The organism is Bacillus basilensis (assembly GCF_050630465.1).
GTDB lineage: Bacteria > Bacillota > Bacilli > Bacillales > Bacillaceae_G > Bacillus_A > Bacillus_A basilensis.
Window position 1 is genome coordinate 1 of record NZ_JBNTQO010000015.1, and the last position, 115,343, is coordinate 115,343.

Sequence of the window (115,343 nt, forward strand, 5' to 3'; positions counted from 1 at the left end):
GGGCAATCCGTTCGAGAACTTTGTGTGAAAAATGGTGTATTGTCACAAGAAGATTTAGAGTTAATTCTAGATCCATTTGAAATGACACACCCAGGGATTGCAGGAGCAACTCTTTTAAAGAAAAATTAAAAGAAGAGGGGGACAAGCCCCTCCTCTTTTTTACAATATAGGGAGGTTATAAGTAAGTATACAGTGGCGGCTAATGGTTCATAGAAACAAAATTAAGAGGAGCAAAAATATGATTTAAATAAAGAGGATTTATTAAAACATCCTATCACATTAACAACAAGCTTACATGAATTTTTATAAAGAACTATGACCAACCATGAATAAATAGTTGGCCATAATTATCTTAAAGATCCATATCTTTTAATCCGGGACTATGCTCATTTGGCATTTCAGGAAGCTCTGGTACAGGAAAACCTTTTGGCGGGTCAGTTACTGTTAGTGTTCCTTTGTTTCTACTTGGTGATTCACCTTGGAATATTTCTCCCATTCTTGTTGGATCTAAACTAAAATTAAATTGTGCGTTATGGAACCCCATGTCTACATACTTTCTGCACTCTGGGTATTTATTAATATCATAGTTCGGCACAGGGAAGAGTTTCCCCCATTCAACCCCAAGTGTCTCTAAAGCTTTTGCAAAAGCATTTTGATGTGCATTATCACGTACAATTAAAAATGCAAGTGTTTCTCTAAAGGTTTGATTGGAACTCATTTCATAAATTCTAGTTTTTTGAAGTACACCTGTAGATTCAAGTACGACATTATCTAATAAATCGCTAATTAAGTTTCCATGACTATATACCCAAGATCCATTCCATGGGTTACCAGCTGCATCAACAGGTAATGAACTTTGAGCACCTACAATAAAGTGATGAGGATTTGCATGTTTAACCGCTTCGTCAAGTGGTGCTGTGTCAATACCAGCATTTCCTGGCGTAGGTTCACCAGTTCCAGTTAATAGTTGATTAATTGTATGTTGTACAAGTTCTACATGGCTTATTTCCTCTAAAAAAACACCTCGAAGTAAATCACGATATTGCTTCTCTTTACCTCTAAAATTTGAGCTTTGGAAGAAGTATTGCATCATTGTACGCATTTCACCATAATGCCCACCTAATATTTCTTGTAAAACTTTTGCAGCAGCTGGATCTGGTTTATCCGGCTTAATCATATTAATTATTTCATCTTTATAATAAAACATGAAGTACACCTCTTTTTTAAGTTAGTTAACATTGTTATAGTTTCCAATAATAGGATGTTTATTACTTATATTTCTCTTTTCTCTGATTGTGGGTTTTTCTTCAAAAATGTGAAGGTGTGAAACAACCATTTTAAAGTTGAGATGAGTGTGGGGAGATTTGAACTTGTATTACTTTTAAATAAAGTCACGGTGTTATTAAAAAAAGAAGCATTGTTTTGAAGAAGGACGAGATGTTTATAAAAAATTTACCATGATTTACTCCTTTGTGTTAAGTGACAAGAAAGTTGTTTCATTAAAAGGCCATTTTGTGAAATAAGAGGAAAGGTCTCATTCTCAATTTTAATAGACATTTTAATTCGCGTACTGATAGAATAAGCAGAAATATAATATAGGTGGGATGGAATTGAGAAAAAGATTAGGCTGCTTACACGCCCATTATTCGAATATAGAATATATAGAAAATGCACTTTCTTCATTTAACATTGAATTAATCCATTTTGTTGACCCGGCATTAATGTATCGAGTTACATCAAATGAAAATTTCCTAGAATCAGATGCTCAACTGAAAGTTAAAGAGCAAATAGAATGGATTGCCCAATGTAATGTTGATGCTATCCTTATTACTTGCACAAACTATATTGCAATTTTACAGGAAGACCAACTCTCAACATCAGTGCCAATTATTAAAGTTGATGAACCTTTCTTTGATTACATCAGCAATATACAGCAACCTCAGACAATTCTTTTTACAAATCCTGCAACTGTTGAAGGTACAGTAAAACGTCTTAAACATCATGCTAATAACTATCAAAAATCTTTAGATTTAGAAGTTATTGTTATAGATAGTACTTTTGAATTGATAATGCAAGGGCTAAAAGAAGAATACAACCAAGAAATTACAAAGTCCTTAAATCAAATCATTAAAGATGAAAAAAAAGTTATCTCCGTTGCTCAATTATCTATGGTTGATGCATCTCAGCAAGTTGAGTATAAAACATCTAAGACTATTATTAATCCATTGAATACATTAGTATCTTACATTGTTAATCAATTAGAATTAGAGAAGAAAAATCAGTTATAAACTGATTTTTCTTTCAGCTAAAGGGCGTTTTAAATGAGCAAGGATCACAAAAATTATCAAACTTTTTTATAAAAGGATGATTCAATTAAATATAGAAAAAGCGTGTTTTAATCAAAAAAATTTTCAAAACACGCTTTTTCTATTTGTTCTTTTATCAAGGTTTATTAAATTAATTGAATCAAGCCTTATACAAAAGCTACAACTTGCATTTTTTGTATAATAAAGAGGGCATAAAAGAAGGTAGGATGTAATCAAAAATAACTACTAGTTTTGGGTGAAAAAGATAAGGGCATGGATTTTAATCTTATCTTTAGCTTTAAGAATAGTTAAAAATAATCATTTAAAAAGGATGTATTTTCAAGGCTTCAAAATGACTTTTATACAATCATCTTCCCGATTATTAAAAATTTGATAACCATAGCTCGCTTCTTCAAGGGGGATTTTGTGTGTAATAATCTCTTTTGGATCGAATTCTTTGTTTGTTATTTTTTCAAATAGTTCCGGCATAAAATGAATGACAGGTGCTTGTCCCATTTTCAGATTAATATTTCTAACCCAAAATGCTCCGAGTGGAAATGCATTATAATTACCACCATAAACACCAGTCATTTGAACTGTTCCATATTTTTTTACGGCTTTCGTAGCAATTTGAATAGGACCGAGGGTACCACCTTGTAGTTTTAATTTTTGTTCCAGAAATTCTAGAGGCGATTTTTTACCATCCATGCCTACGCAATCAATGACTACATCCGCACCGCCATGTGTGATTTCTTTTAAATGTTCTCCCATATCAGGAAATTTTGTAAATTCAAATACCTCAACATTGTTAATCTTTTTTGCATAATTTATTCGATAATCTAAGTAATCGACTGCGATTACGCGTTTAGCACCTTGCATCCAAGCGAATTTTTGTGTCATTAATCCAACAGGTCCACAACCAAGGACAATAACAGTATCACCTCGCTTAACACCTGCATTTATTACACTCCAATAGGCTGTTGGCAAAACATCCGATAAAAAGAGTAGGGATTCATCTTCAAGTTCGCATGATTCCGGTATAACAAATGGAGTGAAATTTCCAAAAGGAACTTTTAAATATTCAGCTTGTCCGCCCGGATGGTTACCAAATTTCTCTGTATAACCAAAGTATCCACCAGAATCGTAATGAGGGTTCGAGTTATCACATTGACTTTCCATTTCGTGTTGGCAATAAAAACAATGTCCACAAGCAACATTAAAGGGGATAACAACACGATCTCCTTTTTTCACTTTAGTAACATCTGGGCCCACTTCTTCAACAATTCCCATTGGCTCATGGCCAATAATGTATCCTTGAGGTAAAGGCATGTTACCTTGATATAAATGTAAATCAGAACCGCAAATAGCGGTTGAAGTAATCTTTACAATAATATCATCTTTTTTCTCTAACTTTGCATCATCCACTTGTTTAACCTGTACTTGGTTTGGTCCTTGATAGGTTACAGCTTTCATAATTTTATATCTCCTTTTGAATCATTTCTCAAGACATACTTCATATGTATCTCTTTATACAACAGAAACCTTTCTTACACTCATTACAATGGGAATACACATAGTGTTGTTATGAATATGAAATATTTTATAGCAACTTTTTTCTCATTACTTTTAGCACTATTTTAAGAAGAAACCCAATATTTATACATAATCTAATTCCCATAAAAAGGATAACTATTTTTTCATAATTCGTAGCATATTAAAAACATTGGAGGTGAAACGATATGACAAACAATAACAGTGGAAGTCGTAATGAATTGTTAGTTCGAGGTGCTGAACAAGCTCTTGATCAAATGAAATATGAAATTGCACAAGAGTTTGGTGTACAACTGGGTGCAGATACAACAGCTCGTTCAAATGGATCTGTTGGTGGTGAAATTACAAAACGTTTAGTAGCAATGGCTGAACAACAACTTGGTGGTAGAGCTAACCGCTAAGAGAATTAGTATAAAATATAGCAAATATGTAAATCAATTTCTTTTGTGTATGTATAAAAGCAAACCCTTATAGTAAATGAATTCTCACTCAAAGATTATTGATAATCTTCTTTCATAATCTTTGGGTATTTAATTTGTAAACTACTTTCCTAAACAATAAACACGTGGTGTTGGAAAGGTGTTTTCCATGCATAGTAGAAAATCTTTTGCAGGAAAAAGCATACTTAAAAATTTGATTTCAATATTGAAATCAATATTTTTCATGATATTTTCGAAAGGGAGGAATTTAAAAATGGGTATATTAAGTGGAAATCCTCAAAATGAACCTTTACATTACGGAGAGGTATTTGACATTTGGAGTTATCTTCTTGCTGCACAGGGTGCGATTGCAAGCCACCAAGTATTTATGAATCACACAGGTGATGAAGATTTGAAGAAGTTTTTAGAAGGCTTAATTGAAAATGATATGAATTCGGAAATAGAAGAATTAAAGGCGCTTTTAAAAGTTAATGGGGTCGCTTTACCGCCTGCTCCTCCAGAACGACCAGTTGCATCTATCGAAGATATTCCTCCTGGAGCACGTATTAATGATGCAGAAATTGCGGCAGCTGTTTCTGCAGGATTAGCAGCTGGACTTGTGACATGTAGTCAAGTAATGGGAAAATGCCTTCGAGAAGATGTAGGCATGTTATTTGGACAATTTCATATGAAAAAAGCGCAGGCAGGTGTAACATTGCTACGTTTAAGTAAGAAAAAAGGATGGGTAGTTCCACCTCCATTACATGTAAGAAATTCAGATCAAGCTTAATAAGCAAAAATAAAAAAGTGGCGTTGGCCACTTTTTTATTTTTTAGATGTATCCTCAAGCTTGGATTTATTTATTGTGGAAGAATCTATATATTCATCTGATATTTCCATAGCGTATTTATCATGATGAATATGATTGTGATTTCTTAATTCATTGTCGTTACGCAGTACTAGCCTCTTCATATAAATGTGGAAGAAAATTTCTGTTCCACCAATAATTAAAGCGGCTATAAATGAAGAAAGTCCAATGTTACGAGTAGCATCTAAATTAGTAAACAAGGATGTAAGTAACCAAATTCCAAAGAAGCTTAAGCCTAAATCGGCTATTGTAGCAATCATATTTCCGTATTTAGGTAAAATGAAGAGATCTCCGATTAAATAGGCAGCTCCTGTAAGGAAAAGAGAAATTAGTAATACTTTAGGAATTGAAATGCCTTTAAAGATACTAAGTATAATTAGTAATACTGCAGTTATTGCTGTGTATTTAATTAATAAAGCAACAATATGTTTCATCATTTTCCTCCATTGTTTAAAAGTATATGGAATAAAATATTTCATTAAAAACGGGTTATGCTGTTAAATAGCTTAACCCGTTTTATGTTGTAATGGAGGCCTATTTATGATATCCCATGGCACGTAAGATGTATTTCGTTCTCCTATACATGATTATTTTTGGTTTAAAGAGGATCAACTATACCTTTGAATTCACGGTCGTAATTACCAATTAATTAGCTATATATTTTAGCATGTAATTTAACATATTAAAGAAAGAAGGAGGTGAATGAACATGTCAAACAATAACAGTGGAAGTAGCAATCAACTATTAGTACGTGGCGCTGAACAAGCTCTTGATCAAATGAAATATGAAATTGCTCAAGAATTTGGCGTACAACTTGGTGCAGATGCAACAGCTCGTGCAAACGGATCTGTTGGTGGTGAAATTACGAAACGTCTTGTATCATTAGCTGAGCAACAACTTGGCGGTGGCGTTACTCGTTAATTTTATATATGAAATGGATATAGAGGAGAGGCATGCCGTCTCTCCTTTCCCATACATTTTTTTAATAAATAAGCTTAGTAGCGTTACAATTTTTTCGACTTTATTTGTTTAACTGTTAGACTCTCGAGGTTTTAAATACATAATTAATTTTTGTGAAATAAAAGGATAAAAGATAAGAGGTTATATTTGATGCGAAAGGGGCAGAAAAAATGAAATATGAAGCGTTATTTACAGTTGAGATTTCTGTAGGAAGTGAAAGAGTAGCAAACCATAAAATAAAGGCTCATGATGTCGTTGATGTTGTTGAAAAGCTTGCTGAGAAGTACTTAAGTGATCATGAGGGGCATTCTCAAAATGAATAAAGGAGAATAGTGATATGACCTGTCATGATGTTAAGAACGAAACGAAAGAAAAAAAAGATTTAAAATGGTGGCAACTCTCACTTATTGGGATTGGTTGTACAATAGGGACCGGCTTCTTTTTAGGATCCAGTATAGGAATTAAAATAGGCGGTTCGTCAATTATTCTTATTCTTATTTTAACTGGATTTACTACTTATATTGTATTTGAAGCATTGGCAAAAATGGCTGTAGAAGATCCGCAAAAAGGATCTTTTCGCATTTACTCAAAAAAAGCTTTTGGAAATTGGGCGGGTTTTAGTCATGGATGGACATATTGGTGTTCTGAACTGCTTATTATGGGCAGCCAGTTAAGTGCGTTAGGAATCTTTTCACGCTACTGGTTTCCTAAAATACCGTTATGGATATTTGCTGCTATATATGGAGTAGCGGCTATATTAATTATTTTTATAGGGGTAAAGATATTCGAACGTTTAGAGAAATGGATGGCTATTATAAAAATCGCTGCTATTATGGGGTTTATTGTAATTGCTATTTTAGTTATTTTAGGATTTATAAAGGGTGGTTTATATAAAGCACAAATTCCGCGGGATTTTAAAGACTGGTTCCCAAATGGATTAAAAGGCACTTGGTCCTCTCTAATTTATGCATTTTATGCATTTGGAGGAATCGAAATTATGGGGTTAATGACAATAAGACTGAAAGACCCTAAAGATGCACAAAAATCAGGAAGAGTAATGTTAATGATTTTAACGATTATTTACGTAGTCTCTTTAGGGTTGGCAATTATGATGGTTCCATTAAACCAGTTTAATACGAAAGAAAGCCCTTTTGTAATAGCATTACAAGACTATAATTTGCCGTATGTGCCATTTATTTTAAATGTAGTATTAATTTTAGCGGGTTTTTCAACATTAGTTGGTTCATTATTTGCAGTGACAAGTGTATTAATGAACTTAGCTGAAGAAGGTGATGCACCTGCAATGTTTGCTAAAAAAAACAAAAAAAACATCTCTTTCCCAGCTCTAATTCTTATTATAATGGGACTTGGTGCTTCTATCCTTAGTGCTTTATTACTACCCAAAAATATATATGAATATGTAACAACTGCAGCTGGACTAATGTTGTTATATACATGGAGTTTAATTCTTCTTTCATTTTGGAGATTAATGAATCCAAAAGGTTGGATGCAGATAAAAAGTATTATTGGTCTTATTATGATTGCACTAGCTGTTAGTGGAACACTATTGCAAAAAACAACGCGTTTTGGTTTCCTAGTGAGCTTGTTGTTTTTAGGAATAGTTATTATTGTTACTGTAATTGTTCATTTTGTCTCAAGGAAAAGGAATACAGCTATATGAAGAATCTATTTTTACACAATATGAGTAGTATGTAACAATTAAATAATAGAAGCTATTGAAAAATGATTTGGTAAGTTTGAAAACCAAAATATAATCCATAAATAATAAGTGATATTCCAGATACTACCGTTATAAGAGACAATATGCGAGCATTCAAAATTTTACGAAATATACTAGATGTACTCGCCATCGTAATATCCCAAATGAAAATACCTAAAATAATACCAAAGCTATATAACAAAAGCTGCTCTTTATTATAGGAAGAAGCGGCTTTTGCTAATATAGAGCCGAAAATTCCAAGCCAAAATAGAATTGTTAATGGATTCGATAAAGACATAAAAAAACCAGAAAAAAAGCTTTTAATAATTGAATCATCATTTCTAGTATTACTAATGCTAATTTGATTCGCATTTTTTAAACTTTCAATGCCTGTATAGATTAAAACAAAAGCGCCGAAAGACCATAAGAAAAGTTTTATGATATCTTTTTCGAGGAAATGAATTACACCTAAATAAACAAGTGCCATGTAGATAACATCTGCAAGTAAGGCTCCTATGCCAAGGATCCAAGCGTGAAAAAACCCACTCCTAATACCTTTTTCTAGCTGCGCAGCATTTATAGGTCCCATTGGAGCAGATAATGATAAACCTAAGAAAACATAGCTTAAAAATATGCCCACGTATAATATGCTCCTCCCACTAAATTTGATCTATATTAAATCTATTCAGTGGTTAAAGTTTGTACAACTAAATAATAAAAAACGGAGTGAATTACTTATTTTTATGAAAGTATTTTATGATTCGAGAAAATGGACACTTGGATGGGATGGTTTCATCATCACGTAAAAAATATTGCTGCCATTCATAATTATCTTTTTCACCATAATCTTTCAGAGAGGGATGAATAGGAGCTTTGTCATAAGCGGCTAGACGTTGACGTATTAAGTTTTTTAGTTTTCTACTGCGTTTCTCAGAATTCATAATCCCCTGTAAAACCCATCTAGGGGTTAAAGCAAGCATCATACATGAAAAATGTCTACTTTGTCTATTGACATGAGCGGGTGTAGCGCAGTAAACGAAATATGATTCATTATGATAACAAAATTCCCAAGTATTCTCCATAGGGTCATTTGGAATGTGCGTAGGCCATTCCATCTCGTCCAATCGACTAGTTGTATTAAGTAGAGACCAATAAATATGTTCAAAATCTTCAACTGTAGTTTCTCGCAGTAAATCTATTGGTGTATGAATAAAAACAATAAGTGAGGCGTATTGACCTGTGTCTCTAGAACATTCGGTATATTCTTTAAGTAATGCAGCAAAACTCTCACTAGTATTCGTATCTCTAGGATCACCAATAAATCCGTACCTGAGGTGATTTGCTGTAAAGCCGTGTTGAGCTGGTATACAAGGAAACAGTTTATCTTTATCTGTCATTTTTAATTTAAAAGAACGGAAAGCTTCTCGTTGCCAATGTGGAAGGGTAATAATATTTTTTTGTAAAGAATCTTTATCATAAAGTATAGTCATCTTTTTATCCCTCCTAAGTCATAATATCTAACCTATTAATTATTTAAGAATAGGTGACTAACACAGCTTAAATAACTATTTTTCAATTTATTTTAATTATAGGATTTAACGAATAATCTCTGCAATATAGTTACTTTAATAGTTAATATCTAATAATGTATAAATTTAAGTAACCATAAAATTTGAAAAATATATAAGGAATATGTAGGTACAATGTTCACATTTATATTTTCTAACTAATATGGTTTATAACGAAACAAGAAAGGATGTATTATGATGGGGATTTTTAAGGAAGAAAAAATTAAATTTATAGATTGTAAAGGCGAAGAAGTCATTTTGAAAATCAAAATTAAGGATATAAAAAAGTAAGGAAGAGGAATTAAGGATACTTTATTGTGATTAACATAGAAGGATGAAAAGTAATCATGAATTAGATTGAAATGAATTCATGTAGTATAGGCCCTTTTTGAATTTTTTTGCATAGTGTGGCATGAATGAATATTAAGGGGGAACGTCTATGTCTTATCCTAATCAGCTAGCTTGGCATGAAACATTGGAGTTACATGAATTAGTAGCATTTCAAGCAAACGGTTTAATCAAATTAAAAAAATCAGTTAGGAATGTACCTGATCAAGCACTTCAATTGTTATATATTAAAGCTATAAATGCCATCCAAAACAATCTACAAGAGTTAGTACAATTTTATCCTTATGCTCCTGGATTTCAATCGCAGCATCGTGATGACACTGGATTTTACGCTGGAGATTTACTTGGATTAGCAAAGACATCTGTTCGAAACTATGCAATAGCGATTACCGAAACTGCAACGCCGCGACTTAGAGAAGTTTTAACCCGTCAAATAAATGGTGCTATACAATTACATGCACAGATTTTTAACTTTATGTATGAACGTGGTTACTATCCAGCTTATGATTTAAAGCAACTATTAAAAAATGATGTTCAAAATGTGCAAAAGGCAATACAAATGCAATATTAAAATGAAGATTTGGAAATGATCATTAGAGAAAAACTATAGTTTATTTACAGAGGATCAAATAGTTAAGACTATATGGTAATTTCCATTGTTAATAAATTGAGTAAATGCTAAAAATATAGATTCATTCTAAAATGTTAAAGAAATTATACTAGCGCTATTTTAGAATGGTGAACCCCTTAAAGCTTTTTTAGTGAGTTTTAATCAAATATTAAATACGCTTGAGAATAAGTATTTATATGATACATCTAATTGAATGTTATTTTCCTTTGGCACTAAGTATGTTTAGCACGTTTTTCTTTTGGGAAAAATAAGAATATACATTAGTGGAAAGGATAGGATTTAATGGTTACCAAAACCGATAATACAAGCTATTTAACCTCTTCTGTTTATTTGACCCGTAATCTATGGTCAGGTATCTTGTTTGGGCTAGGGTTAGTAGCTTTTATAGATGAAACTATTTTTCATCAACTGCTACATTGGCATCATTTCTATGATAAATCTACAACAGATATTGGACTCATTTCAGATGGTCTTTTTCATGCTTTTAGTTGGTTTGCAACGATTGGTTCCTTGTTTATGGTTGCTGATCTTCGCCGTAGAAATGCATTTTGGTTGAAAAGATGGTGGAGCGGATTAATGCTTGGTAGTGGTGGATTTCAATTATATGACGGTATAATTCAACACAAACTAATGAAAATACATCAGATTCGATACGTAGATAATGTTCTTATCTACGACGTAATATGGAATATAATTGCGACTGTAATGCTCTTAATTGGCATACTGCTAGTTTTTCAGACAAGAACTGATGAAAGATTATTGAGAGGTAAAAGCTTAAATGAACAATAACCATCTTCATCATGAAATATGGAATGCACTGGATATTGTACTATTCGTATTCATTTTAATTATGTTAATAATTTATATAGTAGCCACGATTTTATCAAATCGCCATTACAAACGATGGCCGTTATATCGAAGTGTCTTCTGGGTTTTAGGACTTATTTGTGTGGCAATAGCAGTTGTTGGGCCCTTAGCTCATCGTGCTCATAATGATTTCACAGTGCATATGCTTGTGCATTTACTTCTTGGGATGCTTGCTCCAATTTTTATAGCATTAGCCGCTCCAATGACTCTTTTTTTACGAACGCTCAATGTGAGAACAGCGCGACGTCTTTCAAGGATACTAAAGAGTAGGTCTCTACAACTTCTTACTCATCCAATTATCGCAACCTTGCTTAATTTAGGAGGACTATGGATTCTCTATACGACTAGCTTATACTCGATGATGCACGAAAGTATACTTCTTCATTTATTCATACATTTCCACGTTTTTATTGCAGGATATCTGTTTACCACATCAATGATTTATGTTGATTTAATATCCCATAGGTATAGCTATATGTACCGGTCAATTATTTTAATAATTGCATCAGCTGGTCATGGGATATTATCAAAATACATATATGCTCATCCGCCTGCTGGTGTAGTTACTGAACAAGCTGAAACTGGGGGCGTGCTGATGTATTATGGTGGGGATTTCATTGATATTGTTCTTATTTTTATACTTTGTTTGCAATGGTCTAGGGGTAGCAGACAGAGAACAAAAGTTAATAATGTAGTAAGGTCATGGGATGTATCGGGTTTTTTGAAACTAAAAACTTTGAAATGAAATTTAGTTAAACTGTATTATGGATTAAGTATGGTATGAACAAAATTTAAAAAAGTATGTTAAAAGTAAAAAGAGCAGTTATTTCTTATGACTGCTCTTTTTTATGGTAAGAAGTACAACCTGGGTAAGAAGCAGGCTACACTACAGGTAGTGTTTGCAGAATATTGAGTTTTATTCAACAAGGATAGTTCCATTCTTAAAATAGAGATGTTGCCTAAGGTTATTATTTTTACATATTTTAACATTATTTGATGTTTTGATTTTGTGATACATTTTAGTTTTTTGTTTAATTTATCTTTTCATCTATATATTTTCCGTAATCAGGTACAGCAATTTTATCAAATTCTTGAACGAGTGTTTTGAGGCTTGTTGATAGCAATTCACCTGACATCGGTATCCCATGTCCAGTAATAGCGGCTAGAGGCTTTAACTTCTCTAGTTTTATAACTGATTCTTTAGCAACTTTCCAGTCTGTTGTTAAATAACGAGGCGGACCACTTATTTCCTGTTCCTGAGTAATTACTTTATATAGATATTCCTGCTTCACCGTAACAAAAGCGTCCCCAGCAATTAAAGTTCGGTCTTTTTCTCGGAATAATGAAATATGTCCTGGAGTGTGTCCTGGAGTATGAATCCACCTAAACTCTGGCATATGGGGAACAGTTCCATCTGTAGGTAGCACTTTTATGCTATTTCCTAAATCAATCGGTTCGTTAGGGAATAGAGGGGACATTTTCGCTACCATCCCACCTTCAACTGTTGGATCTGGTTCAGGATAGCTTTGTTGTCCAGTCAGGAACGGTATCTCCATTTGATGGGCATAGACTGGAACATCCCAATACTTGATGAGTTCAATTATTCCACCAACATGATCAAAATGCCCGTGAGTTAAAATGATTGCTTTTGGGCGGCTGTTTGTACCAAATCGATCCTCAGCGACAGAGATAATTTCATTTGCACATTTAGGCATACCAGCATCAACTAAAACAAAATCATTGCTCTCGGGATTTCCAACAAAACAGATGTTGACGATTTGAATCGTGTAACAAAATAAATCAGGCAATACTTCGATGCCATGACCACTTTCAATTGAAGTTGCTGGAATAAACTTGTAATCACTTCCATAATTCATCTCATTGTCCACTTTTTATCCCCCTTAATATATGTTAATACGACATTATAGTTCCCTAATTTTGAAAATCCATTTTGGAGGATTTGAGAAAAGAATTAGTGGGGGATTACAAAAAACAATAATTTACTCCTAGAATTAAGGTGGAGACGTATCAATTTATATAAAGTACAAACAAAAAATATTGATTGTAAAGTTGTAGTTTCTACTATTTTTTTGAGTTTAAGTGTATATCTTTTAAGAGGACATACCAAGTTCTTTTATTTTGATAATTACTTGAAACTTGAATAGGGAAAACATGATCAAGCCCCCATTCTAATTCGTTTATTTCATTTTCAAGTCCTGTTGGATAGAGTAAAAGAATTTTAAAATTATTTTTAACAATATTTGATAAAACTGTTTGTAATTCTAGCGCTTCAGTCAAGTTTCCGCCCCATCTAACAAATAAAATGGATTGTGAATGATGAATTTTTTCGTAAAAATTATCAATTCTTCGATCTAATTTTTGTTTAAAATCATGGTATGTGATGAACCAATCTTCATTTGGAATAACAGGGAAATCATGATAGGATGTTACGTTATATTTTGTGTCTTTTATAATATGAGAAAAAACAGGTTGTATCACGCCATCATTAAACACAATATTTTGATCCGGCATTGCGTGCATGTTTTTTAAATCCATAAAGTCTATAAAATTATTTTTCAATAATTTGTTGATAGAAGAAAGATTCGGTGATTCAAACCAATCTAGAGGACCTGAATATTTCCGCAGCCTATATTTTTTTAGATGAATAGCAGTATAACAATTTTCCCCTAAACTAATAACATCATCATAAATGCCTTGAGGCCCTTTCATTTCCAATACAATCATCCTTTTTTTAGAAAAATTAGAAGGTATATATAAATTCTAAAAAGCGTTACTATGACACAGAATATGCTTTTGAAAAATAGGAGAACTGATTCATTATAAATAATATATGTATGTATAAAAACTCCTGTGAAAAGGCTCACAGGAGGATAAACTAAAGCGTATTTCGGGTTATATACCATTTGTTGAGGTAAGAATTGTGTGTGATAATTAATGGCGTTTTTATAAAAAAAGTGGAAAAACAGAACTACATTGAAGTGAGTTGTGAGTAAATTATAATTTGAAATTGAGCGAAAATAAGAAGCCCCAATTGCAGAATGAAGCAACTGGGGCATTTTTTAATCTCTTCCTAACTTAATTATATCATGTAAATCAAGTTCGAAATAGACTGTTTATTCTCATGTACTACTGCTACAATCAAGAACACATGCATAGTAAGGAGAGATGTTATATGAGTTCTTTCGTTCTCGATTTTCAGGAAATAGAAAAAACGCAGCTTTCACTTGTCGGTGGAAAAGGCTTGAATTTAGGGGAGTTATCCAATATTCAAGGGATACAAGTGCCAGAAGGATTTTGTGTTACAACGGTAGGATATGAAAAGGCTATCGAGCAAAATGAAGAGCTTCAAACTTTATTGCAGCAGCTAACAAAGTTGAAAAAGGAAGAGCGAGCTCAAATTGGTGAAATCAGTAAGAAGATTAGAGAAATCATTATGGCAGTAGAAATCCCTTCTGATGTAGTGGAAGCGGTAGCTCAATATCTCTCACGTTTTGGAAATGAACATGCGTATGCAGTTCGTTCTAGTGCGACGGCTGAAGATTTACCATATGCCTCGTTTGCTGGTCAACAAGATACGTATTTAAATATCATTGGAAAAGAAGCAATTTTGCAGCATGTAAGAAAGTGCTGGGCTTCTTTATTTACAGATCGAGCAGTCATGTACCGTATGCAAAATGCTTTTGAACATAATCAAGTTTCTATATGTGTTGTCGTTCAAAAAATGGTTTTCCCGCAGGCTTCGGGCATTTTATTTACTGCTGATCCAGTTACTTCCAACCGAAAGGTGTTATCAATCGATGCCAGTTTTGGACTTGGCGAGGCATTAGTATCGGGACTCGTCTCCGCTGATAATTATAAAGTAAAAGAAGGCGAAATCGTCGATAAGGTGATTTCAACTAAAAAAGTAGCTATCTATGCTTTAAAAGAGGGTGGAACAGAAATAAAACAAATTGATCCGGCTCAGCAAAAGATTCAAACATTGTCTGAACAACAAATTTTACAATTAGCACAGATCGGAAGGCAGATCGAAGCTTATTTCGGTTGTCCGCAAGATATCGAATGGTGTTTAGTTGATGATGCATTTTATATTGTCCAAAGCAGGCCAATCACGACTTTATATCCAATTCCGGAAGCAAATGATCAGGAAAATCATGTGTATGTATCGGTTGGTCACCAGCAAATGATGACTGATCCTTTGAAGCCATTAGGAATGTCTTTATTTCAGTTAACATCCTTTGGACCGAGGTTTCAAGCTGGGGGAAGGCTGTTTGTTGATGTTGCACAAAGATTGGCTTCGCCTACTAGTAGAGAACTTTTATTAAATACGATAGGGAATTCGGAACCACTTATTAAAGATGCATTAACGACTGTAGTCGAGCGAGATGATTTTATTAAATTGTTACCAGATGATGAAAAAGAAAAGAGTGTTGGTAAAAGCGGGCCACCTGTAAGCTCGCAACCACAAATCGAAAACAATCCGGCAATCGTTATGGATTTAATAAAGAAGAGTCAAGCATCAATCGAAGAGTTAAAACGAAACATGCAAACGAAATCAGGGGTGGATGTACTTGATTTTATTTTGGAAGATATTCAGCAATTAAAGAAAATACTATTTCATCCGCAAAGTATGGCTGTCATTATGGCAGGTATGAATGCTTCAACATGGATCAATGAAAAGATGGAGCAATGGCTAGGTGAAAAGAATGCAGCGGACACCCTTTCTCAATCAGTACAAAATAATATTACTTCAGAAATGGGTTTAGCATTAATGGATGTTGCTGATGTGATTCGGCCATATCCAGAAGTTATTGCGTATTTACAACATGTAGAAGATGATAGCTTTTTAGATGAACTTGTTCAGTATAAAGGCGGAGAAAAAGCTCGAGATACAATCGTTGCTTTTCTAAATAAATACGGAATGAGATGTAGCGGCGAAATCGACATTACGAAAACGCGCTGGAGTGAGAAGCTAACAACCATTATCCCGATGATTTTAAATAATGTAAGAGACTTTGAATATGGTGCTAGTAAGCAGAAGTTTGAAGAAGGGCTGCAGGAAGCTTTGAACAAAGAAGAAGAGTTATTAGAGCGATTACAGCATTTGTCAGATGGAGAACAAAAAGTAGAAGAAACGAAGCGAATGATTCGTAACATCCGTAATTTTATTGGCTATCGTGAATATCCGAAATACGGCATGATTAATCGTTACTTCATATATAAGCAGGCGTTATTGAAAGAAGCGGAGAAACTTGTGCAGAACGGTGTCATTCATGAAATCGATGATATATACTACCTAACTTTTGAAGAACTTCATGAAGTTGTTCGTACGAATAAACTAGATTACGAGGTTATTCATAAACAAAAAAATGATTACAAAGTATATGAAAAACTAACGCCTCCGCGTGTAATGACGTCTGATGGAGAAATCATTACAGGTAAATATAAACGAGAAAATCTCCCGGCTGAAGCGATCGTAGGTTTGCCGGTTTCTTCAGGAGTGATTGAGGGGAGAGCTCGCGTTATTTTAAATATGGAAGATGCGAATTTAGAAGATGGAGATATATTAGTTACTGCATTTACTGACCCTGGCTGGACGCCGTTGTTTGTTTCTATAAAAGGGTTAGTCACTGAAGTTGGCGGACTCATGACACACGGAGCAGTGATTGCACGTGAATATGGATTACCAGCAGTCGTTGGAGTAGAGAATGCTACGAGATTAATAAAAGACGGACAACGAATTCGGGTACATGGAACTGAAGGGTATATTGAAGTGTTGTAATGAAATAAAAGATCATCCGCTATAAATAGTGGATGATCTTTTTATTTTGCAACAACTCACTTTTTTAACCCAGCTGCATAAAAAGGTCCATGAACTGCGATTGTTGATAAAATACGAGCAATTTCCTCAGGTGTTTCTTTTTGCCCGTTATTTAACCATTGCTGAATAACACCAATATGAGCAGATGCCATATAAGAAGCTAAGTATTGGCTTGGGACAAGTAAGTTCTCTTTATTAATGAGAGCGCCATTCGTATCTTCAAATAGTGTTTTCCACATAAAGTCTTTCAGTTTTGTTTAGAAAGATAAATCTCCTTTTGGGCTAAGTACAGCTCTCATAAAATCACTATTTTCATTTAGAAATTCAAGAATAGAAGTGATAAGTAGAAATGGCATTGTTGGGGAAGGATTTGATCCAAGATCTGCAATCACTTCTGGAAACTTTCTTTTTGCAATGCTAGAAAACTCATACATAATTTCTTCTTGGCATTTCGTCATTAAATCAAATTTATCTTGATAGTGCGCATAGAAAGTACCGCGATTTATGTTTGCTTTCGTTGTAATATCTTTCACTGTAATAGCGTCGAAACCTTTTTCTTCAATTAATTCCACAAATGCATTTCGTATGGCAGTTTTCGTACGAACAACACGTAAATCTAAATTACTATCACGCAAAGTATGTCCCTCCTTAATTTTATTCAACACATTTCAAGAATGTGTATGATAACGGACACATTCACGATTTTTGATTATTGTATAAGGTTCAACTCGAACATATAATTCAAAATATAAATAAACAACACGTTGTTGGTTATTATAAATTAAATTACAGGAGGAGAAAAGAAAATGTTTAAAAATAAACTTTTATTGTTATCACCAGTTGTTGCACTACTTGTAGTTTTTATTTTTTCATTAACATTATTTCCAACCGTTCAACCTAAGCCGAAAAACTTGCCAATCGCAATTGTAAATGAGGATCAAGGAGTAGAAATTCCGAATCAATCGAAAATGAACATGGGACAAACGATTGTTGATAATATGAAAAAGACATCAAAATCAGAGGAAGAACCTGCGGTAAAGTGGGTAGAAGTAAAAAATAAGGAATCCGTGCAAAAAGGTTTAAATAATCAAGAGTATTACGCAGCATTAGTCATTCGGAAAGACTTTAGTACAAAACAAGCATCATTACGAACACCACAACCATCTTCAGCAGAGGTAGAAATATTCATAAATCAAGGAATGAATACAGCAGCATCAACTGTGGCAGGACAAATGTTGAATGGTGTAGTAGATAATATGAACAATACTGTTCGTACACAACTATTAGAAGGATTGAAAGCAAAAGGAGCTACTTTAACAACAGACCAAGCTGCGAAATTAGTAACACCTATTGTAAAGAACGTGACAAATGTGAATGAGGTCGGAAAAAATAGTGCGAACGGTAACTCACCAAATTCATTATTCCAGCCGTTATGGATCGCAAGTTTAGCGAGTGCAGCGATTATCTTTATTGCGATAAGTAAAATGCCGGTAGGTTCAAGAAAAGAAAACTTTTTATTAAAATTAAAACAAATAGTAGCTGGAGCAGTTGCGACAATTGTAATTGGGTTTGGTCTGACATGGATTGCGGATGGAATGGTAGGACTAAATATCTCAAATTTCACCGATACGGCCTTATTTTTATCCATTACATCGTTTAGTTTCTTCTTAATGATATCAGCGGTACTTTCACTAGTTGGACTAAAAGGAATTGGTGTATTCGCACTCTTACTATTCTTCGGTGCACCGTTATTATCATTAGCACCTGAAATGTTGTCGTCATTTTATCAAGACTGGGTTTACACTTGGTTACCAACGCGATTTATGATTGAAGGGCTTAGAGGAATATTCTTCTTCGGAAAAGGGTTAAGCTGGAGTACACCTGTTACTGTGCTCGTTTGGATTGGTGTGGTAAGTATTGTTATTATTTTAATGACTGCTTTCAAACGTAGTGCAATAAAGGAACATAAAACGGAATTACACGCATAAAAGATAAAAAACGTTTCACTAGTAGTGAAGCGTTTTTTGATTCTTATTAACCTATAGGGAAATTGATATATATAATATGAAACGAAAATGAAAATAAATAAGGGGCGAACAAATGAAAAGAGGGATTTTTGTAGAAGTTTCAAATGAATATGACAATCTACTTTGGAAAGTGTTAAAGCCAATCAATATTGCTTCATTTAATTGGCGAGTGGGGAATGAGGAGTCCTACTTAATAGCGCGTGTTGGATTGGATGAGGCACTATTTCCAGAGGAACCAAGTGTAGTGGAAGGATTAGATTTGAAAAATTTAGTTGAAGGCAACATATATTATCTCATTTTTGCAGATTTAAAAGCGTATCCTAAAGGAGAAATAGCAATAGATATTGAAACATATGAAGAGTTTAAGGAGAGTAAGTGTGAAGTAGTCGTATTAGTAGCGGATGGTGATTACATACAAATTTATGTGAAAGATCAAGAAGCAATTGAAATGATGTATGAAAACGCACTAACTCAAGGATTTTATGTAGAATATATAACAGATGAGAATGACGGTAGAACGTGTTTGTCAGTATAGTAGTAATTTAAAAGGGGAAACACAATATGGAGAGAACTACAGTTCAAGAATATACAATTCGAATTGCTACGGAAGATGAAAGTAATAGCATTATTACTCTATTAAAAGAAGTAGCAAAGTGGCTACAACATAAAAAAGTAGATCAATGGCAGTATCTTTTAGGAGAAGAAGCAACGACTGAAATATTAGAAGGCATAAAAGAGAAATATACGTATGTTGTAATGAAAGAAGAGGAAATTGTCGGTACAGTTACAGCATCTCCTAAACAAAATGAATGGGAGGAACATATTTTTGGTAAAGAGGAAGTTTCTAATTCATTATATATTCATAGATTTGCGGTGAAACGGAAGTATAAGGGGAATGGAATAGGAGAACACATTTTACAGTGGATAGATGAGAATATGCAAAGTGATAAACAGTATTTGAAGTTAGATTGTGTTGGACATAACCGTACATTAAATGATTTTTATAAGAAAAATGGTTTTGAATATATCGGTAGTAAGGATGGACATAGTAAGTTTCAAAAAAGAAGGAGGAAGTGAATGAATTCAATTAACGTAAGTTTAGTAGAAAAGTTAATACAGGAACAGTTTCCTGAATGGGCACATTTAGAAGTGAAACCTGTAAAGTTTAGTGGGCATGATAATAGAACGTTTCACTTAGGGGATGAGATGAGTGTAAGATTGCCAAGTGAGGCGGCATATGCACCGCAAGTAGAGAAAGAAAATAAGTGGCTACCTATATTAAGTGAGGAGCTTTCTTTACCGATTTCTACACCACTTGCGAAAGGGAATCCATCTGAAGTGTATCCATGGCCTTGGTCTATTAATAAGTGGATAGAGGGAGAGACCGTTACGAAACAAAACGTTCGTGACTTAAGTGAATTTGCGGCAGACTTAGGATTATTTTTAGTAGAATTGCAATCTATTGATGCAAGTAAAGGACCGGTAGCTGGAGCACATAATTTTTACCGAGGCGGGCTTATATCTGTATATGATGAAGAGGCGAGAGATGCTATTGAAAATAATAAGAGTGTTTTTGATGAAATAGTATTAAAGCATCTTTGGGATTTAGCACTTCAGTCAACATGGGAGAGTAAACCAGTTTGGGTTCATGGAGATGTTGCACCAGGAAATCTACTCGTTAAGGATGGAAAGCTTTGTGCCGTAATTGATTTTGGTATTTTAGGAGTAGGGGATCCGGCTTGTGATGCAGCGATGGCATGGACGTTTTTTGATAAGAATAGTAGAGGTGTATTTAAAGAAGCATTGCACATAGATGAAGAAACGTGGAATAGGGTGAGAGGATGGGCACTTTGGAAGGCGTTAATTACATATGATGCGAATAGAGATAGTAATGAAAAAATAGCAGAAGAATCGTATCGTGTCATTCAAGTGATTACTGATGATTATGGGAAGTAATAAAAAAGTCTATTTTGAATTATACAATCAAAATAGGCTTTTTTATATGATTAATCGATACTTAAAGCTTTTTTACCCATTTGGTTATAACTGTACTCAAATCGGGATTTTACCATTGGTTGATCTTTTTTACCGTCTAATGGGTCATTATAATAAATGTTACGATCATCTACACCAGTTATGATAATAGTATGTGCATTTCTGTATCCATTTACAGTTTTTCCTTGAGGTGTTTGCCAAATTTGTTCTAGTTGTGGAGCAGTTATTTTGTTTCCTACCCAGGCTACAACTGGTTTACCATTACGTACATAGCTTTCTAATACAGAGAAATCCTGTCCTGTTAAATCTGTACCTCTTGCATGTTTATCAAGTAATTGTTTCAATGGTGCCGGGTTAATAGAGTAACCATAACTTATTCCTCTTACATCACCAACGAATCCGATGTCTGGATCACCCCAAACTGAAATTTTTCCATCTCCTGTAGTCTTGCGTCGAGTTGTATCAAATGGCATTTGATTAGCAAAGTCTACTTTATTTAATGAACGTCCTGTATAGTATTCTAAAAGCATTTGGAGTGAAACAACTGTACTTCCTTTTTGTAGTTCCGGCAATTGATTAATGGCAGGAACATTTAAGAGGAGCTTTGGACGTAAGAGATAAGACATGTTTATCCATTTTGGTCCTTTATCTGTAAGAATTTGTACCCATCCGTCATCTCCTATAGCTAATTCTTCTATGCCACCTTGTGGAGCATACTTTCCAGATATTTTAGAAGAAAAATTAGGGCTATCGTAAGCGAAAAATGTTCTTGGTATGTATGTTAGTTCTTTTCCTTCACCCTCTTTTAAATATGGATTCATCCATTGAAGACCTTCGCTAGTGCGAATTTTTAACCAGATGCTATTTTCTTCAACGACTGTTACAGTTTGAGGGGGATATTTACCAACCACGTATCCTGTTCTTGACGGTCTATCAAAGGTAACAAAGTTTTTATCAATGTATACTTGTTTCTCTTTTAATGGTGTCCACTTTAACCCATGATCCGTAGCAATTTTAATCCATCCGTTTTCAGATTCATCGAATACAGTAACGGTTTGTGGTGCATATTCAGCAAGTATACCTGAATGAAGAGAGGTCTCAGGATAAATAAAGTAATGTTGTTTCATAGTAACTTGCTTTAATTTAATTTCTTTATCTTTCGATTGGTCTGTGCGAGCAACTAAACTTGCAGCTTCTGCACGGGTAATAGTTTTATCTGGATACCAATGACTACCACCATAACCCAGTGAAATACCAAGAGCAACAAGAAGATTGGCCGATTTTTCACTCCAGTGTCCTTTTAAATCTCGGAATACAGTAGGGAGTTTTTCAGTGGCCTTTTTGTCTAAGTTATATGAATGAACAAGCATAGAAGCCATAGCCGCTCTTGTTAGTTTTCCAGAAGGCTCGAAATTACCATTACCGACTCCTTTAATAATCCCAGCTTTTTCAACTGCAGCAATATAAGGAGTGGCCCAATGTTCTTGAGAATCTTTAAATGATGGTTTTGCTGAAGTGTCTATTTGTAAGTTTAATATTTTTGCCATGATAATTGCGGCAGAAGCTCTATCGATTTCAAGGTTAGGTCCAAATGTACCGTCTGGTAAGCCAGATAAGACTTTTTTCTTTACTAAATAATCAACGGACGGCTTTGCCCAGCCAATAACATCGGGAAACTGATAGTAGTAATCGTCTTCGTCAATCTCTAACTGCGCATTATTTTTTTGTGTTACAGTTTCACTCACAGCTAAAGAACTAGATGGAGTGATGATAGCACCAAGTAGCAGTGCACTTGCCATAGTCATTTTTATTGTTTTCAAATTTCCATTCTCCTTCTATTTTTATGTAGGTTAATTTAAAGAGTAAATTGAAAAAATAAATAACATTGTTACAAAATAATTGTTTTAAATGCATATATGTAACATTCATGAAGAATATTATATGATAATTTTTGGAGACTGACAATAAAAAGTAAGATTATTGCTTGTATAATTTTCAATTGAAAAGAAGGGATTCAATATAAATATACAGAATATTTAGATAATAGGAGGTGTCGAATTTTGAGTGAAATTGAATTAAAACGGAATGTAATTAAGACAGGGAGTGAGAAGGGGACTATTCTTCGGTTTATACTCGCTAGTCTCGTTGGGGTATTTATGTTTTTCGTACCAGTTACGATAAATGGTGCTTCGTCCATTATGATTGATCATATCGTTTCATGGATCAGGACTTCTGTTCCGAGCGTAGTACCTTATTACGCACTACTTGTTATGGTAATGGGTGCGATTTACCCGTTTTATACGAAAAAATGGAATGCATCTATCGTAGATGTTTGTTTTTCTATTTTAAAAGTAGTCGGTGTTGTTTTCGGTGTACTATATTGTTTTAAAGTGGGACCAGCTTGGTTCTTTGCGCCAGATGTAGGACCGTTTTTGTATGAGAAACTAGTAATATCGGTAAGTTTACTCGTTCCAATTGGCTCGGCTTTTTTAGCGTTATTAGTCGGATATGGATTGCTAGAATTTATTGGTACATTTTGCCGTCCGATTATGAGACCATTATGGAAAACACCAGGACGATCGGCAATCGATGCGGTTGCTTCCTTTGTGGGAAGTTATTCGCTTGCGCTTCTTATTACGAACCGCGTATATAAAGAAGGAAAGTATACGACAAAAGAAGCAGCTATTATTGCTACAGGTTTTTCTACAGTTTCTGCTACATTTATGATCATCATCGCAAAAACATTAGACATTATGTATTTATGGAATGTTTATTTTTGGACTACTCTTGTTGTAACATTCATCGTAACTGCTATCACCGTAAGAATCCCGCCCCTTAGTAGAAAACCAGATACATATGTAACGGAAGAAGGGTTCCCAGAGCCTGTTTATAAAGAGAAAATGCTAGAACGCGCTTGGGAAGATGCGTTAGAAGTATCGAAATCTGCACCAAGTATTATGAAAAATATCGCAGTGAATTTAAAAGATGGATTTATTATGACGATGGGAATTTTACCATCCATTATGTCAGTAGGATTAATTGGTATCGTCTTAGCGAAATTCACGCCAATATTTGATTGGATCAGTTATATTTTCTATCCATTTACATGGCTATTACAATTACCAGAAGCAGACTTAGCTGCTAAAGCGGCATCCGTAGGTATTGCAGAAATGTTTTTACCATCTCTTTTAGTTGTAAGTGCACCACTTGTGACAAAGTTTGTCATTGCGGTTGTTTCGGTCTCATCTATATTGTTTTTTTCAGCTTCCATTCCTTGTATTTTATCGACAGACATTCCGTTAAAAGTATCTGAACTTATTGTTCTGTACGTGCAGAGAACGATATTAACGTTACTTATAATTACGCCGATTGCTTATTTGTTACTTTAAAGTTTTAAAAAGATAAAGCTATAACAAAAGAAGCCTTCTGTAAAAGGAAGGCTTCTTTTATTTGTTATTTTTATTAAGCTAATAAAGGCAAATACCCTAAAAAGAAAAAATTATACATCTTCAGGTGAAATTGTATAATTTTTTGAAGATTTATTTGTTGTTCGTATATGACGTAATACTTCTTAAGAAAATTCCTAACCCTGCAAAAAAGAATCCTAAGCATAATAAGCTTCCTGGCGTTCCCCAAGTGATTTGATCTAGCATTTTTATACCCTCCCATTTACCCCATATTAATTAACCGTAAAACTTTCACTGATTAAAGTTTTTCTTTATTATTATATAGTATTTTTAGGGTTTTATCCAGATTTATCCATACTATCAACCTGAAAAATTGATCCATAAATGAAAAAACAATAATCTTTTTGTAAAAATAATAGAGTTTTAGATGTGCAACTCTTTAAAGAACGCACACTAGACTTTTAGAAAAACTTCACATGAAATGAAACCAATATAAATTTAGCTTGATACAAAGGGATGTAAACGGTATTTGTTAGAGATTTTTGGTGGGGTATTAAAAATTGAATGTAAGTGCATTTAAAAGTAGGTTTTAATATTTTATAATTGATATAATAAGATATTATTTTGTGTGATATAGTAAGAAAAAGGGGGCCTATAAATGGAAATGATTCATGAAAGAGCAAAGTTACGGTTAATGGATAGTGATGATGTCGAAACTTTGTTTTCGATTGTAGAAGGAAATCGGGATATTTGGGCGTATTTAATCTCTAAAATGGATAGTGTTCAAGATATGCAGCAATATGTTCAAAAAGCGATACAAGGTTATGGAAAGGGTACACAAATACCTTTCGTTGTAGTGGATCAACAGACGAATACGATTGTAGGGAGTACACGCTTATATAATATTTCAGTAGAAAATAAGACAGTCGAGTTAGGGCAAACGTGGTATCATCCAAGTGTGCAACGCACGAGTATAAATACAGAGTGTAAGTATATGCTTCTCCAGTATGCTTTTGAAAAACTGCATATGCGGAGAGTACAAATTAAGACGGATGCAAGAAATGAAAAAGCACAACGAGCAATTGAAAGGTTAGGCGCAGTAAAAGAGGGTGTGCTTAGAAATGAAAGAAAATTACCGAATGGTTATGTGAGAGATGCAGTTGTGTATAGTATTATCTCGAGTGAATGGCCAGGCGTAAAAGAAAAATTGTTAGAAAAATTAGAGTTGTATAAAGAAAAGCTATAATTCGTGTTTTGAAAGGTATATTGTTCGTGATGTATGAAAAATATACCTTTTTTCTTACAAAATGCTACTTTATTTTAATTCCTTTTGTTTCATCGTTCCCTTCTGAGAAAAAATTCGTTACAATGTAGTTGTATGGTAATAAACTTATGAATTTAAAAAATGTAATGAAAACCGCAAATGAAAATGAATTGATAATCCTCAATTTTAAATGAAAACCCTTTTATACATAAATAACAAGTAAAGTTCCTTCTTTTAAATAAACTCAAACAAAACGATTTGATATAAATGTTTTTTATAGAAGTATGGATGATGTACGGAGGCAATTACAAATGAAAGAAAATAAGAAGAGTAAGAAAAGACGAATCTTTCAAGTATTTTTACTAATGATTTGTTCTGCTATTTTATATGTAAGTTATGCAGCTTACGATATTTGGAGTTATCGTTTTAAAGCAAATGATGACGTGAAAACGGATGCTGGTATCGTACTAGGAGCAGCTTCATGGAACGGAAAACCATCTCCTGTATTTAAAGAAAGAATTAATCACGCGATTTCTTTATATAAGAACGGAAATATTAAAAAGATTATTTTTACAGGTGGTACAAAGTTCGAGGCAGAACTTGAGGAAGCGCGTACTGCAAGAGTATATGCAATGAAACAAGGTGTAAAAGAGGAAGATATTTTAATTGAAACAAAATCCCTTTTTACTGAAGAAAATTTAAAAAATGCGAAGCAAGTTGGAATAGAGAACGGCATACACACATACACGATTGTAAGTGATCCACTTCATATGAAACGCGCAATGAGAATCGCAAAACATATTAATATTGAAGCATATGCTTCACCAACGCCGACATCAGCATATAAAACGTTAGATACAGAAATACCATTCTTCTTTAAAGAATTATTCTCGTATATTGGATATGTAACCTCTTTGCCGTTAAAGGCATTGAAGGGAGACTAATAAGAAAAGAACCTATCTTTCAATAGGAACTTTTCTTATTAGTCAAAAACATTGTATTTTTATCGGAATAGTGAAACAATAGAGAGGTAGCTTCATATAATCATAATGACAAAATGAACGGTTTATGAATCGAGCATAAAGGAGATTATAGTATGGCACTCTCATTTGTTGAAACAGAAAAACAATCTTTAATTATTGAACAAATAAATAAATTGATTCCGAAGTTCATGGAAAGGGAGCATCAACTAAGTGAATTAGGATCATTTCCGTATGAAAATATAAATGATTTGAAAAATATCGGATATACGAAATTAACGTTACCGAAAGAATTTGGTGGTAGTGCGATTTCTTTATATGACTTCGTTTTATTTCAAGAAAAAATTGCGGAAGGCTGCGGAGCTACTGCATTATCGATTGGCTGGCATATTGGCATTGTGAAAGAGCTGGCGGAAAATCGCTCTTGGAATGATGAGATGTTCAAATGGTTTTGCGAAGAAGTGCGTAATGGTGCACTCTTTAACCGGGCAGCAACAGAGCCGATAACAGGGAGTCCGACGCGTGGTGGAAAACCAGAAACAATAGCGGTTCAACAAGGCGAGAAGTGGATTATAAATGGAAGAAAAACTTTTACAACGATGGCGCCAGTACTTGATTATTTTATTATTTCAGCGAGTATTGAAGACCGTGAAGAAGTTGGTGAGTTTGTCATTCCAAGAAATACGCTCGGTGTATCCATTGAAGAAACGTGGGATAGCGTTGCCATGCGAGGGACTGCTAGTCACGACCTTGTCTTACAAAATGTAGAGATAGAAAACCGCTTTTTTACGGATGTAAAAGGCGGGAAAGTGAAACAAAAGGGTATTGGCTGGTTGCTACATATACCAGCATGTTATTTAGGAATTGCACAATCTGCAAGAAATTATGCAGTTCAGTTTGCGGGATCATACAAGCCAAATAGTTTAAACCATTCTATTAGTTTATTACCGAATGTTAGAAGATTAGTTGGAGAATTAGAACTCGAGCTTATGCAAGCTCGCGTCTTTTTATATCAAATTGCGAAAAAGTACGATGAGGCAGAAGATAAACTTTCGCTGCAAGCAGAACTAGCAGCAGTGAAATATGCAGTAACGAATGCGGCGATATCCATAGTGGATAAATCTATGCGCATCGTAGGGGCAAAAAGTTTATCAGAAAAAAATCCGCTTCATCGTTACTATTTAAATGTCAGAGCAGGATTACACAATCCACCGATGGATGATGCAACACTATCTATGTTGGCGGATGCGGCGTTTCGTTCGTAGGTTTTTTAACTTGAATTTTATTGTTTATGTACAATATAGTTATTTTGAAAGCACGTGTTTGATTAGTAATCGAACACGTGCTTTTTATGTGCAGGAACGTACCAAGTTGAGATGTAGGTTTTTAATATAAATGGTTATCATGGTTTTGTGATTGTTTCTTGTTGAAAAATTCTTATTGTAATGCCAGTTTGGAAACTTTGCAAATAATTACTAAATTCAATCCCAAATCAATGGTCTTTCTAAATTTACCATTCGCAAATATTGTAAAAATTGACCTGCATGGACCGCATCATGATAGGCAATTCGTAATAGCATATCGCCTAAATATCGTTGATAGCCAACATCGCTTCGATCAATAAGTCTTGAATCTAGCTCGGCTATGCTTATTGATTGAACATATTCTATGAAGTCAGTAAAGTATGATTGTGCCAACTCAATTTCTTTTTTCACACAAGTAATTGGCTCGTCATCATACGGGATATCTATGTCGTTTATTGAGCCGTTGTTTTTTAAAATCATATGATAGTAAAAAGTTGAGCTCCATACGTGACGAATCATTTCACCAAAGGACATAGCCTCATTATCAGGCTTCCAATTAAGAAAATTATCAGGAAGAGAATTCCATAATTTTTCTGAGCGTCTTCTCGTTTCTTTCAAATTTAATATACTAAGATCAATTGCATTCATAATAAATTCTCCTTTACTATTAAACTTAAAATAATTGTATCAATTTAACAGTTAGGGTATCATCGAAATATGAATGTATATCCGAATATCTCATATATAGCTAAATTAATTGCTGAACCTACAAGAGCTATCATCTTAGATTGTCTAATGAATAATCAGGCACTACCTGCTAGTGAATTGGCTTATATGGCAAAAGTGTCACATCCAACGATTAGTTCTCATCTTTCTAAATTAGTAGAGGGGAATCTACTTACAGTTGAACAACATGGTAGACATCGTTACTATCGACTTGCTAATCAAGAGGTAGCAGAAGTTATTGAAAAGTTAGGGACAATTGCACCAATAGCCCAAGTTCGCTCTTTAAATCAATCGAATCAACTAAAGCAAGTTCGTTATGCTCGAACTTGCTATGATCATCTTGCAGGCAAGCTCGGTGTAGAGATAACTGAAAAATTACTTGCTAGTGAATTTATAATTTTAGAGGAAGGAGAATACATTGTAACGGAACAAGGTAAAAGATGGTTTCTGAATTTTGGAATAAATATTGAAACAGCAGAAATAAAGAGGAGGGTATTTGCAAAACCTTGTCTTGATTGGAGTGAACGACGCTACCATATTTCTGGTTGGTTAGGATCTGCAATAGCAAAACTGTTTTTTGAACAGGAATGGATTACAAAAACGGATAAGACTCGAGCCGTCCATCTTACAAAAAAAGGTATGAAGTTATTGAAAGACCAATTGGGAATTGACATGAAAAATGAAGAAATTAAATAACCTGAGTCTATATAAAATATAGACTCAGGTTATTTAATTTCTTATAAAATCTTAGATGATATTTGCGCAAGGCAAATTTAACTTCAATCACTTTATGGAAAGAGATTAAATGAAAACATAGTAGTTGAGGAAGTTCTATTAAATTAATAATCATATTACTTAAAAATTATGCGTAAGAATATATTAAATGAAGGGAGATATAAAATGAATAAAGTTAAACTGAAAGTATTTAATATAAAGTATGTAGTGATATGTATTTTATTCACGATTATATGTATTCTCACTTCATTCTTCATTTCTAGTAATTCAAGCTTATTTAAATCGTATTATGTTAATCAATTATTAGGAACGAATTCTACTAAAGGTCTTATGTATATGATAGGAAGTGAAAATCATTATTTTGCAGAAGAATTTCATAAAGAAAAAGGACGAGCGTCTTTGGAATCTTTTTTACTTTCACTTTCTACAAATATTAATGTAAATGACCTCCGAAGCTTATTAACTCGAGAACTTCCAAATATGAATCAATTTTATTCGGAAATATTAATTGCTGGAGAGGGAACAGATTATACGAACATTCCTGAAGAATCCAGCATTCCTTTAGAGAATATTAAGAATGAAGGTACTGCTGTTAAACACCCAAAGAGTGAGAAAGAAAACAATTCAAATACACAAAATAACGGTGAAAATAAAGTTTTTATTTATCATACACATAGTTGGGAGTCGTTTATTCCTCTAATTCCAGGTGCTACTATACCTAATGATGCCTCCAGTACAAATAATGAAGTGAATATTACGTTTGTTGGAAATTATTTAAAACAAAAGTTAGAAGAAAAAGGAATAGGCGTTTCACATGATACGACAAATATGAGGGATTTTCTGCGAAATAAAAATTTAAACTGGGCGCAATCCTACAAAGGGTCTCGTCAAATATTACAAGATAAATTAGCACAAGATAAAAATATTATGTTTCCAATGGACCTTCATAGAGATGATGCACGAAAAAATATTACAACCAAAAATATTAATGGAAAGAATTATGCTCGGCTCTATTTTATATTAGGACGAGAGAATCCTAACTTTGAAAAAAATAAAAAAATAGTAACGGCAATAAATTCATATTTAGACGAGAAGTATTATGGTTTAAGCCGAGGGATTTTTATTAAAGATCGTAAAAGCGGGAATGGAGTATATAATCAAGACCTTTCTCCAAATGCATTACTTATTGAAATGGGAGGTGTAGATAATACACCAGAAGAATTATATGCTTCCGTTGACGCATTAGTAGAAGCATTTAGCCACTTTTATAATGAAGTAGTTAAGTAAAATAACTAAATATATAGGGGAAATCTAGTGTTTTTATAAAATGAAAAGGAGTGACACCTAGTATGAAGTTCTAGGGGGTTACTCTTTTTTGTAGTATATGGAAAAATATCATTACCCAAAAATGTTATCAATTAAAAAATCTTTCTTTTCATTCTTCTTTTTATCATTTTATAGGAGAATACTATGCTTCTTATTTCACCTACTGTATAATAAGAAAAAAGCACGAAAAGAGGTCATCTCATGCTAGAGGTTATTGCAACATGTTTAGAAGATGTGAAACGAATTGAACGAGCTGGTGGGAAGCGAATTGAATTAATTACATCTTATACAGAAGGCGGTTTAACGCCAAGTTATGCTTTTATAAAAAAAGCGGTAGAAGCAGTACATATACCGATTCACGTTATGATTCGTCCGCATGCGAAGTCTTTTACATATACGGAAGAAGAAATTGAAATGATGAAAGAAGATATTGTAGTTGCTCAGGAATTAGGAGTAGCTGGTGTTGTATTAGGTGTATTAAATGAAAAAAATGAAGTAGATGAAGAGAAACTAGCGGATTTGTTATCTGTGGTAGACGGGATAAATGTCACATATCACCGTGCAATAGATGATATAGAAAATCCAGTAGAAGCGATGAGAACTTTAAAGAAGTTTCATAAAGTGACTCACGTTTTAACTTCAGGTGGACAAGGAAATATAGTAGAGAATATTCCGGTGCTTACAGAAATGCAAAAGGTAAGCGATGGTCAAATTCAACTTGTAGCTGGAGCTGGTGTGACGAAAGAAAATATAAAGCGATTGCTAGATGAAACTGGAATTTCGCAAGCTCATGTTGGTACAGCGGTAAGAGAAGGGAAATCATGTTTTGCTGAAATTGATCTTAATTTAGTACAAGAATTAGTTCAAATCATAAAGTGAAATTTTAATTAGTGGGGGGTTCTTCCCCCACTGATTATTAGCCCTCACCAATCGGGCTTTTACGGGCAGTTGATCCACATCTAGCTTCTTTGCTTTCGCTGAATTTTGAGGTGAGGGTCTTACTGCCCATTAAAGCGGGATAAAATAAATGCGTAAGAAAGAGGAGAAACGATGAAGGAAAATACGAAGAAAGAATTATTCTCATGGGCGAAAACGATAGGATTTACTCTTGTATTAATCGCAATTATTCGCGGTGTTTTATTTACACCTTCATTAGTACAAGGCGAATCGATGATGCCCACTTTAGAAAATAACGAACGAGTTCTCGTGAATAAGATTGGTTATAGTATAAGTGGATTAGAACGCTTTGATATTATCGTCTTCCACGGAAAAGAAGGATATGATTTAGTAAAACGAGTAATTGGTTTACCGGGCGATACAGTTGAGTATAAAAATGATGTTTTATATGTAAACGGAAAAGCGATGGAAGAACCATATTTAAAAGAGTTTAAAGAAAAAGCAACAGGCCGTGTATTAACTCCAGACTTTACGTTAGAACAAATCACAGGAAAAACGAAAGTGCCAGAAGGCCAAGTGTTTGTTTTAGGGGATAATCGTGAAGTTTCGAAAGACGGTCGTATGTTTGGATTTATTTCAGAAGATGAAATTGTTGGAAAAGGACAAGCTGTTTTCTGGCCGTTGAAACAAGTAAGAGCGTTATAAAGAAAAAGTATGGGAGAAATATTCTTCCGGTGGATTTAAAGCACATTTTTTGTAAAACTGAATGTTCATTTAAGAAAGACAGAGGCCATTTTGATTAGCATTTTTCAAAATGGCCTCTGTTTATTTGAAGATAGTATTGCAAGGAGGGAATTTACATGATAACGAAAGAAGCAGAAGTTATTTTAAACAGGAAAGGAGCCAGGAAAGTAAACGAAATTCCTAAAGAGGTCTTACAATTACTACAGCAAGGGAAAGTAGAAAGTGTTAATCTAACAGAATGGCTAGCTATAAATCATATTGAACTACTTAAAAATGTCTTACCTTCAATAGGACTCAAGAATAGTTTGGAATGTATAGTAGCTGAATTAGAAAAACAGAACGTTGAAACAGGTATGAAAGTCATACGAATAACAGGAACTTTACTGGATGAAATTATACTCAAAGAGAATGAAGGGAACAAGGAAGATGTACTGTTAAAATTATCTAATCATATTTCAGATAGTGTACGATGTTGGGCAGCGTTTATGAATAAGAAATCAAATAACACATTAAAAGATACATTAACGTACATTCGACCTTTTGCGGCGGATCATCATTTTGGTGTTCGAGAAATTGCTTGGATGTCAATTAGAGAAGACCTTTCACAAAATATAGAAGAAAGTGTAGAATGGGCAAAAAGTGAAGATGAGAATATTCGCAGGTTCTCTGTAGAATCTATTCGTCCTCGAGGGGTATGGAGTAAACATATTGAAATATTAAAACAAGAACCTGAAAAAGCACTTCCCATTCTTAATTTACTTAAATCAGATCCATCAAAATATGTACAAGATTCGGTTGGAAACTGGTTAAATGATGCAAGTAAAACTAAACCGGATTGGGTAATGAACCTGTGTGAAGAATGGGAAAAGGATACTGACATAAAATCAACTAGTAGAATTATTAAAAAAGCTAAAAGAACGATTTTGAAAAATAAGTAATATGTAACTAATAGACTTATTAGTTGTACGAAGGAACAATTAATCATGTTAAAAAAAGAATACTTTGAATAACTATGAGAAGAGCATGTATTGATCAATACATGCTCTTTATATTTTCTTTTATATCTGTGTTATTAATGAAAGATGATCAAATTTTATTTCAAATCTAAACTTCCGTACTTTTTTATTGTAACTTTTATTCTAATAGTTTTGTAGCAATGTGAAATTTGGAAATTGAACCGTCGTGATTTCTAAAGTTAATTTTATATTCACTGTCAGGAAGCGAATCAATCCAATATAAATTACATTCACTAATAGTTCGTTCTTCACGTGTTAAAGTTCTATCAATCATCCAAGAGCCTTTCATTCTATATAAATCACATATTATTTGTGTTTTTTTATAGCGGACAAAATATATCGGATTATGTATGTGAAAAAAATATTGATAGAATTGAAAGAATATTTTATAATTTTAAATTATATGTTTGTTTCGAAAAACGGAATTTAAGTTCCGAAATTCGGAATAAGAGGGAGATAGAATGAGTATAAATAAAACGGCAGTTAAAACAATGGATATTTTAGAGTTGTTTTATGAGCATGAAGAGCTCAGTTTAACAGAGATGGTTCAGCTTACAAGTATGCCGAAAACATCTGTTTATCGTTTAATTGGCTCGTTAGAAGAAATGGAGTTTTTACAAAAAAACGAAAAGGGGAAATATCGTCTAGGAGTCGTTTTTTTACGGTTCGGTCAACTTGTCTCACAAAGATTATCAGTAAGAAATATTGCGATTCCATATATGAAAGAGCTTAGAGATAGTTTAGGGCAGGCAGTTAATTTAATTATCCAAGATGGAAATGACGCGATTTATGTGGAAAAGATGGAAGGTGTTCAGCCTGTACGTGTGTATACGGCGGTTGGAAGACGAGCTCCACTTTATGCCGGTGCATGTCCGAGGATTTTATTATCATATTTCTCAGAGGAAGAGAAACAGAAGTACGTAGAGGAAACGGATTTAAAACAGTTTGCAGATGGAACAATCGTGGATAAGAAACAATTGCTAGAAGTGTTACAAATGGCGAAAAAGGAAGGACATACAATTAGCTACTCTGAGTTAGAAAATCATACAGCGGCTATAGCAGCACCCATTTTCGCAAGCGATGGAACGATTGTAGCAGGCATTAGTATTTCGGGATTAGCAATTGAGTACAGCGAAAGCAATATATCATATTTTATCGCGAAGGTAAAAGAGACAGCAAATCGCATTTCGAAAGAACTCGGCTTTTTGGCATAGAAAGAGGGAGTGGGATGAAATTTTCTGCGTTAGGGGATCAAGCAATTATTGTTACATTTGGTGAAGAGATCGGGATGGATGTATACGAAAAAGTACAACGACTATTTCAAGCGTTGCAGCAACATCCGTTTACAGGAATGATTGAATGCGTTCCGTCGTTCACTTCATTAGCCGTTTACTACAATTTATATGAAGTATGGAAGGAAAATGATAGAAAGATAAGACCGTACGATTACGTATGCCAATACATAACTGGAATGTTCGATACGTATAAGGAAGAGCTGAGACGAGAAGTGAAACATATTTCTATACCAGTTTGTTACGGGGGAGAATATGGACCTGATTTAGAAGAGGTCGCACATTATCACGATTTACAAGTAGAAGATGTAATTCGAATACATAGTGAAACAACATATTTTGTATATATGCTAGGTTTTACACCAGGATTCCCGTATTTAGGAGGACTATCAAAAGAACTAGAAACACCTAGAAAAGAAATACCACGGTTGCAAATCTCTCCGGGTTCAGTAGGTATCGGTGGAAATCAAACAGGTATTTATCCGCTTGAAACACCGGGTGGATGGAATATTATTGGCCGAACACCAATCTCCTTATTTAATCCGGAAGAAGAAACACCAACCTATATCCAAAGCGGTATGTATTTACGATTTATTCCAATAACGAAAGAAGAGTACGTATCACTTGAGGGGGCTAAGGAATGGATGTAGAGGTTTTGCATGCAGGGATGTTTACAACAGTCCAAGATTTAGGGCGATCTCATTATCAACAATACGGCGTACCTGTTGGCGGGGCTATGGATCAAAGTGCACTTCGGATGATCAATATGTTAGTTGGTAATGAAGAGAATGAAGCGGGACTTGAAATGACGATCATGGGGCCTAAATTGTTAATAAAGAAAACAACTTTACTTGCGATTGGCGGAGCAGATATGGAACCGTTATTAAACGGAGAACGTATCCCGTTATGGCGTCCCATTTTAGCGGAAGAAGGTAGCATGCTTTGTTTTGGAAAAGTGAAAAGTGGTTGCAGAACGTATGTGACTTTTGCAGGTGGTATGCATATTGACCGTACAATGGGAAGCAAAAGTACTTACATACGTGCAGCGATTGGTGGTATGGAAGGAAGAATGCTGAAAAAAGGTGACTATTTTCAACTTGGTGAACGATCAGAAATGGCTCATCGTTTCATTCAAGATTTACAAAAGGATGAGCGAATCAAAACGAAATGGGCAATTAGCAGCAGCGTAAGGCCAAAATATAAGAAACATCCTAAGCTTCGTGTCATAACTGATTTTGAATATGATCAATTTACAGAAGAAAGTAGAAAGGCATTTTTTACGAAAGACTATAAGGTATCTAATTATGCTGACCGTATGGGCTATAGGGTTGAGGGAGAAGTTTTAAATAGGATGGAAGAAACAGAGATTTTATCGAGTCCCGTTACATTCGGAACGATTCAAGTTCCAAACGGTGGACAGCCGATTATATTAATGGCAGATAGGCAAACGACAGGTGGCTATCCGAGAATGGGAAATATTATTTTAATAGATCTTCCTCTTCTTGCCCAGCTAAAACCAGGAGACTATGTTTCATTTGAGCAAATTACGCTTGAAGAAGCGGAACAATTGTACATAGAACAAGAAGTAAATATGAATCTATTAAAGAAATTCATTGCTTTACGAAGCTGAAATTAGGAGGGTAATATTGTGACTACAATTGATTTAAACTGTGATTTAGGAGAAAGTTTTGGCGCTTATAAAATGGGGAGTGATGATGAAATTCTTCCATTCGTATCCTCTATAAATGTTGCTTGCGGTTTTCATGCGGGTGATCCGTCCGTTATGCGGCAAACAGTTGAAAAGGCAATGCAGCAAAACGTAGCGATAGGGGCACACCCAGGGTTTCCAGATTTAATTGGATTTGGGAGAAGAAACATGAACGTTTCAGCAAGTGAAGTATACGATTATGTCTTATATCAAATTGGTGCATTAGACGGGTTTGTAAAAGCAGCTGGCGGGAAGATGCAGCATGTAAAGCCACACGGTGCTTTATATAATATGGCGGCGACTAATCCGGAAATTGCAGATGCAATCGCAAAGGCAATTTCTCATGTGAATCCAAAGTTATTACTTTACGGATTGGCAAATAGCGAGGCATATAAACAGGCTGCGGAAAAATATAACGTAACTCTCCTACAAGAAGCTTTTGCAGATCGTACGTATAGGCAAGATGGAACATTAACAAGTCGTACAGAAGAGAATGCGCTTATAAAAAATGAAGACGAAGCGATAAAACAAGTGATTCAAATGGTGAAAGAAGGCTATGTAAATTCGGTGAATGGAGAGAAAGTAACAGTTCAGGCGAAAACGATTTGTTTACATGGTGATGGAGAAAAAGCAGTGCAATTTGCGGAAAAAATATACAGAACATTCAAACTTGAAGGTGTTTCTATTTGTGCACCAAAATAAAAAATAGGGGGAAGTGCTGGAATGATTAAATTAATCGGGATACTACTTGTTGCAGTTGGTTTTTTATTTAGATTAAATACACTATTAGTAGTTATGGTCGCAGGTATTGTTACTGGTATGGTTTCAGGATTAAGTTTTTATGATGTGATCAGCATGTTCGGTAAATTTTTCATAGAAAATAGATATATGTCTATGCCGATAATATTAACTTTACCGGTAATCGGAATTTTAGAGCGTTACGGTTTAAAAGAAAGAGCAGAAGCACTTATAACGAAATCAAAAGGCGCAACAACTGGAAGAGTATTAATGTCATATTTTACGATAAGAGAATCATCAGCAGCACTAGGGCTTAATATTGGTGGTCATGCGCAAACAGTAAGACCGCTTGTTGCACCGATGGCAGAAGGAGCGGCACAAGGTAAATACGGTAAACTACCTGAAAAATTAAGAGAGAAGATCAAAGCAAATGCAGCTGCTGCGGAAAATACAGCTTGGTTTTTCGGAGAAGATATATTTATCGCAACTGGTGCCATTTTATTAATGAAAGGATTCTTCGATTCAGTAGGTATGCATGTCGGTGTTTGGGATATGGCACTTTGGGGGATTCCAACTGCAATATCTGCACTTATCGTGAGCTGGATTAGATTTAGAAGGTTTGATAAATATATAGAGAAAACAATGAAGGCAGAAGCAAAAGAAGAGAAGGAGGCAATATAATATGAACATCATAACTATGGATACAATCTATTATGTATTAGGTATAATCGTTGCATTTATCGCTGTTCGTATTGCGTTTGATCGTGAGCATCCAAATCGATTTGGTTCTAGTTTATTTTGGGCATTGTTTGCAGTTACATTTTTGTTTGGAAATGTAATTCCTTCGTTTTACGTTGGTTGTATTGTGCTTGCTATGGTCGTATTAGCTTCATTAAATAAAGTAACAAAGTCTCAGGAAAAAGAAGTACCAGTGCAAGAACGTGTAAAACATGCGGAGAAATTAAAGAATAAAATCTTTATGCCTGCACTTTTAATTCCTATTTTTACAATTATCGGTACGTTAACGTTAGGGAAAATTAAATGGGGAAATGTATCCCTTGTTGATCCAGATAAAGTAACGCTAGTAGCATTAGCACTAGGAGCATTACTTGCGTTCGTTGCTGCGATGCGAATTACAAAATCGAAAATAACAACGCCTGTTCAAGAAGGAAGTAGATTATTACAAGCTGTCGGCTGGGCTGTTATTTTACCACAAATGTTAGCAGCACTTGGCGGTATTTTCGCAAAATCTGGCGTTGGACAAGTCGTTTCTGCTTTAGTCGGCCAAGTATTACCGACAGAGTATCCGTTCGTTGCTGTTATGGCGTATTGTTTAGGAATGATGCTCTTTACAGTCGTAATGGGAAATGCTTTCGCAGCGTTTGCCGTAATTACTGGCGGAATTGGCTTACCTTTAATTGTTCAAATGCACGGTGGAAACCCAGCAATTATGGCAGCTCTTGGTATGTTTGCTGGATATTGCGGAACGTTACTTACTCCAATGGCAGCAAACTTTAATATCGTTCCGGCAATGCTTTTAGAGCTAAAAGATAAAAATGCGGTTATTAAAGCGCAAGTCCCAATTGCTCTTTCGATCTTTATCATAAATATGTTTATTATGTACGGCTTAGTATATCGTTTCTAATTAGGAGGGTAAAACTATGAAAACAGTATTATTAACAGGATTTGATCCGTTCGGCGGAGAAAGTATCAATCCAGCTTGGGAAGTCGCAAAAAGTTTGCATGAAAAAACAATCGGAGAGTACAAGATTATAAGTAAACAAGTACCAACCGTATTTCATAAATCAATAAAAGTTTTAAACGAATATATACAAGAACTAAACCCTGAAATAATTATATGTATCGGACAAGCTGGGGGCAGACCAGATATTACGATAGAGCGTGTCGCAATTAATATCGATGATGCAAGAATAGCTGACAATGAAGGGAATCAGCCGGTAGATGTACCAGTTATAGAAGGAGGACCTGCTGCCTATTGGTCTACACTTCCGATGAAAGCAATCGTAAAAAAGCTTCAAGAAGAAGGCATACCAGCTTCCGTTTCACAAACAGCAGGTACATTCGTTTGTAATCACTTATTCTATGGTCTTATGCATGAAATAGAGAACCGTGATAAGAAAATAAAAGGTGGATTTGTCCATATTCCGTTTTTACCAGAACAAGCGAGTAACTATCCAGGCCAACCGAGTATGTCACTTACTACTATTAGTAAAGGGATAGAATTGGCAGTTGAGGTAACGACGGAAGTAGAGGTAGATATTGTAGAGGTTGGGGGTGCGACGCATTAAATAAACCGAAGTGTACAACACCTCCTGTAAACAACTGGTATAATAAGAATAGGAAAATACATAGAGGTGATTTTTGTGCAACAATTTGAAGAAGTACGTTCAATTTTAGAAAAAGCGAAGAAAATTACAGTATTAACAGGTGCAGGTGCAAGTACGGAAAGTGGTATCCCAGATTTTCGTTCAGCAAATGGATTGTACGCTGATGCAAATGTGGAAATGTACTTATCGAGAGGGTACTATAACCGAAGCCCGAAAGAGTTTTGGAAGCATTATAAAGAAATTTTTCAAATTAATACGTTTCATCAATATAAACCAAATCGTGGGCATCGCTTTTTAGCTGAATTAGAAGAACAAGGGAAAGATATTACGATTTTAACGCAAAATATTGACGGTTTACATCAATTAGGTGGTAGTAAACATGTTATTGATCTACATGGAACACTGCAAACAGCGCATTGTCCAAAATGTAAAGCGGGATATGACTTGCAGTATATGATTGATCATGAAGTGCCTCGCTGTCAGAAGTGTAATTTCATTTTAAATCCAGACGTTGTTTTATACGGAGATACACTGCCGCAATATCAAAACGCGATGAAACGTTTATATGAAACAGATGTGCTTATCGTCATGGGAACATCATTAAAAGTACAGCCTGTCGCTTCATTCCCAGAAATCGCAAAGAGAGAAGTAGGAGCAAAGACTATTTTAGTAAATGAAGAGCTAACAGGGCAAGAATATAACTTTGATTTTGTTTTTCAAAATAAGATTGGTGAATTTGTAGAAGGATTATCATCAATGAAATAAAATATCAAAAAAACTGAGGTATCTACCTCAGTTTTTTATTTGAGTAATCGCTGTTTTAAGCCACATGAAAACATGTTGATAATGTAGTAACAACATCTCTATAATTTATAAAAAGGTGTTTCGTAGGTAAAATAGCAGAGTAAGAAGTAATATTATCTTTAGTGAATACACAATCGTCATAAAGTAAGCTAATGTGTAGCTGTTGTAAAGGTTCTATTTGATTTTGTTTTAAGTATAAAACTAAGTCATTATAAAGTTGCGTACTATACTCACTTACAGACCATTCTAATGAATGCTGATCTACTATGTTAGTCCACCATACTTTAAAACTACATATTAATTCTTTAAAGGATTCCTCATTACATAAATGAGTGTCAAAAAGCTTCTCATAAAAGATATGATTTTCTTCATGAAAAATTTGTAAATCATATTTGTCGTTAGCAATTTTTTTGCGAAGTGTATGCCATAATTCTTCGAAATTCGCTTCAAAGTTAGTAGAGAAATTGAATTGCCTTGCTATGTAAGGAAATCTTAAATTTTCTTTTTTCTCTTTTTGGTTGAGATGAATATTTTAAATATAAATCATAAAGTTTAAACAATGTGACGTATTAGTATGAATTGTGAATGAATCTGTCATTTCATTTTCTCCTTAGTAATGGATTTTATTGTTAGTATACAAAGAAATGTAAATGAAAGGTATGAAAAATAATTATATACAATCTTTCTTTTAGAATAACATTCATGTTATTTCTTAATAAGGGAATGGTAATAAATAGGATATAAAATTAAAAAACTGAAAATTAAATCTTTTAATTCTTATGTAATTAATATAAAATTCTATATATATCATATAAATAAATTTGATACATAATGGTTCTGTGTAGAAATGTTAATAGAATGAAGCGAGGGAGCGAAATGAGACAGAAAAAGGAGCAGAAGAAACAATCGAAAAAGAAAAAGACTCATATTCCATTTCGATTAAATGTACTATTTTTTATCGTTTTTCTTTTATTTTCAGCTATTATAATTCAATTAGGTAAAGTACAAATCATTGATGGAGAAACGTATAGAAATGAAGTGAACAAAAAAGAAGATGTAACGGTAAGCACACCTGTACCTAGAGGGAAAATGTTTGATCGACAAGGCTATGTGATTGTAAATAATAAACCGCTACGAACCGTTACATATACGAAAATGAAAGGAGTAGATTCGAAAGAAGTTTTACAAGTAGCAAGAAATTTAGCCCAGCTAATTGAAATGTCGCCAGAAGATATAGATAAGTTGACAGAAACAGATAAGAAAGATTTTTGGATGCAGTTAAATGAAAAACAGGCAGCAACAAAAGTAACGAAAGAAGATGAGAATACATTTAGGAAGCAAGAGATAGAAGGGAAAGAATTAGATAAAAAAGTAGAAGAGTTACGTAGGCAAAGAATTACACAAGAAGAATTAAGCGAACTTTCAAAAGAGGATTTAGAAGTACTAGCGATTAAAAGTAGAATGAATGCGGGATATAAAATGACGCCGCAAATCGTTAAAAAAGATGTAAGTCAAAATGAATATGCAGTCGTAAGCGAAAGATTGGCAAGCTTGCCAGGAGTAGATACGACAGTAGATTGGGAACGTGAATACCCAAATGATAAAATACTTCGTTCTATCCTTGGGAGCGTTTCTACTGAAAATGAAGGATTGCCAAGAGAACAATTGGATTATTACTTAGTACGTGATTATAACAGAAATGATCGTATTGGTAAGAGTTACATTGAAAAACAATACGAAGATGCACTACATGGAACGAAAGAACAGACTAGAAATATTACAGATAAAACAGGGAATATTATTCGAACTGAAAAAGTGACAGAAGGAAAAAGTGGAAATAATTTAATGTTAACAGTTGATATGGATTTACAGAAAAAAGTAGAAGAAAGTCTTGAAAAGAATTTACGAGCATTCCATTCTGCAGAGCCAATGATGGATCGTGCGTTCGTTGTAATGATGAACCCGAAAAACGGCCAAATTTTATCAATGGCAGGAAAGAAAATTGTAAATAAAGATGGCGGAATGCAAATAGAAGACTACGCTTTAGGAACGATGACAAGTTCTTATGAATTAGGATCAACTGTAAAAGGGGCTACTTTATTAGCCGGATATCAAACAGAAACGATTAAGCCGTATACGCATTTCTTTGATGCACCAATGTATTTTAAAGGAAGTACTAAGCCGAAGAAATCGTGGAAAGATTTTGGTGATATTGATGATTTAAGAGCTTTACAAGTTTCATCAAATGTATATATGTTTAATACAGCTTTAAAAATGGCGGGTATAAATTATGTGCCAAATAATCCATTAGACATTAGAAAAGAGACATTTAATAAAATGCGTTACTATTTTAGACAATTTGGATTAGGTGTACCGACTGGTATTGACTTGCCGAATGAATCGATTGGTCAAATGGGTAGAACTGATAACATACCTGGTTTTTTACTTGATTATGCGATTGGACAGTACGATACATATACGCCGCTTCAACTTGCTCAATATATTTCAACAATTGCAAATGGCGGTTACCGAATGAAACCGCAAATTGTACAAGAAGTGAGAGAGCAACCACATAGACCAGAGGATGTTGGAAAAGTTATTCGATCTATTGAACCAGTTATTTTAAATCGAGTGGATATGAATACTTCATACATTAATCATGTAAAAGAAGGGTTTAGAAGAGTATTCCAGGAAACTGACGGAACAGGTGCTGGAACGTTTAAAGGATTACCATATAAACCAGCTGGAAAAACAGGGACAGCTGAAACTGTATATGGTGGAGAAAGTGATATTGGAAGAGATGAAAACAATAACCGAAAAAAATGTTATAATTTAACTCTTGCCGGTTATGCACCATATGATGCTGATCCAGAAGTAGCTTTTTCAGTTGTTGTACCATGGGTAAATGATGACAAATCAGGAATTAATTCCGCGATTGGTAAAGAGATTTTGGATGCGTATTTTGAATTGAAAACGAAAAGATCGGGTGGAAATCCAGTCCCAGTAGAGCAGCCGAACAAGGCCCAGTAAAAATAATATCACTGCATTGAGACATATGGTGCAGTGATATATTTTTTGATTTAAAAAGCATTTGAATAAGGTGGGAATGGATATGAAACAGGAGATTAAGAGAGGTTGGGGGAAATACATACTCTTCGTGTTTGTTTTGGTAGTAGCCTATCATTCTTTTACTTTATGTAAAGTGGAAGGGAAATCGATGCAACCGACTTTATATGAAGAAGACTACGTATTTGTAAATAAAGCAGCCGTACATTTTTCTAATTTAGAGCACGGGGAAATTGTCATTATAAAGGAAGAGGATGAGTCGAAATATTATGTAAAACGAGTAATAGGACTTCCTGGCGACGTAATTAACATAACGAATGGATCCGTATATGTGAATGATAAAAAGCAAGAAGAACCATATACAAATAAAGATTTATTCAATAATACACAAGTGTTTTATAACTTTCAAAAAACAAAAATCCCGCCAAATAAGTTATTTGTAATGGGAGATAATCGTGAACTTAGTAGAGATAGTCGAAATGGCTTAGGCTATATTGAAGAAGATAATATAATAGGAAAAGTGGAATTTGTTTATTATCCTTTTTCAAAAATGAAGATCATAGAATAAGTGGGGATTTATAAAACCCCACTTATTCAAGTTTTACTTTATCTTCTTTAAAAAACCTTTTGGATTAAATGATATGAAAAACTTATGTTTAGATTCATCGATTATGAAATTGTTATTTGTAGCTAAAAACTCTTCAACAGCTTCCATTGGGCCAGGACCCCAATCGGGAGAAACAGGATTTCCATTAATAGATGTATCTTCTACAATAATATAACTGCCAGCTGTAACAACAGATTTATAAAGTAAAAGTTCTTTTGCTACATGATCTTTACTATGATCTGAATCTAAAATAACTAAAATTACATCATTAGGTTTACGCATACTTAATATTGTTTGCACAGCGGTTACTGAAACAGAAGAAGCTGTTAAATACGTAATGCGATCATGGGATGGACGATTTGGTTGAGGGAATATATCAAGAGTAAGAACGTGGCCTTTTCCAATTAAATCTAATATAGAAGCTAAATACAATGCGCTACCACCATAACAAGTGCCACATTCAATAATTAAATCGGGTTTTAATTCGTAAATAATTTCTTGATACAAAAAAAGATCAGAGGGAAGTTTGAGAATAGGGACCCCAAGCCAATGAGTATCATATAACCAGACTCGACTGTCGTAATATTGTTTTAAAAATTCGCTGCTTATGTTATCGATTTTGAACACTCCTTTCTGAAACGAAAGTTGTACAATATATTATGTAAGATATGATTATAAGGAGAATGATTTTTAATAAAATTGAGCAAAATACCTCATTAAAAACCAATTGTTTGTATAATAAAAAAATCTTTATTCACCAAGTCTAATCAAAATGCAGTTTAAATCTGTAGATGAGAGGAAAAGGGAAGGAAATGAACGTATGTATAAGTACACAATTTGTTTCATTAGAAAGGGAAATAAAATACTCTTACTAAATAGAAATAAAAAGCCGAATATGGGAATGTGGAATGGCGTTGGTGGGAAAATTGAAGACAATGAAACACCATATGAAGGAATAATTAGAGAAACGCTTGAGGAAACAGGCATAGATCTTCCAAGTGTAACGTATAAAGGGAATGTGATTTTTAAAAGTAAGGATGAGCCTCGGGATAGTGAAGGAATGTATGTATTCCTTGCTGACCTGCCAGCTGGAGTACATATAGACACGCCAGTAAGTACAGCCGAAGGATTATTGGAATGGAAAGAAATTGATTGGATATTAGATTGTGATAATAGAGGGGTAGTTAGCAATTTACCAAAATACTTACCAATAGCATTAAATGAGGAAAACAAGTTAGAGCATATATTCACATATGATAACCGGAATATTATTAATTATACAACTGCATGTTTGAAGGAAGATGATGTAAACAAAAGGTATATAAAAAGATCACTTTCATACTCTAATTGATAAAATATTTTAAAGAGCAATCAGTATTTTTATGCTGATTGCTCTCATTATATATGTGAGGTGATGATATGTTCCAGAAATACAATTCATTGGTCATAATCGTCATATGTACGATGTTTCTTTTTGTTAGCTACGAATCGCCTTTATGATAAATCGATGTTGCTTCACATCAAAATATCCTTTTTGCAAGATGATTTCATGTATACGATATAGTTCCTTATAATACCTTTCGACAGTAAAATCAGGAATTTGCCACGGAATTGCTTTTAAATAATAGACGATAGCGCCAATATCATAAAAACGTTGAAAAGGAAACTCTTCTTTTGCTTCTAAAATAGTAAATCCATTTTCCTGTAGTTCATTACATGCCGCTTCAAGCGACCAACTTGCAAATTCACTATTTAGTGGTGTGTCAAACTGTTCATTAAGTTCAGCGCAATCGAGACCACCAACTTGTTGTGTAAGGAAAATTCCATTAGGAGAGAGAATTCTGTTTACCTCAGAAGCAGAATAGGATTCATGTTGATTCATAATGAAATCAAACTGTTCATTTTGAAATGGTAAAGCAGTATCATCGGTCACTTCTACAACAGTAACCCCTAAAGGCTCTAATTTGTTTCGAGCAATTGGCACATTTGGAGCATAACCTTCAGTAGCATAAATAGTTGATGGGAACGGTTGTAACATAGATAAAAACTCTCCGCCGCCAGTACCCATATCGAGCATTGATTCTGCACGCTGCATAAGCTGGAAAGCAGTACTGCCGTATGACCATGATAAAGGCTCGCTCTTCATTCGGCCAGTTTCTGAAATAAAGGAAAAATCCCAGCCGCTAAAATGTGTATTTGCACTTTCTAATAAAGTTAAAAATAATGGATCACGTTTCATAATTATGTCCTCCTATTTTTCAATGAATGATATGATGAGAAAGGAAAAAGGGAGGACCTCTTATGAAAGAGAAGCGGTTTTACGTTTCGTGTTCGAATAGATTCATATAAAGTTACTCCTTGTGAGAATGGTTATTTATATATTCGGGATAAGTAAGTGAAAGTCCTTTGAACTTATGAGGGAAGGTCGTTGTTTGAAAACTGCCATTCATGCTGTTCAATAATCGGGCCATTAAATGGAATAAAACTTATTGAATGAAACGGGATAATGCAATACATATTGATTACATGCACTTCAATATTTTTGAATTTTCTTAAATTCTCTCTTGAACCTCTAGTTACTTTAGGTTTTATAATGAATCTATACTTTTAATAGGGGGATTTAGATGAATAAGGATAAAAAGTTTTCTATTGGAGAATTCTCAGGGAAAACGGGAATACCAATTCCTACTTTGCATTACTATGATGAAATCGGGTTGTTACAACCAGAAAAGAATCCTTCTTCAGGGCACCGCATTTATAAGTATCACGATATTATAACCTTACAAAAAATTTTAAGTCTAAAATTTCTAGGCTATAGTCTAGATAAAGTCGCTAATTTGTTACACGAATCAAGTTTTGGTGTTGATTTGAATGAAAGTTTGTCTCTCCATTTGCAAGTGTTAGAAAGAGAACACGAACAAATTGAGCAATCAATGCAAGCAATTAAAAGAGTAATGAAGTTAGTCGAAGAGGAAGAAGAAGTAGATAGTACTGTATTGTTTAGTCTTATTTACGGTAGGAATACAGAACATACACACAAAGAATGGATGGACCGCCATAAGTTAACAGATATCGTGGAAGAATTATCAAAGAAACGAGAAGAAGATAAAGTTGCCTTAGATAAAACGTTTATTCAATTGTCTAAAAAGGTTAAACAATTATATGGTAAACCAGTCGAGGATTCGAAAGTACAAGAGATGGTTAAGGCATATATAGGAGGGTCTTTTTCATTTCTTAGTGAAGATTTGATACAAAAGTTAGCTAATACTAGTGTGGAAGAACTGGATATGCAAGAACTTGAAAATATGATACCTTCGCCTTTCGTAGAAGATGAACAAAAGTGGCTTAATCAAGCGATGGAATATTATATGAAGCAAGTAGAAATGGAAGAGGGATAGATTTTATGAGCAATTGTAGGTGGCTTAGCTTCATCGAAATAATGCAATAGACCTTTCATTGAAGAAGGGGAATATTGGGGGGGAGTTACGTTTGTTATTGCTTTATTCAAAAGAAAGAAACGCTTATGCTTCATTTTTGAAGTATAAGCGTTTTTGTTTAAAATACTTAAAAAGAAAAATCTTTTGGCAAAGTATCATTTTTAATAACCGTTCGTAACCCATGTTTTATAATCCAAGGGTTAACAGGATGCTGTTTGTCGCGTAATTGCTGCAACCATTGAAAAACAAGTTCTTTATCTTCTTTCGTAATATCATTAATATGATTAGCTACTGATTTTTGAACATATTTAGAAGGGTCATTCATTAAAGGTTCAAGAAGCTGTAAATTGTACTTAAAGTCACCTTTCAGAGCTCCTATTTTTTTAGCCCAAGGAAGCCTTGGTCTTGTACCTTCAGAAACTAATCTTCTAATGTGGCTGTTTTCGTCATGAAGCCACTGTTGTAGTATGTCTAGCGTGTCTTCATGGTATGTTTCAAGAAAAGGCCGAATGGTATATTCAGCAGTATTCCTTTTTGTTATTTCATACATGGCGTTGAATGAGGTTTCAAAATCGTTAAGTCCATATTTTTCAACGTATTTTGCGATAGGCATGTACATATATCCGTTTGTAAATGTGCCTACTTCTGTTGTATTTTCTGGTCCCAAAGTTCTCAGTAATATATGTATTGCTTCATTAAAATCTTTTTGTAAAGCATTGTGTAATTCATCTGCCAATACTTCAATACGCTGCTTTAACTCTAAATTTTCAACTTTACATGTTACGGAAGATACAAAGTTTCTTTTAGAGAAAGTAGGATCGTGTTTACAAATAGAATCAGCCATTTTTTCTGCTAATTCTTCGTTAAACAAAAATTTTAGCGGAACATATTTACTCATTTTTTCACCTCGGTGGTCAGTTAAAAGCAATTTTTATTTTTTAATCGACAATCCATAAACTAAAGTCTCACTTGGAGTCGTAATACTAAAACCAGTCGTCTTATAATCAAGTTTCACCGTATCACCAGTGTAATCTTTCGTGAATGAATCCATTTGTACAATAAAATCAGCATCTTCATATACAACATCATCTGCAACATATGTATCCCAAATTAAATCGACATCAACGAAAATACTACAAGAGTTTGTCATTGTTCCTCTAATACGAATAATCTTTTTGTCTTCACGTTCTAGACTATGTATAGCTGCTTTTGCTTCATCAGTAATGCGAATGTTCATGGTATCCCAACCTTTATTTATATTTCCTTTATTATTGCAAAAACAAGAGCAATAGGGAAGTAAAGAGGTTTGTAACAAAAAAACGAGCAAACAAATTTGTTTGCTCGTTTCATTTTATTTTAGTTCACATTTATCAAGTGGAATGACTTTTGTTTTCTTCGTAAATTTATATCCTAACCATAGTACTAAGAAGAGTGGTAAACCGATGTAAGAAACGAGTACACCGTTCCAATCGATTGATTCGCCCATAAATGCGCCGTAGTTTTGACCTAAAATTACGATGACACAAAGTGCAAATGCAAAGATTGGACCGAACGGGAACCATTTTGCTCTATATGGTAAGTCTTTTAAATCTTTTCCTTGTGCGATATATGCTTTACGGAAGCGATAATGACTAATTGCAATGCCGACCCATGCGATAAAGCCAGACATTCCTGATGCGTTTAATAACCAAATGTATACAACACCGTCACCGAATAAAGAAGCAATGAAAGCGATACTACCGACAATTGATGTTACGATTAATGCGTTAACAGGTACACCGCGGCTATCTAATTTACCAAGAAACTTTGGTGCTTTCCCTTGGCGAGCTAAATCCCAAAGCATACGAGTTGATGCATACATACCAGAGTTACCAGCAGAAAGTACTGCCGTTAAAATAACAGCGTTCATAACAGAAGCAGCAAAGGCAACGCCCGCTTTTTCAAAAATAAGTGTAAATGGACTTACTGTTACATCACTTGCGGCAAGACTTTCAGTTGTATAAGGAATTAATAAACCGATAACGAGAATCGCAAGGATATAGAATAAAAGAATACGCCAAAAGATCGAACGAATTGCTTTCGGAATATTACGTTCTGGATCAGAAGTTTCACCAGCAGCTACCCCAAGTAATTCAGTTCCTTGGAATGAGAAACCAGCTGCCATAAATACACCGATAATTGCCATGATGCCGCCGTTAAATGGTGCATCTGCAACTGTGAAGTTTTTAAAGCCAACAGTCTCGCCGCCCATAATTCCGAAAATCATCATAAAACCGACAATTAAAAAGATAATAATAGTAACTACTTTAATAAGTGCGAACCAATATTCAGATTCACCAAACCCTTTAACAGATAAGTAGTTTAAAAGGAAAATAATAGCTAAACATAATCCGCTCCAAATGAGGGAAGGGGTATCTGGGAACCAAAATTTCATAATTAATGTTACAGCCGCTAGTTCAGCAGCTATCGTAATTGCCCAGTTATACCAATAGTTCCATCCAAGTGCAAAGCCAAGTGATGGATCAACAAATTTTGTTGCATACGTACTAAAAGATCCAGTAACAGGCATGTAAGCTGCGAGTTCAGCTAAGCTTGTCATTAAAAAGTAAACCATAATTCCAATTGCGGCGTATGCAACTAATGCACCACCAGGTCCAGCTGTGTGGATCACACCACCACTGGCAAGAAATAGTCCGGTACCAATCGTACCACCGAGAGAAATCATCGTAAGGTGCCGTGATTTTAAACTACGTTTTAATTCACCTTTTCCATTTGTAGTTTCTGTTTTAGAGGTAGTTTGATTCGTTGCGCTATTCATGTTCAACACTCCTTTTCTTGTAAGATAGGAAGGAGCGGGGGAGAAAAATACAAAAAACCGCCAAAGGAATTTGGCGGAACGTTTCACAAATAACCACCCCATCATATCCTTCCGTTAAGATAGCACCCCACGTTTACACGGTAATTTGTAAACGTGACAGTTCTGTTCCTTTCGGAGACAGCCCCAGCTCATATTTCCAGAGAAGAAATATAAACTTCGGCAACTTTTCCTTTCAAACGGAGTCAGATGACATTCTCTGTGTCTCGACCGTTTTACTCTTAAAAGTCGCAACCTCTACCTCATCGGATTGATGAGGATTTATATATTGCTAAGATTTTTAATATATGGCAATTGTAATGAGTTTCTGAATATATTGCAAGATATTTTGTTAGGAAAAGTCAAAAAATATCGGTTATTGTATAGGAAACGCTTGCAAAACTCCACCCGAACCTACTATTATGTAGCAATAAGCAAAGAAAAAATTGTTATACAAATGTTTCGCAAAAAATATTGAAAAACCCTTTAAAATTAAAAGAAAATTCAGAAAATATAATTCGACATAACTATCAAAAGAGGATTATTCCTTAAATTCGTTTCAAAGAATAAGTATAAATCCGATAAATAAAATGAATATTCTTTTTATTTCTGATAAAATTGAGGTATTGTTTAATTGAAAAGGGGAAATCAATATGAAATTAGAAACAGAAAGGCTCTATATAGTGCCGTGCACAGAAGAGAGTATTCACGTTGCTAACGAGCAAGGATATAATAGTGGTCCACATATTGTAGGGCATGTAGAAAATGTAAAACAAAATAAGGATTTATTACCGTGGGGGGCGTGGTATGTCATTCGAAAAGAAGATGACATCGTTCTAGGTGATATAGGGTTTAAAGGGAAACCAAATGAGGGACATACAGTAGAAATTGGTTACGGGTTTATTGAGAAATATTGGAATGAAGGGTATGCGACAGAAGCTGTAAGAGAACTAATAAATTGGACTTTTCAAACAGGACAGGTAGAAACAATTATTGCGGAGACACTTCTTGAAAATGAAAGCTCGATTCGTGTATTAGAGAAATTACATATGAAAAGAATTGGCACTACAGAAACAATGATTAATTGGAGAATGGAAAAATGAAAAATACCGCTCGAAGTATATCGGGCGGTATTTTTATCATTATGGAAGCATTTGTTTTTGATCATTCGGATATTTGGCTGTGGATGCGTTAGAACGATTGGAATGATTGCGAACAGCAATGAAAATAGAAATAATAACGACAAGGCCAACTGCCACGTAAGAAAGTGAAATAATAGTCGGATCCACTTTAAATGTAGTGAGCAGTGTACGAATGTTTGTAAAGATAATAAGGCCACCAACTAATACGCCAAGTAAATGTGCTGGAACGATGCGTACTAACCATGCAGCAATTGGAGCTGCGACAATACCGCCAAGCATTAACGCAAATACCCAAACCCAGCTTACTTGTTCCCAGCCAAGTGAAATGAAAAATCCGATTGTTGCAGCAAGTGAAACAGGAAATTCACTCGTATCTACAGATCCGATAACTTTTCTAGCCTCATTTCCTCTTGCTAAAAGTACAGGTGTCGTAATCGGTCCCCAGCCACCGCCACCAGTTGAATCAACAAATCCAGCAAATAAGCCAAGCGGAACAAGTTGTTTAGCAGACATACGTTTCTTTGAAGTGACAATTTGTTTTTGAATAATGAATCGTAATAAAATATAAACCCCTAAAGTAAATAAAAATACGGAAATGTACGGTTTAATGACATCGCCAGGTAAATTACTTAAAAAACATGCCCCAATAAATGCGCCAACTGCTCCTGGCAATGTAAGCCTGGAAACGGTATATTTATCAACGTTTCCAAATTTGATATGAGATGCACCAGAAGCGGCGGTTGTAACAACTTCAGCTAAATGAACAGATGCGGAAGCGACAGCCGGTGCGATACCAAACATTAATAATAGTGAGGTAGATGTTACCCCATACGCCATTCCAAGCGCTCCGTCGATCAATTGAGCGAAAAATCCAATAATAGCAAAGACAATTAATTTCTGCATAAAAAATCCCCCTGTAATAGTAAATGAAAAAGGCACTTTTCCCGTGTGAGAAAAGTGCCTTTGGTTTTTCCAATCAGCAATATTGAAATTTGTTTCATTATAATACACATTAATCGTATAAATCAACTGGGTTTTAAAGTTTTTTGAATTGAACGAAAGAAAAATAAAATATACAATAAAAGGATGGAGAGAAAGGGGAGAAAGACATGTTACTATTTGATCATCTCGTTCACGCAGTTCATGGCACACCGGAGGAAGCGGCAAAACAAATGCAGAAACTTGGATTTCATACTGTATTAGGCGGAGAGCATACGAACTGGGGTACTTGGAATAGTTTAAGTTATTTTGATTTATCATACATAGAATTTCTGGCAGTTCAACATGAAGAAAAAGCGAAAGAAGCAGAAAATCCATTAGTACAAGAAACAGTGGTGAAATTACAAAATGGAGAAGGAATGCTACAACTCGCAATTCGAACAGATGCCATTGAAGAATTAGCAGTGAAATTTAGTCAGCATGGTTTACATACGATAGGGCCATTTGAAGGGAAGCGTGTGAGAAAAGATGGCAGACTTTTAGAATGGAAAATGTTATTTGTAAAGCAAGAAGAGAACAGACCGAAATTACCTTTCTTTATACAGTGGAATGAAACAGATGAAGAAAGAAGAAATGATTTACATAAAATAGGAACGATCACTGAACATAAAAACAAAGTGCAACAAATTGAAACAATTCATTATGCAGTGAAAAATGTTAGAGAAACGGTGCGGAAATGGAAAGAAGTAATGGAGCTAACTGCAAGCTCAGTCGTAAAAAGTGAAGAGTGGAATGCTGAATGCCAAAGTGTATCATTCGGTGACATTAAAGTACAGTTTTGTGAACCAATTGGAGAAGGGGTAGTACTAGAATGTTTGAAGAATCATGGCGAATATCCATTTGCAGTGGAGTTTAAAGGGGAAAATAAACGAGAGCATGAAGTGTTAGGTAGTTTGTACATATATTAATAGAGGTGAACGTTGTGGAAGAAATGCTTAGAGAGATAGAGAGAAAACTAGAATGGCCTCGTATTGTAAAGTGTACAGCTATTTCAAAAGGTTTTTCACATGAAGATAAATATAAAATTGAATTAAAGAATCGAGAAACATATTTTGTAAAAGTATGTGATGCGGTTAATTCTGAACGCAAACAAGAAGAATATACGTATATGAAACAATTAGAGTTATTACATATTCCAACGCCCAAATTAATTCATTTCATAAAACTTGAGAAATTAAATAAATGCGTTCAAGTATTTGAATGGGGCCAAGGTATAAATGGTGAAGAGAGCTTAAGTAAGCTATCGGAGGAAGAACAGTATAATGCAGGAAGAAAAGCTGGAGAAGTATTAAAGCGAATCCACTCAATTGAAAGAGGAAGTGCAAGTAATAAATGGGAAACATCTAGATGGAATAAGTACGAAAGATACATAGAGGCATTAGCAGATTACGAGGTGAACTTTCTGGATTTGAAGCCTGTATTAACCTTTGTAGAAAATCATAAAGATTTATTGAAAAATCGTCCAATCACATTTTTACACGATGACTTCCATCCAGCAAATAGTATGATTCATAATAAGGAGTTTATCGTTATCGATTTTGGTGGATATGATTTTGGCGATCCAATACACGATTTTTATAATGTAGCGATTTTTACTACAAGAATAAGCAAACCATTTGCAGTTGGACAAGTTCACGGTTATTGCGGAGGCGAACCATCGCTTCAATTTTGGCAACTGTATACATTATATGCAGCAATGACATTCCCAGCGGATATCGTTTGGACAAACCGAAGCACACCGCATTTAGTAGATGATATGAAGGAAAGGTTAAACGGAATTTTAGAAGATCATAATCAATTTTCATCCTATATTCCAAAATGGTATCAATCAAGTGAATTTAATAAATAAAGGAGGAATTCATATGGACAAAATAGCGATAATTTCAGATATACATGGTAATATTCCAGCTTTAGAATCTGTACTACAAGACATTAAATTGAGAGGAATCGAACGCATTATTTGTCTTGGAGATTTAGTAGGAAAAGGACCTCATTCTAGTGAAGTGATTGAAATCATTCGTAAAGAATGTGAAGGAGTCGTAATGGGAAACTGGGATGATTTTATTACAAAACCGACTGAATTTGAAGCGTTAAAATGGCATCAAAAACAATTATCAGAAGAACAAAATGATTATTTAAGAAGCTTACCATTTTCAATCGAGTTTTATATGAGTGGGAAACTGATTCGTATGTTCCACGCTTCACCGAGAAGTTTATATGAAAGAATACAACCACACGCTTCAAGAGAAGAGCGTATTAGTATGTTCGAAAATAGTGAGCTCACAGAGAATATAGAAGGAGAAAGAAAACCAGATGTCGTTTGCTACGGTGACGTTCACCAAGCATTCGTTCAAAATTTCAGAGGAAAAACGTTATGTAATGCTGGTAGCGTAGGAAATCCGCTTGAAATTACACAAGCTTCTTATTTAATATTCGAAGGAATTTACAATGAAAAAGAAGCAGCGAGCTTTTCCATTCAACTCGTACGTGTACCGTATGATATTGAATTGGCAATTCGGTTAGCTGAAGAACTAGAAATGCCCGAAATCGAGGAATACAAACAAGAGTTACGGACTGCATTGTATCGAGGGTTTAAGGGAAAGTAAGCCAATCATAATATATCAACGATTTGACAAAGGATATCGACTTACCGACAAATAGTGACATGAATTGTTACTTGTAATTATATTATGTTAACTAATTAGAGGAGGGAATATCATGTGTCGAAAACAAAACATCAAAGAAATTATTGATCGTATTTTAACGTTAAAATTAACTCATCCAATTAGAGTTGGAGTAAGTGGTATTACAGCTTCAGGAAAAACAACATTTGCAAATGAACTAGCGGAAGAAATAAAAAAACGAGGGTTACCAGTAACACGTGCTAGCATTGACGATTTTCATAATCCAAGATTGATTCGCTATGCACAAGGTAAAGATTCTGCAAGAGGGTATTATGAAGATGCACACGATTATACAGCTTTCAAAGAAAGGTTATTAAAGCCTTTAGGACCAAACGGGAATTTACAATATGAAACGATTTCTCATAATTTAAAAAAGGACATCCCTGTACATAATGAGCCACTAGTAGCCACGCAAAATATGATATTAATAGTAGATGGAACATTTCTATTGAAAAAAGAAGTTGAGCATTTATTCGATTACAAAATTTTGGTAGATACAGATTTTGAGATTGCGAGAAAACGTGGTGCAAAGCGCGAGACTGAGGTTTTTGGAAGTTATGAAGAAGCAGATAAGATGTTTTTGAATAGGTACCATGCGGCCTGTAAGATGTATATAGATGAGCATAATCCGAAAGAGTGTGCGGATGTTGTATTTCGGAATAGTGACTTAGAAAATCCAGAAGTTATATTTCATGAGCGAAAGTAATACACAATCAAAAGTATATGTATAGCCTTTTATTTATAGTTATAATTCTCGTATAATTAAATTAATTTATAGTAAGTGAAAAACGGGGGATAAGGCAATAAAAAAACGTAAAAAGGGGATAGGAAATATAATGAATGAAGTACTAGAACTAAAAGAAGAACTGCTACAAATTAAAAATAATAATTATGCTGTACCAGAAGACGTAGATGCATATCCATATGCACAGTGGATGCTAGATTATATCGGATCATCCGATGCTGAATTACGTGATGATTTAATTTATAGTACGCTTCACAAATGGATTACAAATGATGTGTTTAGACAAAAAGAATTACGAGGGTTAATGTTACAGGCAATTAGTCCTGATTATTTATTTTATAAAATTGGTGAAAAGGGAACAGACTCTGTGTTTAAACGTGCGTTCTCCGTATTAATTCCACCACTTATTTTATCTGTTCATGAAAGAGAGCCATTGTTATCCGAAGAACAACTGTACAGTGTGGCAGAACAAGTGTTGGAATATGTATATTTAGAAGAAGATGTAAGGGGTTACGTAGAAGGAAAAGGCTGGGCACATTCTACAGCACACGCTGCTGATGCGCTAGATGCGTTAGCGCGTACAATACGAAATCGTGAGTTTTCATATGCAATACTAGCTGCTGTTCGTCAGAAGGTTCGTTTAAATGACTACGCGTACATACACTTTGAGGATGAGAGATTAGTAAAACCAATTATGTCGTTACGTAACCAAAATCTTTTAACGGAAGAAGAGTGGGGCAACTGGCTACATAGTATAGCAACTGTTGAAGACGTCCGACCTCCGCAGCATGCTATTTTAGTACAAAATATTAGATCTTTCCTGAGAAGTTTATATTTCAGAGTTTTAGAGACAGAGGGTAGCATAGCCTTTACAGATGATATATTGGAGACTTTGAGGGGGTTGCGTAGGTATTAAAAATATATCCAAATTAAGAGCATAGCACATAAAACCAATACCTCCCAACCATACTAATAAAATGTGTTGGAGGTGAAATTTATGGACAAAAAAGACTTTGAAAAAGTTTATAATGATTATTTACATCAAGGGGAAGAGCAAGCTCAATTTGAAGTAGGCCATGAGGTCAATTCAGGGGCAGAACAAATTGTTGCCGTTCGTAAAAATGATGATGGGGATTTAATTGCCTTTAAAACAAGTAGTGGAAGAGAATTAGATTATATGACTGCTCTTAATGAAGCAAAATCAGGGAAGTTAGCTCATGTGGACGTATTTCATAAGTATGGCAGAGATATTATACGTAGTGAACCTGATGGAATAAAAGAAAATAACTTAGATAATTTACCTTCATTTTAAACGGGTAAACCTCAAGAAGAGAATGTTCATTTGGATATTCTCTTCTTTGTTTTGCGAAGTTTTCCTTGCAAATAGACGATTCATTTTTAAAGTGCGATTATACTTTTAAAGAGCGCTCTAAATTTCTCTTTATCTTCTGCTGTAAATGGTTTCGGTCCCTTTGTACGTTTACCACTCTTTCGAACCATTGCACTTAAATATCGTGTTTGTAACAATTGTTCAATGTTATCATTCGTATACTTATAGCCTTTATGGTGTAGTACGATACAGCCTTTTGCTAAAGCGAGCGAAGCAAGACCGTAATCTTGTGTTACGATTAAATCTTCTTTTTTAGCTAACTGCATAATCCGGTAATCCGCAGCATCTGCTCCAGAATCAACATAAATGGTCTCCACACCTTTTGGCTGCTCTGCATTAGAATAATGAGAAAAGCTAGTAACGAGGGTAACAGGAATTTCCGCATTCGTAGCTTCAAAAATAATTACATCTTTTACAGGACAAGCATCTGCATCAACGTAAATTTTCATTGGTATCACTCCTATAACTAGGTTCGTGTTGATAATAATGGTAGATTTAGGTTTTGTCAAACGAGATCTCTTTATCATAAGTTACTTTTCGCAAACCAAAATAGCCTTCCGCAAACGAGAAATACCTTCCTCAATTTGATCAATATTCACTTTTCCATAAGATAAACGAATATAACCATCTTTCGCGCCGAAAATACTCCCCGGCATAAAAGCAATTTCTTGTTTTAAGCTTTGCATAATGAGTTGTTTTTCGTTTATCGGTTCGTTTAATTTCCCCCATATGTATATACCGCCGGTCGGGTTTGAAAAAGAGATTTTGTCGTGAAGTTGCTCGTTTAGGGCGCGAACGATAACGTCTCTTTTTTCTGCTAGTTGTTTTCGTAATGGTACGATATGAGACTGAAATGGTACAGTTTCGAAAAATTGCTGCATAAGCCACTGCGGGAATATGCTCATACCTAATTCCATTTGGTGCCTTGCGTCGGATAACCTTTCTACTACAGACTGCGGGGCAACAAGCCAGCCGACTCGTAATCCTGGTGCAATCATCTTTGATAAGGAATGTACATAAATGACTGTTCCATTTTCATCAATCGATTTCAAAGTAGGACAAGGTTGTTTCTTTTCTAACGTAAGTAAACTAGACGGATCATCTTCAACAATCGCAATTCGTAAGTCAGCGCAAAGTGATAATAGTTTTTTTCTACGGTTTGGATGCAGCATTGTGCCTGTAGGATTTTGGAAATTTGGATTTAAAAAAATCATTTTAATACGATGCTTTCGATATAACTCTTGCACATCATCTGGATTAATACCGTGTTCATCAACAGGTAATGGGAAAATACGAATACCCGTTGATTGGAATAGTGGTAACGAATAACAGTGTGAAGGACTTTCGAAAGCAACAGCATCACCTGGATTTAATAAACACTGCACGATAAGGTGCAAGGCTTGCTGTGCGCCAGAAGTAATCATAATAGACTGCTCAGTTGCTTCAACTTTTAAATATTCTTTCATATATTTTACTACCGCTTGTCTTAGCGGGAGATACCCTTGCGGATGATCGTAACTTAATGAATGTGTTAACGGTTGTTCACGTAGAATCGTTTGTAGCTGATCGTGAGGATAAAGATTACAACCGAGTTCTCCGTTTGCAAAATCTATAATATTTTCATTTTGTTGTACTTCTGCCCGAATATGACGAAGTAAAGGTAAGTTTGGTAAAAAAGTACCACCTTCTACGAAATTTCTCCAGTTCGGCGTTAATGTAGGAGAAACGCCCCACATATGTGTACTCACACGTGTACCTTTACCAGTCGTACTTTCTACAATCCCCATTGCACGAAGTTCGTTATAAGCAGTCGTTACTGTACTTCGGTTTACATTTAACAGTGTAGCTAATTTCCGTTCTGAAGGGAGGAAGCTACCTGGAGGGAGTTCTCCGTACGTAATACGTTTTTCAATAAAGTCAACAACTTGCTGATAAATAGGGATTTTACTGTCACTATCTAGCTTCCATTCCATAAAAAACGCCTCCGTATCTTTTCACTACATCAAGTATAGCAAATTGGCTGGGTAAAAAAACAGCCAATTGGACGGTGTTTTATCCAGCCAATTTTACTATGCTAAATATGGAAGGGGAGATTCGGATGAAACGATGGCAAATGGAATGGCTCCTAGTATCAGTTGCATTAGTATGGGGAGCAAATTATACAATTGGAAAGTATGGCGTGGCATTTATGTCATCCATTCAATTTAATAGTTTACGATTTTTAATAGCATCACCGGTATTATTACTTATTACATTTTTAATGGAACGCTCATTACGTATTGAAAGAAAAGATTGGTTACGATTAGTAGCAGTCGGCATCGTTGGAACGACAATGTATCAAACGATGTTTATGCTATCTGTGAAATATACTTCAGCAACGAACGCCTCATTACTAATTGCAATGTCACCTATTTTTACAGGGATATTAGCAGTATTACACAAGCAAGAGCGTTTTTCGATGAAAGTACAAATTGGTTCAATAATAGCGTTTATTGGTGCAGCATTTGTTTTATTAACAGGGCATACAGGAGGAGCTACTTATGAGTATGCATGGCTCGGAAATATAATTGGATTAGTCGCAGCAATTGCTTGGGGATGGTATCCAATATTAGCGCAACCTCTTATTACAAAATACTCCGCAATGAGAGTCACATCTTGGTCTACTTTAATTGGAATTGTACCTCTCGTTATATACTGTTTATTCAACGTAAACACATTAACGTGGCCAGTAGATACGCCAAGCTGGGGATCACTTGCATATTCAATCGTCTTTGCGACCATCTTTGGGCTAGCAATGTGGTATGTCGGCATTAGTCAAATAGGCTCAACGAAAGTAATGGTTTATATGTATCTTGTGCCATTATTCGCAGTTATCTTTGCAGCAGTAACAATTGGAGAGCAAATCAATATGATGCAACTCGTTGGCGGACTTATTATCTTTATCGGCTTATATGTTGTAAAAAAAGGCGGAATCAAAAAGCCAGCTCTCAATTTGAAAAAAGTAAGCTAACAGTAAAAAGGATCTCTTTCATATAGAAGGAGATCCTTTTTTATTTCGTATTAAAAGCGCTTGTTTAACCGCCCATTTTTGATGATCGTGAATGAGAAGCTCTACAGTATGAAATGGAGACATCCACCTTAAAACATGATCCTCTTCACAGGCTTCGGTTTGTTTCTGCGCCATGTTTGCAATGTAAAAGAACCCATCATTTAAATAATATGTATCTTCCTTTTCAGCATAAAAATACCGCATTGCATTACCGATATACTGATCAATTTCAATTGCCCATCCTAATTCCTCTAGTAATTCACGATGTAAACATTCTTCTTTTGTTTCATTACCTTCCATACCGCCACCAGGTAAAAAATAACGGTCTCCTTTTTGGATAACAGCAATCTTTGAAGAAGAATTAAAAATAATCGCATAACAACTAGGTCTTAATACATAATGAACGGTAGGTTTTTTAGAGCCAAACGTGAACTTCGAAATCATAAAACACGACCTTTCTCTATAAAATACATAAAAGGAATATTAAGGTAAATGCAGAATTATATAAGTATAATCTTAATGGATTGGAGTGATAACAACATGATAAATCGAAAATGTTCAAAGTGTAAAGAGATAACAGGTACGGTGCACGGTGGTAAAAAAATTAAGGAAGAATTTCTATGTGAAGACTGTTTGCAAAAAGGAATTGCGAGCGGGGAAATCGAATTATCACAAGTGGAAGAAAAGCAAACTTCTTATCTTTCTATAAAGATATTAAAAATAATGAGTGTGATTTATTTAATAGGATCTATTTTAATGGCTTTTTCTGCTGGATCTCTTATACATGACCCAGGATTTGGGGAAGTATCAATTTCAGGATCAGGTACAGTTGGTGTTATTATTATTGGATCCATATTCCAGTCTGTACTTGTATTTTGCGGTATTTGGGTATTCATCCTATTAGTAGAAACAGTCATTAAAATTTATGGAAAAATGAAGTGAGTGAGAGGGAGAAATATATGCGAGTAAGAAACATACAAGGGGAAGATTATGTAAAGATTCATTCTGTTTTAAATGATTGGTGGGGCGGGAGAGACATGGCTTCCATGTTGCCAAAATTGTTTTTCGTTCACTTTCAAGAAACGAGTTTTATCATTGAGGAAGATGGGGAAACGTTAGGTTTCTTATGCGGATTATTTTCGCAAACGCATAAAGAGGAAGCGTACGTTCATTTTATTGGTGTCAATCCGAAGTATAGAAGAAGAGGAATCGCAACGACATTGTATTCATATTTCTTTGATATTGCTCGTGCAAATAACCGTAAAGTTGTAAAAGCAATCACATCACCAGTTAATAAAAAATCGATACAGTTTCATAGGGAGATTGGTTTTCGAATTGAGGCTGGGGATGATGAGATAGAGGGTGTATCGGTACATACAAATTATGACGGGAACGGTGGTAGCAGAGTTTTATTTTTGAAACATGTGTAAAATTAGGCTAGCACAAAGTTAGCCTTTTTGTTGTGAGGAGCTAAAAAGTATGGAGAGTAAACAAAGTAGAAATGAGTATTTACAGCGCATATACAAAGTACAAAATTATATAGAATCACACATAAATGATTCACTTTCAATTGAAGAGCTAGCAGATGTAGCAGGGTTTTCGAAGTATCATTTTCATAGAATTTTTAAAGGAATAGTAGATGAACCGTTATCTCGGTATGTAAACCGATTGAAGTTAGAAAGGGCAACAAATCTACTTACATATCGTACAGATATGACCATTACAGATATTGCGTATCACTTTGGTTTCACAGATTCGGCAGTTTTCTCCCGTACATTTAAAAATTATTACGGAGTAAGTCCATCTCACTATCGTAACTACAATAGCAAGAATTGCAAAGACGTAAGTGAACCTTCTCAATACAATGAATGTAAGAAGGTTCGAGGAGATATTGAAATTGTAACAGCGGACGATATGAAAGTCGCATACATAAGACATATCGGTACATATGAAGAGTTAACTATAGCTTTTCCGAAAATGATAGAGAAATTATTTCATTACGCAGCGGAAGAAAACTATCATGTATTTGAGGATACGAAAGTATTAACCATTTACCACGATCATCATGAATTTACGGAGGACTATCATTTAAGAACAAGTTTATGTATAACAATTCCGAATGAGTCCGCAGTAGAAACGAGCGACATTGGAATAATGGTAATACCTTCTGGAAAGTATGCGATAGGTCACTTCGAAATACGCCAAGATGAATACAAAGGTGCATGGGATTTTTTATACGGTGAATGGCTACCAAATAGCGGATATAAACCGAGAGATGCGTATCCTTTTGAAATGTATAAAAATGACCCAAGGCAGCACCCGGAAAATAAACATATAGTTGATATATATGTACCTATCGAACCTTTTTAATGATAGATTATTGAGGGGGAAGAAGGATGAAAACCGCTGAAAAGTTAGATTCCATTATAAAAGAAGACTATAAAAATATAAACGGTATGTTAGTAATGCAGAAAGGTAATATTATTTTTGAAAAATATTATAACGGCCAAGGTCCAGATGATGCATTTCATGTAGCATCTGTTACAAAAACGATTATTTCTGCGTTAATTGGGATATGTGTAGATAAAGGCTATATAAAAAGCATTGATCAAAGAGTAATAGAATTTTTCCCTGAATATAAAGTTAAGTCATCTGAAATAACAGTACGCCATCTTCTAACAATGACAGCTCCATATTCTTTTGTAGATTGGCAGGAACCGTTAGAAGAACTATGTACACAACCAGACTGGGTACAGTATACACTTAATAGAATGGGGAACGGCGGGGAAATCGGTTCTTTTAAATACTCATCTGCAGGAGCACATGTACTATCCGCAATTATTACGAGTATAACAGGAAAAAGTGCGCGTGAATTTGCGAATGAACAGCTATTTCAGCCACTCGGTATGAAAGAAATTCCAAACTACAATATGATAGCATTTGGATTCGATGACTTATTCGGAAAAGATGTAAAAGGATGGGTTCATGATCCAAACGGTATTTCAACTGGCGGATGGGGACTAACGTTAATGGTTAGAGATATGGCTAAGTTTGGAAGTTTGTATTTAAACGAAGGTACTCATAATGGAAAACAAATTCTATCAACATTATGGATAAGAGAATCAACAGAAATGAACACAAATCAATATGGTTACTTATGGTGGTTACGAGAAGAAGATGGAATCTTTTCATACTGTGCAGTGGGCGATGGTGGGAATATGATTTGTTGTATTCCGGAGAGGGAATTGGTGGTGGTGATTGCCTCTGAAATTATACCAAATGCAGGGGATAGATGGAAGTTAATGAAAGAGTATATACTTCCTTATATAAAAGGTTAATATGTTTATATTATGAAAATAAGAATAAAGGTCTAGTTATACTTGTTTTGTTCCCCGTATTAAAAATAAGTGGTGTGAGAACAAAATTGTTTAACTAAGATTAAAAAACTTCAACACCTATACGATTATTGAATAATTGTAAGGTGTTGAAGTACTATATAATCTATTAATGGTATTTTCCATTAAAAGCGGAAACAACTTTTTTACTTTTAACTATTCTTTATCTTTGCGATGTATAAGGTACATTATGCCGAGTATAATTGCTAGGAAGATAAATTTAATTAATTCTATTAGACTGGCATCCCACTTGTTTTGCACTACATCTGTTAAATAAAATACATTAAACATACCATGTAAAATAGCGGGTGATATTACAGAACCATCATATTCTCTCGTGTACGTCAAAATTATAGATAATATAAATAATAAAGAGAGATAACTTAATATTCCTACAAGTTGAAACTCATAATTTTTATAAAAGATTGCTACTGGTATATGCCATAAAGACCAGAGAAAAGCTATAATAATAGCTGTTTGTTTGAATGAATATTTTTTTCGTAAATAGTAATGAAAATTCCCACGCCATATCATCTCTTCTAAAAATGCAGATAAAGATCCGACTGTAAGACCAACGAGCAAGAGGAATCCTAACTCATTCCAATGATTATATAAGAACTTTATATCATAAAAATAAAAATGGAGACATAGCCCTAGAAGTAGTGGAAATAATATGGAGAAAATTAGTGTTTTTATTTTTGGACGTGAAATTCCAAGTGTATGAACTATTTTTTGTTTCTTATATAATGTTTGATATGAAATAACTGCTAAAAGCGGAACAACCATTGTAAACCCCAAATAATTACGACCATTTTCTATGTTCAGCAAGATGATATATACAAGTGATGTGAGAAAATAAATACATAATGTTGAATGATAAACTATGTGTTTATTAATATTTTTCACCTGCCTAAGTATGTATAAGTGGTTAATCGAATATCCGATATTTTAATTATATATGAAATGGAAACCGACAGAATGAATATTTCCATATTATTGTTTTTAGCATAGAAAAAGCGTCGGAATTACATATATTGAACTTGTAGAAAAAATTAAGCTTTCCCCGTAACTTTCCACCACAAAAAATCGTTTAACAAAAGAAAGGAATTTCAATCGCGAATGGGGGAGAACCATGAAAATTCTAATACTAGGTGGTACACGATTTTTGGGAAGAGCTGTTGTAGAAGAGGCTTTGAGCAGAGGGCATGAAGTTACATTATTTAACCGCGGAACAAACAAAGAAATTTTTCCTGAAGTGGAGCAGTTAATCGGTGACAGAAATAACGATGTATCAAGTTTAGAAAATCGAAAATGGGATGTTGTCATAGATACGTGTGGATTTTCTCCGCATCATATTAGAAATGTGGGAGAAGTATTAAAAGATAATGTAAAGAATTATATTTTTATCTCAAGTCTTTCTGTATATAAAGATTGGATTCCACATGACATAAAAGAAGACTATAAATTACAAGCTGAACCAACGGCTGAGCAAATAAAGGCTGTAGAAAATGGAGAAATAACTCCTTATGAGCATTATGGTGCGCTCAAAGTATTATGTGAAAAAGAAGCAGAGAAATATTGGCCTGGGCATGTTTTACACGTAAGAGCAGGACTGCTTGCAGGAATGTTTGATTATACAGATCGACTTTCGTACTGGATCGGGCGTGTAGCAAAGGGGGGAAACGTGTTAGTACCAGGAAGAAAAAATCGTCCAGTACAGTTAGTGGATATAAAAGATATCGCAAACTTTGGACTCAACATGGCAGAAAATAATAAAGTAGGTACATTCAATATAACAGGTCCGAATGATGAATTGACGATGGAAGAACTACTAAATACGTGTAAAAAGGTTACGAATAGTGATGCTGAATTCGTTTGGGTAGAGGAATCGTTTATGAATGAACATAAAGTGCAGCCTTGGACAGAAATGCCTTTTTGGATTCCAGAAACTTTTCCATTAGAAGGGGAAACGAAGCCGTGGAAAGGTGGATTTTCTATAAGTATCGAGAGTGCCGTTAAAGAAGGGCTTATTTTTAGAAGGTTAGAAGATACAGTTGCAGATGTGTATGACTGGATGGAGGGTATGGACGAATGGGAATTAAAAGCAGGTATTTTAGAGGAAAGAGAAAAGATTTTATTGGATAAGTGGTATGGAATAGAGAGGGTTTAAATAAGAATTCTATGCAAAAAGGCCTCTGTTTATTGATTAAACAGAGGCCTAATATTAGTCTAACACTCAATCGGTTCTTCCCCGTACATTTTCCATAGCATAGGAAACATCTTTTTCAAACCTTCTTCGTCATCTTCATCCCAGTCTAACTCGATATCAACTTCCTCAAATTCTTCATTTGATAAGACATGGTATAGTGTAAAGTATGTATCATCTTCATCCCCAGTCTTCTCCATATATACTTCTTGTCCGAAATATAGCGTAAGTTCTTCTATTTCTGGAACATCATACTCGCTCATATTTTCTAATACAGGTATTAACTGCCCTGGATCTTCAATACACGCCTCGTAAGTTTCTTTTCCTTGATATAATAACCATCCGCGGAAATAATCAAAACAATCATCCGAACAACCGCCTAAAATAATATAGGCTGCTGCCCATAAGCGAGATGTATAAGAGTCTTTCAAAATACGATGCATATGCGTATCAAAAGCTACAATTTCATGTACTGTACGTTTAGCGAGGTGAGAAGTAAGCCATTCTATTTGTTCTTCCTGGTCTTCACCTTTCGTTTTTGCACGATTAAGTAGTTCCCAAAATTCTTCTTCTGTTATCGTTTTTTCTTTTATATAATCTTCCCCAAGGCATGGTTCTGTATATCCTTTTTTACGTTTAGAAGCAACTAGTTTGCTAGCTTCTTTTATACACTCTTCTTCTGTTTCAAATTCTTTCGCTTTCACACTACCAGCTGTGCCGATTTTTCCGTAAAACACAACGTAGTCTTTTTCTTTCACAACGATTTTCCAAAACTTATTTGATTTCTCATTTTGTTGGATTAATAACGTTTCCATTCGTACCCCCATTATGTTTTTCTAGTATGAATTGTGATTGTAACATATGCATATACACTTGTAATGATAAAAAATAAGAGTTTGGAAAATTCGAAAATGATTGAATGAAGTGGATAAATTTAGTAACCTTATTTGTACAATAATTAGATAATCTTTTTGTAATAATTAGATATTAATTATATAAGGGGACATTACGGATGGATCTTACGTTCAAAGTTGAGGAAACATGTTTTAACTACCGCGTCGGAGCAATTTGTAAACATAATAATAAAATACTCATTCTGCAAGGTGACGGCGAAGATTTTTGGTACGTACCGGGTGGAAGAGTGAAAATGCTAGAAAATAGTGAAGATGCATTAAAACGGGAGCTTGCAGAAGAACTAGCTGTTCCTATTAAAGGGAAGAGATTAATATGGTCAGTAGAAAATTTCTTTACGCTTTCTGAGCAGAAGTTTCATGAGATTAGTTTTTATTATGAAGTAGAGCTAGATGAATTGCCTGCAAATGGAGCGGATCAATATATTTTGGAAGAAGAGGGTAGAACATATTTATTTAAGTGGGTGCCGGTAGAAGAGTTACATGCATATAACTTACAACCAGCATTTATAAAAGTGAAAGTAAAGGATGTATCAGTTCACACAGAACATATCATATTACAAAAATAAACGTATTTGGAGGGGAAAACGATGAAGGGGACTAAAAAAGAGATACATATAAATGACAAAGTAATTCATTACACACATATCGAAAAAGGTTCTAGTAGGGTTTGCTTTATGTTTTCAGGTTCAGGATACAATTATGATAAGCCGTTATTTTATTACGCGACGATGCTTATGCTTGAACATAAAATTGATGTTGTTCATATTTATTATTCTTACGACGAACAGGTAATGAATAAACCGATAGAAGAAGTAACGAAAGTAATGATGGATGATATTAATCCTATAATGAATGAAGTATTAAAAGATGAGCAATACAACGAGACTATGTTTTTAGGGAAGTCACTTGGAACAATTCCGATTGCAAATAATTTAATGAAGAGAGAAGATTTTTACAGTCAAAAATGATAGTACTTACACCTTTACTAACTTTTGATTCCATTTTTGATTCTATTTTACATAGTAGTCACGAAGGGCTTTTAGTAATTGGGGATAAAGATCACCAATACAATGCAAATCAAATTGATCAGTTATATAAAACGAATTTAACGATTGATGTTGTTAAAAACGCAAATCATTCTTTAAATGTTGGAGAATATGAAACAGAAAGTTCAATTGAAGCGATAGCGAAAATAATGAGAAAACTGAAAGAAACAATAGAAACAAGTAGAGCTGAATTATAATTGTTCCAACATAAAAAAGAGGTGCTTCATGCACCTCTTTTTTATGTTGAAATTAACGAAACTCTGTATGACGAAATGTTTCTTTTCCTTCTAATAGAGTCAGTAAAATTTTCGTTTTATGAATATCATGTTTTGGAATTTTAAATAAGTTTTTGTCTAATACAACGAGGTCTGCTTTTTTGCCGACTTTAATAGATCCAGTTTCTTTCTCTAAAAAATTGGCGTAGGCTCCATTTATAGTATAAGTCTTAATCATTTCTGCTAAACTTACTTTTTCTTTTGGGTTTAAAGCGTTTTGTGAATTTGTATCTTGTAAACTTGTACGAGTAATCCCCATTTGAATGCCAGCTAGAGGGGAGAAGTAAGGTCCTTGTGTAATGGGATAATCACTAGAAGAAGCCATAACAACACCTTTATTTATGAAACTTCGCATAGGATATTGTTCATTTGCACGCTCTTCTCCTAATAATTCGACAGCTTGTGAAAAGTATTCTCCGTCTTTAAGAAACCACGTTGGCTGCGGAACACCAATGACACCTAAATCTTTAAAACGATTTATATCATTTTCTTTTACTAATTGCAGATGTGTAATCTTATGGCGACTATCTCGTTTTCCGTTTTGTTCTTGAGCGATAGCTAATGTATTTAATGTTTCTGTAGTGGCAGCATCACCGATAGAGTGGATATGAACTTGGAATTTCTCTTTGTCTAATGTTTGAACCATTTGTTCAAATGCTGGTTTTTCCCAAACAGGAACGCCGTAATAGTTTGGTTTATTGTTATACGGCTCATGTAAGTAGGCAGTTCCGCCTTCAAGTACACCATCCATAAATAACTTGACCGTATTCATTTTTACAAGTGGGCCTTGTAATTTAGCACGCTGTTCTTTTACATAAGGAATGCGCTCCTGGCCTTCACTTGGTTGTATCGTTAATGCAAGGCTATGTCTAATAGATAACGCTTGTTCTTTCTCGAGCATTGTTAGTGCTTCAATGACAGTATCTTGCTGAGGAACAACGACATCATTTACTTGTGTATATCCATTACTCGCTGCGAGTTGTTGGAAAGTTTTTAAACCTTCTTTATACTGTTCCGTATTGTACTTTGGTAATTTGTCTAGTACAAGATTCGTTGCGGTATCACGAAGCGTACCGGACGGTTCACCGTTTTCATTTCGTTCAATTACTCCACCGTTAGGATTTGGAGTATCTTTTGTAATTTCAGCTATCTCAAGCGCTTTCGAATTTGCCCAAACGGAATGATAATCCTCGGAAATTAAAGCGACAGGAATGTCTTTCACAACAGTATCTAATAAATCTTTTGTCGGACCAGATGATGAGAAAAGGGTATTGCTCCAACCAGCCCCATGAATAACTTTTACATCACTATGTTCTTTCCTATACTGTTCAACTGCCTGAACATATTCATCAACTGTTCTAGCGTTTACTAAGTCAACAGAATAAAGAGAGTTTACAGTTTCGGAAGCATGAAGGTGGCTATCAACAAATCCTGGAAGTAACATTTTTCCCTTTAAATCAATGATCTTTGTATTCTTATTCTTGTATTTTTTTGCACCTTTCGTATTACCCACATAAATAATTTTCCCGTTTTTAATCGCAACTGCTTCTGCCCAAGGTTGCTTTGCTTCTACCGTATAGACATTTCCGTTAATAAAAATGGTGTCTGCTAGTTTTGTAGCATCTTTTTTCGCCTGTTCAAATCCTACTAACATAAAAAGCATAGTGAGACTAATGAAAATAGAAATAAACCTTTTCAATGTATCAACCCCAATTCTCTATAATTTGATTTTGATTCGCTACTTTCATTACAGAAGTTCGATAGACGGAAATTCAAATCCTATGAAGCGAAGTCCGCTAATTATAGGAATATTACTTTACTTTTTCCTATAATTAGCGGATAACAATTTTTAAAAGTAATGATTACAATTTAAATACGGAAAATTCAGAAAGTTTTTCAGAAAATCAGAAAGGGATAATCGAAAGCGTTTACTATTTTTAGAGGCCGAGAAAAGAAAAATCGCCATTTAAGGAGGTTATTAAGATGAAATCGATTAACCCAATGAATGTGATAGATGAGAGTCGTATTCATTCCATGCACCTTTGGTTAATATTTTGGCTATTTATCGTAATTGCATTTGATGGATATGATGTTGTTATTTATGGAGCAGCAGTACCGTCGCTCATTAAAGAGTGGGGGATATCGGATGTTACAGCAGGGGCAATTGGTAGTTATACAGTTATAGGAACGGCAATTGGTGCTATTTTCTTCGGTTTATTAGCTGATAAAATTGGTCGTAAAAATATTATACTGTTAACTACAACCTTATTTAGTATATTTACATTTCTATCTGGTTTTGCGAACGATCCTGTTACATTTACAGTCTTTCGTGTCATCGCTGGTATTGGGCTTGGCGGAGTTATGCCGAATGTAATTGCTATAGCAACTGAATTTTCGCCGAAACGAGTTCGAACTGCTATTGTATCTTTTATTTTTTGCGGATATTCGGTTGGGGCAATGGCAGCAGCACTTACAAGTCGATCACTTCTCATGGCAGCAGGATGGAAACCAGTCTTTTGGTTAGCGGGAATTCCGTTATTGTTTCTTCCATTTTTAATGAAAAGTATTCCAGAGTCTGTTGGTTTTCTTCTAGGGAAAGGAAAAATAGAAGAAGCTAAAAAAGTAATAGCGAAAGTAAATCCGAAATTAAGTGAAGATGCGACGATTGAATTTATAAAACCATCAACTAAAGAAGTTGGTTCTCCTGTTGTTAAGTTATTTGAGGAGAAACGCGCAGTAAGTACGATTATGTTTTGGATTTCCTGTTTTAGTGCTTTTGTGCTCATTTACTCTATGAATACTTGGTTACCAAGACTTATGATGCAGTCAGGATACGACCTGAAATCAAGTCTTTCATTTACAGCTGTCATGCAAATTGGCGCTATCGTTGGTACACTCATATTCGGTCCAATCGTGGATAAAGTTGGATTCAAAAAGGTACTTGTTCCATTATTTTTCTGTGGAGCGATTGCGTTATCCCTAATTGGATTTGCGAATAACATGTTTGTTGGATTTTTGTTAATTTCTATAATTGGTGCTTCTTCAGTTGGACTACAAAATATGTCAAATGCATTTGTTTCTCAATACTATCCTAGCAATATGCGATCAACAGCGGTAGGAAGTACAATGGCGTTTGGGCGTCTTGGAGGTGTGGTCGCTCCGATTTTTGTAGGTGTACTACTTTCTATGCATTTCTTACCTCAATATAATTTTGCGGCTATTGCGAGCGCTGCTGTAATTGGCGGTATAGCAATGTTGTTTGTGAAAGAAGAACATGGAATTTATTATAAAGAGAAAAAAGAGATTGTAAGCGGAGATAGCAACGTAACTACAGCAAAATAATAAACAATTAATCCCGGGGATATATTTCTTCGGGATTTCAAATTGTTCGCTGAATAATTTTAATATTTAGTTTTATTTTATGTAACGCTTCTTATACAATAGATAGAAAAGATAAAGTGGGGGATGGGGCATGTCTGGTAATAAGAGGGAGCGGTTAATGAAAAGAATTGAATATCATTTGCGAAATACATCACGTCAGCTTATTAAAATTGATACCGAAGAAGAAGCACTTCAGTATTTAACTCATTCCTTTTGCGCGGAATTACATTGTAATTTCGTAGCTGTCATTTTTAATGAAGGAGGACAATTTTTACCAAAGGCTTGGAGCGGAAATTTAACTTCTTTAGCTTCAGCTTTTCCTCTTCACTCTGATGAATGTTCATCAAGACTCCAGTATCAAAGTATAACGGATCAAACGGCAGATTCACCAGAAGTGTGCCTACTAGCGGAAACGTTGAAAAGTGCTGGTGTAGAGACTTGGTTTACTGTCCCATTAAAAGATGACATACAGCATTTTGGTTTTTGTGTTGTTGCGTTTTCAAGTTATGTTCCACTTTTAGATATGGAAATATCATTTGAAGAGTTTGGAAGAGATATAGCCGTGGCAATAGCTGTGGCTAGACAAAAAGAATCGCAGTTGAAAAAAATTGAAGGTTTTGGATGGATTAGTAAAAACCTGTCGTTAGATGTTCCGTTAGAAGAGCATATATATGAGGTAACTTCTAAAGCTGGAATGGAAACAAACGCTCATTTTTCATGTGTTTACCTGTATAACGAGGCTGAAAATTGTTTTGTTTTTCAACCACCATCATATGGAGAAATGAAGCGCCCATTCAAAATTATGGTTGAAGATAAATATGTACTAAAAGAGCACTTCCCATTTTTTGAAACGGTTGGTGGTGAACAGTTTACTGCTCCAATCATTATTGATATGAAACCAATTGGGGTTTTACATGTTGAAAAGGAATGCAAAGGGGTTTTTACGGAAGCAGATGCAAAATCACTTGAAATGATAGCGAATCATTTGGCCACGATACTTGATAATGCAAGATTATATAATGGTGAGAAAGAGCATAAACAACGACTTCATTTTCTATTAGATTACCAGCAAGCTTTATTAAAAGAAACAGTCGATGATAATAACTTTGAAGGTATTACAACAATGCTTGGTAGTCTGTTTCAAGATACAGTATTTATTTTCGATAGATTTATGCAACCTATAGCCTTTCATGATGAAAAGGATAGTCGTTTAGCAGAACATTTGGCTGATTTAGCAAGAGAAGAACGCAAAAATCAAAGAATGAATGATACGTTCCATATTACTGATCCAAATCATATAGATTATTGTTTTTCATTTTGGATTATAAATGGGGGCGGTAATTTCTTAGGTTATTTAGCAGTACGAAGAAAGAATGGAGGGATGGATGAATTTGATCAACTAACAGTAGATTTAGCCCGAAATATATGTTCCATCCAGTTTATTAAACAAAAGCTCGTTCTTGATACGAAAGAACAAATGAAAGATAGCTTTATTAGTAAATTACTTACTGAAAAAATTGAAGATCGAGATAACATTTTGCAATATGCCAACTTGTATCAATGGAATCTCTTCAAAAAACATAGAGTAGCCGTATTATCCATATCGCTTGATGAAAAAGAATTGAAAAAAGGAAACTTACTTGAACAACAAGCGAAAAAGTCACTTATATGGGACTTAATTAAGACCCGTCTACCGGAACTAGGGACAGGCATTTTAGCAGTATCTCATAATGATGAGCAACTTTTAATTGTTCCTATCGAAGAGCAGAAGAAGAGAGCCGATACATTTTGGGAATCGATGTTTCATAGCATTCAAAAATGGATACACGCATCACCTATTGGTTGCCAAGTATTATTAGGGATTGGTGGTGTGACAAAACAATTAGAAGACTACTATATTAGTTATCAGCAAGCCGTGCAGGCTCTAAATATTTTAGATAGCCGCTTCAGAAAAAAAGGGTATGCACTATTTGAAGATTTAGGATCGTACGCTATTTTACATCATTTAAATCATTCAACAGCCGTAGAGCTTTTTGTAAAAAAACAAATTGGTCCGCTCCTTGCATATTCAGAAGGAAAGAATATTGATTTATATCATACATTACATGTATTCTTACAAAACAATGGAAATGTAAAAAGCGCTGCAGAAGAACTCTTTATTCATCGAAGTTCTCTACTGTACAGGCTCGAAAAGATTGAATCACTTATTTCAGTTGATTTAAATGATGCTGAAGTGAGATTTAATTTAATGATGGCATTAAAGCTTTATGATATGCATGGTGAAGTGATAGGGGAATTGAAGTTAATATTTTAGTTTGAACTTGATAAAAAGAGGTTTTGTATTCATACGAAATCTCTTTTTATTTTGTATATAATTGTTTTTCAAAACTTGTTACACTATAAAGGTATTTGTAGGAATTATAGATTTGAAGGTGATAGGTATGAAGAAATACAAAATAGGCGAAGTAGGAAAGGAATTTGGAGTTTCAATAGATGCTTTACGATTTTATGAAAAGAAAGGATTCCTAAAACCACAAAAAGATAAAGATAACGGTTTTAGATTTTATACATATGAGGATTTTGGGGTATTTTTAGCAATTAGAAGTTTTCGACAAATGGGGTTTCATGTTAAAGAAATTGGATCGATTTTTAACGGTTTAGAATATGATGACATCATGAAAAAATGTAATGATAAAATAGCTGAAAAAGATGAAGCGATAAAACAGTTAGAATTAGAAACAAAACAAATAAATGAATTTATGAGCTTATTAAAAGAATATAAACAAGAAGATAAGCGGTGGGTTATAAAACAAGCTGAGACTTATTATTTTCTCAAACATGTTCATTTAAATGAAGGAACGCTATGTGTAAATCCACTATTAAAAAAATGGTTAAATTTCTTGCCAACCGTTTCCACAGCTTTGTGTATTCCACTTGAAGAATATAAAGGGAAAAATATAGATAATAGTTACTGGGTAATGGCCATATCTGAATTGAAGATGAAAGAGTGCCAATTACCTATAGATGATTCAGTTTTTCAAATAGAAATGGGAGAGTGCTTGCATTACTTATATGAAAAAGATGTAAATGAACCATTATCTTCGTTAATATTAGATGAGCCACTACATATTATACAGGAACAGGGATACTCTCTTAACGGAGATATTTTATGTCGATACGTTTGTGAAACAAAGAATCAAGAAAATACTGTTGAACATTATATTATTATGATTCCTATTATTAAATCAAATAGTACAAAGTGAAAAAATGCATGTAATTGTTAGACACTGTCTACAGTTACATGCATTTTTTTGAAATAAAAAGTTTTATTCAATATTTATATAAAATAAGTTATTGACCCTAGTCTTAGACCATAGTTTATATTGAACTCATGAAGTAAGCGGTTACAACTAATGGAGCATAAATCGCTTAAATTAATTATTGGAGGTTTTTAATATGAAAAATATCGTACTTTTATGTAATGCGGGTATGTCTACGAGTATGTTGATGAATAAAATGAGAGGATATGCAGAATCAACAGGATATAACTGTGAGATTAATGCTTATGCATTAACAGAAGCAAAAAATGTTGGACCGACAGCCGATGTGATCTTATTAGGGCCGCAAGTTCGATATGCCTTAAATACTGTGAAAAGCCAATTACCAGAAAAGAATATTGAAGTAATTGATATGGCAGCTTATGGCATGTTAGATGGGAAGAAAGTAATGGAACGAGTAAAAGATATTTTAGGAGACTGATATATCATTTTGACTGATTAAAGTGATGCTACATATTTAATCAGTCAAAATAGCTTGTTACATATATTCATTAAGAAATGCCCTATAAGGAGATTATACGATGAATAAAAAAATAGTATCGTTTTGTTTAGTAGCTTCTCTGACAGTGTCCTTATTTGGATGTTCGCCTAATAAGGTAGAGCAAGGTAAAGAGAAAAAAGAAGAAAAGCCGGTTGAATTTTATTTAGTAAGACATGGAAAAACAATGTTAAATACGACTGATAGAGTACAAGGTTGGGCGGATGCACCACTTACGAAAGATGGTGTTGCGGTAGCAGAATACCTTGGAAAAGGTTTGAAAGGGACTAAGTTTGATAAGACATATAGTAGTGATAGTGGACGTGCAATAGAAACAGCGAAAATTGTATTAGATCATAGTGGAAATAAAGATATGAATATCAACCAAAGTGAAAATTTGCGGGAAGCGTGTTTCGGTGAGTTTGAAGGGGAGTTAAATCGTACGTTTCGGGAAAAACTCGCGCAAGCTAATAATATGACTTATGAAGAGTTTATGAACAATTTTGATGTTGATATTATGCAAAAAACTGCAGCGAAAATCGATAGTAGTAAACAGGCTGAAGATACTGAAACAGTTACAAAGAGAATGAAAAAAGAAGTTGATCAAATTGCAGAAGAAGTAGCAGAAGGTGGCGGCGGGAAAGTTCTTGTCGTATCACATGGTACATCATTAATGGACCTGTTATATGCAATATCTCCTGAATCGTTAAATGAGGTTGAAAAAGGATTAGGAAATGCAAGTGTTTCAAAAGTTGTGTATAAAGACGGGAAATATAAAATTCAATCTGTAAATGATATGAGCTATGTAGAAAAAGGTAAAAAGTAGATGTAACAAAATCTAAAAATGTTGGAGGTAATTATGAAACTGTTAGAAGGGACTAAAAACGGACTAGAACGAATCATCACACCGCTAACAAATTATCTCGGAAATAGTAAAGTTGTAAATGCGATTACATCAGGGATGATGATGACAATTCCTGTTACGATCGGTGTTACGTTATTTGCTATTTTAGGTAATCTACCATTTAAAGGGTGGAAAGAATTTTTAATTCAAATTGGTTTATATACGCATATGCAAGACATGATTAGTGCGACATTAAGTTTATTAGCAGTTTATATGGTTGTCATTATCGCGTATTCCTATGCGAAAGAGGAAGGCATGAATGGAATGACGGCTGCTGTTATAGCGCTAGGTAGTTTCTTATGCTTAATGCCAATGTCTATTAAAGTAGGAGAAGAACAAATTCCGGCTATTTTAAATCAGTATTTAGGTAGTGATGGAATATTCGTTGCCATGTTTGTCGGGGTTTTCACTAGTAAACTGTATTGTTCATTAAAAAGGAAAAATATTGGAGTGAAATTGCCAGAATCAGTACCTCCTATGGTAGCTGATGCGATTAACCCTGTGTTTATTTCAATCATCATTTTCACGCTTATCTTCTTTATAAGAGTAATATTTGGCTTTACTCCATATGAAAATATTTTTAACTTTGTGAGTCAAGTAATCTCGTTACCTGTAAAAGTCATCGGATCGTCTGTATGGTCAGTTATTGCTATCTTTACTTTTATGAATATATGTTGGTTCTTCGGTTTACACCCAGCACCAATTATAAATGTATGGTATAGTGCGACAGCTCCGTTATTTACGGCAGCTATTACAGCTTTTGCTTCAGGAACACCTTTTTCGGAAATTCCTTATTTAGCATTTACGTTAATGCATTTTGCAGTCGTTATTGGTGGAACAGGAAATACGTTAGGTTTAGCAATAAACCTGCTATTTGCGAAATCGGAGCAATATAAATCACTTGGGAAAATCGGTATCGTTCCAAATATCTTTAATATAAATGAACCAATTGTCTTTGGATTACCGCTTGTTCTAAATCCAATCTACTTTGTTCCATTGGTAACATCTTCAATAGTAGGCGGATTAATTGGTATCGTATTCCTTAAACTTACAGGGGTTTTATCTAATTTCAACCCACTTATTGAATTACCATGGGTAACACCAGCACCATTTGCAGCTTATATTTCTGGTGGTTGGTTACTACTTATCATGACTGTTTTAATCATTATCTCTCAAATTCTATTATATTATCCGTTCTTTAAAATGGGAGATAAAAAGGCTTATGAAGCAGAACAACAAGCAGCAACACAGCAATAATCATGTATCCCGCAAAAGCCCAATTGTTGGGTGCTAATAATCAGTGGGGATGAACAAAAAACCGCTGATTGTATTTTCGAATTATAAAAATAAAAAAATGTTAGGAGAATTGTTATGGAACAAAATGAATTAGTAGTATTTCAAATTATATCAGCAGTAGGTAGTGCACGATCTTCATATATTGAAGCAATACAAGAAGCAAAAATGGGTAACTTTGAAAATGCAAGACAATTAATGAATGAAGGCAGTGAAACTTTTATTGAAGGTCATAGAGCTCACGCTGAATTAATTAGTAAAGAAGCTGCTGGTGAAAAAGTAGAAGTAAGCTTATTGTTAGCACACGCAGAAGATCAATTAATGAGTGCAGAAGGATTTAAAATCATTGCAGAAGAGCTTATAACTGTTTATGAAACATTTTTAGTGAAACAAAAATAATAGAAACAAACGAGAACAATACTACTTTTGAAAGGGAAAGGTAAATATGCTCAATACTACATTTAAAAAAGACTTTTTATGGGGAGCTTCCACAAGTGCCTATCAAGTAGAAGGCGCCTATAATGAAGATGGGAAAGGCCTTTCTGTTCAAGATGTGAAAGTTATTCCTGAAGGTACGTCAGATTTCAAAGTTTGCAGTGATCATTATCATCATTTTAAAGAAGATGTCAAACTTTTTTCTGAATTAGGACTGAAAGTATATCGCTTTTCTATAGCTTGGACTCGAATTATTCCAAATGGAACTGGAGAAGTGAATGAAAAAGGTATCGCGTTTTATAGTGATCTTATTGATGAATTGCTAAAGCATGATATCGTACCACTAGTAACAATGTATCATTTTGATTTACCGCATGAATTAGAGAAAAAGGGTGGCTGGAGCAACCATGCTACTATCGATGCTTTTGTTACATATTGTGAAATTCTATTTGATCGATTTGGAGATAGAGTTAAAAATTGGTTAACGATAAATGAGCAGAATATGATGATTTTACACGGTGGGGCTATTGGTACATCTGTATTATCTCAAAAAGAGTTATATCAACAAAATCATCACATGCTTTTAGCAGAAGCTAAGGTTACAAATTTATGTCATAAAATGATAAAAGACGCTAAAATTGGCCCAGCACCAAATATTAGTTATGTGTATCCGAAAACGTGCAATCCGAATGATATAATTGCAGCGCAAAATTGTAATGCAATTCGTAATTGGTTATATCTTGATATGGCTGTATATGGACGATATAACAATATCGCTTGGAATTTCATGAAAAGTAAAAACATCGAACCAGAAATTTTAGAGGGAGATATGGAGATTCTAGCTAGTTCAAAACCAGATTATATTGCATTTAATTATTATTCTTCTATTACTGTTAGCGAATATGATGAGAACTTTGTAATTAATGAAGCTGCTGATCAACAAATTGAAGTAGGTGAAGAAGGGTTCTTCATGGGTGACGATAATGAATATCTAGAATTAACTGATTTCGGTTGGGAGATTGACCCAATTGGCTTCCGAGCTACATTAAGAGAAGTGAATGATCGTTATAACTTGCCAATTATCGTTACAGAGAATGGGATAGGCGCTTACGACAAAATCGATGAAGATGGGTCTGTGCAAGATCATTACCGAATTGATTATTTGAAAAAGCATATTGAACAGATGGAATTGGCAATTGCAGATGGAGTGGATGTAATTGGTTATTGTCCTTGGGCGGCAATCGATTTAATTTCTACACATCAAGGTTTTAGAAAAAGATATGGTTTTATTTATATAAATCGTGATGAAGACGATTTAAAAGATTTAAAAAGAATAAAGAAACAAAGCTTTTATTGGTATAAAGAAGTTATTTCATCAAATGGTAAAGAATGATAACATATAGTTTCGAATTTCACATCATAGAGTGCGTACCTCAAGAAAAAATTATTTATTTTGAGGTGCGCACTTTTTTTTGAAAAATGACTCTACCTTTCTCCAGATAGAATATAAAGCCATTTAAATTGGAATGAATACCCTCAAAATGTATGAAAGAAATATGTGTATTTCCTATACTATGTACATACAAAAACTTTTTGAATATAGATATAATTTATTTACAGAATATTAAAAAAGTTACTATAGGGGGTAGCAAAATGGCAATTCAAACAATTGGTATTGTCGGTGCAGGATCTATGGGTTCTGGCATTGCAAATCTAGCAGCATTACATGGATTTACAGTTATTTTACACGATATTGAAGAGCGTTATTTAGATAGTGCAATGCAACGTATGAATGGTTTTATGACGAAAAGTGCTACGAGAGGAAAAATGACTGAAGAGGATAAACAAGAGGCACTTAACCGCATTCAAATGACTACAAATTTAGAAGATATGAAAGATGCGGATGTAATTATTGAAGCCGTGTTAGAAAAATTAGAGTTGAAGAGAGAAGTGTTTGCAGCACTGGATCGAATCGTTCCAGAAGGAGTTATATTGGCGACAAATACTTCATCTATGTCGATAACAGAGATTGCCTCAGCAACGAATCGTCCAGAACGTGTAGCAGGTATGCATTTCTTTAATCCTGCACAACTTATGAAACTTGTAGAAGTTGTTCGAGGCTATAAAACGAGTGATGAAACCGTTGAAGAATTGAAAGCGCTATCCAAAAGACTTTCGAAAGAACCAGTTGAAGTAAAGAAAGATTCACCGGGTTTTATTGTAAATCGAATTATGATTCCACAATTTATTGAAGCAATTAAATTGCTTGAAGATGGGGTTGCATCTGCAGAAGATATTGATAAGGCAGTTACACTTGGTCTTAATTATCCGATGGGGCCGTTTACACTACAAGATTTTGCAGGTGTAGACATTGGCTATCACGTGATGGAGTACTTTAAAGAAGAATTAAACAATGATCAATACGCACCGCCGCTTCTTTTAAAACAGCTAGTTAGAGCAGGTAGACATGGTAAAAAAACAGGTGCAGGTTTTTATGATTATGAATAAAGAATGGGGGATAAAGTTATGAATTACGAGTTTTTAATTTGTGAAATTGAAAATAAAGTTGCGATTGTTACGATTAATCGGCCACCTGTAAATCCGCTAAATACACAAGTGTTTCATGAACTTTCCAGTCTATTTAGTGAACTAGAAGCAAATGAAGATGTACGAGTAATCATTCTTACAGGAAGCGGCTGGAAAGCATTTGTCGCAGGTGCTGATATTAATGAAATGGCAGCACTTGATCTTGTCGGTGTAAACAAAATGAATAAAACTTCACGAACGGTATTTAGCAAAATTGAAAATATATCAAAACCAGTTATTGCTGCGATTAATGGATTGGCCCTTGGTGGCGGTTTTGAACTTGCACTTGCATGTGACTTACGCATTTGTTCGGATCAAGCAAAATTTGCTTTTCCAGAAGTGGGACTTGGAATTATTCCTGGAGGCGGAGGAACGCAGCGTCTTCAAAAGATTGTTGGCCAAGGTATAGCGAAAGAATTACTCTACTTCGGAGACATGTTTGATTCGAAACGTGCGTTTGATTTACATATTATCAACAAAATAGTACCTGCAGAAGAGTTATTTGAAGCAGCAAAAGAATGGGCATATAAATTGGCAAAAAAACCTCCAGTAGCACTTCAAATGTTAAAAACTGCGGTAAATGTAGGAAGCAATGCTGATCTTGAAACAGGCTTAATCATCGAAAGCACCTGTTTTGGGAATGCTTTCGCAACAGAGGATCGTAAGGAAGGATTACAAGCATTCGTTGAAAAAAGAAAACCAGTTTATTTAGGGAAATAATGAGGTGAAAAGGATATGAAAGAAATTGTTTTATTAGAAGGAGCAAGGACTCCGTTCGCTGAAATTTCGGGGTCTTTCCGAGGCGTGAATGCAACAGATTTAGGAGCTATTGCTGCTAAGGAAGCAATACGAAAAGCTACTATATCTGCTGAAGATATTGATCAAGTTGTAGTTGGTAATGTTCAGCAATCTAGCAAAGACGCACATTTATTGGCGAGGCATGTTGCTTTAAAAGCCGGAGCGCCTATTCATGTCCCAGCTTTGACAATCAACCGACTTTGCGGAACGGGTGTTGAATCTATTTTAACGGCCGCTCGCTATATTCTTAGTGGGGAAGCAGAAGTTGCGCTTGCCGGAGGAACGGAGAATATGAGCCAAGTGCCACATGTAATACCTGGCATGAGATGGGGAAGTCCACTCGGCGGTCCGGTAATAGAAGATTGGTTATGGGATGGTCTGTATGATACGTATGGTAAATGTACGATGGGCGAAACGGCTGAAAACTTAGCTGTAAAATATAACGTAACGAGAGAAGAAGTAGATCAGCATGCACTATCGAGTCATGAAAGAGCTCTTTTAGCAAGAGAAAAAGGGTATTTCAAAGAAGAGATTGTTCCAGTAACAGTGAAAGGAAGAAAAGGAGCACAAGTCATTGAAGAGGATGAGCATATCCGTCATACGAGTCTAGAAAAACTTGCCAAGTTAAAACCTCGTTTTGTGGAAAATGGCGTTGTAACTCCTGGTAGTGCAAGCGGCATGGTGGACGGTGCAGCCGCAGTTGTTTTAGCATCGAGCGACTTTGCAAAAGATAGAGGATTGCAACCAATTGCTAAGCTCGTTTCTTGGGCTGTTGTAGGAGTAGAACCGAAGTATATGGGAATCGGTCCAGTTCCAGCTATTCAAAGTGCATTAGAAAAAGCAAATTTAACTTTGGCAGACTTAGATTTGATTGAAATTAATGAAGCATTTTCTGCGCAGTATTTAGCTTGTCAAAAAGAATTAGGATTCGATCTTGAAAAAGCAAATGTAAACGGTGGGGCAATTGCAATAGGTCATCCACTTGCTGCGAGTGGAACTAGAATTTCTCTATCATTAATTTATGAATTAAGAAGAAGAAATGAAAAATATGGAGTATCCGCTGTTTGTATTGGCGGAGGTCAAGGAATTGCAGCGATTTGGGAAGCGTTGTACTAGGGAGAACAAGCCAGGGAGAGTCCTTCCTGGTTTTACCTACATCGTTTCTTAAAGTGAAAAATTCGGGCTAGTTGGTAAGACGATAGAAAGTGAGTGGGACAATGAAAAAGGATAAAAACTTATTATCGGTGTATGAGCTGTTAGAAACGGTTACTTCATCTTACGGTGAAAAAGAAGCAATATATGATTTAACGAGACGAATTATATACAAACAATTGAAACATGAAGTAGATTGTTTGGCTACGGCATTTAAGAGACTAGGAGTAGGTAAAGCAGACCGTATCGCCGTATCTCTACCAAACTGGTCCGAAACAGTAGTAATCTATTTTGCAGCTGCGAAATTGGGAGCGATAATCGTTCCATTTAACCCAAAATATAAATCATATGAAATTGAGTATATATTGGAAAGTTCAGATCCAAAGCTATTAATAGCTTCAGGGGAATTTGAAAAGAATTTTGGTTTTGAAAAAGTCGTTAATAAAGTACAAAAGGTTATTACAGTACGGTTTTTACATGAGAATTACTGTCCATATGAGGAGTTAATTCGTACAGAAAAAATGGATATTGAACCAGTTCATATAAATGTGAACGATGATTTGTTTTGCATTTTATATACGTCAGGGACGACGGGAACTCCAAAAGGTGTAATGGTTACACATCGTGCCGTTGTACAATCTGCACGAACGATAGGAACAGAGCTGCATTGTACACAAAAGGATGTATTCATTATTTCAGCACCACTATTTCATATTTTCGGTATGGCAATTAATATGCTTTGCGCAGTAGCAATGGGAGGACGGATCATATTACAAGAAAAATTCCACCCACGCAAAACTTTACAATTAATTGAACAAGAAAAGGTAACCATTCAAAAAGGTGTACCAACTATGTTTATAAAGGAACTAGAGTTAGAGGGCTTTGATAAATATGATTTATCTTCATTACGTGCCGGGTTAGTTGGTGCTGCACCTATTCCAGCAAAAACAGTGACGGAGATTCGAGAACGGATGGGCATTAACCTTTGCCAATCATTTGGGATAACTGAAACGGTTTCTATTACGATGACCTCGTATGATGATACAAAGCAGAATATAACAGAAACTCTCGGAAAGGCAATCCCAGGAGTAACATTGAAAATTGTAGATGAAAATAGAGTAGCGCTCCCGCCCGGAGAAGTAGGAGAAATCGCAGTTAAGGGATTTGGAGTAATGAAAGGTTATTATAATATGCCTGAACAGACAAATCAGGTCTTAGATAATGAAGGTTGGTATTATTCAGGAGATTTAGGCACACTTGATTCTCAAGGTTATTTAAGGTTCGTAGGACGAAAGAAAGAGATGATTATAAGGGGTGGATTTAACGTTTATCCACAGGAAATTGAAGCAGTCATTATGAAACATCCGAAAGTAATCGAAGCAGCTGTTATAGGCCTTCCAGATAAAGTGCTAGGGGAAGTGGCTTGTGCGGTCATACGATTAAAGAACGGGGAAGTAAGTACAGAAGAAGAAATAAAACTCTATCTTAAAGAGAAAATGGCAATTTATAAACTACCAGAGAAAGTGATCTTTACGGATGAATTTCCTGTAACAGCAAGTGGAAAAATTCAAAAATTGAAACTGAAAGAACAAGTATCTTCAAATATTAGTCCGACAGTTTAATAGATAGGGGCGAAGAAATAATGGAAGAGTATACATTTCAAGTAAGGTGGGGAGATACAGATGCGGCGGGCATTGTATATTATCCCAATTTTTATAAATGGATGGATGAAGCAACTCATGAGTATTTTAAAAAAATTGGTTTTCCTTCAGTCAAACTTTACGAAGAACAACAAATTGGTTTGCCGTTACTAGAAGCGAAATGTCAATTTAAGTCACCTCTTCGTTTTGAAGATCAAGTAATTGTGAAAAGTACTGTGAACGAATTGCATAATAAAGTTTTTACAATTCAGCACGTTTTTGTAAAAGGGGAACAGGTTGTGGCAGAAGGTTATGAAACTCGTGCATGGACTTCTTTTAAAGAAAAGGTGAAAGCGCAGCTAATACCTGAATATATTCGGCAGAAGATGATGCCAGAGATAAAAACTGTAGAAAGTTAAAGAAGAACGAGTAAGGATACCGTAACGAGAAATTGTTAATAAAGGGGAGATAGTGATGGAAAAAGAAAAAACATATGATGCCATTGTTGTTGGGGCAGGACCAGTCGGACTTGTAGCAGGACTTGCATTACAAAAGAAGGGGATATCAACGTTAGTAATTGAGGCCGATTCATATGGAAGACCACGTCCAGGAAGTAGAGCAATTTATTTGCATAGCGCTTCGTTAAAACTACTAGAGGAAACTGTAGAAAACCTCGGTTTTACACTTGCTCGTAACGGAATTATTTGGCCGGTAAAACGAACGTTTTATAAGGGGAAAGAAGTATATGTAAGAGATTACGGTAAGGATGAAAACCTTAAGTTTAACCGATTACCTCATTTCACAGCTCTTCATCAAGATGAAATTGAAAAGTATATGTATGAGGCTTGTATAAATGCGGGCGTTGAATTCCTTTGGGATGCCCCGGTCAAGAAGTTACACATTACAGACTCTGGGGTAGAACTAACAATCACAAATGACGAAATCTTAAAGTCTCAGTATGTAATTGGATGTGATGGAGCACGTTCCATCGTAAGAGAGCAAGCAGGATTAACGTTTGAAGGTCCACGTACAGCAGATACTTTTATAGTCGTGGATGCAAAAGAAGATGAAACAGATCCACTTCCTTTAGAAAGAATATTCCATTATCAGCATCCAGCTATGGAAGGAAGAAATGTAATGTTTGTTCCGTTTAAAGGCGGGTGGCGTATCGATTTACAACTGCTTGAATCAGATAATCCAGATGATTATACAAATATTGAAAGTGTAAAGAAATGGTTGCCGAAAGTCATGGATGCTAAATATGCGGAGAGAATTACGTGGGTGTCTTCTTATCGTTTCCATCAAGTAGTGGCAAATTCGTTTACTGACGAAAAACGTCGTGTTCTTCTAGCTGGAGAAGCAGCACACTTATTTGCCCCATTCGGAGCACGTGGATTAAATTCTGGTATTCCAGATGCAGTTCTTGCTGCAAGAGGTGTCCAGAAAGCGTTACAATCCCATTTCGAAGAAGAGCGAGTGGAAGCAATTGAAGCAGCTGCAAAAGAACGCCGAATTGCAGCGCAGTGGAACCGCGATGCATCAACTACAGCACTTCACCATCTTCAAGGGAATTCTCCTGAAATGAATATGAAACGAGATATTGCTGCTTCATTGGTAGCTATCGTTCCGAGGCTTGGAAGATGGCTTGATGAGGGACCGTACGGACCGAAATTTGGACCTCCTGAACTGACGACAAAATATTAAAATGATAAAAAATTAGATAAGTAATATGAAAGGAGCGATAAGAAATGGGTTTGTCTCAATTCATAAATGAAGAAAAGTATGGTTCCCATGCCCGTTCTACAAATGGAATGATTGAGCGGTTCATGACGATGAACTGGTATAGCAACATTGGAAAGCAAAATTTAGAGGCTGAGAAGAAAATAGATCAATTTATGCGTGCTCTAAACATTAGTGAATATGAAATTGAATGGATTTCAAGAAAACAATTAAGTGAGACAATTGAACGAATTTCATTTGAAGATAATGACTTATGGGGGACGCTAGCAGAAGTGCCTGATCAATTGAAAGAAAAAATTGTACGTGTAGGTAACGAAAAACTTCTTATTGATGTTGTAGATAAAGTACCAGAAGCAATTTTTCATGGTGTTTATAAAGAAGCGTTCAAACATTTCGGAGAGGAAAAAGTAGTGAAATTTCTAGTTGGGCATGCGATGTATATAAGTACTGTTGCATGTGCCGCTGAATTAGCCGAAGAAAAAAATGTGTTTCTGCCAATAGTAGAGTTAATAGAATTGGGACATATACCACTTGGTCCAGAGCGAAATACTTTTTATCTTTTATAACAAAAAGTGAGGTGGGAAAGTTATACGCTACCATCGTTCTCGATTATTTGAGACGGTAGAACTTTCAATTATTTAGAGGAAAGGGAGATTACTATGAAACTTGTTACTTTTACACATAATGGAGAAACGAGAGTTGCAGCTTTAGAAAACGGGAATTTGATTGATTTGCATGCTGCTTATAAAGCGAAACTGACAAGCGAGGGAAACCTTCGGGCCACTCAAATTGCAGAGGCGTATATACCAAAGGATATGAATGGGTTTTTACAAGGTGGAACAGAAAGTATGAATTTAGCAAAAGAGGCAATTGATTATGCACTTATGAAAAACCATAAAGAAAAATTGGTATTTGAAGAAGGTGAAGTGAAAATTGAGGCTCCGGTACCTTCGCCAGGAAAAATTATATGTGTAGGTCACAATTATCGTGAACATATTTTGGAAATGAAACGCGAATTACCTGCTTTTCCGGTTATCTTTGCAAAATTTGCGAATACAGTAGTCGGCCCGCAAGATGATATTCCGTTTTATCCGATTTCAGAACAATTAGATTATGAAGCTGAATTTGCTTTTGTAATTGGAAAGCGTGCCCGAAATGTTTCGGAAGGAGATGCCCTCCAATATGTAGCTGGTTACACAATTGTAAATGATATTACTTATCGTGATATTCAGCGCCGTACAATTCAATGGCTTCAAGGGAAGAGTGTTGAAGGAAGTGCTCCAATGGGGCCATGGTTAATTACTTCAGATGAATTAAAGAACCCATCTGGTTTGGAAATCATATTAACGGTAAATGGAGAGAAACGTCAACAGTCTAATACTGCTAATTTAGTATTCTCGGTACAATATCTCGTTTCGTTTTTATCTAGTCTAATGACACTAGAGCCAGGGGACGTCATTTTAACAGGTACGCCAGGTGGTGTAGGAGTTGCACGTAATCCGCAAGTATTTCTTAAAGATGGAGATATCGTTCGAATCGAAGTTGATGGAGTAGGTGTATTAGAAAATAAAGTGAGACAAAAGTTAGAGGTGCCAGTGCTATGACGAAAAACTTACAAGCCCATGCGGCCGAGTCTATTTATGAATCAATCAATAAGATAAAAATGATCGTTAAGCCTTTATCAGAGGAAATCATCTACTGGAAACCTTCAGAAGATGAATGGTCAATTATGCAGATCATTACACATGTAGCAGAAGCTATTCCGTATTGGGCAAAAGAAATTAGTAATATTAAAGTAAATCATGAAAATTTATGGGGCCGTGGTTTAACGGATGAAGTGCGCCTACAAGCGGTTTCAGAAGAGAATATTCATAATCAGACTATAGAAGAAGTCATTGAGCAGCTGTCTTCTATACCACTCACCATAGAAAAAGTACTGACCACATTAACAGACGAAGAGTTAAAGATTCAGGCTCCGAGTCGTAATCCTCGTTTTACCAATAAGTCGATTGATTTTATTGTGAATCACCTCATCGTAGAACATACAGAAAAGCATTATAAACAAATCGAGCGGAATTTATGTAAGTTTAATGACCGATAAAGGAGGCAAATAAAATGGCGGAAAAAAATGCTTTTTTTGAAAGTGACCTTGTACAAGATTTCAATCGTGATATCGAACAATACCATCTTGGCCCGCTATGGAACGCGATCCCAGATTTAATGAAACATACACCGGAACCTCATGCACAAGCATACCTTTGGAAATCTGAATTGCTTCAAAAAAAGTTAACGGAAGCAACGCAAATATTTACACCAGACCGAGGGGGAGAACGCCGGGCCATTTACTTACAAAATCCAGGACTTAACTATAGAAAACCTTGGGGATGGGCATCGACTACACAAACGTTATATGCAGCGGTTCAATTGATACAACCTGGAGAAACTGCTCCATCACATCGGCACGTTCAAAATGCATTACGTTTCGTCATGGAGGGAGAAGGGGCTTACTCAATTGTGCAAGGAGAGCGTATTTTCATGGAACGGGGCGACTTCTTAACAACGCCAAATGGTCTTTGGCATGGACATGGTCATACAGGTGACAAACCGATGATTTGGATGGATTGCCTTGATATTCCGACCATTTATTATCTTGGTGGTACGTTCTTCGAGCCATATCCAGAAAAAATTGAACAGCCCAATGTGCCGGACAATTATACTACTCAGCGCTATGAAGGTGGAATGGTTCGACCGGTTTCGGACCGAGATGCAAAGAAAGCTCCACTTAGTTCTTATAAATGGGCAGGGACGGAAGCGGCACTTAATGGATTAAGTCGTTTTGAACCAGATGCATACGATGGTTATGCGGTTGAATATATAAATCCATCGAATGGTGAAACAGCGTGTCCAACGATTGCAGCTTGGATGCAAAAATTGCCGAAGGGATTCAAAGGAAAAGCGCATCGCCATACACATGCATCAATCTATCATGTGCATGAAGGATCAGGATATACGATAATTAATGGTGTTCGCTTTGACTGGTCTAAAGGAGATTTCTTTGTCGTACCAAACTGGGCATGGCACGAACACGTTGCACTAGAAAATAGTTATGTATTTTCAACAAATGATCTTCCTATTTTAGAAAAATTCGGGTTAGAGCGGAAACAGGAATATGAGAACAATAATGGATATCAAACAATTACAGGGGAGTTTGAACCAGCCCTACCTTAATATTGTATGAAGAAAGCGCCCTCTAGTAAGGAATATATCATACAAGAGGGCGCTTTTTTCTATTTGTTAATTAATAAGCTTTCAAAACATGAAGCAAATAATCTTTCCGGTTCAGAGGATTATAATCAACACGTTTTCGAATAGGGAAGGGAGCCGTCAACTTTGTGAAACCAGCTGGCTTCGTTGTAAATATACCTTCTCCTTCAGTAAATGAATGGAGCATTCGTTTGAAATTCTCTGTTTTCGCAACAGGTAATGATCCTGTTAACTGGTAAGAATCATTATTGAATATAGGCTCTGCAAAGGTTGCTGGAATGGCAGCGAGCTTATACATTGCGGTACTAATTGCGTGCTCAGGTACAGTTAATTCAAACTCATTTACTGGTTCATATACATATGTTTCAGCTTGCTTTAAAGCATTCATTAATACGAGCGGTGTTAAGTTTCTAAAGTCACTCGCTGTTGTAACAGGACTAGCATAACCAGTATGAGTTAACGTAACGATAATATCCGTAACTTCCCATCCGTATAATCCTTGTTTTAACGTTTGAAATACAGTATCTTCTATCGCTTTATGAAATGCTAAAGGTAGTGAGCCGAGTTCAACGTCTAATTTATATGTTATACCAGAATTAAGTTCACCGTGCTCAATTTTAAAACCAATTGTCGCGTAAAATGGATTCGTTTTTTCTCCCATTACTTCAATGGAATTCGCAATGCCAATTGGTTTCTCAATACAGACAACTCGTGTATTTGAGAAAGTAACCTGTAAATTATATTTCTCATAAAGTGTTGTTTCAATAACCTCTTTTTGTACTTCACCGAAAAGACGAATGTATAGTTCATTATGAACATTGTCTTTCCACACTTTAATGAGAGGATCTTCTTCGCATAGTTCCATAAGAGCAGCGTATAAATCATGAATTTGTTCTTTAGGCACGGCATCAATGGCAGCTTCCATTTGTGGTTCGGCAAAGTGAATATCCTTTATATAATCCGTCCGTTCACCGATAATATCACCAATTTTAATATCATTCAGTCCCCATATTTTACAAAATTCACCGTTAGGAACGGTAGAAGTTTGAACGGCATTTCCCTTATGAAACATGCACATTTTTTTTATCTTTTCCTTATGAGGTAGAGACTCACCACGCTGTATATCCACATATTTTCTAACGTGTAAGCTACCAGAAAAAACTCTTACGTAAGCAATTTTTTCTCCAGAAGATTCACGTTCAATTTTAAAAACAACACCGGATAATATTTCATTTTCTGCCGACTTATTAGCTGGAAATAAGGACGGAATATTTTCGAGCAGTTCAGTTACACCTATACCCGTCATTGCTGAACCGAAAAAGATTGGGTACACATTTGCTTGCTGTATTTGCTTTTTTAGTTCGTTTCTTAATAGCGCGTCCGGAATTATTTCGTTATTTACATATGATGCAAGCAGTGATTCATTATATGGCGCTAATCGTTCTATACAATCTTCATATGATTTATATTCGATAATACGAGCTTCCTTTGTTCCTTCGTTTTGCGCAGAGTAGAAGGGGAAAGCATTATTCGAAAGAATCGCTTTTATTTGTTTCACGACTTTTTCTGAATTTGCGCCACTACGGTCTATTTTATTTACAAATAAAACAGTCGGTATGTTTAGTTTCTGTAATGTCCGCATTAAAATTTTAGTTTGTGCTTGCACACCTTCTACGGCAGAAATAACTAAAATTGCACCGTCTAAAACGCGGAATGATCGCTCCACTTCAGCGATAAAATCAGCGTGTCCAGGTGTATCTATGACATTTACTTTTAAGTCATTTATAAAGAAAGAAACGACAGATGCTTTAATCGTAATGCCGCGTTGTCTTTCTAATTCCATTGAGTCAGTTTGCGTACTTCCGCTATCAACTCGGCCAACTTCTTTAATCATATTCGTTTCAAAAAGAATACGCTCAGTCAAACTCGTCTTGCCAGCGTCTACGTGCGCGACAATCCCTATATTTATTGTTGTCATTTATAAATATCCTCATTTCATTTCCCATTTTCATTTCCTCATTTCTATTTGTGTATTGCCGCATTACAATCACTCTCCAGCCATTTAAATTATTACTATTATAATGTAATTCCCATTTTTTGTAACGCTACAAAGCGCCTTAATTTGGAAAAATAAAAATGAAAACAAAAAGCTTGCATTCTAAATCGATATAGATTATATTAATTGACATATCAACTATTGATACATCAAACGTTTTTGAATTGGATGTAAAGGAGGAGGTAATTTGACGAGTTCATGCTCAAAAGAAGCGATTATTTTATATAAATTACACTTTCTAAATAAAGAAGTAAGTTCGAAATTTGAAGGGTGTACGGGTATGAGCCAGTCTCGATTAGAGCTTATACTTCAGTTATATGAAGTAGGTGAAATTAGTCAAAAAGCACTTCAGCAAGAAGTGAATATTGATAATGCTGCGATTACGAGGCATTTAAAACAGCTGGAAGCAAACGGAATGATTACACGACGTAAAAATCCAGAAGATAACAGAATTACGTTAGTTTCTCTTACAGAAGAGGGGCGAAATAAAATTCAAGTATATCAAGAGGAAAAAGAGCGTTTCGCTACTTCAGCATTTAAAGGATTAAGTGAAGAAGAACGCGACAATCTTTTAACGATGTTAGACCGCATTCAACAAAACATAAAAGAATTATAAAAAAGGGAGAATACAACTATGACTAACTCAGTAAAAACAAATGATTTTAACGAAATTTTAACAGGACGCCGTTCAATCCGTAAGTACGATCCTTCAGTGAAAATTAGCAAAGAAGAAATGACAGAAATTCTTACAGAAGCAACACTTGCACCATCATCAGTAAACATGCAACCATGGAGATTCCTTGTGATTGAAAGTGACGAAGCGAAAGCAACACTTGCACCACTTGCGAAATTCAATCAATCTCAAGTAGAAACATCTTCAGCAATGATCGCTGTATTTGGTGATTTAAACAACTTTGATAACGCAGAAGAAATTTACGGTACAGCAGTAGAGCGTGGACTTATGCCAGCAGAAGTAAAAGAAGATCAAATGAAAAAACTTTCAGCTTATTTCTCAATGGTTACACCAGAAGTAATGAAAGATACAGTACTAATTGACGGTGGTCTTGTAGCAATGCAATTTATGCTAGCAGCTCGTGCTCACGGCTATGACACTTGCCCAATTGGTGGTTTTGAGAAAGATCAAATCGCAGAAGCTTTCGGACTAGATAAAGAACGTCACGTACCAGTAATGTTAATTTCAATTGGAAAAGCTGCTGACAGTGGTTACCAATCAGTACGTCTTCCAATTGAAAAAGTTGCAGAGTGGAAATAATTTTATAAAAGAACTTAAATAAGTGAAAGATGAGAGGGGAAACACCATGATTATTATTCACGCAATATTTCAAGTAGATCCAGCGAAACAACAATCATTTTTAGAACAAATTCAGCCACTACTTCATGGTTCAAGAGAAGAAAGTGGAAATGTGTCTTATGATTTATATAAAGATACAGAAAAAGAAAGTGTTTATACGATGGTAGAAGTATGGAAAGATGAAGCAGCAGTTGCGAGTCATAATACGAGTGAACACTTCACATCTTTCGTTAGCAAAGCACCACAATTTTTAACTGCTCCTCTTGACATAAAAGTTTATAATGGAGAGTTAGTAAAATAATGAGATAGAAAAAGATGACTTTAGCGTGTTGCTGGGGTCATCTTTTTTGTATAAGTGGAATCTATTCTCGACATAGTTATGTTGGAACAATGATGGTTTTCTTATCTTTTGTAATAGAAATTAATGATAAAATAAATAATTATGACAAAGAAATTTGTCTTACGTTTAATACAACTTAGATGGAAAACTGAATCCTCATAGTTGGTTGAATTTTGAAGTACGGGCTAATAGATAACTAATAGGTAAATCTACTGGATTTAAATTTATAGTGGAGGACTAAAAGGTGATTAACTGGAAAGATAGGATAACAACTTTAGTTTTAGTGAAGCAAGAGTTAATGAAGCAAGATATCGAGCAAATATGGCCACATCACTTTCCTGAAGTAGGAGCCAGTGAAGAGTATGTGTATGCTTTTGAAAAAGAATGGGGTTATAAACTTGATTTAAAATATAGAGATTTTCTAAAATATGCCAATGGTTGGAAAGGCTTTTATCAAACTGTGGACTTATTTGGTATAGAACAACTGAAGCAATCAACTATAATGGAGTACGCTCAAATGTTATTAACAGTTATTGATGACGATGTTTTAAAAGAAATTGGCGTTGTAAGGCAGGAGTTATTACCAATAGCAGTCTCTGAATTTGATAAGGACTTATTTGTTTTATGTTTACCAAATTCATCTAGACCAGGTGAAATCATTTGGTTTGCAGGAGAAGAAATAGATAGGTTTAAGAATTTTGACGAGTATTTCTTGGCAATGGTTGATTACAATAGAGAAGAAATATTGGCTTTAAAAGATTATATACATTAGTAGAACGGAGAAGTTAGCATGAAAATCGTCAAATACATACTACTGTTTTAAGGAATGGAGAGCAGCCAATATCACTGAGTAATGTGGGGTACAACAAATACATCATTAACATGAAGAAATATGAGATTACGAGCTAATAAAGAGTTTTGTTAAAGTTCCAATTCAGAGGTGAAATCTGTGAAAATTAAAATTATAAAAAATGAAGGAATATATAATGACCAGAATGTAGTAAGCTTTTCTTCCGCGTTTGGTTGTGGAAAAGCTAGTTGGAATGGAAAAACTCCAATAGAAGGTCGAGAATATTATGTCGAGCTAGAAATACGAGATGTAGTAGTGTGGAGAAAAGATGTTAATAAGTCGGGCAAAAAGCAATACTGTATTAAAAATAATAGAAATTCCACAATTATAGTTTGTGAAGTGGAAACATTTTTTGAGCATGGATGTTGTGGTTTTAAAATTGGCCAAAGTATATTTACTCTCGATATTGAGGGAGTACCATATCCGAAAGGAACATTTGTTGAGATAAGTTCTCAGAAACTCATTTTGTATGATATAAATTTGTAAGTATGAGAAATAGGCGAAATCATATTAAATCTTTGTTTGAAAAATATTATGCTTTATTGAAGCCTTAATTGTTGTAAAAGAATGTTTTTTTATTTGATAAAATTGAGGTGACACACGGAATTGCTGGTCAAATCGTTAGACCTAAACAAAGAGTTGGTATTGGAAAATTTTAAAAATATAAAAATTTGTTCTGCACTAAAAAAATCGTATTATCACAAGGGTTAATAGATGCAAAAAGAAGCATGGGGAGAAGAGTTTTAATATTAGGAATTTTATTGGTATTAATAGTGAAAGTTATCCTGCCACTAGGTCTATTTAAGGTGAGTGGAGGAATAGAGATTGAGTGAAGAAATTCAATAGAAGCGGGGAACGTTTATTTGAAAACAATGATTAAAAATATAGGTAATAAAAATGTAAAAGCAAAAGTAGAAGAACCTTTACGTTTTCATGTAGAAACCTTATTTAATTTGTTAACTAAGGTAGAAGATAAATTAGTAGATGGATTTTCAATTCAAGTTGGATGGTCTATTTTTAGTTTATGTAAATATGAAGATTGTTATCAAATTATTACCCCAGATTATACTAAAAACCCTTTTAAGGATATGTCAGAAGATTTAACGATTACTTTATGGGTACAATTAGAGCAAGCGCATTGCTTACGTCGATTAAATATTGAGGGGGAATTAATTAAATTTAACGATAAGATTGTGATAGCTAAAAATGTGTTACAACAAGACGAGGTTTATTTACAAAGATCTAGTGGTTATGGTGAAGGTTCTTCTGGTTGGTATATAGGGCCTATCAATGAGGAAGAAGAATCAGGTGAATTGGAAACCATATACGCCTACGAATTATTAAAAATGAAACCTGCACTTATTCAAGTACTAGCCTTACCGTATGATTATTTAGTAGTTTTTGAGAAGGATAAAATTAAAGCGATTTTAAATGAATGTGATGTTGATATTTGGAGTGAAATAGAAAGATAGTAAATGTATGTAAGGTGTCAAATGCCCAATATGAAAATTACGTGAGTTAAGCACTTCATTGTCAACGGACGATAATAGGTGCTTTTTTACGTGTAGTGAAGAAAAAATATAAGTTTCCTTTTTGCTCTATTTCATCTTTGAATTATATGCTATAATTCGGAAAAAATAATTCTTAATTTTCAGAACGAATAAAGGTGGGAGGGAAATATATGAACACATTAAAGAAAATCACTAATAATATTTCGAAAGTTATTATAGGAAAAGATGAATCAATCGAACTTGCAGCCATAGCTCTTATAGCAAAAGGACATATTTTATTAGAAGATGTACCGGGGACAGGAAAAACAACATTAGCGAAAAGTTTAGCGAAAAGCGTGGACGCTAAATTTCAAAGAATACAATTTACAGCGGATACTTTGCCTGGAGATGTTATTGGTCTTGAATATTTTAATATAAAGGAATCGGATTTTAAAACGAGGTTAGGACCTATTTTTGCAAATATAGTATTAGTGGATGAAATTAATCGAGCTGTACCGAGAACACAATCTTCGTTACTTGAAGTTATGGAAGAACGTACTGTTACGATTGCGAAACAGACGCATTCATTACCAGAACCTTTTTTAGTAATTGCAACGCAAAATCCTCTTGAATCTGCTGGTACATTTCCTTTACCTGATGCTCAATTAGACCGATTTTTACTTACGATTCGCCAAGGTTATCCTACGAGAGAAGCGGAAAAGGAAATGATGAATCGGTTTCAAATGAATGATCCGTTAGAAACGTTACAATCAATTATTTCAACTGAAGAAATTATTATGATGCAAAAACGTGCAAGAGAAGTGTTAGTGGGAAATGATGTGCAAGATTATCTTCTTGAAATTATTGAGGCAACGCGTAAGCATGAGCTAATTGAAATTGGTGTAAGTCCACGGGGGACGTTGGCATTTATGAGAGCGATTCAAGCACGGGCTATATTGAATGAAAGAGATTACTGTACGCCAGATGATATAAAGCAACTCGCTGCATCCATTTGTGCTCATCGTTTAACTTTAACGATTGAAGGAGAGATGAAAACGACAAAAGAACAAATCATGAAAGAAATTCTTCATACGATTAGTGTGCCAGTGGAGAATGTACGATGAATCAACAGCTTGTGTATACACCTTTAGCGGAGCCTTTCGTAATGGGAGTTATGTCAGTTGTAGCCGTTATTTTATGTATGTTTTCAAGTAATCTATTGTTTTTATCTTTCGTATTTTTGTATGTAATTTTAATAGGTGCTATGCATGTTTACATACGTAAAGTATCTCGTGTTGAATGGGAATACAGTCAAGGAAATTCGAATGTTTTTATAGGTGAAACGAATATGTGCAAAATTAAAATTTCAAACAAGTCGGTATTTCCTATTCTTAATATCGTATTTCGATTTAAATGTGAAAATAAGCTAACTTGGAATCATGATGAAATAAATAAAAATTATAGTACAGGTTCAAATTATTATATGAATTTTAATTTAAAAGGAAGAGAGTCAGTTTCATTTGATTTACAAGCTGTAGCGTTAAAAAGAGGAATTGTGAAATGGGAAGAAGTTGAAATTGTTATTACTGATCTCTTTGGATTCATAACGAACCATATAACATATAAACAAGTTGATACGCCCTCCTATTTAGTCTTACCAGCTGTTCCGAAAATACAAGTTCCTGAATTACAAGAATGGTCACGAGGATTTCGAAAAGCGATGTCTTCACCCTTATATGATGAAACGAAAGTAATGGGAGTAAAGTCTTATGGAAATGAAGATTTTCGTTCCATCCACTGGAGTGCAACAGCGAAAACAGGGTCGATAACCGCGAAAAAGTACGAGCGAACACAATCAGATAAATATGCAATTTATCTCAATTTGCAAAATAAAAGTGGTGTTTCTTTGCGAAATGATATAGAAGAATTAATTGAATTAACAGCAGGCATATGCAAACAACTTCTTATGCAAAACTGTTCATTTGAAGTATGGATCAATAGTGTAAAAGATAACGGTTTGCTACATATAAAAAACGGGGATAATCGGAAACATTTGCAAAATATATTAAAGGTACTTGCTTCAATATCGGATCAGGATACGCCTGTATCTTCTTCTTATTTTTACACAGCAGGTTTTCGTCGTAAGGAACTGGATGCAGTTCCTTTAATTCTTGGTACTTCACCAAAGAAATATAGTCGAACGAATAAATGGATTGTAATTAAAGAATAAGAAGGGGCTTATGTCATGGTTAATAAAGCGCGGCATATGAAAGTGAAATTGTGGAGTGTTAGAGTTTTAATGCTACTTTTCTTTACGGTTAGTGCGATAACGTTATCACAAGGTGTTGTGCATGTACAAGGCATAGTAAAAGAACGTTTTTTTAGTGAAAAGAAATCTGAAAAAAATTATAAGGAAACTATAAACTACGGTGATACTGAAGGTTATGGAACACCTTTAGAAGAGAAAAAAGTAGGAGATAATGGGGAGAGAACGACAACGGGTGAAAAATTTAAAGGTTTTGAAAAAGAAAGTTCATGGGAACACGTATTTTCTGTACTTTCAAATTCATGGATTAGTATAGTTTTTTATGTAGTTATTGTAGGGGTAATTATATATTTTCTTTATAAATCCGTTAGGAAAAAGTTAATGAAACCAGAAATAGAACAGGAGAAAAAATCGGTAACAAAAGAAAATACGGTAAGAACCGAAAATAACAAGAAAGTCATTCATCAGTTAGAACAGCCGTTACCGACAGATACGATAAGAAAAACGTTAGTTGAATGGGAAAGCACATTACCATTTCATGAAAAGAGAAGGTCCTATGAAACGATGCAACAATGGTTAAAAAGAATTAGTAGAACGAGAAATATTACTTCGTTATATGAGTCTGTTCGTTATGGTGAAAAGACGTATACGGAGTTAGATGTGGAAAAAATAATGAAGTGGGTAGAGGGAGATGGGAAGGTGGATACATAAATATCCACCTTTTCTTTTTTTATACGGAAATTTGATTAACATGAATTATTTTCTTATATGAAACCGTCTTCAAATAGGGAAACGAAATTAACTTTATTTACTTATACTTCATTACGTGTTAACCTATACTTAATTTTTATAAATTATAATTAATTTTTAAGTTTTTAAGGGTGTGAAAATGTAATGAAATCGGTATTAAAAAGCATACTTATTTCCTTTGTTTTTTCTGCAGTAGGTATGTGGTGGTTGCTGTTCTTATTATTCAAAGGGGATGGAGACTGGTTATTGTCTTGGATAGGCGTAGTAATGGCATATTTATCTTTATTTACTTTAATAGATTTATATTGTAAAAATACATACGATAAAAAAATAAGTAAATGGCTTATAAAAACAGCGGTGACTAGCTTTAGTTTTGCTGTATTAGGAATCTCATTTTGTATCATACACGAGCTATTAACACCATGGAGTCTCAGTTTAATGGTGTGGTATTGGTTGGTAATGTTAGTATTATTTTTAACGACCATAATATCATTAGTCAGTCTCGTATATGTTAATCGTAAAAATCACAATTTCACCGTTGGATATAGAATGCTTATACTTCTAAATCTACTACTTACGTTAGGACCAGTATTATGGCCACTATTACTTTCTATTATCGGAAATGGTATGAACGCTAGTGCAGGATGGTAAAGGTGAATATAGATTAGTTACTTAAATAAAAAAGAACGTGTTTACATAAAAGTGAAAACATGTTCTTTTTTTATTCATTTTAAAATAATTAAGACAAGGTGAAATAAAAATAGGGCAGTTAAGGGACTGTCCTTATTTTTTATGCCCTTTTTATTTTCATACATAATTCTTTCTCAGCTTAGCGCAACAAAATTTGAACGTAAGTATTTCGTAAGGAATGGATAAGAAAAAAGAGAGTTTTATCATATAGGATAAAAGTATAGCTTGAATCAATACGATATGAATAGGGGAGAGAAAACCTTATGAAAAAATGTAATTCAATGAAGTTAGCGAGTTTGACAGTTTTATTAGCGGGTACTACTCTATTTACACCTGGTTTTACTGTGAAAGCAGATTCTACTCAAAGTATTTCTAATTCGTCACAAGTACATGATCAAAAGAATCGGAATGGATGGAAACAAGTAATGCAGGAAACAATACAAATTGGGGCGCCAGGGGTATTAGCTAAGACGTCTAATAAAGGGAAAATTAATAGTTATACTGCTGGTGTGGCGGATTTAAATACAAAGAAACCGGTGAAATCGGATTATCGCTTTCGGATTGGTAGTGTGACGAAAACTTTTACCGCCACGACTGTTCTTCAATTAGTAGGAGAAAATCGCGTACAACTTGACGATCCAATTGAAAAGTGGCTGCCGGGTCTTATACAAGGAAATGGGTATGATGGAAATCAAATTACGATACGACAACTTTTGAATCATACGAGTGGTATAGCTGAATATTTAAAGTCAAAAGACGCTGACATAATGAATTCGAAAAAAACGTATACAGCAGAAGAAATAGTGAAAATAGGCCTTTCTCTGCCTCCAGATTTCTCGCCGGGTAAAGATTGGTTGTATTCAAACACAGGATATGTAATATTGGGAATGCTAATTGAAAAAATAACTGGTAATAGTTATGCGGAAGAAATTGAAAAGCGAATAATTGAACCTTTGGACTTGTCAAATACGTTTTTACCAGGAAATTCACCCGTCATCCCAGGAAAGAATCATGCTCGTGGGTATGTGAAAATCGAAGAAACGAGCGAATTGAAAGACATTACGGATTATAATCCGAGTTTAGCTAATGCAGCTGGAGACATGATATCTAATGCAGATGATTTAAATAAATTCTTTTCATTTTTACTCAGTGGTAAGTTACTGAAGGAACGAGAGCTAAAAGAAATGCTTACTACAGTTCCTGTAGAAGGAAAAGGGGTTGGTGATGGATATGGTCTTGGAATCTATGAGACTAAACTTCCAAATGGTGTCTCAGTTTGGGGTCACGGAGGATCAATTCCTGGGTTTATGACTTTTGCTGGTGGAGTAATTGGAGGCAAGCATACATTTGCTGTTAATGTTAACTCTTTAGGTCAGGTTGATATTCTTACACAGTTTGATAAAATGATGCAAGTTGAATTTAATAAATAGATGAAAAGAAAGTGAATGGGAATTTGCTATAGTTGTAAATAAAAGATATGTTTTTTAAATTTAACAAATAAGGACAGTATTAACATTCAGGCGATGGCATCAAGTATATGTAGAACATAAATACGATACAAGTGCGATTCAATCTTATAGTTTAGCATAAAAATAAAAAGGATGTCAGTTGCATGACATCTTTTTTATTGCAGATCAAAGAGGTATGTTTTATGTTTGTAAAATTGTTATTTTTTCGATTATTTCATATAATGAAAGATATAGCGGCTATACAGGGGAGTTATGAATGGATAATACTTCAGTTTGTTAATTATTTTTGTTTTAATAAATAAAAGTAAATTGATTTGGAGTGAAATACATTGGGACAAAATCAGTTTAGATGGAGTAACGAACAATTACGAGAACATGTTGAAATAATAGATGGTACAAAAAGCCCACACAAATTATTAAAGAATGCAACATACTTAAACTCCTATATGCGTGAATGGATGCAAGCAAATATTTGGATCTATGATGACCGTATTATATATGTAGGAGAAAAGCTGCCAGCGCAACTACATGAATGTGAAGTCATTAATTGTGATGGAAAGTATGTAGTTCCTAGTTACATAGAACCACATGCACATCCGTATCAGTTGTATAATCCAGAGACATTAGCAAATCATGCGATGCAATTTGGGACAACAACTTTTATTAATGATAATTTAACTTTATTTTTCACATTAAAGCGTGAAGAATCATTTCATTTATTAGATGAATTTACAAAGGTTCCAGCTAGTATGTATTGGTGGTGCCGTTTTGATGGACAAACTGAACTGCAAAACGGTGAATCTTTATTTAATAGTAAAGAAATAATAGAATGGCTGAAACATGAAGCAGTTCTGCAAGGCGGTGAGCTAACAGCATGGCCAAAGTTATTACATGGCGATGATGAAATGTTAGATTGGGTGCAGGAAACAAAACGATTACAGAAAAAAGTGGAAGGACATTTCCCAGGAGCATCTGAAGCAACTTTAGCGAAATTAAAACTGTTAGGTACGGATTGCGATCATGAAGCGATGACAGGGCAGGAAGCGTTAACTCGTCTTATGCAAGGTTACATTGTTTCTCTTAGGAATTCTTCCATACGCCCAGATTTAGAAGTTTTATTGAAGGAATTGCTGGAATTAGGTGTTAAGCAGTTTGATAGATTCATGCTTACTACAGATGGTTCACATCCTTCATTTTATGAAAATGGAATGACAAACATTATGATTTCTACCGCGATAAAACAAGGGGTGCCGGTAATAGATGCTTATCATATGGCAAGTTATAATATTGCTCGTTATTATAACATGGAGCACTTACATGGTTCGATTGCGACAGGTAGAATTGCTAATATCAATATTTTAGAAAGTAAAGAAAACCCGGTACCAACGAGCGTAATTGCAAAGGGGCAATGGGTGAAGCGTGCCGGTGTAAATACACATAAATCATTACATATAGACTGGAATGAATGTAAAGTAACTTCATTAACATTAGATTGGTCCATAGAAAAAGAGGATATGATTTTCTCTAATAATACGGGTATACACTTATTAAATAACGTTATAACAAAACCATACGTTAGTGAAATCGACTTAGACTGTGATGAATTGTCCATAAATCATGATGAATGTTTCCTTATGATGATTGCTCGTGATGGCAGTTGGCGATTGAATACAGTTGTGAAAGGTTTTGCGAAAGAATTAAGGGGCCTTGCTAGCTCTTATTCCGGTACAGGTGACATCATTCTTGTTGGTAAGAGCAAAGATGATATGCTTACTGCTTTTCATAGAGTAAAAGAGCTCGGCGGCGGGATTGTAATCGCTGAAAAAAATGAAGTGTTACATGAAATTAGATTACCATTACTCGGGATTATGTCTGAATTAAAAATGAGAGAGTTAATACAGAAAGAGAAAAAGATGGTGAACTTACTGCAAGAGCGAGGTTACGCATATAACGATCCAGCATTTACAATTTTATTCTTTTCTGCGACGCACTTGCCATTTATACGGGTAACACCGATAGGGTTATATGATGTGAAAAGTAGTAAGGTAATTGCTTCGCCGGTGAATTTGATAAAGCAATATTAGATGGAAAGATCCTATAAAAGATTTATTTTATAGGATCTTTCTCATTTCTAGCATAAGAATATTGTAAGCCTCAAATGATATAGTATATAAATCATTTGAGGTGATATGTAAATATGAAAAAAATATTATACATTTTAAGCATATTTATTCTGTGTGTATCAATACAACACGTTGTGCATTCCCAATCTGATGCACCGGAATTATCTTCGGATTGTATTGAAGAAAGAAAAATTCGAGATGAAAAGCATGTGAAGAATATAATGCAGGACATTAAAAACACATTTAATTTAAATATTGATGAACATAGTTTTTGGGAAGTTAGTAAAAGAAACTTGGAGGCTGCCCATTTGATGTATGGTGGAAGGGAAAATGATTCTTATTATAATTCGCTAACTAAAATTTATGATAGTGGTGGATTTAGCGAGCAGCCTAGCTTATTTGTGAGTGCGCAAGAAGCATTTTTACTTTATAAAGAAAAAGATAATATCAATGTAATGAAACGTCTAAAACTAGATGTTGAAAAAGGGGAATGGCTCGTTATAAAAACGAAAAAGAAGAAAGGGAAAAAAGTGAAATTCAAGCCGTTGCAATGTGAAAAAGATTATATGAAAAAGAGAAATGAGTACCATAATATAAAATGAAATAAAGGAAACTTTGAAGGAGAAAAATTTCATTAATCGTTGTAAATGAAGCGATAGAAACCCCTAGTAATTTCGCCATAAAAAAACGTCATTTTTAATGATTAAAATGACGTTTTTATTTATTTTTAAAGCTTTTGCATTGCACTTTCAATCTTTTTCACCAAATCATCAGACACTGTATGAAAATACCCTAAAACTATCTTTCTAATATCATCGGAAATAATCTTTAAGTCACTAGCTAAGTTTTCAGCAAGATGTTCTTTTTCTATTGGTTGTAAATTCGTATAAAATTCACCAGCTTGTGTAAAGTCATCTTGTTTCGTTATAGAAGTCCTTTCAAGTTTACCTTCAACGTACCTTCCGTCACTGCTTGTTATTTGATTAACGGGTGTCCAATCTTGCTGTTGGTTAATTGCTAATTTACGAAATTCAGGACCAATTCTTCTTCTTTGGGAATCACTATAAATGTTAGCACGTCCTTGCAGCATTTTATCATCTGATAGTTCTGCACCGTCCAGTAAATTAGAAGGGGAGAAAGCGACTTTTTCTACTTGTTCCATATAATTTTCAGGGTTTTTATTTAATACCATTTTGCCGACTGGTATGAGAGGATACGCTTTTTCATCCCATATTTTTGTATCATCTAAAGGATCGAAAGAAAGATGTGCTTCATCTTTCGGGTCCATGAGTTGGACGTATAAACCATATTCTACTGGCTTACCATTTTCAATTGTATTATATAAATCTTTCCCGCTATAATCAGGGTTTTCGGCAGCCAGTTTATTTGCTTCCTCACTAGTAATGAATTGTACACCTTCAAATGGATACCAATGATACTTTACATACTTTCGCTTACCTTCAGTATTTCTCCAAACATATGTATTTACACTATGTCCTGGGATGCGGCGAAGACTTTTGGCTGTACCAGCATCAGAGTACAGACGGACAACGAAATGAATCGCTTCGGGTGCTCTAGCGACAAAATTCCAAAATCTATTAGGGTCTATTAAGTTATTTTTAGGTGAAGGTGACAACGCTTGAATTGTTTCAGGGAAACGCATCGGATCGTGAACAGAAAAGACAGGAATGTGATTACATAATAGATCGAAAATACCTTCTTTTGTATAAAATTTTGTAGAAAAACCGCGTACATTTCTAGCAGTATCAGGTGTTCCTTTCGTACTAACAGCTAATGAAAACCGCACCATAACAGGAACTTTCTCATTAGAATGTTGTAGAAAACTTAGTTTAGTATGTTCAGACATTGGATAGATCGTTTGAAAATAACCGAATGCACCAAAACCCTTTGCGTGAACAGGTCTTTCTAAAATTTTTTCGTGAATAAATTCTTGTAATGCCTCGTGAAGCACACTATCTTGCTCTAAAACAGGTCCACGTGAACCAACTGTTTGAGAGTGAAATATAGCTTGTTCATTACGTTTTCCATTATCATTAAAGTCTTTCCCTAGTAAAGATTGCCTCTGTTTATCATAGTTTTCATCCATCAATATAGCCTCCAAATCTTTTTGTCCATTGTTACTAAATATGATTTTATAGACTTGATTATGTATGACAGGCAGAGTTCAAAATAGTAAAAGACCGCTAGATGAAAAAAACACGCATGTAGTGGACCTGTTGAAATAGAAGAAATTATGGAAAAATGAATATCGGGAAGAAAATTACTTTTAAAATTTCAATCTTAAAAATGAATTTATACATGATTTTATAGAGAATGAGCATAAATAAACAGGGAAAATAACTAGGAGGAATTTAAAATGTCGGATTGGTTTCAATTAGATAAAGAATATATGATGTCTACGTATTGTCGCACGAAAGTAGCAATAGAAAGAGGAGAAGGATGCAAGCTTTATGATGTGGATGGTAAAGAGTATTTAGATTTATTTTCTGGTGTCGGAGTGAACGTATTAGGATACAATCACCCTAAAATCGTGCAAGCGACAATGGAGCAAGTTACGAAATCGTTGCATCTACCGTTTCATTTTTTAAATCCAATTGCGATTGAGTATGCAAAGAAATTAGTAGAGTGCTCTTTACAAAACGGAAAGGTCTTTTTTACGAACTCTGGTACGGAAGCGACAGAAACGACATTAAAATTAATTGATAAATATAGATCTATTTCGAATGAAGAACGAAATGGAGTAGTTGTTCTAAAGGGAAGTTTCCACGGACGAACGTTAGGAGCACTTCATTTTACGAGACAAGAAAGTATATATCAAAATTTCCCTAAAACATCGATTCCTGTATATGAAGTGGAACGTGAAAATATAGAGCAATTAGAAGAAACAATTATAAATGAAAATCCGATTGCAATTATGCTAGAGCCTGTTTTAGGAAGCGGGGGGATTTATCCTTTATCAAGTGAATATTTGCAAAGCGTTCAACATCTTTGCGATACATACAATGTACTTCTAATAGTTGACGAAGTGCAAAGTGGTATGGGGAGAACTGGTAAACTATTTGCTTATCAAAATTTCAATATTACACCGGATATTATTCAAATTGGTAAAGGTGCAGGAGGCGGGATACCGCTCGGCGGAATTATTGTAGGTGAAAAGTTATGTGATGTATTTTCACCAGGAGATCACGGCACAACATTTGCACATTCATCAATGGGAACAGCTTTAGGTTTAACGGTATTAAATACATTGATTGAAGATGGTTTAATGCAAGAAGCTTATGAAACGTCACTATATTTAAATGATAGATTGCAAGAAATTCAGAATGAAAATTCTTATTATATTGGGGAAGTACGTCATGCTGGTATGATGTTTGGAATTAGTTTGAATGATACGAATGAAAATGTGAAGAAATTACAGGCAGAATTAATGGAGAAAGGTATATTAGTTGATGTCACGCAAGGGAATATCATTCGGTTACTGCCACCATATATTATTACGAAAGAAGAAATTGACGCGTTTGTTAATCAATTTATTACTTGTATTGCTACAGTAGCCGCTTTAACAATTTCGTAAAAGTTTGATATATCCTGTATGTAATTAAATATAAAAAATTAAAAGTTATCTTTTATAAGATAGCTTTTTTTAGTATGAATTATTATGAAGTGTTCTCAACTTTTGATATAAATGTGGTTGAAGAAATAAAGTGCATGCATTTAATAGTTAAGAAATTAAAACTTCATTAAAGAGATTAGATAGATATATAGGTAATAGTTAAAAATCGGTGATATAAATAAAAATGATAGAACGTTTTTTTAAAAATAACATACCAATATATATATGATGAGAATGAGGTGATATGTTGGAGAATAATGATATTCGATTTACTTCCTTACAAATGAGGACTGATAGATTTGGTTGGGCTGGTATTCAACATTCAAATAATAAGCAAGCCATTTTATTTACTCGAAACGGAGGAGTAGAGTGGGATGTTGTCAATCCTCCTAATTCAATTATATTATCCGTATATCCAATAAACTCTCGTAGTTCTTGGGCGTATGGTTTAACAAAAGTAGATGATAATCGAGAGCCTGCCATATTTTATACAGTTAATAGAGGAGGGAAATGGAAAAAATTTATTTTACCAATTGAAGAAAATTGGGAACTGTCGACTGATGTGCAAGTACAAATGCATGCCACAAATATGGGGAGCATATGGATTATATTATCTAGAAAACTTAAATCGAATAAATTTCAGCATAATTTGTATTATACAAAATCTAAAGGAAGAGTATGGAAAGTAATAAGAAACATAAATATTAGTGATAGTATTTCAGGTGTAACATTTATAAATAGATTAGTTGGTTTTATTTCTTTACAAAAGAATTATGAAAAATCAACGGTATTCAAAACAATAGATGGGGGTAAAAGTTGGAGCCCTATAAAAGATGTTCCAAGTATTGAAGGAACTATTAATGGAAATTCCATGGCTTACAAAGCAATTTATAAAAATAATTTGTTATCAATACCAACTAAAATAAATAATAATATATTTTTTATGAATTACTCATTAGATAATGGAAATACGTGGCATATTTCAAATGAAAAGATGAACACTAGTAAAGTGGCCGTATCTTTTTTTAGTTCACATTATGGTTGGGTTATAAATAGAGAAAACGGAGGAGTATATCAAATAAAGAAAAAAGGATTAGAATGGATTGAATTATCAAGTAATCCATTATTAAAAAGTGTATTTTGTTTACATTTTTTAAATCAGCATAATGGCTGGGCGTGTAGTAAAAAAGAACTATTTACTACAACGGATAGAGGTATAACATGGGAAAATGTAGATTATAAAATTAATCAAATTGATAAATTAACTTAAAAGAGTCCTAAAGAAATTAGGACTCTTTTTATATATTTAATGGGTACAGTTGTAACACATAATTATAAGAGGAAGAAGGAAAGTGTAGAGCTTATATTTTCAAAAATAGACGTTTGTTTTCACACAGTATAGTTCACTTTTGAATATGTTAATAAAGTAGCAAATTTAAAGTGAATTGTAATACTTAATATTTTAATTTCATATGAATGATGGTTCATGCCACATAATGTGTAAAAAAGGGGGATTGTAATGAAATCGTTAACGGTTATTATTTCGTATAATGATCGAGAGCAACTAGTAGAAGATTTAATTAACGCAGCATGGAAACTAAAACCAATTGAAATTATAATTTTAGCCCCTAATGATAAAAGTAAATTGTATGAAATAGCAACGAAATATAGATGTCATAGTGTTTTAATGAACAAATATAGTGCGCATTATCAAGGATATGAAGCTTGTATAAAGGCAGCAAAAGGAGATATTTTATTATTTTTAGATGGCAATTTTTCATTATCCACAAATGAAATGCAGAGATTTATTGAGCCAATTGTTACAAATCAGGCCGATATAGTTTTAAATAAAATAGATAAATTGATAGAAATAGGTAAATGTCCAAATATGGATATTGTATGGAGAAAAATGTTAAATGAAATCTTAAGACGACCAGATTTAAAAAGCAATTCAATACTTTCATTGCCATATGCGCTTACGAAGGAAGTGGTGGAAAATATCGGCTTTGATTATATGGAAAATATCGTTTTATCTCATATGAAGATTGTGAATCAAGGCTGGCGGATTAACGATCAATATGCAATTAATACGTTATCTAAAGATGAGACCATAGAGGAAGAAGGATATTTAATAAAAAAAGAGTTATCAAAAAATGAAAAAGAGAAAGTAGAAAGATATTTAAGCGGTATATCTAAATGGATAGAGAAAAAAGGAAGAAGAGTAGGGTTTACTGATGCAGGAAAAAGAAGGGATATTATTCAAAAGCTAGGTGAATCCAAGCAATACCCTTCCTATCATCAAGGCTGGGGAATGTATTCTTCAATTTATGACGGGAAGCAACTTTCTGTTATTATACCGGTGCAAAATGAAGAAGAAACTATAGAACAAGTAATACTTGAGGCAAGAAAAATAGAACCGCTAGAAATAATTGTCGTTGTAAATGGTTCAACAGATCATACAGCTGACATAGCTAAAAGACTTGGTGCCACTATTATTAAATATAACGAAAGACTTGGTCATAATGTTGGACGTGCTATTGGGGCGCTTGAAGCTACAGGAGATATTCTCTTATTTATTGATGGTGATTTTAGTGTTTCAGGAAGTGATTTGCATCACTTTACAAAAGCAGTTTTAGATGGCGTAGACATAGCGTTAAATGATTTGAATCCAATGCTCAATCCGCCTTTTTATGTTGTGGATATTGTAAAATATATGCTTAATTTAGCATATGGTCGTCCAGAATTAAGTAATGGTTCATTAGTAGCTATTCCACATGCAATGAGTAGATCATGCTTAGATGCAATAGGATGGGAAACTTTACTATGTCCTAGTCTTGCACAAGTAAAAGCTATATTACAAGGGTATAGGGTAGAATGTGTCCATTATGTTGATGTTGTAAAACCGAATAGAATTCGTTTAAAGGAAAATGTAAGTCAAAATGGACCTCCTCCAGCAGTATTAAGAATAATTGGTGATCATGTTGAAGCGCTCTCTTACTTGATAGAACAACTCGAAATGGATGGAAAGGGTGATTAAACTGTTAGACCAGTATAAAATAATTAACATTCCACATGAACAATTATGGCAAATGGATTTTCAAACTTCGGAGCCATTTATACTCAAGGTTGATTGGGATAAAGTAACGTATGAATTTTTAATTCGTATTAAGCCCAATGCTGATAACACAATTGTTTTTGGATCCGGAGCAGGTGGGTTTCAAGAACAGCCAATTGGTCCACCTATTTTTCATCGACATTCTTGGATGGATGAATTTGAAGATACTGTTATATATTATAATGACCCTACTTTATATCTTGGAAAATTATCTTTAGGTTGGGGACAGGGGGAGTTAAATAGATTTTATTTACAAGATATAGCTAATATTCTAGAAATATTATTTATAAAGTTAAAAGTTGATTCAAAAAATGTCTTGTTTTATGGAAGTTCTGGGGGAGGATTTATGTCTTTAATTTTAGCTGGATTTGTTAAAGGTTCCACAGCTTTCATTAATAATCCGCAAACAAATTTAATAAAATGGATACCTGTACCGGTAAATCTAGTTTTCGATTTATCTTATCCAGGTTTATCAAGAGAAGAAGTTGAAGAGAAATTTGGAGAAAGAATTAATGTTGTGAAATTTTTTAATCACATTAAATATGTACCAAATATTTATTTTTTGCAAAATTTCGCGTGTGAATTTGATGTACAAAATCATTTATTACCTTTTATTTCTGAATTAGAGCAACTTGATAAAGACACGAAAGTAAATCAAATTATAATAGACTTATATTTTGATAAAAAAGCAGGGCATGCAGCTGTAGGGAAGAGTGAAACAATTGAATATATAAAAAAAGTAAAGCCTAATCAGACTGTGAAAGAAGAACAAAAAGAAGTGGAGCTATCAGTCGTTATAGTTTTAGGAGAAGAAAAATCGAAGTTGAATCAGATTTTAAATAAATTGCAGCATATAAAACCACTAGAAATTATTATTGTAGCTGATGACAGAATGAGTGCTATACAATCTATACCAACATTTGTTGAAAGTAACGTTGTTGTGATTGAGGAGAAAAGTAAATGGAAAGCACCAGTTCATGGGGCAAAAATCACCAATGGTGATGTAGTCTTATTTTTAAATGGAGAAGATGTTATTTTTTCGGTAGAATTAGAACGATTTATAGAACCGCTACTAAAAAAGGAACAGGATGTAATTTTGAATAACATAGACTCTGTCTGTTTTGAAAAGATGAGAGTAGAATGGCCAAGCATTGCTATGGTGTATAGAAAAATAGTAAACGATGTATTGGGACGTATGGATTTAAAATATGATTCGATGTTATCTATGCCATATGCTATTACTAAAAAAGCAATTGAAGACATTGGATATGATATCTTGCAGAACCCTATTCTATCCCAAGTAACTCTTATTCAGAAAGGGTGGCGAGTACACACTTCTTCAGCAATTACTAAAACCTCTTTAAATGTAAATCAAACCTCTTTCTATAGAGATAAACTAACTAAATTAGAAGTACGTGAGATTAATGAGAATGTAAAAGTTTTAGAGAGTTGGTTACAAGGAAAAGATGATAGAGGTAATTATACAGATGGAGGAAGAAAAAGAGAAGTTATAGAGCAACTAAAAAAACAAAAGAATTATTCACTTTTTCATAAAGGATGGGGAATGAATTCCTCTATTTATAATGGAAAACAGTTATCAATTATAATACCAGCACAAAATGAAGAAGCAACGATTAATGAAGTTATTCTTGAGGCAAGAAAAATTGAACCGAAAGAAATAATTGTTGTAATTAATGGATCAACAGATCAAACAGAAGCAATTGCTAAGCAATTAGGAGCTACAGTAATTGTTTATCAAGAAACATTAGGGCATGATGTAGGACGGGCAATTGGTGCGCAAGAAGCCACAGGGGATATACTTCTCTTTATTGATGCTGATTTTGCTATTCCAGCAAAAGATCTTCATCCATTAACGAAGGCTGTTGCAGATGGGGGTGATATGGCTTTAAACGATTTAAATTTAAATCTTAGATTTCCTCTATATATTGTAAATTTATATAAATATATGTTGAATATTGCTTGTAAGCGTAAAGATTTAGGAGTGGGATCCACAATTGCTGTTCCTCATGCTATTAGTAGAAAATGTTTAGAGGGAATCGGCTGGGATACACTTCACACATCGTGTGTTGCGCAAGTAAAGGCAATATTAAAAGGATATAAAGTCGAATGTGTCCATTTTGTAGATGTAATGAAACCAAACCGTATTCGGCCACAAGAGCATTTTGCAACGATAGGGCATCCACCAGCTGTATTGAGAATTACTGGGGATCATTTAGAAGGACTTTCATATCTATTGAAGAATAGGGATTTTAAAGATTTATTATAAAAGGTAAATTTGTCTATTGCATGAGTAACGTAAACATTTCATTTAAGCAACTTGACGATATTTAGTATTGCAATGAAACTAAAATCAAAAATTTATATTATTTTTAGCTCAGGTACAAATGAAGTGCATTTTTCACTGACTAATAGTAAATGAGAAAGTAACAAAAAGGTAAAGGCTTCTTTATATACATGAAGAAGCTTTTATCTTTTTTTATTTTAAGTATGAAAAGTAAAGAGTGAATAAAGCTGTAACGATATTTTTATTTCTGTATAAATTGATATTAAATATAAGAAAGGAGAGAATATCTTGTCTTGCATCAATAAAAGTTGTTTTAATATTTGTTTAGAAACTAAAGTCAATCCAAATGGTGGAGCAGAAATATTCGTAAGATGCAATGATGAATGTTCATCTAATTTTAATGTAATACCATTTATTGCATGTGTTTCTATTTTAGTAAAGGATGATTTGAGTTTTTTATTTGATTTAGATAGTTTAATAAAACGTTAATTTTCAATGAAACTAAGAGTGAAATAACATCTAATTTATAAAATTTCGTAAGAGAGTCGTGTCCGAATTTAATTAACTGCATATATTGTTAAAAGAAAGGAGGGAGAGTTATGGCATGTACTACGAATAATGTTTGTTTTGATGTATGCCTTAAAATTACAATTACCCCTAGTAGTGGAATTGACGCTGTAGTGGATTGTGGGGGTGCATGTGGGACAAGTCCTACAATTGTAATTAGTCCTAGTGGATCAATTGTAATTACTTTACCATTAGTTGCATGTTTCTCAATTACACTAAATGATGATTTAAGTGTTGCATCTTCATTAACAAGCCTCTCTTTTCAAACTTCTTAAGAAAAATACAGAAATGAAAAGCCTGCCTTCTACTTTTCTTTTGAATTGATGTAAAGATAAAAAAGATGGTTACAAACCATCTTTTTTATTTTGCTATATATTTAAAATGAATTCATATATTATTTGGTGGTAAGGATATACAATTAAAAGTATTCAGTGTTTCTTTTTTGTTCGATGAGGTAAGAAATTGCTTCTATATGATCACCAATAATTTGCTGTGTTGCTAATGAAAGGTAGCCTTCCTGTGAGAAGTGTTTTTCTGGTCGAACTCGATTTATCTTGTCAACATCGACAGAATGGACTTTTTGTACATGCAAGCCTGATAAAATTGTTTTAACTTGACTTAAGGTTGGTGAAATAAGTGAATCAAACCCAATTGTATCAATGCATTTTCGACTAAAAGCATGAGGGACAGCAATTGTGGATCCCATACCTAAATTTTTTCGATTACATGCTAAGTTGACAGCATACTTACATGCAGTCACGATAGAATAAGGAAGACGATACATGTAGTAATGCTCTAATTTATTTAAAGCTAAATCGGTTCCATCTTGAACAGATTGTACAAATGGTAATAAATCAGAACTAGGAATTAAGAAATCACCATCAATAAATAATAATATATCACCTTTTGCAAAATATGCACCAACGGCACGTCCGGTATCAATGCCGAGAGCTTCTTTGTAAGTAATAACTGTTGCACCGCAATTCTTCGCCAATTCCTCTGTTTTATCTGTTGATCCATTAACAATAATGATGATTTCTAAAGGTTTTAATTTCTGCACCTCAAAAATGATAGATTCTATCGTTTTTTCTTCATTTTGAACAGGGATGATGATAGATAATTGTTTATTTCCATAAGTATTCGAATAAAACTCTTTACCTGTAATTAATTTGGGTATAGCTCTTTGTTCGCCGTTTTGAAGTTCTAAAATAATATCCCGCCTTCGATTATTATCAGTATAGTTTCCTCTTGGATCTTGTAATATATTTACCCAATTTCCAATCGCTTCTAGGTGGTAACGAATGAGTTGTTTTGAGGGGAAGGAGGGGATTTGCGGTATAGAAATTTTAAAATGATTGCTAATCCGAAATTTATTTTTAATAATTTTCATTTGTGCCAATATCGGATTTAATAAACTTTCTGGAGTAATGGCTTCAAGAATTTCTTTTGTTATTGCATAGGGAGGAAATAATAATGAGTTAACATTTAAATCTGGACGATGAAAAAAATGATTCGTGACTTGCTGCCAAATCATTTCTATAGTGGGCTTTTGCTTTTGATAAAAAAAATCATCTAAATTGTTTAATACTACGTCAGCTGATTCGTCTAGTAATGGTTGAAGAAATTGTATAAGTAAGGAAGGGTGGAGAATGTAATTTGCATCTAAAAATAAGAGGTACTTACCCTTTGCTTTTTTGGCACCAATTACATAACAATTATTTGATTCTGTCGGTTCGTCTAGTGTGATAATTTTACAATTGTAAGATTGTGCAATATCAATGGAATCATCAATATATCCATTAATAGTAAGAATAATTTCTAAAGGCTGTAGTTGTTCACATGCTTTCAAAATTTCAGGTAAAACTCTTATGTTATGCTGTATAGAAATAATAATAGAAATCGGATTTTTACGCATAAGTAGTCTCCTTTTTAATCAGAGGTAGTTGTTAATAAGATTAGATAAAATAGGAGATATATATTTTAGATATATACGTAACGACTATTTAGTTTTATCAGACTCAGAATTTTCATTACCTGAATTAGAACCTTTATTTATTCCTGAAGCGAGTAAATTATTAAGAACGCTAAGGTCTAATTGCAAAGGGATTGAGTTTTCGGATGTATTTTTTTCATTTCCTTTTTTGGTAGTTAATATGTTTTTTATATTTTTAATTTCTTTAAATTGTTTTAAGGTAATGAAAAATACAGAAATAATTAAAAGAAAAGAAACAGTAGTAAGTAACAATATTATTTCCAACATAAAATAGCCTCCTTTAAACCTATAATAATATTATAGGTGAATGTAATAAGACGAAATTCGAGCTAATGAGTTCACTTTTTAAATATATGCAAATCTTTAGTAAAAGTTACTGATTTCTAGGTTAGAGGAAGCAATTATAGAAACGTTATAAATATAAATAAATTAAAGTTTCATTTGTAGTGTAAAGGTATACATTATATAAGCTAAACGTCATTTTATAACAAATTAAACAGGATGTAATTTTATATAAAAATAGCATTTAATTGGACAAATAATTAATTATGTGAAATAATAATAACAGATAAGGAGACATTGCTTTTCCTTAAGTGCTTCGAATTAATTTTATTCAATAAGAGAAGGTGTGCTTAAAGAAGTTAAATTAAATAAGGAGCTGTTTTATTATATGCAAGAAAATAATGATTTAAATTTTGAACCTCAAGACGTTAATATTGTCAATCCTAAACAAGCCAGGAAAGCAGTAGTTGCTACTGGTATAGGGAATGCAATGGAGTGGTTTGACTTCGGATTATACGCGTATTTAGCGGTAATTTTAAGTCAATTATTCTTCTCAGGTGTTGATAATAGTGGATTGCAACTTGTACTTACATTCGGTACATTTGCAGTAGCCTTTCTCGTTCGACCAATCGGAGGTGTATTCTTTGGTAGAATAGGAGATAAGTACGGCCGAAAAATCGTGTTAAGTACTACTATTATTTTAATGGCACTTTCTACATTATTCATCGCATTACTACCAACCTATGAACAAATTGGTGTGTGGGCACCAATACTACTTTTAGTTGCCCGAATGATTCAAGGCTTCTCTACAGGCGGCGAATATTCAGGTGCAATGGTTTATATCGCAGAATCTTCTCCAGATAAAAAGCGTGGTATACTCGGTAGTGGTCTTGAA

General features: G+C 34.3%; 113 protein-coding genes, 4 pseudogenes and 1 riboswitch (1 of these 118 running past the window's edge). Of the genes and pseudogenes, 89 read left to right on the forward strand and 28 right to left on the reverse strand.

Annotated elements, in window-relative coordinates:
* Positions 1 to 129: pseudogene (locus tag ACQVV1_RS22250) on the forward strand (aspartate ammonia-lyase); the annotation flags it as partial.
* 223 nt (positions 130 to 352) lie between these two features.
* Here ACQVV1_RS22250 and ACQVV1_RS22255 read toward each other — a convergent pair.
* On the reverse strand, positions 353 to 1,207 hold the full coding sequence (locus tag ACQVV1_RS22255) for a manganese catalase family protein (RefSeq protein WP_242252686.1): 855 nt from the start codon (positions 1,205 to 1,207) through the stop codon (positions 353 to 355).
* Between the two features lie 397 nt (positions 1,208 to 1,604).
* On the opposite strand from ACQVV1_RS22255, the gene ACQVV1_RS22260 reads away from it, so the two are divergent.
* Positions 1,605 to 2,288: a hypothetical protein gene (locus tag ACQVV1_RS22260; RefSeq protein ID WP_063223532.1), complete on the forward strand. Its 684-nt coding sequence runs from the start codon at positions 1,605 to 1,607 to the stop codon at positions 2,286 to 2,288.
* Positions 2,289 to 2,645: 357 nt separating this feature from the next.
* Here ACQVV1_RS22260 and ACQVV1_RS22265 read toward each other — a convergent pair whose 3' ends face one another.
* Complete coding sequence (locus tag ACQVV1_RS22265; protein WP_242252687.1) at positions 2,646 to 3,779, reverse strand: zinc-dependent alcohol dehydrogenase; 1,134 nt, start codon at positions 3,777 to 3,779, stop codon at positions 2,646 to 2,648.
* A 266-nt stretch (positions 3,780 to 4,045) separates the two neighbouring features.
* Here ACQVV1_RS22265 and sasP point away from each other — a divergent pair, with 266 nt between their 5' ends.
* The gene (gene sasP / locus ACQVV1_RS22270; RefSeq protein ID WP_046959866.1) at positions 4,046 to 4,258 is read left to right on the forward strand and encodes a small acid-soluble spore protein, SasP family; all 213 of its coding nucleotides are present in this window, start codon (positions 4,046 to 4,048) and stop codon (positions 4,256 to 4,258) included.
* Between the two features lie 292 nt (positions 4,259 to 4,550).
* Positions 4,551 to 5,066 carry a DUF3231 family protein gene (locus tag ACQVV1_RS22275; protein ID WP_242252689.1) on the forward strand — a complete coding sequence of 172 codons (516 nt, stop codon included), beginning with the start codon at positions 4,551 to 4,553 and terminating at the stop codon, positions 5,064 to 5,066.
* Between the two features lie 35 nt (positions 5,067 to 5,101).
* Here the strand turns inward: ACQVV1_RS22275 and ACQVV1_RS22280 are convergent, their stop codons facing one another.
* Positions 5,102 to 5,578, reverse strand: a complete 477-nt coding sequence (locus ACQVV1_RS22280) for a YndM family protein (RefSeq protein ID WP_242252690.1) — start codon at positions 5,576 to 5,578, stop codon at positions 5,102 to 5,104.
* A 274-nt stretch (positions 5,579 to 5,852) separates the two neighbouring features.
* Here ACQVV1_RS22280 and ACQVV1_RS22285 point away from each other — a divergent pair, with 274 nt between their 5' ends.
* The 3 genes from ACQVV1_RS22285 to ACQVV1_RS22295 all read left to right on the forward strand — a co-directional run bounded on the left by ACQVV1_RS22285 (position 5,853) and on the right by ACQVV1_RS22295 (position 7,785).
* Positions 5,853 to 6,065 carry an alpha/beta-type small acid-soluble spore protein gene (locus ACQVV1_RS22285; protein ID WP_000069660.1) on the forward strand — a complete coding sequence of 71 codons (213 nt, stop codon included), beginning with the start codon at positions 5,853 to 5,855 and terminating at the stop codon, positions 6,063 to 6,065.
* A gap of 209 nt (positions 6,066 to 6,274) precedes the next feature.
* A complete protein-coding gene (locus ACQVV1_RS22290) occupies positions 6,275 to 6,427 on the forward strand; it encodes a hypothetical protein (RefSeq protein WP_000872953.1) in 153 nt (50 codons plus the stop codon).
* 14 nt (positions 6,428 to 6,441) lie between these two features.
* Entirely contained in the window at positions 6,442 to 7,785 is a 1,344-nt protein-coding gene (locus ACQVV1_RS22295) for an amino acid permease (protein ID WP_242252691.1), read from the forward strand.
* A 52-nt stretch (positions 7,786 to 7,837) separates the two neighbouring features.
* Here the strand turns inward: ACQVV1_RS22295 and ACQVV1_RS22300 are convergent, their stop codons facing one another.
* Together ACQVV1_RS22300 and ACQVV1_RS22305 are read right to left on the reverse strand one after the other, a co-directional pair.
* A complete protein-coding gene (locus ACQVV1_RS22300; RefSeq protein WP_063223527.1) occupies positions 7,838 to 8,464 on the reverse strand; it encodes a LysE family transporter in 627 nt (208 codons plus the stop codon).
* A gap of 91 nt (positions 8,465 to 8,555) precedes the next feature.
* Positions 8,556 to 9,314, reverse strand: a complete 759-nt coding sequence (locus ACQVV1_RS22305; RefSeq protein WP_242252692.1) for a YqcI/YcgG family protein — start codon at positions 9,312 to 9,314, stop codon at positions 8,556 to 8,558.
* Positions 9,315 to 9,831: 517 nt separating this feature from the next.
* Here ACQVV1_RS22305 and cotF point away from each other — a divergent pair.
* From cotF to ACQVV1_RS22320, 3 genes are all read left to right on the forward strand, one after another.
* The gene (cotF, locus tag ACQVV1_RS22310) at positions 9,832 to 10,311 is read left to right on the forward strand and encodes a spore coat protein CotF (RefSeq protein WP_242252693.1); all 480 of its coding nucleotides are present in this window, start codon (positions 9,832 to 9,834) and stop codon (positions 10,309 to 10,311) included.
* Positions 10,312 to 10,653: 342 nt separating this feature from the next.
* Positions 10,654 to 11,160 (forward strand): DUF2243 domain-containing protein, encoded by a 507-nt coding sequence (locus ACQVV1_RS22315; protein ID WP_000256787.1) that lies wholly within the window; start codon positions 10,654 to 10,656, stop codon positions 11,158 to 11,160.
* A complete protein-coding gene (locus ACQVV1_RS22320) occupies positions 11,150 to 11,983 on the forward strand; it encodes a cytochrome c oxidase assembly protein (RefSeq protein WP_242252695.1) in 834 nt (277 codons plus the stop codon). The genes ACQVV1_RS22315 and ACQVV1_RS22320 overlap by 11 nt, the downstream gene beginning before the upstream one ends.
* A gap of 286 nt (positions 11,984 to 12,269) precedes the next feature.
* On the opposite strand, the gene ACQVV1_RS22325 is transcribed toward ACQVV1_RS22320, so the two are convergent.
* Positions 12,270 to 13,127 carry an MBL fold metallo-hydrolase gene (locus ACQVV1_RS22325; protein WP_309259028.1) on the reverse strand — a complete coding sequence of 286 codons (858 nt, stop codon included), beginning with the start codon at positions 13,125 to 13,127 and terminating at the stop codon, positions 12,270 to 12,272.
* A gap of 193 nt (positions 13,128 to 13,320) precedes the next feature.
* Positions 13,321 to 13,983 carry a DUF1796 family putative cysteine peptidase gene (locus ACQVV1_RS22330; RefSeq protein ID WP_242252698.1) on the reverse strand — a complete coding sequence of 221 codons (663 nt, stop codon included), beginning with the start codon at positions 13,981 to 13,983 and terminating at the stop codon, positions 13,321 to 13,323.
* A gap of 448 nt (positions 13,984 to 14,431) precedes the next feature.
* Here ACQVV1_RS22330 and ppsA point away from each other — a divergent pair, with 448 nt between their 5' ends.
* Complete coding sequence (gene ppsA / locus ACQVV1_RS22335; protein ID WP_242252699.1) at positions 14,432 to 17,038, forward strand: phosphoenolpyruvate synthase; 2,607 nt, start codon at positions 14,432 to 14,434, stop codon at positions 17,036 to 17,038.
* A 56-nt stretch (positions 17,039 to 17,094) separates the two neighbouring features.
* Here ppsA and ACQVV1_RS22340 read toward each other — a convergent pair.
* Positions 17,095 to 17,712: pseudogene (locus tag ACQVV1_RS22340) on the reverse strand (TetR/AcrR family transcriptional regulator).
* 171 nt (positions 17,713 to 17,883) lie between these two features.
* Here ACQVV1_RS22340 and ACQVV1_RS22345 point away from each other — a divergent pair.
* The 4 genes from ACQVV1_RS22345 to ACQVV1_RS22360 all read left to right on the forward strand — a co-directional run bounded on the left by ACQVV1_RS22345 (position 17,884) and on the right by ACQVV1_RS22360 (position 21,060).
* Positions 17,884 to 19,065 carry a YhgE/Pip domain-containing protein gene (locus ACQVV1_RS22345; RefSeq protein WP_431169519.1) on the forward strand — a complete coding sequence of 394 codons (1,182 nt, stop codon included), beginning with the start codon at positions 17,884 to 17,886 and terminating at the stop codon, positions 19,063 to 19,065.
* A 112-nt stretch (positions 19,066 to 19,177) separates the two neighbouring features.
* Positions 19,178 to 19,639, forward strand: a complete 462-nt coding sequence (locus ACQVV1_RS22350) for a DUF2691 family protein (protein ID WP_242252702.1) — start codon at positions 19,178 to 19,180, stop codon at positions 19,637 to 19,639.
* Positions 19,640 to 19,665: 26 nt separating this feature from the next.
* Positions 19,666 to 20,181 (forward strand): GNAT family N-acetyltransferase, encoded by a 516-nt coding sequence (locus ACQVV1_RS22355; protein ID WP_309259025.1) that lies wholly within the window; start codon positions 19,666 to 19,668, stop codon positions 20,179 to 20,181.
* The gene (locus tag ACQVV1_RS22360; protein WP_431169520.1) at positions 20,182 to 21,060 is read left to right on the forward strand and encodes an aminoglycoside phosphotransferase family protein; all 879 of its coding nucleotides are present in this window, start codon (positions 20,182 to 20,184) and stop codon (positions 21,058 to 21,060) included.
* A 50-nt stretch (positions 21,061 to 21,110) separates the two neighbouring features.
* Here ACQVV1_RS22360 and ACQVV1_RS22365 read toward each other — a convergent pair whose 3' ends face one another.
* A complete protein-coding gene (locus ACQVV1_RS22365) occupies positions 21,111 to 22,919 on the reverse strand; it encodes an S-layer homology domain-containing protein (protein ID WP_431169521.1) in 1,809 nt (602 codons plus the stop codon).
* A gap of 240 nt (positions 22,920 to 23,159) precedes the next feature.
* On the opposite strand from ACQVV1_RS22365, the gene ACQVV1_RS22370 reads away from it, so the two are divergent.
* From ACQVV1_RS22370 to ACQVV1_RS22385, 4 genes are all read left to right on the forward strand, one after another.
* Positions 23,160 to 24,488, forward strand: a complete 1,329-nt coding sequence (locus ACQVV1_RS22370; RefSeq protein WP_309259022.1) for a YjiH family protein — start codon at positions 23,160 to 23,162, stop codon at positions 24,486 to 24,488.
* A 676-nt stretch (positions 24,489 to 25,164) separates the two neighbouring features.
* On the forward strand, positions 25,165 to 25,752 hold the full coding sequence (locus ACQVV1_RS22375; RefSeq protein ID WP_431169523.1) for a GNAT family N-acetyltransferase: 588 nt from the start codon (positions 25,165 to 25,167) through the stop codon (positions 25,750 to 25,752).
* A 329-nt stretch (positions 25,753 to 26,081) separates the two neighbouring features.
* The gene (locus ACQVV1_RS22380) at positions 26,082 to 26,714 is read left to right on the forward strand and encodes a YdcF family protein (protein ID WP_063225232.1); all 633 of its coding nucleotides are present in this window, start codon (positions 26,082 to 26,084) and stop codon (positions 26,712 to 26,714) included.
* A 152-nt stretch (positions 26,715 to 26,866) separates the two neighbouring features.
* Positions 26,867 to 28,015 carry an acyl-CoA dehydrogenase family protein gene (locus ACQVV1_RS22385; RefSeq protein ID WP_431169524.1) on the forward strand — a complete coding sequence of 383 codons (1,149 nt, stop codon included), beginning with the start codon at positions 26,867 to 26,869 and terminating at the stop codon, positions 28,013 to 28,015.
* Positions 28,016 to 28,231: 216 nt separating this feature from the next.
* Here the strand turns inward: ACQVV1_RS22385 and ACQVV1_RS22390 are convergent, their stop codons facing one another.
* On the reverse strand, positions 28,232 to 28,702 hold the full coding sequence (locus ACQVV1_RS22390; RefSeq protein WP_063225234.1) for a DinB family protein: 471 nt from the start codon (positions 28,700 to 28,702) through the stop codon (positions 28,232 to 28,234).
* A 69-nt stretch (positions 28,703 to 28,771) separates the two neighbouring features.
* Here ACQVV1_RS22390 and ACQVV1_RS22395 point away from each other — a divergent pair, with 69 nt between their 5' ends.
* The 5 genes from ACQVV1_RS22395 to ACQVV1_RS22415 all read left to right on the forward strand — a co-directional run bounded on the left by ACQVV1_RS22395 (position 28,772) and on the right by ACQVV1_RS22415 (position 33,420).
* Positions 28,772 to 29,476 carry an ArsR/SmtB family transcription factor gene (locus tag ACQVV1_RS22395; protein WP_242252708.1) on the forward strand — a complete coding sequence of 235 codons (705 nt, stop codon included), beginning with the start codon at positions 28,772 to 28,774 and terminating at the stop codon, positions 29,474 to 29,476.
* Between the two features lie 204 nt (positions 29,477 to 29,680).
* The gene (gene spoIIP / locus ACQVV1_RS22400; RefSeq protein ID WP_242252710.1) at positions 29,681 to 30,802 is read left to right on the forward strand and encodes a stage II sporulation protein P; all 1,122 of its coding nucleotides are present in this window, start codon (positions 29,681 to 29,683) and stop codon (positions 30,800 to 30,802) included.
* A 240-nt stretch (positions 30,803 to 31,042) separates the two neighbouring features.
* On the forward strand, positions 31,043 to 31,720 hold the full coding sequence (locus ACQVV1_RS22405; RefSeq protein WP_242252711.1) for a copper homeostasis protein CutC: 678 nt from the start codon (positions 31,043 to 31,045) through the stop codon (positions 31,718 to 31,720).
* Positions 31,721 to 31,891: 171 nt separating this feature from the next.
* The gene (lepB, locus tag ACQVV1_RS22410; protein WP_063225238.1) at positions 31,892 to 32,443 is read left to right on the forward strand and encodes a signal peptidase I; all 552 of its coding nucleotides are present in this window, start codon (positions 31,892 to 31,894) and stop codon (positions 32,441 to 32,443) included.
* A gap of 155 nt (positions 32,444 to 32,598) precedes the next feature.
* Positions 32,599 to 33,420: a DNA alkylation repair protein gene (locus ACQVV1_RS22415; RefSeq protein WP_431169525.1), complete on the forward strand. Its 822-nt coding sequence runs from the start codon at positions 32,599 to 32,601 to the stop codon at positions 33,418 to 33,420.
* Between the two features lie 196 nt (positions 33,421 to 33,616).
* On the opposite strand, the gene ACQVV1_RS22420 is transcribed toward ACQVV1_RS22415, so the two are convergent.
* Positions 33,617 to 33,772, reverse strand: coding sequence for a hypothetical protein (locus ACQVV1_RS22420; RefSeq protein WP_431169526.1), 156 nt, complete (start codon positions 33,770 to 33,772; stop codon positions 33,617 to 33,619).
* Positions 33,773 to 33,959: 187 nt separating this feature from the next.
* On the opposite strand from ACQVV1_RS22420, the gene ACQVV1_RS22425 reads away from it, so the two are divergent.
* From ACQVV1_RS22425 to ACQVV1_RS22460, 8 genes are all read left to right on the forward strand, one after another.
* The gene (locus ACQVV1_RS22425) at positions 33,960 to 34,712 is read left to right on the forward strand and encodes an IclR family transcriptional regulator (protein ID WP_063225240.1); all 753 of its coding nucleotides are present in this window, start codon (positions 33,960 to 33,962) and stop codon (positions 34,710 to 34,712) included.
* A gap of 14 nt (positions 34,713 to 34,726) precedes the next feature.
* Positions 34,727 to 35,440, forward strand: a complete 714-nt coding sequence (gene pxpB / locus ACQVV1_RS22430) for a 5-oxoprolinase subunit PxpB (protein ID WP_242252713.1) — start codon at positions 34,727 to 34,729, stop codon at positions 35,438 to 35,440.
* Positions 35,431 to 36,420, forward strand: coding sequence for a 5-oxoprolinase subunit C family protein (locus ACQVV1_RS22435; RefSeq protein WP_242252714.1), 990 nt, complete (start codon positions 35,431 to 35,433; stop codon positions 36,418 to 36,420). Before pxpB ends, ACQVV1_RS22435 begins: the two co-directional genes overlap by 10 nt.
* 18 nt (positions 36,421 to 36,438) lie before the next feature.
* Complete coding sequence (pxpA, locus tag ACQVV1_RS22440; protein WP_242252715.1) at positions 36,439 to 37,200, forward strand: 5-oxoprolinase subunit PxpA; 762 nt, start codon at positions 36,439 to 36,441, stop codon at positions 37,198 to 37,200.
* Positions 37,201 to 37,221: 21 nt separating this feature from the next.
* Positions 37,222 to 37,917 (forward strand): DUF969 domain-containing protein, encoded by a 696-nt coding sequence (locus ACQVV1_RS22445; RefSeq protein ID WP_063225244.1) that lies wholly within the window; start codon positions 37,222 to 37,224, stop codon positions 37,915 to 37,917.
* Position 37,918: 1 nt separating this feature from the next.
* Complete coding sequence (locus tag ACQVV1_RS22450) at positions 37,919 to 38,881, forward strand: DUF979 domain-containing protein (RefSeq protein ID WP_431169527.1); 963 nt, start codon at positions 37,919 to 37,921, stop codon at positions 38,879 to 38,881.
* 16 nt (positions 38,882 to 38,897) lie between these two features.
* Positions 38,898 to 39,545: a pyroglutamyl-peptidase I gene (pcp, locus tag ACQVV1_RS22455; protein ID WP_063225246.1), complete on the forward strand. Its 648-nt coding sequence runs from the start codon at positions 38,898 to 38,900 to the stop codon at positions 39,543 to 39,545.
* Between the two features lie 75 nt (positions 39,546 to 39,620).
* The gene (locus ACQVV1_RS22460) at positions 39,621 to 40,349 is read left to right on the forward strand and encodes an NAD-dependent protein deacylase (RefSeq protein WP_242252717.1); all 729 of its coding nucleotides are present in this window, start codon (positions 39,621 to 39,623) and stop codon (positions 40,347 to 40,349) included.
* Between the two features lie 55 nt (positions 40,350 to 40,404).
* Here the strand turns inward: ACQVV1_RS22460 and ACQVV1_RS22465 are convergent.
* Positions 40,405 to 40,986 (reverse strand): annotated as a pseudogene (locus ACQVV1_RS22465) (hypothetical protein).
* A 278-nt stretch (positions 40,987 to 41,264) separates the two neighbouring features.
* Between ACQVV1_RS22465 and ACQVV1_RS22470 the strand changes: the two are divergent.
* Both ACQVV1_RS22470 and lepB (ACQVV1_RS22475) read left to right on the forward strand, forming a co-directional pair.
* Positions 41,265 to 43,418 (forward strand): peptidoglycan D,D-transpeptidase FtsI family protein, encoded by a 2,154-nt coding sequence (locus ACQVV1_RS22470; protein WP_309259018.1) that lies wholly within the window; start codon positions 41,265 to 41,267, stop codon positions 43,416 to 43,418.
* Positions 43,419 to 43,500: 82 nt separating this feature from the next.
* Positions 43,501 to 44,022: a signal peptidase I gene (lepB, locus tag ACQVV1_RS22475; protein ID WP_000806886.1), complete on the forward strand. Its 522-nt coding sequence runs from the start codon at positions 43,501 to 43,503 to the stop codon at positions 44,020 to 44,022.
* Positions 44,023 to 44,055: 33 nt separating this feature from the next.
* On the opposite strand, the gene ACQVV1_RS22480 is transcribed toward lepB (ACQVV1_RS22475), so the two are convergent.
* The gene (locus ACQVV1_RS22480; protein ID WP_242252719.1) at positions 44,056 to 44,688 is read right to left on the reverse strand and encodes a CmcI family methyltransferase; all 633 of its coding nucleotides are present in this window, start codon (positions 44,686 to 44,688) and stop codon (positions 44,056 to 44,058) included.
* Positions 44,689 to 44,881: 193 nt separating this feature from the next.
* Here ACQVV1_RS22480 and ACQVV1_RS22485 point away from each other — a divergent pair, with 193 nt between their 5' ends.
* Positions 44,882 to 45,412: an NUDIX hydrolase gene (locus ACQVV1_RS22485; RefSeq protein ID WP_309259017.1), complete on the forward strand. Its 531-nt coding sequence runs from the start codon at positions 44,882 to 44,884 to the stop codon at positions 45,410 to 45,412.
* 126 nt (positions 45,413 to 45,538) lie between these two features.
* Here ACQVV1_RS22485 and ACQVV1_RS22490 read toward each other — a convergent pair whose 3' ends face one another.
* Entirely contained in the window at positions 45,539 to 46,300 is a 762-nt protein-coding gene (locus ACQVV1_RS22490; protein WP_309259016.1) for a class I SAM-dependent methyltransferase, read from the reverse strand.
* Positions 46,301 to 46,685: 385 nt separating this feature from the next.
* Here ACQVV1_RS22490 and ACQVV1_RS22495 point away from each other — a divergent pair, with 385 nt between their 5' ends.
* Positions 46,686 to 47,459, forward strand: a complete 774-nt coding sequence (locus ACQVV1_RS22495) for a MerR family transcriptional regulator (RefSeq protein ID WP_309259015.1) — start codon at positions 46,686 to 46,688, stop codon at positions 47,457 to 47,459.
* A 166-nt stretch (positions 47,460 to 47,625) separates the two neighbouring features.
* Here the strand turns inward: ACQVV1_RS22495 and ACQVV1_RS22500 are convergent, their stop codons facing one another.
* The 3 genes from ACQVV1_RS22500 to ACQVV1_RS22510 all read right to left on the reverse strand — a co-directional run bounded on the left by ACQVV1_RS22500 (position 47,626) and on the right by ACQVV1_RS22510 (position 50,316).
* On the reverse strand, positions 47,626 to 48,396 hold the full coding sequence (locus ACQVV1_RS22500; RefSeq protein WP_242252725.1) for a DNA alkylation repair protein: 771 nt from the start codon (positions 48,394 to 48,396) through the stop codon (positions 47,626 to 47,628).
* Between the two features lie 33 nt (positions 48,397 to 48,429).
* Positions 48,430 to 48,735 (reverse strand): iron-sulfur cluster biosynthesis family protein, encoded by a 306-nt coding sequence (locus tag ACQVV1_RS22505; protein WP_142332764.1) that lies wholly within the window; start codon positions 48,733 to 48,735, stop codon positions 48,430 to 48,432.
* Between the two features lie 114 nt (positions 48,736 to 48,849).
* Positions 48,850 to 50,316, reverse strand: coding sequence for an amino acid permease (locus tag ACQVV1_RS22510; RefSeq protein ID WP_063225258.1), 1,467 nt, complete (start codon positions 50,314 to 50,316; stop codon positions 48,850 to 48,852).
* Positions 50,317 to 50,428: 112 nt separating this feature from the next.
* Positions 50,429 to 50,621: riboswitch (Lysine riboswitch) on the reverse strand.
* A gap of 384 nt (positions 50,622 to 51,005) precedes the next feature.
* On the opposite strand from ACQVV1_RS22510, the gene ACQVV1_RS22515 reads away from it, so the two are divergent.
* A complete protein-coding gene (locus tag ACQVV1_RS22515) occupies positions 51,006 to 51,455 on the forward strand; it encodes a GNAT family N-acetyltransferase (RefSeq protein WP_309259013.1) in 450 nt (149 codons plus the stop codon).
* Between the two features lie 39 nt (positions 51,456 to 51,494).
* Here ACQVV1_RS22515 and ACQVV1_RS22520 read toward each other — a convergent pair whose 3' ends face one another.
* On the reverse strand, positions 51,495 to 52,397 hold the full coding sequence (locus ACQVV1_RS22520) for a sulfite exporter TauE/SafE family protein (protein ID WP_098556005.1): 903 nt from the start codon (positions 52,395 to 52,397) through the stop codon (positions 51,495 to 51,497).
* A 206-nt stretch (positions 52,398 to 52,603) separates the two neighbouring features.
* On the opposite strand from ACQVV1_RS22520, the gene ACQVV1_RS22525 reads away from it, so the two are divergent.
* The 6 genes from ACQVV1_RS22525 to ACQVV1_RS22550 all read left to right on the forward strand — a co-directional run bounded on the left by ACQVV1_RS22525 (position 52,604) and on the right by ACQVV1_RS22550 (position 57,234).
* On the forward strand, positions 52,604 to 53,401 hold the full coding sequence (locus tag ACQVV1_RS22525) for a VOC family protein (protein ID WP_431169529.1): 798 nt from the start codon (positions 52,604 to 52,606) through the stop codon (positions 53,399 to 53,401).
* A 14-nt stretch (positions 53,402 to 53,415) separates the two neighbouring features.
* Positions 53,416 to 54,342 carry an aminoglycoside phosphotransferase family protein gene (locus ACQVV1_RS22530; RefSeq protein ID WP_431169530.1) on the forward strand — a complete coding sequence of 309 codons (927 nt, stop codon included), beginning with the start codon at positions 53,416 to 53,418 and terminating at the stop codon, positions 54,340 to 54,342.
* 13 nt (positions 54,343 to 54,355) lie between these two features.
* Positions 54,356 to 55,099: a metallophosphoesterase family protein gene (locus tag ACQVV1_RS22535; RefSeq protein ID WP_431169531.1), complete on the forward strand. Its 744-nt coding sequence runs from the start codon at positions 54,356 to 54,358 to the stop codon at positions 55,097 to 55,099.
* A 112-nt stretch (positions 55,100 to 55,211) separates the two neighbouring features.
* Complete coding sequence (locus tag ACQVV1_RS22540; protein WP_431169532.1) at positions 55,212 to 55,883, forward strand: nucleoside/nucleotide kinase family protein; 672 nt, start codon at positions 55,212 to 55,214, stop codon at positions 55,881 to 55,883.
* 130 nt (positions 55,884 to 56,013) lie between these two features.
* Positions 56,014 to 56,838, forward strand: a complete 825-nt coding sequence (locus tag ACQVV1_RS22545; protein ID WP_431169533.1) for a DUF2785 domain-containing protein — start codon at positions 56,014 to 56,016, stop codon at positions 56,836 to 56,838.
* Positions 56,839 to 56,919: 81 nt separating this feature from the next.
* Positions 56,920 to 57,234 (forward strand): DUF3892 domain-containing protein, encoded by a 315-nt coding sequence (locus ACQVV1_RS22550; protein ID WP_000358173.1) that lies wholly within the window; start codon positions 56,920 to 56,922, stop codon positions 57,232 to 57,234.
* Between the two features lie 86 nt (positions 57,235 to 57,320).
* Here ACQVV1_RS22550 and ACQVV1_RS22555 read toward each other — a convergent pair whose 3' ends face one another.
* Together ACQVV1_RS22555 and pdxR are read right to left on the reverse strand one after the other, a co-directional pair.
* Positions 57,321 to 57,761 carry a YaiI/YqxD family protein gene (locus tag ACQVV1_RS22555; protein ID WP_098272656.1) on the reverse strand — a complete coding sequence of 147 codons (441 nt, stop codon included), beginning with the start codon at positions 57,759 to 57,761 and terminating at the stop codon, positions 57,321 to 57,323.
* A gap of 81 nt (positions 57,762 to 57,842) precedes the next feature.
* Positions 57,843 to 59,285: a MocR-like pyridoxine biosynthesis transcription factor PdxR gene (gene pdxR / locus ACQVV1_RS22560; RefSeq protein WP_431169534.1), complete on the reverse strand. Its 1,443-nt coding sequence runs from the start codon at positions 59,283 to 59,285 to the stop codon at positions 57,843 to 57,845.
* 125 nt (positions 59,286 to 59,410) lie between these two features.
* Here pdxR and ACQVV1_RS22565 point away from each other — a divergent pair, with 125 nt between their 5' ends.
* Positions 59,411 to 60,322 carry a DMT family transporter gene (locus tag ACQVV1_RS22565; protein WP_242252739.1) on the forward strand — a complete coding sequence of 304 codons (912 nt, stop codon included), beginning with the start codon at positions 59,411 to 59,413 and terminating at the stop codon, positions 60,320 to 60,322.
* An 18-nt stretch (positions 60,323 to 60,340) separates the two neighbouring features.
* Here the strand turns inward: ACQVV1_RS22565 and ACQVV1_RS22570 are convergent, their stop codons facing one another.
* Positions 60,341 to 60,805: an NUDIX hydrolase gene (locus tag ACQVV1_RS22570; protein ID WP_242252740.1), complete on the reverse strand. Its 465-nt coding sequence runs from the start codon at positions 60,803 to 60,805 to the stop codon at positions 60,341 to 60,343.
* Positions 60,806 to 60,901: 96 nt separating this feature from the next.
* Between ACQVV1_RS22570 and ACQVV1_RS22575 the strand changes: the two genes are divergently transcribed.
* From ACQVV1_RS22575 to ACQVV1_RS22590, 4 genes are read left to right on the forward strand one after another with little or no spacing between them, the layout of a single operon-like run.
* Positions 60,902 to 61,303 (forward strand): DUF3980 domain-containing protein, encoded by a 402-nt coding sequence (locus ACQVV1_RS22575; RefSeq protein ID WP_242252741.1) that lies wholly within the window; start codon positions 60,902 to 60,904, stop codon positions 61,301 to 61,303.
* Between the two features lie 17 nt (positions 61,304 to 61,320).
* Positions 61,321 to 61,791 carry a GNAT family N-acetyltransferase gene (locus ACQVV1_RS22580; protein ID WP_242252742.1) on the forward strand — a complete coding sequence of 157 codons (471 nt, stop codon included), beginning with the start codon at positions 61,321 to 61,323 and terminating at the stop codon, positions 61,789 to 61,791.
* A gap of 49 nt (positions 61,792 to 61,840) precedes the next feature.
* A complete protein-coding gene (locus ACQVV1_RS22585) occupies positions 61,841 to 62,731 on the forward strand; it encodes an AraC family transcriptional regulator (RefSeq protein ID WP_242252743.1) in 891 nt (296 codons plus the stop codon).
* Positions 62,732 to 62,757: 26 nt separating this feature from the next.
* Positions 62,758 to 63,699 (forward strand): serine hydrolase domain-containing protein, encoded by a 942-nt coding sequence (locus ACQVV1_RS22590; RefSeq protein ID WP_242252744.1) that lies wholly within the window; start codon positions 62,758 to 62,760, stop codon positions 63,697 to 63,699.
* 213 nt (positions 63,700 to 63,912) lie between these two features.
* Here ACQVV1_RS22590 and ACQVV1_RS22595 read toward each other — a convergent pair whose 3' ends face one another.
* Positions 63,913 to 64,662 (reverse strand): CPBP family intramembrane glutamic endopeptidase, encoded by a 750-nt coding sequence (locus tag ACQVV1_RS22595; protein WP_242252745.1) that lies wholly within the window; start codon positions 64,660 to 64,662, stop codon positions 63,913 to 63,915.
* A 226-nt stretch (positions 64,663 to 64,888) separates the two neighbouring features.
* Here ACQVV1_RS22595 and ACQVV1_RS22600 point away from each other — a divergent pair, with 226 nt between their 5' ends.
* Positions 64,889 to 65,926: an SDR family oxidoreductase gene (locus ACQVV1_RS22600; RefSeq protein ID WP_431169536.1), complete on the forward strand. Its 1,038-nt coding sequence runs from the start codon at positions 64,889 to 64,891 to the stop codon at positions 65,924 to 65,926.
* Positions 65,927 to 65,985: 59 nt separating this feature from the next.
* Here the strand turns inward: ACQVV1_RS22600 and ACQVV1_RS22605 are convergent, their stop codons facing one another.
* Positions 65,986 to 66,777: a DUF4240 domain-containing protein gene (locus tag ACQVV1_RS22605; RefSeq protein WP_242252747.1), complete on the reverse strand. Its 792-nt coding sequence runs from the start codon at positions 66,775 to 66,777 to the stop codon at positions 65,986 to 65,988.
* Positions 66,778 to 66,974: 197 nt separating this feature from the next.
* On the opposite strand from ACQVV1_RS22605, the gene ACQVV1_RS22610 reads away from it, so the two are divergent.
* Both ACQVV1_RS22610 and ACQVV1_RS22615 read left to right on the forward strand, forming a co-directional pair.
* Positions 66,975 to 67,442: an NUDIX hydrolase gene (locus ACQVV1_RS22610; protein WP_063225278.1), complete on the forward strand. Its 468-nt coding sequence runs from the start codon at positions 66,975 to 66,977 to the stop codon at positions 67,440 to 67,442.
* Between the two features lie 21 nt (positions 67,443 to 67,463).
* Positions 67,464 to 68,119: pseudogene (locus ACQVV1_RS22615) on the forward strand (alpha/beta hydrolase).
* Positions 68,120 to 68,171: 52 nt separating this feature from the next.
* Here ACQVV1_RS22615 and ACQVV1_RS22620 read toward each other — a convergent pair.
* Positions 68,172 to 69,860: an amidohydrolase gene (locus ACQVV1_RS22620; protein WP_242253097.1), complete on the reverse strand. Its 1,689-nt coding sequence runs from the start codon at positions 69,858 to 69,860 to the stop codon at positions 68,172 to 68,174.
* A 320-nt stretch (positions 69,861 to 70,180) separates the two neighbouring features.
* Here ACQVV1_RS22620 and ACQVV1_RS22625 point away from each other — a divergent pair, with 320 nt between their 5' ends.
* The 18 genes from ACQVV1_RS22625 to ACQVV1_RS22710 all read left to right on the forward strand — a co-directional run bounded on the left by ACQVV1_RS22625 (position 70,181) and on the right by ACQVV1_RS22710 (position 89,170).
* The gene (locus ACQVV1_RS22625) at positions 70,181 to 71,539 is read left to right on the forward strand and encodes an MFS transporter (RefSeq protein ID WP_431169537.1); all 1,359 of its coding nucleotides are present in this window, start codon (positions 70,181 to 70,183) and stop codon (positions 71,537 to 71,539) included.
* Positions 71,540 to 71,669: 130 nt separating this feature from the next.
* Positions 71,670 to 73,892, forward strand: a complete 2,223-nt coding sequence (locus ACQVV1_RS22630; protein WP_242252753.1) for a helix-turn-helix domain-containing protein — start codon at positions 71,670 to 71,672, stop codon at positions 73,890 to 73,892.
* Positions 73,893 to 74,019: 127 nt separating this feature from the next.
* Positions 74,020 to 74,841: a MerR family transcriptional regulator gene (locus ACQVV1_RS22635; RefSeq protein WP_242252755.1), complete on the forward strand. Its 822-nt coding sequence runs from the start codon at positions 74,020 to 74,022 to the stop codon at positions 74,839 to 74,841.
* A gap of 193 nt (positions 74,842 to 75,034) precedes the next feature.
* Positions 75,035 to 75,337, forward strand: coding sequence for a PTS sugar transporter subunit IIB (locus tag ACQVV1_RS22640; protein ID WP_242252757.1), 303 nt, complete (start codon positions 75,035 to 75,037; stop codon positions 75,335 to 75,337).
* A 100-nt stretch (positions 75,338 to 75,437) separates the two neighbouring features.
* Positions 75,438 to 76,220, forward strand: coding sequence for a histidine phosphatase family protein (locus tag ACQVV1_RS22645; protein WP_431169539.1), 783 nt, complete (start codon positions 75,438 to 75,440; stop codon positions 76,218 to 76,220).
* 33 nt (positions 76,221 to 76,253) lie between these two features.
* Complete coding sequence (locus tag ACQVV1_RS22650) at positions 76,254 to 77,555, forward strand: PTS sugar transporter subunit IIC (RefSeq protein ID WP_242252761.1); 1,302 nt, start codon at positions 76,254 to 76,256, stop codon at positions 77,553 to 77,555.
* A gap of 114 nt (positions 77,556 to 77,669) precedes the next feature.
* Positions 77,670 to 77,990, forward strand: a complete 321-nt coding sequence (locus ACQVV1_RS22655) for a PTS sugar transporter subunit IIA (RefSeq protein ID WP_242252762.1) — start codon at positions 77,670 to 77,672, stop codon at positions 77,988 to 77,990.
* Between the two features lie 46 nt (positions 77,991 to 78,036).
* On the forward strand, positions 78,037 to 79,419 hold the full coding sequence (locus ACQVV1_RS22660) for a glycoside hydrolase family 1 protein (protein ID WP_431169541.1): 1,383 nt from the start codon (positions 78,037 to 78,039) through the stop codon (positions 79,417 to 79,419).
* 260 nt (positions 79,420 to 79,679) lie between these two features.
* Entirely contained in the window at positions 79,680 to 80,534 is an 855-nt protein-coding gene (locus tag ACQVV1_RS22665; protein ID WP_242252767.1) for a 3-hydroxyacyl-CoA dehydrogenase family protein, read from the forward strand.
* A gap of 18 nt (positions 80,535 to 80,552) precedes the next feature.
* A complete protein-coding gene (locus tag ACQVV1_RS22670) occupies positions 80,553 to 81,332 on the forward strand; it encodes an enoyl-CoA hydratase/isomerase family protein (RefSeq protein ID WP_242252769.1) in 780 nt (259 codons plus the stop codon).
* A 15-nt stretch (positions 81,333 to 81,347) separates the two neighbouring features.
* Complete coding sequence (locus tag ACQVV1_RS22675) at positions 81,348 to 82,526, forward strand: acetyl-CoA C-acetyltransferase (protein ID WP_242252770.1); 1,179 nt, start codon at positions 81,348 to 81,350, stop codon at positions 82,524 to 82,526.
* Between the two features lie 101 nt (positions 82,527 to 82,627).
* A complete protein-coding gene (locus ACQVV1_RS22680) occupies positions 82,628 to 84,184 on the forward strand; it encodes a class I adenylate-forming enzyme family protein (protein WP_431169542.1) in 1,557 nt (518 codons plus the stop codon).
* Positions 84,185 to 84,204: 20 nt separating this feature from the next.
* Entirely contained in the window at positions 84,205 to 84,621 is a 417-nt protein-coding gene (locus ACQVV1_RS22685; RefSeq protein WP_242252774.1) for an acyl-CoA thioesterase, read from the forward strand.
* Positions 84,622 to 84,676: 55 nt separating this feature from the next.
* Positions 84,677 to 85,906 carry an FAD-dependent oxidoreductase gene (locus ACQVV1_RS22690; protein ID WP_242252777.1) on the forward strand — a complete coding sequence of 410 codons (1,230 nt, stop codon included), beginning with the start codon at positions 84,677 to 84,679 and terminating at the stop codon, positions 85,904 to 85,906.
* A gap of 44 nt (positions 85,907 to 85,950) precedes the next feature.
* On the forward strand, positions 85,951 to 86,508 hold the full coding sequence (locus tag ACQVV1_RS22695) for a hypothetical protein (RefSeq protein ID WP_242252778.1): 558 nt from the start codon (positions 85,951 to 85,953) through the stop codon (positions 86,506 to 86,508).
* 93 nt (positions 86,509 to 86,601) lie between these two features.
* Entirely contained in the window at positions 86,602 to 87,546 is a 945-nt protein-coding gene (locus ACQVV1_RS22700) for a fumarylacetoacetate hydrolase family protein (protein ID WP_242252780.1), read from the forward strand.
* Positions 87,543 to 88,043: a DinB family protein gene (locus ACQVV1_RS22705; protein ID WP_242252781.1), complete on the forward strand. Its 501-nt coding sequence runs from the start codon at positions 87,543 to 87,545 to the stop codon at positions 88,041 to 88,043. The genes ACQVV1_RS22700 and ACQVV1_RS22705 overlap by 4 nt, the downstream gene beginning before the upstream one ends.
* Before the next feature lie 14 nt (positions 88,044 to 88,057).
* Positions 88,058 to 89,170, forward strand: coding sequence for a cupin domain-containing protein (locus ACQVV1_RS22710; RefSeq protein ID WP_431169543.1), 1,113 nt, complete (start codon positions 88,058 to 88,060; stop codon positions 89,168 to 89,170).
* A gap of 70 nt (positions 89,171 to 89,240) precedes the next feature.
* Here the strand turns inward: ACQVV1_RS22710 and ACQVV1_RS22715 are convergent, their stop codons facing one another.
* Complete coding sequence (locus tag ACQVV1_RS22715; RefSeq protein ID WP_242252783.1) at positions 89,241 to 91,184, reverse strand: elongation factor G; 1,944 nt, start codon at positions 91,182 to 91,184, stop codon at positions 89,241 to 89,243.
* Positions 91,185 to 91,449: 265 nt separating this feature from the next.
* Between ACQVV1_RS22715 and ACQVV1_RS22720 the strand changes: the two genes are divergently transcribed.
* The 13 genes from ACQVV1_RS22720 (at position 91,450) to ACQVV1_RS22780 (ending at position 103,154) form a co-directional block, all read left to right on the forward strand.
* Positions 91,450 to 91,878: a MarR family winged helix-turn-helix transcriptional regulator gene (locus ACQVV1_RS22720; RefSeq protein ID WP_212957160.1), complete on the forward strand. Its 429-nt coding sequence runs from the start codon at positions 91,450 to 91,452 to the stop codon at positions 91,876 to 91,878.
* Positions 91,879 to 91,896: 18 nt separating this feature from the next.
* The gene (locus ACQVV1_RS22725; protein WP_087953270.1) at positions 91,897 to 92,535 is read left to right on the forward strand and encodes a nitroreductase family protein; all 639 of its coding nucleotides are present in this window, start codon (positions 91,897 to 91,899) and stop codon (positions 92,533 to 92,535) included.
* A gap of 46 nt (positions 92,536 to 92,581) precedes the next feature.
* The gene (locus ACQVV1_RS22730; RefSeq protein ID WP_242252784.1) at positions 92,582 to 92,875 is read left to right on the forward strand and encodes a putative quinol monooxygenase; all 294 of its coding nucleotides are present in this window, start codon (positions 92,582 to 92,584) and stop codon (positions 92,873 to 92,875) included.
* A 283-nt stretch (positions 92,876 to 93,158) separates the two neighbouring features.
* Positions 93,159 to 93,686 (forward strand): SMI1/KNR4 family protein, encoded by a 528-nt coding sequence (locus tag ACQVV1_RS22735; protein ID WP_431169544.1) that lies wholly within the window; start codon positions 93,159 to 93,161, stop codon positions 93,684 to 93,686.
* Positions 93,687 to 93,863: 177 nt separating this feature from the next.
* Positions 93,864 to 94,250 carry a hypothetical protein gene (locus ACQVV1_RS22740; RefSeq protein ID WP_309258988.1) on the forward strand — a complete coding sequence of 129 codons (387 nt, stop codon included), beginning with the start codon at positions 93,864 to 93,866 and terminating at the stop codon, positions 94,248 to 94,250.
* 377 nt (positions 94,251 to 94,627) lie between these two features.
* On the forward strand, positions 94,628 to 95,236 hold the full coding sequence (locus tag ACQVV1_RS22745; protein WP_309258987.1) for an immunity protein Imm33 domain-containing protein: 609 nt from the start codon (positions 94,628 to 94,630) through the stop codon (positions 95,234 to 95,236).
* 209 nt (positions 95,237 to 95,445) lie between these two features.
* On the forward strand, positions 95,446 to 96,378 hold the full coding sequence (locus tag ACQVV1_RS22750) for an AAA family ATPase (protein WP_309258986.1): 933 nt from the start codon (positions 95,446 to 95,448) through the stop codon (positions 96,376 to 96,378).
* The gene (locus tag ACQVV1_RS22755; protein ID WP_309258985.1) at positions 96,375 to 97,484 is read left to right on the forward strand and encodes a DUF58 domain-containing protein; all 1,110 of its coding nucleotides are present in this window, start codon (positions 96,375 to 96,377) and stop codon (positions 97,482 to 97,484) included. Before ACQVV1_RS22750 ends, ACQVV1_RS22755 begins: the two co-directional genes overlap by 4 nt.
* A gap of 15 nt (positions 97,485 to 97,499) precedes the next feature.
* Positions 97,500 to 98,231 carry a signal peptidase II gene (locus ACQVV1_RS22760; RefSeq protein WP_431169545.1) on the forward strand — a complete coding sequence of 244 codons (732 nt, stop codon included), beginning with the start codon at positions 97,500 to 97,502 and terminating at the stop codon, positions 98,229 to 98,231.
* 183 nt (positions 98,232 to 98,414) lie between these two features.
* Positions 98,415 to 98,921, forward strand: a complete 507-nt coding sequence (locus ACQVV1_RS22765; RefSeq protein ID WP_431169547.1) for a DUF3902 family protein — start codon at positions 98,415 to 98,417, stop codon at positions 98,919 to 98,921.
* 302 nt (positions 98,922 to 99,223) lie between these two features.
* Positions 99,224 to 100,390, forward strand: coding sequence for a serine hydrolase domain-containing protein (locus ACQVV1_RS22770; protein ID WP_309258981.1), 1,167 nt, complete (start codon positions 99,224 to 99,226; stop codon positions 100,388 to 100,390).
* 368 nt (positions 100,391 to 100,758) lie between these two features.
* Entirely contained in the window at positions 100,759 to 102,513 is a 1,755-nt protein-coding gene (locus ACQVV1_RS22775; protein WP_309258980.1) for an adenine deaminase C-terminal domain-containing protein, read from the forward strand.
* A 113-nt stretch (positions 102,514 to 102,626) separates the two neighbouring features.
* Entirely contained in the window at positions 102,627 to 103,154 is a 528-nt protein-coding gene (locus tag ACQVV1_RS22780; protein ID WP_242252790.1) for a hypothetical protein, read from the forward strand.
* 125 nt (positions 103,155 to 103,279) lie between these two features.
* Here ACQVV1_RS22780 and ACQVV1_RS22785 read toward each other — a convergent pair whose 3' ends face one another.
* Positions 103,280 to 104,659: a catalase gene (locus ACQVV1_RS22785; protein ID WP_242252792.1), complete on the reverse strand. Its 1,380-nt coding sequence runs from the start codon at positions 104,657 to 104,659 to the stop codon at positions 103,280 to 103,282.
* Positions 104,660 to 104,929: 270 nt separating this feature from the next.
* On the opposite strand from ACQVV1_RS22785, the gene ACQVV1_RS22790 reads away from it, so the two are divergent.
* The 6 genes from ACQVV1_RS22790 (at position 104,930) to ACQVV1_RS22815 (ending at position 112,448) form a co-directional block, all read left to right on the forward strand.
* Positions 104,930 to 106,147, forward strand: a complete 1,218-nt coding sequence (locus ACQVV1_RS22790) for an aspartate aminotransferase family protein (RefSeq protein WP_431169549.1) — start codon at positions 104,930 to 104,932, stop codon at positions 106,145 to 106,147.
* A 286-nt stretch (positions 106,148 to 106,433) separates the two neighbouring features.
* Positions 106,434 to 107,456: a sialidase family protein gene (locus ACQVV1_RS22795; protein WP_431169550.1), complete on the forward strand. Its 1,023-nt coding sequence runs from the start codon at positions 106,434 to 106,436 to the stop codon at positions 107,454 to 107,456.
* Between the two features lie 249 nt (positions 107,457 to 107,705).
* Complete coding sequence (locus ACQVV1_RS22800; protein WP_431169551.1) at positions 107,706 to 109,223, forward strand: glycosyltransferase family 2 protein; 1,518 nt, start codon at positions 107,706 to 107,708, stop codon at positions 109,221 to 109,223.
* A 52-nt stretch (positions 109,224 to 109,275) separates the two neighbouring features.
* A complete protein-coding gene (locus ACQVV1_RS22805; RefSeq protein WP_431169561.1) occupies positions 109,276 to 111,588 on the forward strand; it encodes a glycosyltransferase in 2,313 nt (770 codons plus the stop codon).
* A 306-nt stretch (positions 111,589 to 111,894) separates the two neighbouring features.
* Complete coding sequence (locus tag ACQVV1_RS22810; protein ID WP_309258976.1) at positions 111,895 to 112,095, forward strand: hypothetical protein; 201 nt, start codon at positions 111,895 to 111,897, stop codon at positions 112,093 to 112,095.
* A 110-nt stretch (positions 112,096 to 112,205) separates the two neighbouring features.
* A complete protein-coding gene (locus tag ACQVV1_RS22815; protein ID WP_242252799.1) occupies positions 112,206 to 112,448 on the forward strand; it encodes a hypothetical protein in 243 nt (80 codons plus the stop codon).
* Positions 112,449 to 112,591: 143 nt separating this feature from the next.
* Here the strand turns inward: ACQVV1_RS22815 and ACQVV1_RS22820 are convergent, their stop codons facing one another.
* Together ACQVV1_RS22820 and ACQVV1_RS22825 are read right to left on the reverse strand one after the other, a co-directional pair.
* Positions 112,592 to 114,088: a glycosyltransferase family 2 protein gene (locus ACQVV1_RS22820; protein ID WP_242252801.1), complete on the reverse strand. Its 1,497-nt coding sequence runs from the start codon at positions 114,086 to 114,088 to the stop codon at positions 112,592 to 112,594.
* An 84-nt stretch (positions 114,089 to 114,172) separates the two neighbouring features.
* Positions 114,173 to 114,433, reverse strand: a complete 261-nt coding sequence (locus ACQVV1_RS22825; RefSeq protein WP_242252804.1) for a hypothetical protein — start codon at positions 114,431 to 114,433, stop codon at positions 114,173 to 114,175.
* 403 nt (positions 114,434 to 114,836) lie between these two features.
* Between ACQVV1_RS22825 and ACQVV1_RS22830 the strand changes: the two genes are divergently transcribed.
* Positions 114,837 to 115,343, forward strand: the 5' portion of a protein-coding gene (locus ACQVV1_RS22830) for an MFS transporter (RefSeq protein ID WP_242252805.1). It continues 951 nt past the right edge of the window; 507 of the gene's 1,458 nt are visible here — the first part of the coding sequence; it begins with the start codon at positions 114,837 to 114,839; the stop codon falls past the right edge of the window.

What these genes read in the sequence shown, in the direction of transcription:
- ACQVV1_RS22665 (WP_242252767.1), top strand. Translation starts at nt 79,680, where the DNA reads ATGGCAATTCAAACAATTGGTATTGTCGGTGCAGGATCTATGGGTTCT.
- ACQVV1_RS22820 (WP_242252801.1), bottom strand. Translation starts at nt 114,088, where the DNA reads ATGCGTAAAAATCCGATTTCTATTATTATTTCTATACAGCATAACATA.
- spoIIP (WP_242252710.1), top strand. Translation starts at nt 29,681, where the DNA reads ATGAATAAAGTTAAACTGAAAGTATTTAATATAAAGTATGTAGTGATA.
- ACQVV1_RS22585 (WP_242252743.1), top strand. Translation starts at nt 61,841, where the DNA reads ATGGAGAGTAAACAAAGTAGAAATGAGTATTTACAGCGCATATACAAA.
- ACQVV1_RS22360 (WP_431169520.1), top strand. Translation starts at nt 20,182, where the DNA reads ATGAATTCAATTAACGTAAGTTTAGTAGAAAAGTTAATACAGGAACAG.
- ACQVV1_RS22535 (WP_431169531.1), top strand. Translation starts at nt 54,356, where the DNA reads ATGGACAAAATAGCGATAATTTCAGATATACATGGTAATATTCCAGCT.
- ACQVV1_RS22700 (WP_242252780.1), top strand. Translation starts at nt 86,602, where the DNA reads ATGAAACTTGTTACTTTTACACATAATGGAGAAACGAGAGTTGCAGCT.
- ACQVV1_RS22390 (WP_063225234.1), bottom strand. Translation starts at nt 28,702, where the DNA reads ATGAATGCAATTGATCTTAGTATATTAAATTTGAAAGAAACGAGAAGA.
- ACQVV1_RS22500 (WP_242252725.1), bottom strand. Translation starts at nt 48,396, where the DNA reads ATGAGTAAATATGTTCCGCTAAAATTTTTGTTTAACGAAGAATTAGCA.
- ACQVV1_RS22645 (WP_431169539.1), top strand. Translation starts at nt 75,438, where the DNA reads ATGAATAAAAAAATAGTATCGTTTTGTTTAGTAGCTTCTCTGACAGTG.
- ACQVV1_RS22395 (WP_242252708.1), top strand. Translation starts at nt 28,772, where the DNA reads ATGAATGTATATCCGAATATCTCATATATAGCTAAATTAATTGCTGAA.
- ACQVV1_RS22345 (WP_431169519.1), top strand. Translation starts at nt 17,884, where the DNA reads ATGTTTAAAAATAAACTTTTATTGTTATCACCAGTTGTTGCACTACTT.
- ACQVV1_RS22600 (WP_431169536.1), top strand. Translation starts at nt 64,889, where the DNA reads ATGAAAATTCTAATACTAGGTGGTACACGATTTTTGGGAAGAGCTGTT.
- ACQVV1_RS22670 (WP_242252769.1), top strand. Translation starts at nt 80,553, where the DNA reads ATGAATTACGAGTTTTTAATTTGTGAAATTGAAAATAAAGTTGCGATT.
- ACQVV1_RS22685 (WP_242252774.1), top strand. Translation starts at nt 84,205, where the DNA reads ATGGAAGAGTATACATTTCAAGTAAGGTGGGGAGATACAGATGCGGCG.
- ACQVV1_RS22550 (WP_000358173.1), top strand. Translation starts at nt 56,920, where the DNA reads ATGGACAAAAAAGACTTTGAAAAAGTTTATAATGATTATTTACATCAA.
- ACQVV1_RS22590 (WP_242252744.1), top strand. Translation starts at nt 62,758, where the DNA reads ATGAAAACCGCTGAAAAGTTAGATTCCATTATAAAAGAAGACTATAAA.
- ACQVV1_RS22570 (WP_242252740.1), bottom strand. Translation starts at nt 60,805, where the DNA reads ATGATTTCGAAGTTCACGTTTGGCTCTAAAAAACCTACCGTTCATTAT.
- ACQVV1_RS22765 (WP_431169547.1), top strand. Translation starts at nt 98,415, where the DNA reads ATGAAATCGGTATTAAAAAGCATACTTATTTCCTTTGTTTTTTCTGCA.
- ACQVV1_RS22485 (WP_309259017.1), top strand. Translation starts at nt 44,882, where the DNA reads ATGTATAAGTACACAATTTGTTTCATTAGAAAGGGAAATAAAATACTC.
- ACQVV1_RS22750 (WP_309258986.1), top strand. Translation starts at nt 95,446, where the DNA reads ATGAACACATTAAAGAAAATCACTAATAATATTTCGAAAGTTATTATA.
- ACQVV1_RS22695 (WP_242252778.1), top strand. Translation starts at nt 85,951, where the DNA reads ATGGGTTTGTCTCAATTCATAAATGAAGAAAAGTATGGTTCCCATGCC.
- ACQVV1_RS22625 (WP_431169537.1), top strand. Translation starts at nt 70,181, where the DNA reads ATGAAATCGATTAACCCAATGAATGTGATAGATGAGAGTCGTATTCAT.
- ACQVV1_RS22690 (WP_242252777.1), top strand. Translation starts at nt 84,677, where the DNA reads ATGGAAAAAGAAAAAACATATGATGCCATTGTTGTTGGGGCAGGACCA.
- ACQVV1_RS22730 (WP_242252784.1), top strand. Translation starts at nt 92,582, where the DNA reads ATGATTATTATTCACGCAATATTTCAAGTAGATCCAGCGAAACAACAA.
- ACQVV1_RS22620 (WP_242253097.1), bottom strand. Translation starts at nt 69,860, where the DNA reads ATGCTTTTTATGTTAGTAGGATTTGAACAGGCGAAAAAAGATGCTACA.
- ACQVV1_RS22525 (WP_431169529.1), top strand. Translation starts at nt 52,604, where the DNA reads ATGTTACTATTTGATCATCTCGTTCACGCAGTTCATGGCACACCGGAG.
- ACQVV1_RS22280 (WP_242252690.1), bottom strand. Translation starts at nt 5,578, where the DNA reads ATGAAACATATTGTTGCTTTATTAATTAAATACACAGCAATAACTGCA.
- ACQVV1_RS22715 (WP_242252783.1), bottom strand. Translation starts at nt 91,184, where the DNA reads ATGACAACAATAAATATAGGGATTGTCGCGCACGTAGACGCTGGCAAG.
- ACQVV1_RS22320 (WP_242252695.1), top strand. Translation starts at nt 11,150, where the DNA reads ATGAACAATAACCATCTTCATCATGAAATATGGAATGCACTGGATATT.
- ACQVV1_RS22285 (WP_000069660.1), top strand. Translation starts at nt 5,853, where the DNA reads ATGTCAAACAATAACAGTGGAAGTAGCAATCAACTATTAGTACGTGGC.
- ACQVV1_RS22305 (WP_242252692.1), bottom strand. Translation starts at nt 9,314, where the DNA reads ATGACTATACTTTATGATAAAGATTCTTTACAAAAAAATATTATTACC.
- ACQVV1_RS22450 (WP_431169527.1), top strand. Translation starts at nt 37,919, where the DNA reads ATGAACATCATAACTATGGATACAATCTATTATGTATTAGGTATAATC.
- ACQVV1_RS22675 (WP_242252770.1), top strand. Translation starts at nt 81,348, where the DNA reads ATGAAAGAAATTGTTTTATTAGAAGGAGCAAGGACTCCGTTCGCTGAA.
- ACQVV1_RS22575 (WP_242252741.1), top strand. Translation starts at nt 60,902, where the DNA reads ATGATAAATCGAAAATGTTCAAAGTGTAAAGAGATAACAGGTACGGTG.
- cotF (WP_242252693.1), top strand. Translation starts at nt 9,832, where the DNA reads ATGTCTTATCCTAATCAGCTAGCTTGGCATGAAACATTGGAGTTACAT.
- ACQVV1_RS22470 (WP_309259018.1), top strand. Translation starts at nt 41,265, where the DNA reads ATGAGACAGAAAAAGGAGCAGAAGAAACAATCGAAAAAGAAAAAGACT.
- ACQVV1_RS22760 (WP_431169545.1), top strand. Translation starts at nt 97,500, where the DNA reads ATGGTTAATAAAGCGCGGCATATGAAAGTGAAATTGTGGAGTGTTAGA.
- ACQVV1_RS22510 (WP_063225258.1), bottom strand. Translation starts at nt 50,316, where the DNA reads ATGAATAGCGCAACGAATCAAACTACCTCTAAAACAGAAACTACAAAT.
- ACQVV1_RS22265 (WP_242252687.1), bottom strand. Translation starts at nt 3,779, where the DNA reads ATGAAAGCTGTAACCTATCAAGGACCAAACCAAGTACAGGTTAAACAA.
- ACQVV1_RS22610 (WP_063225278.1), top strand. Translation starts at nt 66,975, where the DNA reads ATGGATCTTACGTTCAAAGTTGAGGAAACATGTTTTAACTACCGCGTC.
- ACQVV1_RS22445 (WP_063225244.1), top strand. Translation starts at nt 37,222, where the DNA reads ATGATTAAATTAATCGGGATACTACTTGTTGCAGTTGGTTTTTTATTT.
- ACQVV1_RS22710 (WP_431169543.1), top strand. Translation starts at nt 88,058, where the DNA reads ATGGCGGAAAAAAATGCTTTTTTTGAAAGTGACCTTGTACAAGATTTC.
- ACQVV1_RS22580 (WP_242252742.1), top strand. Translation starts at nt 61,321, where the DNA reads ATGCGAGTAAGAAACATACAAGGGGAAGATTATGTAAAGATTCATTCT.
- ACQVV1_RS22315 (WP_000256787.1), top strand. Translation starts at nt 10,654, where the DNA reads ATGGTTACCAAAACCGATAATACAAGCTATTTAACCTCTTCTGTTTAT.
- ACQVV1_RS22275 (WP_242252689.1), top strand. Translation starts at nt 4,551, where the DNA reads ATGGGTATATTAAGTGGAAATCCTCAAAATGAACCTTTACATTACGGA.
- ACQVV1_RS22805 (WP_431169561.1), top strand. Translation starts at nt 109,276, where the DNA reads ATGGATTTTCAAACTTCGGAGCCATTTATACTCAAGGTTGATTGGGAT.
- ACQVV1_RS22405 (WP_242252711.1), top strand. Translation starts at nt 31,043, where the DNA reads ATGCTAGAGGTTATTGCAACATGTTTAGAAGATGTGAAACGAATTGAA.
- ACQVV1_RS22800 (WP_431169551.1), top strand. Translation starts at nt 107,706, where the DNA reads ATGAAATCGTTAACGGTTATTATTTCGTATAATGATCGAGAGCAACTA.
- ACQVV1_RS22825 (WP_242252804.1), bottom strand. Translation starts at nt 114,433, where the DNA reads ATGTTGGAAATAATATTGTTACTTACTACTGTTTCTTTTCTTTTAATT.
- ACQVV1_RS22385 (WP_431169524.1), top strand. Translation starts at nt 26,867, where the DNA reads ATGGCACTCTCATTTGTTGAAACAGAAAAACAATCTTTAATTATTGAA.
- ACQVV1_RS22780 (WP_242252790.1), top strand. Translation starts at nt 102,627, where the DNA reads ATGAAAAAAATATTATACATTTTAAGCATATTTATTCTGTGTGTATCA.
- pdxR (WP_431169534.1), bottom strand. Translation starts at nt 59,285, where the DNA reads ATGGAATGGAAGCTAGATAGTGACAGTAAAATCCCTATTTATCAGCAA.
- pcp (WP_063225246.1), top strand. Translation starts at nt 38,898, where the DNA reads ATGAAAACAGTATTATTAACAGGATTTGATCCGTTCGGCGGAGAAAGT.
- ACQVV1_RS22330 (WP_242252698.1), bottom strand. Translation starts at nt 13,983, where the DNA reads ATGATTGTATTGGAAATGAAAGGGCCTCAAGGCATTTATGATGATGTT.
- ACQVV1_RS22515 (WP_309259013.1), top strand. Translation starts at nt 51,006, where the DNA reads ATGAAATTAGAAACAGAAAGGCTCTATATAGTGCCGTGCACAGAAGAG.
- ACQVV1_RS22565 (WP_242252739.1), top strand. Translation starts at nt 59,411, where the DNA reads ATGAAACGATGGCAAATGGAATGGCTCCTAGTATCAGTTGCATTAGTA.
- ACQVV1_RS22725 (WP_087953270.1), top strand. Translation starts at nt 91,897, where the DNA reads ATGACTAACTCAGTAAAAACAAATGATTTTAACGAAATTTTAACAGGA.
- ACQVV1_RS22540 (WP_431169532.1), top strand. Translation starts at nt 55,212, where the DNA reads ATGTGTCGAAAACAAAACATCAAAGAAATTATTGATCGTATTTTAACG.
- lepB (WP_000806886.1), top strand. Translation starts at nt 43,501, where the DNA reads ATGAAACAGGAGATTAAGAGAGGTTGGGGGAAATACATACTCTTCGTG.
- pxpB (WP_242252713.1), top strand. Translation starts at nt 34,727, where the DNA reads ATGAAATTTTCTGCGTTAGGGGATCAAGCAATTATTGTTACATTTGGT.
- ACQVV1_RS22680 (WP_431169542.1), top strand. Translation starts at nt 82,628, where the DNA reads ATGAAAAAGGATAAAAACTTATTATCGGTGTATGAGCTGTTAGAAACG.
- ACQVV1_RS22435 (WP_242252714.1), top strand. Translation starts at nt 35,431, where the DNA reads ATGGATGTAGAGGTTTTGCATGCAGGGATGTTTACAACAGTCCAAGAT.
- ACQVV1_RS22630 (WP_242252753.1), top strand. Translation starts at nt 71,670, where the DNA reads ATGTCTGGTAATAAGAGGGAGCGGTTAATGAAAAGAATTGAATATCAT.
- ACQVV1_RS22520 (WP_098556005.1), bottom strand. Translation starts at nt 52,397, where the DNA reads ATGCAGAAATTAATTGTCTTTGCTATTATTGGATTTTTCGCTCAATTG.
- ACQVV1_RS22705 (WP_242252781.1), top strand. Translation starts at nt 87,543, where the DNA reads ATGACGAAAAACTTACAAGCCCATGCGGCCGAGTCTATTTATGAATCA.
- sasP (WP_046959866.1), top strand. Translation starts at nt 4,046, where the DNA reads ATGACAAACAATAACAGTGGAAGTCGTAATGAATTGTTAGTTCGAGGT.
- ACQVV1_RS22355 (WP_309259025.1), top strand. Translation starts at nt 19,666, where the DNA reads ATGGAGAGAACTACAGTTCAAGAATATACAATTCGAATTGCTACGGAA.
- ACQVV1_RS22490 (WP_309259016.1), bottom strand. Translation starts at nt 46,300, where the DNA reads ATGAAACGTGATCCATTATTTTTAACTTTATTAGAAAGTGCAAATACA.
- ACQVV1_RS22815 (WP_242252799.1), top strand. Translation starts at nt 112,206, where the DNA reads ATGGCATGTACTACGAATAATGTTTGTTTTGATGTATGCCTTAAAATT.
- ACQVV1_RS22375 (WP_431169523.1), top strand. Translation starts at nt 25,165, where the DNA reads ATGGAAATGATTCATGAAAGAGCAAAGTTACGGTTAATGGATAGTGAT.
- ACQVV1_RS22790 (WP_431169549.1), top strand. Translation starts at nt 104,930, where the DNA reads ATGTCGGATTGGTTTCAATTAGATAAAGAATATATGATGTCTACGTAT.
- ACQVV1_RS22505 (WP_142332764.1), bottom strand. Translation starts at nt 48,735, where the DNA reads ATGAACATTCGCATTACTGATGAAGCAAAAGCAGCTATACATAGTCTA.
- ACQVV1_RS22770 (WP_309258981.1), top strand. Translation starts at nt 99,224, where the DNA reads ATGAAAAAATGTAATTCAATGAAGTTAGCGAGTTTGACAGTTTTATTA.
- ACQVV1_RS22785 (WP_242252792.1), bottom strand. Translation starts at nt 104,659, where the DNA reads ATGGATGAAAACTATGATAAACAGAGGCAATCTTTACTAGGGAAAGAC.
- ACQVV1_RS22425 (WP_063225240.1), top strand. Translation starts at nt 33,960, where the DNA reads ATGAGTATAAATAAAACGGCAGTTAAAACAATGGATATTTTAGAGTTG.
- ACQVV1_RS22635 (WP_242252755.1), top strand. Translation starts at nt 74,020, where the DNA reads ATGAAGAAATACAAAATAGGCGAAGTAGGAAAGGAATTTGGAGTTTCA.
- lepB (WP_063225238.1), top strand. Translation starts at nt 31,892, where the DNA reads ATGAAGGAAAATACGAAGAAAGAATTATTCTCATGGGCGAAAACGATA.
- ACQVV1_RS22640 (WP_242252757.1), top strand. Translation starts at nt 75,035, where the DNA reads ATGAAAAATATCGTACTTTTATGTAATGCGGGTATGTCTACGAGTATG.
- ACQVV1_RS22415 (WP_431169525.1), top strand. Translation starts at nt 32,599, where the DNA reads ATGATAACGAAAGAAGCAGAAGTTATTTTAAACAGGAAAGGAGCCAGG.
- ACQVV1_RS22605 (WP_242252747.1), bottom strand. Translation starts at nt 66,777, where the DNA reads ATGGAAACGTTATTAATCCAACAAAATGAGAAATCAAATAAGTTTTGG.
- ACQVV1_RS22660 (WP_431169541.1), top strand. Translation starts at nt 78,037, where the DNA reads ATGCTCAATACTACATTTAAAAAAGACTTTTTATGGGGAGCTTCCACA.
- ACQVV1_RS22650 (WP_242252761.1), top strand. Translation starts at nt 76,254, where the DNA reads ATGAAACTGTTAGAAGGGACTAAAAACGGACTAGAACGAATCATCACA.
- ACQVV1_RS22545 (WP_431169533.1), top strand. Translation starts at nt 56,014, where the DNA reads ATGAATGAAGTACTAGAACTAAAAGAAGAACTGCTACAAATTAAAAAT.
- ppsA (WP_242252699.1), top strand. Translation starts at nt 14,432, where the DNA reads ATGAGTTCTTTCGTTCTCGATTTTCAGGAAATAGAAAAAACGCAGCTT.
- ACQVV1_RS22295 (WP_242252691.1), top strand. Translation starts at nt 6,442, where the DNA reads ATGACCTGTCATGATGTTAAGAACGAAACGAAAGAAAAAAAAGATTTA.
- ACQVV1_RS22655 (WP_242252762.1), top strand. Translation starts at nt 77,670, where the DNA reads ATGGAACAAAATGAATTAGTAGTATTTCAAATTATATCAGCAGTAGGT.
- ACQVV1_RS22350 (WP_242252702.1), top strand. Translation starts at nt 19,178, where the DNA reads ATGAAAAGAGGGATTTTTGTAGAAGTTTCAAATGAATATGACAATCTA.
- ACQVV1_RS22755 (WP_309258985.1), top strand. Translation starts at nt 96,375, where the DNA reads ATGAATCAACAGCTTGTGTATACACCTTTAGCGGAGCCTTTCGTAATG.
- ACQVV1_RS22290 (WP_000872953.1), top strand. Translation starts at nt 6,275, where the DNA reads ATGAAATATGAAGCGTTATTTACAGTTGAGATTTCTGTAGGAAGTGAA.
- ACQVV1_RS22495 (WP_309259015.1), top strand. Translation starts at nt 46,686, where the DNA reads ATGAATAAGGATAAAAAGTTTTCTATTGGAGAATTCTCAGGGAAAACG.
- ACQVV1_RS22255 (WP_242252686.1), bottom strand. Translation starts at nt 1,207, where the DNA reads ATGTTTTATTATAAAGATGAAATAATTAATATGATTAAGCCGGATAAA.
- ACQVV1_RS22555 (WP_098272656.1), bottom strand. Translation starts at nt 57,761, where the DNA reads ATGAAAATTTACGTTGATGCAGATGCTTGTCCTGTAAAAGATGTAATT.
- ACQVV1_RS22420 (WP_431169526.1), bottom strand. Translation starts at nt 33,772, where the DNA reads ATGATTGATAGAACTTTAACACGTGAAGAACGAACTATTAGTGAATGT.
- ACQVV1_RS22260 (WP_063223532.1), top strand. Translation starts at nt 1,605, where the DNA reads ATGGAATTGAGAAAAAGATTAGGCTGCTTACACGCCCATTATTCGAAT.
- ACQVV1_RS22380 (WP_063225232.1), top strand. Translation starts at nt 26,082, where the DNA reads ATGAAAGAAAATAAGAAGAGTAAGAAAAGACGAATCTTTCAAGTATTT.